Annotated in this window: 127 protein-coding genes, 5 tRNA genes and 2 pseudogenes (2 of these 134 only partly in view); 48 read left to right on the forward strand and 86 right to left on the reverse strand. The window is 28.5% G+C overall.

Annotation, left to right across the window (positions count from 1 at the left end):
• From tolB to fmt, 15 genes are all read right to left on the reverse strand, one after another.
• A protein-coding gene (tolB, locus tag CMOL_RS07025) for a Tol-Pal system protein TolB (RefSeq protein ID WP_200279809.1) crosses the window boundary here: on the reverse strand, positions 1 to 18 show its 5' portion. 1194 nt of this gene lie to the left of the window's left edge; only the first 18 of its 1212 coding nucleotides appear in the window; it begins with the start codon at positions 16 to 18; its stop codon lies off the left edge, out of view.
• A gap of 13 nt (positions 19 to 31) precedes the next feature.
• Positions 32 to 808, reverse strand: coding sequence for a TonB C-terminal domain-containing protein (locus tag CMOL_RS07030; protein WP_200279811.1), 777 nt, complete (start codon positions 806 to 808; stop codon positions 32 to 34).
• A gap of 4 nt (positions 809 to 812) precedes the next feature.
• A complete protein-coding gene (locus tag CMOL_RS07035) occupies positions 813 to 1202 on the reverse strand; it encodes an ExbD/TolR family protein (RefSeq protein ID WP_239820224.1) in 390 nt (129 codons plus the stop codon).
• A gap of 9 nt (positions 1203 to 1211) precedes the next feature.
• Positions 1212 to 1766 (reverse strand): MotA/TolQ/ExbB proton channel family protein, encoded by a 555-nt coding sequence (locus CMOL_RS07040; protein ID WP_239820225.1) that lies wholly within the window; start codon positions 1764 to 1766, stop codon positions 1212 to 1214.
• Positions 1767 to 1769: 3 nt separating this feature from the next.
• Positions 1770 to 2156 (reverse strand): ATP synthase F1 subunit epsilon, encoded by a 387-nt coding sequence (atpC, locus tag CMOL_RS07045; protein ID WP_239820226.1) that lies wholly within the window; start codon positions 2154 to 2156, stop codon positions 1770 to 1772.
• Positions 2157 to 2158: 2 nt separating this feature from the next.
• Positions 2159 to 3556 (reverse strand): F0F1 ATP synthase subunit beta, encoded by a 1398-nt coding sequence (gene atpD, locus CMOL_RS07050; RefSeq protein ID WP_200279818.1) that lies wholly within the window; start codon positions 3554 to 3556, stop codon positions 2159 to 2161.
• A gap of 25 nt (positions 3557 to 3581) precedes the next feature.
• Entirely contained in the window at positions 3582 to 4466 is an 885-nt protein-coding gene (atpG, locus tag CMOL_RS07055) for an ATP synthase F1 subunit gamma (protein WP_200279821.1), read from the reverse strand.
• 8 nt (positions 4467 to 4474) lie between these two features.
• Complete coding sequence (gene atpA / locus CMOL_RS07060; protein ID WP_239820227.1) at positions 4475 to 5980, reverse strand: F0F1 ATP synthase subunit alpha; 1506 nt, start codon at positions 5978 to 5980, stop codon at positions 4475 to 4477.
• An 11-nt stretch (positions 5981 to 5991) separates the two neighbouring features.
• Complete coding sequence (locus CMOL_RS07065; protein ID WP_200279827.1) at positions 5992 to 6513, reverse strand: F0F1 ATP synthase subunit delta; 522 nt, start codon at positions 6511 to 6513, stop codon at positions 5992 to 5994.
• Position 6514: 1 nt separating this feature from the next.
• Positions 6515 to 7009 (reverse strand): F0F1 ATP synthase subunit B, encoded by a 495-nt coding sequence (locus CMOL_RS07070; RefSeq protein WP_200279830.1) that lies wholly within the window; start codon positions 7007 to 7009, stop codon positions 6515 to 6517.
• Positions 7006 to 7443, reverse strand: a complete 438-nt coding sequence (locus CMOL_RS07075) for a FoF1 ATP synthase subunit B' (RefSeq protein WP_200279833.1) — start codon at positions 7441 to 7443, stop codon at positions 7006 to 7008. Before CMOL_RS07075 ends, CMOL_RS07070 begins: the two co-directional genes overlap by 4 nt.
• 75 nt (positions 7444 to 7518) lie before the next feature.
• Positions 7519 to 8367 carry a ParB/RepB/Spo0J family partition protein gene (locus CMOL_RS07080; protein ID WP_239820228.1) on the reverse strand — a complete coding sequence of 283 codons (849 nt, stop codon included), beginning with the start codon at positions 8365 to 8367 and terminating at the stop codon, positions 7519 to 7521.
• Positions 8368 to 8370: 3 nt separating this feature from the next.
• Positions 8371 to 9156, reverse strand: coding sequence for a ParA family protein (locus CMOL_RS07085; protein ID WP_137624032.1), 786 nt, complete (start codon positions 9154 to 9156; stop codon positions 8371 to 8373).
• A complete protein-coding gene (locus CMOL_RS07090) occupies positions 9153 to 9788 on the reverse strand; it encodes a biotin--[acetyl-CoA-carboxylase] ligase (protein WP_200279839.1) in 636 nt (211 codons plus the stop codon). Before CMOL_RS07090 ends, CMOL_RS07085 begins: the two co-directional genes overlap by 4 nt.
• Positions 9769 to 10686: a methionyl-tRNA formyltransferase gene (gene fmt, locus CMOL_RS07095; protein ID WP_239820229.1), complete on the reverse strand. Its 918-nt coding sequence runs from the start codon at positions 10684 to 10686 to the stop codon at positions 9769 to 9771. The genes CMOL_RS07090 and fmt overlap by 20 nt, the downstream gene beginning before the upstream one ends.
• 126 nt (positions 10687 to 10812) lie before the next feature.
• Between fmt and CMOL_RS07100 the strand changes: the two genes are divergently transcribed.
• A complete protein-coding gene (locus CMOL_RS07100; protein ID WP_239820230.1) occupies positions 10813 to 12447 on the forward strand; it encodes a multidrug ABC transporter permease/ATP-binding protein in 1635 nt (544 codons plus the stop codon).
• A 210-nt stretch (positions 12448 to 12657) separates the two neighbouring features.
• Here the strand turns inward: CMOL_RS07100 and cgb are convergent, their stop codons facing one another.
• The 6 genes and pseudogenes from cgb to CMOL_RS07130 all read right to left on the reverse strand — a co-directional run bounded on the left by cgb (position 12658) and on the right by CMOL_RS07130 (position 17575).
• Positions 12658 to 13071 carry a single-domain globin Cgb gene (gene cgb, locus CMOL_RS07105; RefSeq protein WP_200279845.1) on the reverse strand — a complete coding sequence of 138 codons (414 nt, stop codon included), beginning with the start codon at positions 13069 to 13071 and terminating at the stop codon, positions 12658 to 12660.
• Positions 13072 to 13138: 67 nt separating this feature from the next.
• Positions 13139 to 13687, reverse strand: coding sequence for a TorD/DmsD family molecular chaperone (locus CMOL_RS07110; RefSeq protein ID WP_239820231.1), 549 nt, complete (start codon positions 13685 to 13687; stop codon positions 13139 to 13141).
• Positions 13684 to 14025 (reverse strand): hypothetical protein, encoded by a 342-nt coding sequence (locus CMOL_RS07115; RefSeq protein WP_239820774.1) that lies wholly within the window; start codon positions 14023 to 14025, stop codon positions 13684 to 13686. Before CMOL_RS07115 ends, CMOL_RS07110 begins: the two co-directional genes overlap by 4 nt.
• Before the next feature lie 43 nt (positions 14026 to 14068).
• Positions 14069 to 14549, reverse strand: a pseudogene (locus CMOL_RS07120) (DmsC/YnfH family molybdoenzyme membrane anchor subunit); the annotation flags it as partial.
• Positions 14536 to 15195 (reverse strand): DMSO/selenate family reductase complex B subunit, encoded by a 660-nt coding sequence (locus tag CMOL_RS07125; protein ID WP_239820232.1) that lies wholly within the window; start codon positions 15193 to 15195, stop codon positions 14536 to 14538. The gene CMOL_RS07125 and the pseudogene CMOL_RS07120, both read right to left, overlap by 14 nt.
• Before the next feature lie 10 nt (positions 15196 to 15205).
• Positions 15206 to 17575 (reverse strand): DMSO/selenate family reductase complex A subunit, encoded by a 2370-nt coding sequence (locus tag CMOL_RS07130; RefSeq protein ID WP_239820233.1) that lies wholly within the window; start codon positions 17573 to 17575, stop codon positions 15206 to 15208.
• Positions 17576 to 17846: 271 nt separating this feature from the next.
• Between CMOL_RS07130 and CMOL_RS07135 the strand changes: the two genes are divergently transcribed.
• From CMOL_RS07135 to CMOL_RS07235, 21 genes are all read left to right on the forward strand, one after another.
• Positions 17847 to 19385 carry an ABC transporter substrate-binding protein gene (locus CMOL_RS07135; RefSeq protein ID WP_239820234.1) on the forward strand — a complete coding sequence of 513 codons (1539 nt, stop codon included), beginning with the start codon at positions 17847 to 17849 and terminating at the stop codon, positions 19383 to 19385.
• A complete protein-coding gene (locus tag CMOL_RS07140; protein ID WP_239820235.1) occupies positions 19385 to 20320 on the forward strand; it encodes an ABC transporter permease in 936 nt (311 codons plus the stop codon). Before CMOL_RS07135 ends, CMOL_RS07140 begins: the two co-directional genes overlap by 1 nt.
• Positions 20313 to 21101 (forward strand): ABC transporter permease, encoded by a 789-nt coding sequence (locus tag CMOL_RS07145; RefSeq protein ID WP_239820236.1) that lies wholly within the window; start codon positions 20313 to 20315, stop codon positions 21099 to 21101. Before CMOL_RS07140 ends, CMOL_RS07145 begins: the two co-directional genes overlap by 8 nt.
• Entirely contained in the window at positions 21098 to 21808 is a 711-nt protein-coding gene (locus tag CMOL_RS07150) for an ATP-binding cassette domain-containing protein (RefSeq protein WP_239820237.1), read from the forward strand. Before CMOL_RS07145 ends, CMOL_RS07150 begins: the two co-directional genes overlap by 4 nt.
• Positions 21801 to 22466 (forward strand): ATP-binding cassette domain-containing protein, encoded by a 666-nt coding sequence (locus CMOL_RS07155; protein WP_239820238.1) that lies wholly within the window; start codon positions 21801 to 21803, stop codon positions 22464 to 22466. Before CMOL_RS07150 ends, CMOL_RS07155 begins: the two co-directional genes overlap by 8 nt.
• A 129-nt stretch (positions 22467 to 22595) precedes the next feature.
• A complete protein-coding gene (locus CMOL_RS07160) occupies positions 22596 to 22985 on the forward strand; it encodes an NAD(P)H-quinone oxidoreductase subunit 3 (protein WP_239820769.1) in 390 nt (129 codons plus the stop codon).
• The gene (locus tag CMOL_RS07165; RefSeq protein WP_200279878.1) at positions 22967 to 23470 is read left to right on the forward strand and encodes a NuoB/complex I 20 kDa subunit family protein; all 504 of its coding nucleotides are present in this window, start codon (positions 22967 to 22969) and stop codon (positions 23468 to 23470) included. The genes CMOL_RS07160 and CMOL_RS07165 overlap by 19 nt, the downstream gene beginning before the upstream one ends.
• Positions 23471 to 23472: 2 nt before the next feature.
• Positions 23473 to 24264, forward strand: a complete 792-nt coding sequence (locus tag CMOL_RS07170) for an NADH-quinone oxidoreductase subunit C (RefSeq protein ID WP_200279881.1) — start codon at positions 23473 to 23475, stop codon at positions 24262 to 24264.
• A gap of 1 nt (position 24265) precedes the next feature.
• Entirely contained in the window at positions 24266 to 25492 is a 1227-nt protein-coding gene (nuoD, locus tag CMOL_RS07175; protein ID WP_239820239.1) for an NADH dehydrogenase (quinone) subunit D, read from the forward strand.
• Complete coding sequence (locus CMOL_RS07180) at positions 25489 to 25716, forward strand: NADH-ubiquinone oxidoreductase subunit E family protein (protein ID WP_200279887.1); 228 nt, start codon at positions 25489 to 25491, stop codon at positions 25714 to 25716. Before nuoD ends, CMOL_RS07180 begins: the two co-directional genes overlap by 4 nt.
• Complete coding sequence (locus tag CMOL_RS07185; protein WP_200279890.1) at positions 25713 to 26405, forward strand: hypothetical protein; 693 nt, start codon at positions 25713 to 25715, stop codon at positions 26403 to 26405. The genes CMOL_RS07180 and CMOL_RS07185 overlap by 4 nt, the downstream gene beginning before the upstream one ends.
• Positions 26402 to 28864, forward strand: coding sequence for an NADH-quinone oxidoreductase subunit G (locus CMOL_RS07190; RefSeq protein WP_239820240.1), 2463 nt, complete (start codon positions 26402 to 26404; stop codon positions 28862 to 28864). Before CMOL_RS07185 ends, CMOL_RS07190 begins: the two co-directional genes overlap by 4 nt.
• Positions 28857 to 29855, forward strand: a complete 999-nt coding sequence (gene nuoH, locus CMOL_RS07195; RefSeq protein ID WP_200279896.1) for an NADH-quinone oxidoreductase subunit NuoH — start codon at positions 28857 to 28859, stop codon at positions 29853 to 29855. Before CMOL_RS07190 ends, nuoH begins: the two co-directional genes overlap by 8 nt.
• Before the next feature lie 8 nt (positions 29856 to 29863).
• Positions 29864 to 30505: an NADH-quinone oxidoreductase subunit NuoI gene (nuoI, locus tag CMOL_RS07200; RefSeq protein ID WP_239820241.1), complete on the forward strand. Its 642-nt coding sequence runs from the start codon at positions 29864 to 29866 to the stop codon at positions 30503 to 30505.
• Positions 30502 to 31020: an NADH-quinone oxidoreductase subunit J gene (locus CMOL_RS07205; RefSeq protein ID WP_200279902.1), complete on the forward strand. Its 519-nt coding sequence runs from the start codon at positions 30502 to 30504 to the stop codon at positions 31018 to 31020. The genes nuoI and CMOL_RS07205 overlap by 4 nt, the downstream gene beginning before the upstream one ends.
• Complete coding sequence (nuoK, locus tag CMOL_RS07210; protein WP_200279905.1) at positions 31017 to 31310, forward strand: NADH-quinone oxidoreductase subunit NuoK; 294 nt, start codon at positions 31017 to 31019, stop codon at positions 31308 to 31310. Before CMOL_RS07205 ends, nuoK begins: the two co-directional genes overlap by 4 nt.
• 1 nt (position 31311) lies before the next feature.
• Complete coding sequence (gene nuoL / locus CMOL_RS07215; protein ID WP_239820242.1) at positions 31312 to 33102, forward strand: NADH-quinone oxidoreductase subunit L; 1791 nt, start codon at positions 31312 to 31314, stop codon at positions 33100 to 33102.
• A 1-nt stretch (position 33103) separates the two neighbouring features.
• On the forward strand, positions 33104 to 34594 hold the full coding sequence (locus CMOL_RS07220; RefSeq protein WP_239820243.1) for an NADH-quinone oxidoreductase subunit M: 1491 nt from the start codon (positions 33104 to 33106) through the stop codon (positions 34592 to 34594).
• Positions 34584 to 35954, forward strand: coding sequence for an NADH-quinone oxidoreductase subunit N (locus CMOL_RS07225; protein WP_239820244.1), 1371 nt, complete (start codon positions 34584 to 34586; stop codon positions 35952 to 35954). The genes CMOL_RS07220 and CMOL_RS07225 overlap by 11 nt, the downstream gene beginning before the upstream one ends.
• 12 nt (positions 35955 to 35966) lie before the next feature.
• Positions 35967 to 38327, forward strand: a complete 2361-nt coding sequence (locus tag CMOL_RS07230) for a tetratricopeptide repeat protein (RefSeq protein ID WP_239820245.1) — start codon at positions 35967 to 35969, stop codon at positions 38325 to 38327.
• A 134-nt stretch (positions 38328 to 38461) separates the two neighbouring features.
• The gene (locus CMOL_RS07235) at positions 38462 to 40453 is read left to right on the forward strand and encodes a methyl-accepting chemotaxis protein (protein ID WP_239820246.1); all 1992 of its coding nucleotides are present in this window, start codon (positions 38462 to 38464) and stop codon (positions 40451 to 40453) included.
• A gap of 167 nt (positions 40454 to 40620) precedes the next feature.
• Here CMOL_RS07235 and CMOL_RS07915 read toward each other — a convergent pair.
• Positions 40621 to 40816 (reverse strand): annotated as a pseudogene (locus CMOL_RS07915) (class I SAM-dependent methyltransferase); the annotation flags it as partial.
• Positions 40817 to 40954: 138 nt separating this feature from the next.
• Between CMOL_RS07915 and CMOL_RS07240 the strand changes: the two are divergent.
• The gene (locus CMOL_RS07240) at positions 40955 to 41662 is read left to right on the forward strand and encodes a class I SAM-dependent methyltransferase (RefSeq protein ID WP_239820195.1); all 708 of its coding nucleotides are present in this window, start codon (positions 40955 to 40957) and stop codon (positions 41660 to 41662) included.
• 167 nt (positions 41663 to 41829) lie between these two features.
• Here CMOL_RS07240 and CMOL_RS07245 read toward each other — a convergent pair whose 3' ends face one another.
• The 6 genes from CMOL_RS07245 to CMOL_RS07270 all read right to left on the reverse strand — a co-directional run bounded on the left by CMOL_RS07245 (position 41830) and on the right by CMOL_RS07270 (position 48790).
• Complete coding sequence (locus tag CMOL_RS07245) at positions 41830 to 43767, reverse strand: methyl-accepting chemotaxis protein (protein ID WP_275583337.1); 1938 nt, start codon at positions 43765 to 43767, stop codon at positions 41830 to 41832.
• A gap of 110 nt (positions 43768 to 43877) precedes the next feature.
• Positions 43878 to 45218 carry an amidophosphoribosyltransferase gene (gene purF / locus CMOL_RS07250; protein WP_239820248.1) on the reverse strand — a complete coding sequence of 447 codons (1341 nt, stop codon included), beginning with the start codon at positions 45216 to 45218 and terminating at the stop codon, positions 43878 to 43880.
• A gap of 1 nt (position 45219) precedes the next feature.
• Complete coding sequence (dapB, locus tag CMOL_RS07255; protein ID WP_239820249.1) at positions 45220 to 45948, reverse strand: 4-hydroxy-tetrahydrodipicolinate reductase; 729 nt, start codon at positions 45946 to 45948, stop codon at positions 45220 to 45222.
• A 59-nt stretch (positions 45949 to 46007) separates the two neighbouring features.
• Positions 46008 to 47183 carry a replication-associated recombination protein A gene (locus CMOL_RS07260; protein ID WP_200283645.1) on the reverse strand — a complete coding sequence of 392 codons (1176 nt, stop codon included), beginning with the start codon at positions 47181 to 47183 and terminating at the stop codon, positions 46008 to 46010.
• The gene (locus tag CMOL_RS07265; RefSeq protein WP_239820250.1) at positions 47183 to 48319 is read right to left on the reverse strand and encodes a hypothetical protein; all 1137 of its coding nucleotides are present in this window, start codon (positions 48317 to 48319) and stop codon (positions 47183 to 47185) included. The genes CMOL_RS07260 and CMOL_RS07265 overlap by 1 nt, the downstream gene beginning before the upstream one ends.
• 126 nt (positions 48320 to 48445) lie before the next feature.
• Entirely contained in the window at positions 48446 to 48790 is a 345-nt protein-coding gene (locus tag CMOL_RS07270) for a hypothetical protein (RefSeq protein WP_200279563.1), read from the reverse strand.
• A gap of 244 nt (positions 48791 to 49034) precedes the next feature.
• Between CMOL_RS07270 and CMOL_RS07275 the strand changes: the two genes are divergently transcribed.
• The 6 genes from CMOL_RS07275 (at position 49035) to CMOL_RS07300 (ending at position 56118) form a co-directional block, all read left to right on the forward strand.
• On the forward strand, positions 49035 to 51026 hold the full coding sequence (locus tag CMOL_RS07275; protein WP_239820251.1) for an OPT family oligopeptide transporter: 1992 nt from the start codon (positions 49035 to 49037) through the stop codon (positions 51024 to 51026).
• A gap of 7 nt (positions 51027 to 51033) precedes the next feature.
• The gene (locus CMOL_RS07280; protein ID WP_239820252.1) at positions 51034 to 51831 is read left to right on the forward strand and encodes an undecaprenyl-diphosphate phosphatase; all 798 of its coding nucleotides are present in this window, start codon (positions 51034 to 51036) and stop codon (positions 51829 to 51831) included.
• Between the two features lie 126 nt (positions 51832 to 51957).
• Complete coding sequence (gene thrS, locus CMOL_RS07285) at positions 51958 to 53769, forward strand: threonine--tRNA ligase (RefSeq protein ID WP_239820253.1); 1812 nt, start codon at positions 51958 to 51960, stop codon at positions 53767 to 53769.
• Positions 53766 to 54284: a translation initiation factor IF-3 gene (gene infC, locus CMOL_RS07290; RefSeq protein WP_200279575.1), complete on the forward strand. Its 519-nt coding sequence runs from the start codon at positions 53766 to 53768 to the stop codon at positions 54282 to 54284. Before thrS ends, infC begins: the two co-directional genes overlap by 4 nt.
• Before the next feature lie 10 nt (positions 54285 to 54294).
• On the forward strand, positions 54295 to 55020 hold the full coding sequence (locus tag CMOL_RS07295) for an EcoRI family type II restriction endonuclease (protein ID WP_239820254.1): 726 nt from the start codon (positions 54295 to 54297) through the stop codon (positions 55018 to 55020).
• A gap of 9 nt (positions 55021 to 55029) precedes the next feature.
• Complete coding sequence (locus CMOL_RS07300) at positions 55030 to 56118, forward strand: DNA adenine methylase (RefSeq protein ID WP_200279578.1); 1089 nt, start codon at positions 55030 to 55032, stop codon at positions 56116 to 56118.
• A gap of 1 nt (position 56119) precedes the next feature.
• Here CMOL_RS07300 and CMOL_RS07305 read toward each other — a convergent pair whose 3' ends face one another.
• From CMOL_RS07305 to CMOL_RS07340, 8 genes are all read right to left on the reverse strand, one after another.
• Positions 56120 to 56749, reverse strand: coding sequence for a protein-L-isoaspartate(D-aspartate) O-methyltransferase (locus tag CMOL_RS07305; protein ID WP_200279581.1), 630 nt, complete (start codon positions 56747 to 56749; stop codon positions 56120 to 56122).
• Positions 56750 to 56797: 48 nt separating this feature from the next.
• Complete coding sequence (locus CMOL_RS07310; protein ID WP_200279584.1) at positions 56798 to 58174, reverse strand: nicotinate phosphoribosyltransferase; 1377 nt, start codon at positions 58172 to 58174, stop codon at positions 56798 to 56800.
• A 14-nt stretch (positions 58175 to 58188) separates the two neighbouring features.
• Positions 58189 to 59211: a ribonucleotide-diphosphate reductase subunit beta gene (locus tag CMOL_RS07315; protein WP_200279587.1), complete on the reverse strand. Its 1023-nt coding sequence runs from the start codon at positions 59209 to 59211 to the stop codon at positions 58189 to 58191.
• Positions 59204 to 59626 (reverse strand): RDD family protein, encoded by a 423-nt coding sequence (locus CMOL_RS07320; RefSeq protein ID WP_239820255.1) that lies wholly within the window; start codon positions 59624 to 59626, stop codon positions 59204 to 59206. Before CMOL_RS07320 ends, CMOL_RS07315 begins: the two co-directional genes overlap by 8 nt.
• Positions 59627 to 60235 carry an orotate phosphoribosyltransferase gene (gene pyrE, locus CMOL_RS07325; protein WP_200279593.1) on the reverse strand — a complete coding sequence of 203 codons (609 nt, stop codon included), beginning with the start codon at positions 60233 to 60235 and terminating at the stop codon, positions 59627 to 59629.
• Between the two features lie 2 nt (positions 60236 to 60237).
• Positions 60238 to 60795, reverse strand: coding sequence for a ribosome recycling factor (gene frr, locus CMOL_RS07330; RefSeq protein ID WP_200279596.1), 558 nt, complete (start codon positions 60793 to 60795; stop codon positions 60238 to 60240).
• A 12-nt stretch (positions 60796 to 60807) separates the two neighbouring features.
• On the reverse strand, positions 60808 to 61149 hold the full coding sequence (gene secG, locus CMOL_RS07335) for a preprotein translocase subunit SecG (protein ID WP_239820256.1): 342 nt from the start codon (positions 61147 to 61149) through the stop codon (positions 60808 to 60810).
• A gap of 105 nt (positions 61150 to 61254) precedes the next feature.
• The gene (locus CMOL_RS07340; protein ID WP_200279602.1) at positions 61255 to 61947 is read right to left on the reverse strand and encodes a Bax inhibitor-1/YccA family protein; all 693 of its coding nucleotides are present in this window, start codon (positions 61945 to 61947) and stop codon (positions 61255 to 61257) included.
• Positions 61948 to 62107: 160 nt separating this feature from the next.
• On the opposite strand from CMOL_RS07340, the gene CMOL_RS07345 reads away from it, so the two are divergent.
• Both CMOL_RS07345 and CMOL_RS07350 read left to right on the forward strand, forming a co-directional pair.
• Positions 62108 to 62737, forward strand: coding sequence for a carbonic anhydrase (locus tag CMOL_RS07345; protein ID WP_239820257.1), 630 nt, complete (start codon positions 62108 to 62110; stop codon positions 62735 to 62737).
• Between the two features lie 5 nt (positions 62738 to 62742).
• Complete coding sequence (locus CMOL_RS07350) at positions 62743 to 64608, forward strand: mechanosensitive ion channel family protein (RefSeq protein ID WP_239820258.1); 1866 nt, start codon at positions 62743 to 62745, stop codon at positions 64606 to 64608.
• An 18-nt stretch (positions 64609 to 64626) separates the two neighbouring features.
• Here CMOL_RS07350 and CMOL_RS07355 read toward each other — a convergent pair whose 3' ends face one another.
• From CMOL_RS07355 to CMOL_RS07370, 4 genes are all read right to left on the reverse strand, one after another.
• Positions 64627 to 65598 carry an iron-sulfur cluster assembly scaffold protein gene (locus tag CMOL_RS07355; RefSeq protein WP_200279610.1) on the reverse strand — a complete coding sequence of 324 codons (972 nt, stop codon included), beginning with the start codon at positions 65596 to 65598 and terminating at the stop codon, positions 64627 to 64629.
• Between the two features lie 12 nt (positions 65599 to 65610).
• Positions 65611 to 66792, reverse strand: a complete 1182-nt coding sequence (locus CMOL_RS07360) for a NifS family cysteine desulfurase (RefSeq protein WP_239820259.1) — start codon at positions 66790 to 66792, stop codon at positions 65611 to 65613.
• 145 nt (positions 66793 to 66937) lie between these two features.
• On the reverse strand, positions 66938 to 67345 hold the full coding sequence (locus tag CMOL_RS07365) for a hemerythrin domain-containing protein (RefSeq protein WP_200279616.1): 408 nt from the start codon (positions 67343 to 67345) through the stop codon (positions 66938 to 66940).
• A gap of 92 nt (positions 67346 to 67437) precedes the next feature.
• The gene (locus CMOL_RS07370) at positions 67438 to 68601 is read right to left on the reverse strand and encodes a hypothetical protein (protein ID WP_239820260.1); all 1164 of its coding nucleotides are present in this window, start codon (positions 68599 to 68601) and stop codon (positions 67438 to 67440) included.
• A 157-nt stretch (positions 68602 to 68758) separates the two neighbouring features.
• Between CMOL_RS07370 and rpmI the strand changes: the two genes are divergently transcribed.
• Positions 68759 to 68950: a 50S ribosomal protein L35 gene (gene rpmI, locus CMOL_RS07375; protein WP_002777995.1), complete on the forward strand. Its 192-nt coding sequence runs from the start codon at positions 68759 to 68761 to the stop codon at positions 68948 to 68950.
• Positions 68951 to 69040: 90 nt separating this feature from the next.
• A complete protein-coding gene (rplT, locus tag CMOL_RS07380) occupies positions 69041 to 69394 on the forward strand; it encodes a 50S ribosomal protein L20 (protein ID WP_200279623.1) in 354 nt (117 codons plus the stop codon).
• 20 nt (positions 69395 to 69414) lie between these two features.
• On the opposite strand, the gene CMOL_RS07385 is transcribed toward rplT, so the two are convergent.
• The gene (locus tag CMOL_RS07385; protein ID WP_200279626.1) at positions 69415 to 71415 is read right to left on the reverse strand and encodes a methyl-accepting chemotaxis protein; all 2001 of its coding nucleotides are present in this window, start codon (positions 71413 to 71415) and stop codon (positions 69415 to 69417) included.
• A gap of 205 nt (positions 71416 to 71620) precedes the next feature.
• Between CMOL_RS07385 and cheP the strand changes: the two genes are divergently transcribed.
• Positions 71621 to 72487, forward strand: a complete 867-nt coding sequence (cheP, locus tag CMOL_RS07390) for a cheVAW transcriptional regulator CheP (protein ID WP_200279629.1) — start codon at positions 71621 to 71623, stop codon at positions 72485 to 72487.
• 21 nt (positions 72488 to 72508) lie between these two features.
• Positions 72509 to 72985: a cheVAW transcriptional regulator CheQ gene (gene cheQ / locus CMOL_RS07395; RefSeq protein ID WP_200279634.1), complete on the forward strand. Its 477-nt coding sequence runs from the start codon at positions 72509 to 72511 to the stop codon at positions 72983 to 72985.
• Positions 72986 to 72996: 11 nt separating this feature from the next.
• Here cheQ and CMOL_RS07400 read toward each other — a convergent pair whose 3' ends face one another.
• Entirely contained in the window at positions 72997 to 73146 is a 150-nt protein-coding gene (locus tag CMOL_RS07400) for a highly acidic protein (protein ID WP_239820261.1), read from the reverse strand.
• Positions 73147 to 73238: 92 nt separating this feature from the next.
• Here CMOL_RS07400 and moaC point away from each other — a divergent pair, with 92 nt between their 5' ends.
• From moaC to CMOL_RS07415, 3 genes are read left to right on the forward strand one after another with little or no spacing between them, the layout of a single operon-like run.
• Positions 73239 to 73712, forward strand: coding sequence for a cyclic pyranopterin monophosphate synthase MoaC (moaC, locus tag CMOL_RS07405; RefSeq protein WP_200279637.1), 474 nt, complete (start codon positions 73239 to 73241; stop codon positions 73710 to 73712).
• Positions 73690 to 73953 carry an HP0495 family protein gene (locus CMOL_RS07410; protein WP_200279640.1) on the forward strand — a complete coding sequence of 88 codons (264 nt, stop codon included), beginning with the start codon at positions 73690 to 73692 and terminating at the stop codon, positions 73951 to 73953. Before moaC ends, CMOL_RS07410 begins: the two co-directional genes overlap by 23 nt.
• Before the next feature lie 12 nt (positions 73954 to 73965).
• Positions 73966 to 75099 carry a hypothetical protein gene (locus CMOL_RS07415; RefSeq protein ID WP_239820262.1) on the forward strand — a complete coding sequence of 378 codons (1134 nt, stop codon included), beginning with the start codon at positions 73966 to 73968 and terminating at the stop codon, positions 75097 to 75099.
• Positions 75100 to 75119: 20 nt separating this feature from the next.
• On the opposite strand, the gene CMOL_RS07420 is transcribed toward CMOL_RS07415, so the two are convergent.
• A complete protein-coding gene (locus CMOL_RS07420; protein ID WP_239820263.1) occupies positions 75120 to 75878 on the reverse strand; it encodes an exodeoxyribonuclease III in 759 nt (252 codons plus the stop codon).
• A gap of 111 nt (positions 75879 to 75989) precedes the next feature.
• Between CMOL_RS07420 and CMOL_RS07425 the strand changes: the two genes are divergently transcribed.
• The 4 genes from CMOL_RS07425 (at position 75990) to pyrC (ending at position 79170) form a co-directional block, all read left to right on the forward strand.
• Positions 75990 to 77525: a phosphoethanolamine transferase gene (locus CMOL_RS07425; protein WP_239820264.1), complete on the forward strand. Its 1536-nt coding sequence runs from the start codon at positions 75990 to 75992 to the stop codon at positions 77523 to 77525.
• Positions 77522 to 77875 (forward strand): diacylglycerol kinase, encoded by a 354-nt coding sequence (locus tag CMOL_RS07430; protein WP_239820265.1) that lies wholly within the window; start codon positions 77522 to 77524, stop codon positions 77873 to 77875. The genes CMOL_RS07425 and CMOL_RS07430 overlap by 4 nt, the downstream gene beginning before the upstream one ends.
• Positions 77872 to 78111, forward strand: a complete 240-nt coding sequence (locus CMOL_RS07435) for a replication/maintenance protein RepL (protein ID WP_200279653.1) — start codon at positions 77872 to 77874, stop codon at positions 78109 to 78111. The genes CMOL_RS07430 and CMOL_RS07435 overlap by 4 nt, the downstream gene beginning before the upstream one ends.
• A 66-nt stretch (positions 78112 to 78177) precedes the next feature.
• The gene (pyrC, locus tag CMOL_RS07440; protein WP_239820266.1) at positions 78178 to 79170 is read left to right on the forward strand and encodes a dihydroorotase; all 993 of its coding nucleotides are present in this window, start codon (positions 78178 to 78180) and stop codon (positions 79168 to 79170) included.
• A gap of 324 nt (positions 79171 to 79494) precedes the next feature.
• Here the strand turns inward: pyrC and CMOL_RS07450 are convergent, their stop codons facing one another.
• From CMOL_RS07450 to recA, 14 genes are all read right to left on the reverse strand, one after another.
• Entirely contained in the window at positions 79495 to 82008 is a 2514-nt protein-coding gene (locus CMOL_RS07450; RefSeq protein ID WP_239820267.1) for a molybdopterin guanine dinucleotide-containing S/N-oxide reductase, read from the reverse strand.
• A 12-nt stretch (positions 82009 to 82020) separates the two neighbouring features.
• Positions 82021 to 82596: a cytochrome C gene (locus CMOL_RS07455; protein WP_239820268.1), complete on the reverse strand. Its 576-nt coding sequence runs from the start codon at positions 82594 to 82596 to the stop codon at positions 82021 to 82023.
• A gap of 287 nt (positions 82597 to 82883) precedes the next feature.
• On the reverse strand, positions 82884 to 84860 hold the full coding sequence (locus CMOL_RS07460) for a methyl-accepting chemotaxis protein (RefSeq protein WP_239820269.1): 1977 nt from the start codon (positions 84858 to 84860) through the stop codon (positions 82884 to 82886).
• Between the two features lie 658 nt (positions 84861 to 85518).
• A complete protein-coding gene (locus CMOL_RS07465; protein ID WP_239820270.1) occupies positions 85519 to 86598 on the reverse strand; it encodes a hypothetical protein in 1080 nt (359 codons plus the stop codon).
• 191 nt (positions 86599 to 86789) lie between these two features.
• Positions 86790 to 86874 (reverse strand) — tRNA-Leu (locus CMOL_RS07470).
• Positions 86875 to 86878: 4 nt separating this feature from the next.
• Positions 86879 to 86955 (reverse strand) — tRNA-Arg (locus CMOL_RS07475).
• 9 nt (positions 86956 to 86964) lie between these two features.
• Positions 86965 to 87041: transfer RNA gene (locus tag CMOL_RS07480), tRNA-Arg, on the reverse strand.
• A 5-nt stretch (positions 87042 to 87046) separates the two neighbouring features.
• Positions 87047 to 87123, reverse strand: a tRNA-His gene (locus CMOL_RS07485).
• A gap of 16 nt (positions 87124 to 87139) precedes the next feature.
• A tRNA-Pro gene (locus CMOL_RS07490) sits at positions 87140 to 87217 on the reverse strand.
• A 49-nt stretch (positions 87218 to 87266) separates the two neighbouring features.
• Positions 87267 to 88106 carry a DNA ligase gene (locus CMOL_RS07495; RefSeq protein ID WP_200282469.1) on the reverse strand — a complete coding sequence of 280 codons (840 nt, stop codon included), beginning with the start codon at positions 88104 to 88106 and terminating at the stop codon, positions 87267 to 87269.
• Complete coding sequence (cgpA, locus tag CMOL_RS07500) at positions 88106 to 88762, reverse strand: AMIN domain-containing protein (RefSeq protein ID WP_239820271.1); 657 nt, start codon at positions 88760 to 88762, stop codon at positions 88106 to 88108. The genes CMOL_RS07495 and cgpA overlap by 1 nt, the downstream gene beginning before the upstream one ends.
• Entirely contained in the window at positions 88752 to 88955 is a 204-nt protein-coding gene (locus CMOL_RS07505) for a hypothetical protein (RefSeq protein WP_200282461.1), read from the reverse strand. Before CMOL_RS07505 ends, cgpA begins: the two co-directional genes overlap by 11 nt.
• Before the next feature lie 65 nt (positions 88956 to 89020).
• On the reverse strand, positions 89021 to 90265 hold the full coding sequence (gene eno / locus CMOL_RS07510; protein ID WP_239820272.1) for a phosphopyruvate hydratase: 1245 nt from the start codon (positions 90263 to 90265) through the stop codon (positions 89021 to 89023).
• 1 nt (position 90266) lies between these two features.
• On the reverse strand, positions 90267 to 91295 hold the full coding sequence (gene recA, locus CMOL_RS07515) for a recombinase RecA (RefSeq protein WP_200282459.1): 1029 nt from the start codon (positions 91293 to 91295) through the stop codon (positions 90267 to 90269).
• Between the two features lie 133 nt (positions 91296 to 91428).
• Between recA and CMOL_RS07520 the strand changes: the two genes are divergently transcribed.
• Genes CMOL_RS07520 through CMOL_RS07535 form a run of 4 tightly spaced genes read left to right on the forward strand, consistent with a single transcriptional unit; the run spans position 91429 to position 93554 of the window.
• Positions 91429 to 92292 (forward strand): menaquinone biosynthesis family protein, encoded by an 864-nt coding sequence (locus CMOL_RS07520; protein WP_200282457.1) that lies wholly within the window; start codon positions 91429 to 91431, stop codon positions 92290 to 92292.
• 9 nt (positions 92293 to 92301) lie between these two features.
• Positions 92302 to 92571 carry a flagellar biosynthesis protein FliQ gene (gene fliQ / locus CMOL_RS07525; RefSeq protein ID WP_200282455.1) on the forward strand — a complete coding sequence of 90 codons (270 nt, stop codon included), beginning with the start codon at positions 92302 to 92304 and terminating at the stop codon, positions 92569 to 92571.
• Positions 92568 to 93344, forward strand: coding sequence for a UDP-N-acetylmuramate dehydrogenase (locus CMOL_RS07530; RefSeq protein WP_239820273.1), 777 nt, complete (start codon positions 92568 to 92570; stop codon positions 93342 to 93344). Before fliQ ends, CMOL_RS07530 begins: the two co-directional genes overlap by 4 nt.
• Positions 93345 to 93380: 36 nt before the next feature.
• Positions 93381 to 93554 (forward strand): hypothetical protein, encoded by a 174-nt coding sequence (locus CMOL_RS07535; RefSeq protein WP_200282449.1) that lies wholly within the window; start codon positions 93381 to 93383, stop codon positions 93552 to 93554.
• Between the two features lie 2 nt (positions 93555 to 93556).
• On the opposite strand, the gene CMOL_RS07540 is transcribed toward CMOL_RS07535, so the two are convergent.
• From CMOL_RS07540 to topA, 5 genes are all read right to left on the reverse strand, one after another.
• Positions 93557 to 94306, reverse strand: coding sequence for a hypothetical protein (locus CMOL_RS07540; protein ID WP_239820274.1), 750 nt, complete (start codon positions 94304 to 94306; stop codon positions 93557 to 93559).
• A 17-nt stretch (positions 94307 to 94323) separates the two neighbouring features.
• Positions 94324 to 95085 carry a 3'(2'),5'-bisphosphate nucleotidase CysQ gene (locus tag CMOL_RS07545; protein WP_234284844.1) on the reverse strand — a complete coding sequence of 254 codons (762 nt, stop codon included), beginning with the start codon at positions 95083 to 95085 and terminating at the stop codon, positions 94324 to 94326.
• Positions 95086 to 95121: 36 nt separating this feature from the next.
• Positions 95122 to 96303 carry a cation:proton antiporter gene (locus tag CMOL_RS07550; RefSeq protein WP_239820275.1) on the reverse strand — a complete coding sequence of 394 codons (1182 nt, stop codon included), beginning with the start codon at positions 96301 to 96303 and terminating at the stop codon, positions 95122 to 95124.
• Positions 96284 to 97120, reverse strand: coding sequence for a biotin synthase (locus CMOL_RS07555; protein ID WP_239820276.1), 837 nt, complete (start codon positions 97118 to 97120; stop codon positions 96284 to 96286). The genes CMOL_RS07550 and CMOL_RS07555 overlap by 20 nt, the downstream gene beginning before the upstream one ends.
• Positions 97121 to 97183: 63 nt before the next feature.
• Positions 97184 to 99283, reverse strand: a complete 2100-nt coding sequence (gene topA, locus CMOL_RS07560; RefSeq protein WP_239820277.1) for a type I DNA topoisomerase — start codon at positions 99281 to 99283, stop codon at positions 97184 to 97186.
• Between the two features lie 155 nt (positions 99284 to 99438).
• Between topA and CMOL_RS07565 the strand changes: the two genes are divergently transcribed.
• Positions 99439 to 100707 carry an MFS transporter gene (locus CMOL_RS07565; RefSeq protein WP_239820278.1) on the forward strand — a complete coding sequence of 423 codons (1269 nt, stop codon included), beginning with the start codon at positions 99439 to 99441 and terminating at the stop codon, positions 100705 to 100707.
• A 529-nt stretch (positions 100708 to 101236) separates the two neighbouring features.
• Here CMOL_RS07565 and secY read toward each other — a convergent pair.
• The 22 genes from secY to CMOL_RS07675 all read right to left on the reverse strand — a co-directional run bounded on the left by secY (position 101237) and on the right by CMOL_RS07675 (position 112676).
• Positions 101237 to 102502: a preprotein translocase subunit SecY gene (secY, locus tag CMOL_RS07570; protein ID WP_200282431.1), complete on the reverse strand. Its 1266-nt coding sequence runs from the start codon at positions 102500 to 102502 to the stop codon at positions 101237 to 101239.
• The gene (rplO, locus tag CMOL_RS07575; RefSeq protein WP_200282428.1) at positions 102502 to 102894 is read right to left on the reverse strand and encodes a 50S ribosomal protein L15; all 393 of its coding nucleotides are present in this window, start codon (positions 102892 to 102894) and stop codon (positions 102502 to 102504) included. Before rplO ends, secY begins: the two co-directional genes overlap by 1 nt.
• Before the next feature lie 3 nt (positions 102895 to 102897).
• The gene (rpsE, locus tag CMOL_RS07580; protein ID WP_002779428.1) at positions 102898 to 103341 is read right to left on the reverse strand and encodes a 30S ribosomal protein S5; all 444 of its coding nucleotides are present in this window, start codon (positions 103339 to 103341) and stop codon (positions 102898 to 102900) included.
• 10 nt (positions 103342 to 103351) lie between these two features.
• Positions 103352 to 103708: a 50S ribosomal protein L18 gene (gene rplR, locus CMOL_RS07585; protein ID WP_200282425.1), complete on the reverse strand. Its 357-nt coding sequence runs from the start codon at positions 103706 to 103708 to the stop codon at positions 103352 to 103354.
• Positions 103709 to 103720: 12 nt separating this feature from the next.
• Positions 103721 to 104257 carry a 50S ribosomal protein L6 gene (gene rplF, locus CMOL_RS07590; protein WP_239820279.1) on the reverse strand — a complete coding sequence of 179 codons (537 nt, stop codon included), beginning with the start codon at positions 104255 to 104257 and terminating at the stop codon, positions 103721 to 103723.
• Positions 104258 to 104334: 77 nt separating this feature from the next.
• Complete coding sequence (rpsH, locus tag CMOL_RS07595) at positions 104335 to 104730, reverse strand: 30S ribosomal protein S8 (RefSeq protein WP_137623844.1); 396 nt, start codon at positions 104728 to 104730, stop codon at positions 104335 to 104337.
• 9 nt (positions 104731 to 104739) lie between these two features.
• Complete coding sequence (locus CMOL_RS07600; protein WP_002779433.1) at positions 104740 to 104925, reverse strand: type Z 30S ribosomal protein S14; 186 nt, start codon at positions 104923 to 104925, stop codon at positions 104740 to 104742.
• Complete coding sequence (rplE, locus tag CMOL_RS07605) at positions 104918 to 105472, reverse strand: 50S ribosomal protein L5 (protein WP_137623845.1); 555 nt, start codon at positions 105470 to 105472, stop codon at positions 104918 to 104920. Before rplE ends, CMOL_RS07600 begins: the two co-directional genes overlap by 8 nt.
• Before the next feature lie 3 nt (positions 105473 to 105475).
• A complete protein-coding gene (gene rplX, locus CMOL_RS07610; RefSeq protein ID WP_137623846.1) occupies positions 105476 to 105709 on the reverse strand; it encodes a 50S ribosomal protein L24 in 234 nt (77 codons plus the stop codon).
• Complete coding sequence (gene rplN, locus CMOL_RS07615; protein WP_137623847.1) at positions 105709 to 106077, reverse strand: 50S ribosomal protein L14; 369 nt, start codon at positions 106075 to 106077, stop codon at positions 105709 to 105711. The genes rplX and rplN overlap by 1 nt, the downstream gene beginning before the upstream one ends.
• On the reverse strand, positions 106077 to 106328 hold the full coding sequence (gene rpsQ, locus CMOL_RS07620) for a 30S ribosomal protein S17 (protein ID WP_002779439.1): 252 nt from the start codon (positions 106326 to 106328) through the stop codon (positions 106077 to 106079). The genes rplN and rpsQ overlap by 1 nt, the downstream gene beginning before the upstream one ends.
• Before the next feature lie 9 nt (positions 106329 to 106337).
• Positions 106338 to 106523: a 50S ribosomal protein L29 gene (rpmC, locus tag CMOL_RS07625; protein ID WP_137623848.1), complete on the reverse strand. Its 186-nt coding sequence runs from the start codon at positions 106521 to 106523 to the stop codon at positions 106338 to 106340.
• The gene (gene rplP / locus CMOL_RS07630) at positions 106510 to 106935 is read right to left on the reverse strand and encodes a 50S ribosomal protein L16 (RefSeq protein WP_137623849.1); all 426 of its coding nucleotides are present in this window, start codon (positions 106933 to 106935) and stop codon (positions 106510 to 106512) included. The genes rpmC and rplP overlap by 14 nt, the downstream gene beginning before the upstream one ends.
• A gap of 2 nt (positions 106936 to 106937) precedes the next feature.
• Positions 106938 to 107639, reverse strand: a complete 702-nt coding sequence (rpsC, locus tag CMOL_RS07635; protein WP_137623850.1) for a 30S ribosomal protein S3 — start codon at positions 107637 to 107639, stop codon at positions 106938 to 106940.
• Positions 107639 to 108061 (reverse strand): 50S ribosomal protein L22, encoded by a 423-nt coding sequence (gene rplV / locus CMOL_RS07640; protein ID WP_239820280.1) that lies wholly within the window; start codon positions 108059 to 108061, stop codon positions 107639 to 107641. Before rplV ends, rpsC begins: the two co-directional genes overlap by 1 nt.
• A 14-nt stretch (positions 108062 to 108075) precedes the next feature.
• Positions 108076 to 108357: a 30S ribosomal protein S19 gene (gene rpsS, locus CMOL_RS07645; protein ID WP_002779444.1), complete on the reverse strand. Its 282-nt coding sequence runs from the start codon at positions 108355 to 108357 to the stop codon at positions 108076 to 108078.
• 1 nt (position 108358) lies between these two features.
• Complete coding sequence (gene rplB / locus CMOL_RS07650; RefSeq protein WP_137623852.1) at positions 108359 to 109189, reverse strand: 50S ribosomal protein L2; 831 nt, start codon at positions 109187 to 109189, stop codon at positions 108359 to 108361.
• A 1-nt stretch (position 109190) separates the two neighbouring features.
• Complete coding sequence (locus CMOL_RS07655; protein ID WP_200282403.1) at positions 109191 to 109472, reverse strand: 50S ribosomal protein L23; 282 nt, start codon at positions 109470 to 109472, stop codon at positions 109191 to 109193.
• Between the two features lie 2 nt (positions 109473 to 109474).
• A complete protein-coding gene (gene rplD / locus CMOL_RS07660; RefSeq protein WP_200282400.1) occupies positions 109475 to 110089 on the reverse strand; it encodes a 50S ribosomal protein L4 in 615 nt (204 codons plus the stop codon).
• Positions 110086 to 110661 (reverse strand): 50S ribosomal protein L3, encoded by a 576-nt coding sequence (gene rplC, locus CMOL_RS07665; protein WP_200282398.1) that lies wholly within the window; start codon positions 110659 to 110661, stop codon positions 110086 to 110088. Before rplC ends, rplD begins: the two co-directional genes overlap by 4 nt.
• A gap of 10 nt (positions 110662 to 110671) precedes the next feature.
• Positions 110672 to 110983 (reverse strand): 30S ribosomal protein S10, encoded by a 312-nt coding sequence (gene rpsJ / locus CMOL_RS07670; RefSeq protein WP_002779353.1) that lies wholly within the window; start codon positions 110981 to 110983, stop codon positions 110672 to 110674.
• Positions 110984 to 111416: 433 nt separating this feature from the next.
• The gene (locus tag CMOL_RS07675; RefSeq protein ID WP_239820281.1) at positions 111417 to 112676 is read right to left on the reverse strand and encodes a dicarboxylate/amino acid:cation symporter; all 1260 of its coding nucleotides are present in this window, start codon (positions 112674 to 112676) and stop codon (positions 111417 to 111419) included.
• 323 nt (positions 112677 to 112999) lie between these two features.
• Here CMOL_RS07675 and CMOL_RS07680 point away from each other — a divergent pair, with 323 nt between their 5' ends.
• Complete coding sequence (locus CMOL_RS07680) at positions 113000 to 114043, forward strand: type II asparaginase (RefSeq protein WP_239820282.1); 1044 nt, start codon at positions 113000 to 113002, stop codon at positions 114041 to 114043.
• A gap of 28 nt (positions 114044 to 114071) precedes the next feature.
• Here CMOL_RS07680 and CMOL_RS07685 read toward each other — a convergent pair whose 3' ends face one another.
• The gene (locus tag CMOL_RS07685; RefSeq protein WP_239820283.1) at positions 114072 to 114833 is read right to left on the reverse strand and encodes a pseudouridine synthase; all 762 of its coding nucleotides are present in this window, start codon (positions 114831 to 114833) and stop codon (positions 114072 to 114074) included.
• A 3-nt stretch (positions 114834 to 114836) separates the two neighbouring features.
• A protein-coding gene (locus tag CMOL_RS07690) for a ribonuclease J (protein WP_239820284.1) crosses the window boundary here: on the reverse strand, positions 114837 to 115343 show its 3' end. Its footprint extends 1476 nt past the window's final position; the window shows 507 of its 1983 coding nt (coding positions 1477-1983); the start codon falls outside the window, past its right edge — the gene reads right to left on this strand; its stop codon occupies positions 114837 to 114839.

Raw genomic sequence — 115343 nt, forward strand, 5'->3', positions numbered from 1 at the left:
AGTAAAAAATTTTTTCATTTTTTCTCCTAAATTATTGTTGATTTTTTATTTCATCTTTTAAATTCATAATTATACTTATACTTTTATTTTGAGGTGGATAAGTTATGAATTTTCCTTTTTGACTTTCTAAAAATTCTGCTACTTTAGCATCATATAAAGAATCACCACTTTTTTCCACTGAAGTATAACCAAATTTTCCATTTTCATCAATAAATATTTTTACTCTTACGCTGATTTCTTTGTTGTTAGGATAGTACTGTTTCCATCTTTGAGTAATGACACGTACAACTTTACCTAGAAATTCATCATAGACACCCATTTTTTGAGTTTCAGTACTTTCGCCTTGAGTGAGATTTTCTTCTTCGATTAGACTATCATTGAGTTTTTTAATAAGCTCTGAAGCTTGAGGTTTTGGAGTTGTTGAGCTTTTTGATTGAGCATTTGCCTGTATTTTTGTTGTTTTTGCATCCTGCATTTCTTTTATATTGCCAAAAAGTTCATTGAAATTATTTGCTTGTTGATCAATATCTTCGGTTTTAACACTTTGATTTGTTGTTTGTGCGAAAAGTTTATTGATATCAACTTGATCATTTGGCTTTTGTAAATTTTTTGATGTATTTGGATTGGTAGAAATTTGTTTAGAAGGCTCTGAAAGTTCAATATCAATAAAACTATCTTTTAAATCTGTATATTGTATAGCTGGAGCAACTTGCGTTACAAGCCTAAAAAAAACAAAGGCAATAACAATTAAATAAACTACTAAAGCCAATAAAAAAGAATTTAGATTGCTTAAACCATATTTTTTCATATTTTTATTCTGTTTGTAATGCAACTTTGGTAAAACCTAAATTTTTAATACTTCTTAAAACATAAATAACATCATCATATTTTAAATTTTTATCAGCTCTGATAAAAACAGGTTCATCGGTATTAAATTGTGATTTTTTTTGTGCTAAATTATCAGCAAAACTTACAAAATTATATTTTTCTTGATTTAAGAAAATTTCTTTTTTAGAATTAATACTTACGATCAAGCTTTTTACAGTTGGAGCACTTGTGGATTTTTGACTTCCTTGAGGGAGATTTATTTTTTCTTCATAAGTGATGCTTGGAGTTGTGACCATTAATATGGCAAGCAAAACAAGCATAATATCTACTAAAGGTGTAATATTAAGTTCTGGTTTATGTTCTTCAAATAGCATTGTAAAGCCTTAGTTATGATTGGATAAAACTTTAATTTCGCTATCAATAATGCTTAAAAGTTCAAAAGCTCTAGCTTTAATAACAAGATGGAAAGTATAAGCAGGAATAGCAACCAAAATTCCACAGCCAGTTGCAACTAAAGCTTCGCTAATTTGTGGCGCAATAATACTTAAAGAGTTTTGACTTCCAAGACCTCCAAAGGTCTCTAATATAGAAATAACTGTTCCAAAAAGACCTATAAAAGGAGAGGTTGAAGCAATAATGCTAAGCCAAGTTAAACCACCTGAAGCACGTCGAGTAGCTAAATTTTTATAAATTTCTAAATGATTAAGGCTTGTGTCTGTGCATTTTCTTAAAATAGAATCGGTTCGACTCAAATCCTTTTCCCCTAAAAGTAAAGTTTCTAAACTTTCTTTTTCTTTATTTTTCCAAGTTGCTATATAGCTAATTCTTGAAAAAAAAATAGAAAAAGAGAGGATGAAATACAATGAAAGCCAAATAAGAACTACATAGGTAATTATGCTTGAATTACCAAAAAAATTAAATATTGCTTCAAAATTCATTTGTTAACCTTTTATATTGTCTATTTTAGAAAAAGTGGCAGCTAGGGCAATATTATCTGAACTCATTGATTTGATCAATTCTTTAGCCTTGGCAAGATTTTTTTGTATTTCGCTTTCATCAGATCCCGAAATCCAAACCGCTCCTTTTGCTAAAACGCTAGTTTTATCTTCATCTACTTTAACATGTCCTGCATCAATTGCGATTAATTCATGGTTAGAATCATTTTTTTCTATATCAATAATACCTGATTTTAATGAAGAAACTAAAGCTGCGTGATTTTTTAACACGCCAAATTCTCCTTCGCTTCCTGGTAAAGTGACTGATTTTATATCGCCTTCATAAATTACACCCATAGGTGTGATAATTTCAATTTTAAATAAATTATCCATTATTAACCTTTGATTTTATCAGCCTTTGCAATTGCTTCTTCAATATTTCCAACCATATAGAAAGCATTTTCTGGCAAATGATCATATTTGCCTTCTAAGATTCCTTCAAAACCGGCTATGGTTTCTTCAAGAGAGATATATTTTCCTGGGCTTCCAGTAAAAACTTCAGCAACAAAGAATGGCTGAGATAAGAATTTTTCTATTTTTCTCGCTCTTTCAACTATAAGTTTATCTTCTTCACTAAGTTCATCCATACCTAAAATAGCAATAATATCTTGCAAATCTTTATATTTTTGAAGAACAGATTGTACTCCGCGCGCTACTTTATAATGTTTTTCTCCGATAATATTTGGATCAAGCATTCTTGATGTAGAGTCTAATGGATCAACTGCTGGATAAATTCCTTTTTCAGCAATAGCTCTATTTAAAACAGTTGTTGCATCCAAATGAGCAAAAACAGTAGCAGGGGCTGGATCGGTTAAATCATCGGCTGGAACATATACAGCTTGCACTGAAGTGATAGAGCCTTTTTTAGTCGAAGTAATTCTTTCTTGAAATTTACCCATTTCGCTTGCCAAAGTTGGTTGATAACCAACAGCTGAAGGAATTCTTCCTAAAAGAGCTGACATTTCGGAACCTGATTGAGAAAATCTAAAGATATTGTCAATAAACATTAACACATCAAGTCCCATTTCATCTCTAAAATATTCTGCCATTGTAAGACCTGTTAACGCGATACGATTTCTTGCACCTGGTGGTTCATTCATTTGTCCATAACATAAAGCAACTTTATCTAAAACGTTACTTTCTTTCATTTCATTATAAAGATCATTTCCTTCGCGAGTTCTTTCACCAACGCCGGCAAAAACTGAATATCCGCTATGTTTAAAAGCAACATTGTGGATAAGTTCCATAATAATAACAGTTTTTCCAACACCAGCTCCACCAAAAAGTCCTACTTTTCCACCTTTTGCATAAGGTGCCAATAAATCGACAACTTTAATTCCAGTTTCAAAAATTTCACTTTTAGTGCTTTGATCTTCAAAAGCTGGTGGATCTCTATGGATTGCCCATTTTTTATCAAAGGTGATTTCTTCACCTTCATCTATTAAATCACCAGTTACATTGAAAATTCTTCCTAAAACTTTTTCACCAACAGGTACACTAATAGGAGTTCCTAAAGCTTGAGCTTCCATTCCTCTAACTAAACCATCTGTCATATCCATAGCGATGGTTCTAACTCTATTATCCCCTAAATGTGCGGCTACTTCTAAAACGAGTTTATGTTTTTTTCCCTCGCTTTCAAAATTAACGACAATAGCTTCATTAATTTGAGGTAAATAGTTATCAAAATCTACATCAACAACCGGACCTAATATCTGTGAAATAAATCCTTGCATTATTAATACTCTCCTTAAAAATTTACTATTTCATTGATTCAACGCCACTGATAATTTCTATAAGTTCAGTGGTAATAGATTCTTGTCTTGCTTTATTGTAAGCAAGGTTAAGCTGTTTTACTCTAGTTTTTGCATTATTGGTTGCATTATCCATAGCTTGCATTCTAGCACTATGCTCAGCCGCTAAAGAATCGATTAATGCATAATATATATTATATTCTAAGTAAGTTTTTATTAAATCTTCTAATAAGCCAACATTATCTGGTTCAAGCTCTAAAAGAGAACTCGGCTCCGCTTCATTTTTTTTAGGCTCTACTGGAATGAGATGAGAAACTTTCAATTCTTGGGTGATCATATTTTTATATCCATTGTGGATTAAAATAACTTCATCTGTAATTCCATTAATATAATCATTAACAGAAGAATGAATAATTGAACAAGCTTGTTCATAGCTTGGCGTAGAACTTAATCCAATATATTTTTCAAATAATTCTATTCTTTGAAAGCTAAAATATTCAACACCTGTTTTGCCTATAGCTTTTAGGCGAACATTAATATTTTTTGCTTTATAATCTTTTAATAAATCATTAACTGCTTTTAAAGTTTTGATATTAAATCCGCCGCATAGCCCTTTATCTGCTGTTATAAAAATTAAATCAACATTTTGAATTTTATTTCTTTTATGAAATAAGGCAAATCTTGAATCATCTTCATTATAGATAATTTTATTGATTTGAAATGAAATTTCACTTAACATTTCATCAATTTTTTCAGCATATACTTTTGATTTTCTAGCTGCTTCTTCAGCTTTTTTTAATTTAGCTGTAGAAACAAGCTTCATAGCATTAGTCGTTTTTTGTGTATTATAAACGCTTTTTATTTTTCTTTTAATTTCTTTTAAATTAGACATAAAAGACCTTATAGCTGATTTGATTTAAACTCATTAATAACTTTAGTTAATTTTTCTTCTAATTCCGCATCTAAAGCTTTTTTGGAACGAATTTGTTCAAAAACATCTGGATATTTTGTCTCAATAAATGAATAAATTCCAGTTTCAAATTCTTGAATTTTTGAAACTGGTATATTATCTAAATGTCCTTTAGCGCCAGCAAAAATTAAAACAATTTGTTTTTCTATACTAATTGGTGCATAAGGAGGCTGTTTTAAAAGCTCTACCATTCTTTGACCACGTTCAAGTTGTTTTCTGCTTGCCTCATCAAGATCACTAGCAAATTGAGCAAAAGCTTGGAGTTCTCTATATTGTGCAAGATCCAATCTTAAAGTTCCAGATACTTGCTTAGTTGCTTTAATTTGGGCGGATCCACCAACCCTAGAAACAGATAAGCCAACATTAATTGCAGGGCGAATTCCAGAGTTAAATAAATCTGTCTCTAAAAAGATTTGTCCATCGGTAATAGAAATAACATTAGTTGGAATATAAGCTGAAACATCTCCAGCTTGTGTTTCTATAATTGGTAAGGCAGTAAGTGACCCTGCGCCTAATTCATCACTTAACTTACTTGCCCTTTCTAAAAGTCTTGAGTGAAGATAAAAAACATCACCAGGATAAGCTTCACGACCAGGAGGACGACGTAAAATTAAAGACATTTCACGGTAAGCTACAGCATGTTTGCTTAGATCATCATAAACAATTAGAGCATGTTTAGCATTGTCTCTAAAAAATTCTCCCATGGTAACACCAGTATAAGGTGCAATATATTGAAGAGATGCTGGATCACTTGCACCAGCATTAATAACTATAGTGTAATCCATTGCCCCATGTTCTTCAAGTTTTTTCACAACTTGAGCTACTGTGCTTTGTTTTTGTCCAATAGCAACATAAATACAAATGACATCTTGTCCTTTTTGAGCTATAATAGTATCAATAGCTACAGTCGTTTTTCCTGTTTGTCTATCACCAATAATAAGTTCTCTTTGACCACGACCAATTGGAACTAGAGCATCTATTGCTTTAATTCCAGTTTGCAAAGGTTCATGGACGCTTTTTCTCGCCATAATACCTTTAGCTTTTTCTTCTACACAACGAAATTCGTTACTATCAATAGGACCTTTAGCATCAATTGGTTCTCCTAGAGCATTAACAACTCTTCCAACTAAAGCATTCCCCACCGGAACTTTAAGAAGTTTTTTTAAGCGTTTTACAGAAGATCCTTCTTTCAAACCTTCACCTTTTCCAAGTATAATAATACCTACACTACTTTCTTCAAGGTTAAGGGCCATACCTTTATCACCGTTTTCAAATTCAACCATTTCACCGGCCATAATATTTTTTAATCCATAGGCTTTAGCAACGCCATCTGCTATAGAAATAATTTTTCCAGTTTCTTCAATTTCAAGGTCTAAATCAAAATTTTCGATTTTTTCTTTTATAATAGAACTGATTTCATCAGCTTTAAAATTCATACATATTCTCCTTAAATAATTTTAAGTATATATTCACTTATTTTATTTTGAAAAGCTTTTATTGAAAAAGCAATTTCATAACCTAATTCTTCTAAGTAAATTTTAATACCATCATTTTGACTTATTTCATTTTTTAATTTGATTTTTGTATTTAATTTTAAATTAAGTTTATTTTCAAGTTCCTTTATTTTGTCATCATTTAAAGTTTCTTTTGAATATATAATACCTTGGCATATATTTTCTTTTAAAGCCCTTTGTCTTTGAAGTTCTTTAAAAATTTGAGGGATATGATTAAGTCTTGAATTTTTTAATAGTATTTTTAGAAAATTGATAAAATTTGGATTTATTTTTTCAAAAAAAGAATTTAATAAATCTAATTTTTTATCTTTTTGAATTTGATTAGAATTGATAATATCTTTAAATTTAGGCATGCAAAAAGCAGAATTTAAAACAGATAAACGATAATAAAAATCTTCCATATCTGTTCTTTCAATAATAGCTTTTGCATATTTTTTTGCAATTAAATTATCCATATTAAGACACTTTCTTTGATATTATATCTATAATTTCATTTTGTTTTAATCTTATATCTTCAAAAATTTCTTGCAAAGCACAAGAAACAACTTCTTTTTTCATTTTTCTTAATTCGTATTTTTTTTGATCTTCAAAATTTTGCTCAAGCAAAGTAACTTCATTTTGAGCTTCTTCTTTGATTTTTTGCATATAAATATCTGCTTCCTTTTTAGCCATAGATATAGCTGCTACAGAATTAGCTTTAGCTTCTTCGATTTTTTTCATTATATCGATCTTTTTCGCTTTGCTTTCTAAGAGATTTTTTTGAATTTCATCAATTTTAGAAGAAATTTTTATAATACGATTTTTATAAAAATTCTTAAAAAAATTTGCCGAAAAATAATATAAAATAGCTATAAAAATAAAAAAATTAATAGTTCTAGGAACAATATCATACTCAGTTGCAGCCATTGCATATATAGGACTTAATAAAATGAGACTATATAAAATTTTCATTCTTTTATTCCTATTTTTTTAATATTATTTTGCAAAGCTTGTTTTAAATCTGGCAAATATTGACTCAAATTTTCTTTAAATTCTTTTTTTTGATTTTCGAGTTCTAGATAAAAACTATTCATTCTTCGCTCTAGTTCTTCTTTTTTGGCTTTAATGATTTGATTGGCCTCTTCTTTAGCAGCATTGATTGCTTGTTGTTTAATTTTAAAAACCTCTTCTCTGGTATTAGCATAAATTGCTTCAACTTCATCATTAGCATTTGATATATCTTGAGAGTATTGCTTTGCTTTAGCTTCATCATTTTTAATAGAATCATTTCTTTCGTCTATAGATTTTAAAAGAGGTTTATATAGCATAGTATTTAAAATGACTATCATAGCTAAAAAAATAGCCATAGTAGCAAACATTATAGATGGATGCATATCTTCAAACATAAAAATTTCCCTTTTTTGCTATAATTCCTAAAAAACTTCTTATTGTAGCATATAAAACATAAGAATTGTGTTAAATTAATTAAAAATTTTAATTAACTTGTTAATTTCAGTGATATTTTCTAAATGAATAATAAAATTATTTTTCTTATGGGTGCAAGAAAAGCCGATTTTATTTAAAATTTGTTTTAAGCTTTGCATAGAATTTTCAAATTCTGTATCTTCTTTTTCAGCATTATTTTCTATTTTTTCTTTATTTTTTAATTTTTGAGCAATTTTTTCTGTTTCTCTTACATTGAGTTTTTGACCTATGATACTGTCAACTAGCATTTTTTCATCTTTTTCATTTAATCCAACTAAAACTTTAGCGTGACCTTGAGAGATTTTACCTTCAATAATAAGTTTTTGAGTTCGATTATCTAAATTTAAAAGTCTTAAGGTATTAGTAATTTGAGTTCGACTTTTATGAATAAGTTCAGCTAAATTTTCTTGAGTAATATTATGCACCTCGATTAAATCTTTATAAGAATGGGCAAGTTCTATAGGATTTAAATTTTCTCTTTGAATATTTTCTATAAGAGCAAGTTCTCTAAGTTTAATTTCATCTCTATCAGACACAAAAGCCAATATATTTTCTTCACCTAAAATTTGAGTAGCTCTTAGTCTTCTTTCGCCTGCAACTAAAATAAATTTATCTTCTTTTTGCAATACTATAATAGGTTGTATTAATCCATATTCTTTAATAGAATTTGCAAGTTCGTTTAAAGCTGTTTCATCAAAAACTTTTCTTGGTTGAAAGGGATTTGGGATAATTTTTTTAATCTCAATAAGTTTAACTTGATTTTTATCAAGCCCAAGTTCTCTAGTATATACTTCTTCTACATTTCCCATGAGGCTTTTTAAACCTCTATCTTTATTTAATCCCATTTTTTATCCTAAAATTGAATAAGCTAAATTTTGATAAGCTAAAGATCCAGGCGATTTTATATCATAAAGTATGATAGGTTTGCCAAAACTAGGACTTTCTGCTAATTTAACATTACGTGGAATAACGATAAAATCATCCTCATTGCCATTGATTGTAAAAAGTTGTTTTTTAAAATTTTGCTTTAAATCCTCTACAACATCCTTAGAAAGATTGTTTTGAGAACTATACATAGTTGGCAAGAAACCCCTTACTTTAAGTTTAGGATTAAGTGTTTTTTTAATGATTTTAATAGTATTTAAAACCATAGCAACACCTTCTAAGGCATAAAATTCACATTGTATAGGGATGATAACACTATCACTTGCAGCAAAAGCATTGATAGTAATACTTCCAAGTGCTGGCGGAGAATCTATAATAATAAAATCATATTCATCTAAAACTTCTTGAATTTGATTTTTTAATACGGTTTTCTTTTCATTGTTTTCGCCCTTAGCAAGTTCTTGCTCTATACCTACAAGTCCAATATTTGATGGAGCTAAATGAAGTTGTGGTAATTCTGTTTTTAAAATAATATCAGAAAGCTTTTTTCTGCCTATAAAAACATGGTAAATATTATATTCATAATTATTGCGGTTAAATCCAAGTCCTGTTGTAGCATTAGCTTGAGGATCAACATCAATTAAAAGTACTTTTTTTTCTGCTACTGCTAAAGAAGCTGCTAAATTTACAGCTGTTGTTGTTTTTCCTACACCACCTTTTTGATTTGCTATTGTAATAATCTCGCTCATCTTAAACTATATACCCTTTTATTATCTAATAAAATTGATCCATCTTGATATAAACAAGCATCTTTAAGTGAAAAAATTCTGCCTTCATAATGGACGCTAAAATGTCTTGATTTTTCAAATTCTAACATATACTTGCTAAAAATATTCTTCCATAAAATTTTTTTTTCTAGCTTTTTTACAAACTCTTTAACTAAAATTTCAATTGGTATTTTAATATCACATAAAGCTCTATTTTCTGGAGCAAAAGCTATATTCAATCCTATGCCTCCAATGATAAAATTAGAAATTTTTGTACTTATAATCCCCCCAGCTTTTTTATCATCTAAATATAAATCATTAGGCCATTTAAGCCATATTTTAGAACCTTTATTGGCTAAAATTTCTTTGATTAAATAGGCAAAATAAATGCTAACTGAAGCTAAAGGTAAATCTTTAGGTAAATCTTCTTCTTTTAAGCAAAAAGAAAGATGTAAATTTCCCTTTGAGCTTTGCCATGAATTTTCCCTACTTCCTACTCCTTGAGTTTGTTCTAAAGCATATAAAGCAGTATTGTTTTTTATTTTTCCACTGCGAATTTGATCACATAAAAAAAGATGAGTTGAATTAATACTTTTAATACAAACAATCTCCAACTTTTAACCTCTTTCCATTTAGATAAGTACGTCCATCAAGGACTTTTTTTCCACTTTCTTGCAATTTTTTTATACGTAAAATGCCTTGTTTACAAGATAATAAAAAACTTTCTTTTTCTAATTCTAAAATTTCTCCTTCTTGATTAAATTGCTTATTTTCATCTACAAGTTCTAATTCTAAAAATTTTAAACCATTGTTTAAAAAAATATTTGGCCAAGGATTGAAAGCAAGATATTTTTGATAAATTTCTTTTGCATTATATAAAACAATCATCCCATCTTCTTTTTTTATTTTTGTACATTGGGTTGCTAAATTTTCATCTTGTTTTTTTGGGATTAAATTTTTAAAATTTAAAAGAGTGGAAATGATAAGCTTTGCAGCTAAATTTGCTAATATTTCAAAAACTTCGCTTGAATTTTTATTTTTAATATTACATTCTAAACTTTCAAGTATGGGGCCTGTATCAAGTCCTTCTTCCATAAGCATAGTACAAACCCCGCTTTTTTCATCACCATTTAAAATAGCACTTTGAATAGGGCTAGCACCACGATATTTTGGTAATAAAGAAGCATGCAAATTCACGCAAGGGGCTATATCTAAAATAGCTTTAGGTAAAATTTTTCCATAGGCAGCTACTACGATAAAATCAGGTTTTAAATCCCTAATTTGTTCAATAATTGCTTCATCTTTTAATGATTTAGGTGTGAAAATTGGAATATTAGGGGAGTGATTATTTAAAAAAGCTTTAGTGTGACTTGGAGTTAAAATTTGTTTTCTACCTATAGCCTTATCAGGTTGAGTAAAAAGTGCTATAATATTAAAATTTTTATTTTCTAAAAGAGCTTTTAAAATGCAAGTTGCATAAGCTGGGGTTCCCATAAAAATTATTTTTTTCATTAGATCCATCTTGATATTTTTTTTCGAAATGGTATCTAATTTGAATTTAAAAATGCTTTATCTTTAGTATTCTTTATTTTTTATTATTTGAAAAGTTTATAATAAAAAATAATTTGGAGTTAAAAAATGTCTTTTATCATTGAAATGCTTAAAAATAATAAATTAAAATTTTTATCTTTTTTATTTTTTTCTTTTTTAACGAGTATTGTTGGAGTTTTTACTTTAATTTTTATAAATGATTATTTGCTTAAAAGTGTGCAAAATATACCTATTTTTTACTTTCTAATTTTACTTTTAGTTTTTTTTATAAGTTCGACTATAGTAGAGCTTGGATTGAGTATTTTTGGGCAAAATTTTATTTTTAAAATGCAAAAACGCATTGTAAAACAAATTCTAGATACTCCTTTATTACGTGTAGCCAAAGTGGGAAAAGCAAGAATTCTAGCATCTTTAGGTTCTGATGTTAGAAATATATCTTTTGGGCTTTTGCGTTTGCCTGATTTTTTACAATCAAGTATTTTGATTTTTTGCACAAGTGTTTATTTATGTTATCTTTCTTTTGAAATTTTTATTTTTTGTGCTGTTTGGATTGCGATTATTTTTATAACAAATCATTTTTTAATGATTAAAGTTTATTATTATTTTCGCAAAGCTAGGGAAAATGATGACGCTTTGCAAAATAATTATCAAAATATACTCGATGGGCATAAAGAACTTTTAATTAATCAAGATAGGGCTAAACTTTATTATGAACTTGAATTTGAAAATAATGCTAAAGCAAAAAAAATAAATAGCACCCTAGGAAATCTCTTCAATAATTTATCAAATAATTGGACCAATATAACGCTTTTAGCTTTGGTAGGCATGGAATTTTTTCTAGCTTTAAAGTATGATTTGGCAAGCGTAAATGAAGCAACAACTATAGCTCTTTCTATTTTATTTTTAAGAACTCCTTTGGTTTCCATGATCTCTTCTTTTCCTACCTTGCTTTTAGCAAAAATCGCTTTGGATAAAATTGAAAAATTAGAATTAGATGAATATAAAGAAGGTTTTGAAAAGATAGATTATATTAAAGACTGGAAACAAATTTCTTTTAAAAATGTTTCTTTCTCTTATGATGAAAATTTCAGTTTGAATCCTGTAAATATTGATATAAAAAAAGGTGAACTTGTATTTTTAATCGGTAAAAATGGAAGTGGAAAATCAACTTTTTGTATGCTTTTAACGGGACTTTTTAAGCCAAGCAATGGTGAAATTTATGTAGATAATATACGAATTGATGATGAAAAAAGTTTAAAACAATATAGATCGCTTATTTCTGCTGTGTTTAGTGATTTTCATCTTTTTAGCAAAACTTTAAGTAAAAATGGTTTTGCAAGTGAAGATAAAATTGCTTTTTGGCTTAATTTTTTAGAGCTTAAGAATAAAACAAGTGTTGTAGATAATGAGCTAACTTTTACCAAGCTTTCCACGGGACAAAAAAAGCGTTTAGCTATGCTTATAGCTTTGCTTGAACAAAGAGATGTTTTAATTCTTGATGAATGGGCTGCAGATCAAGATCCGGTATTTAGAAAATTTTTTTATAAAAAACTTTTACCCTTACTAAAAGCACAAGGAAAAACTATTTTTGCCATTACACACGATGATGCTTACTTTGATAGTGCTGATCGAATTTTACTCGCACAAGAAGGTAATATAAGTGAGCTAAGAGGAGAAAATATTAAAGAAAAAGCTAAAAATTTAATCGATCAATTTGAGTGAGATTTAATGATAATTTTTTAGATTATAATGTGGATGATATAATATTTTTTAGTTTTTAAAATTCCCTAGAATTTTTACTTTGTAATTAAAATAGCATGCTTATAAAAATTAATATTTATATTTAATAACTTTTGAAATATTATAAAATTTTATATTTTTAATAGTTATTTGCTTAAACTTTTGTTTATATTTAAGCAAATAATAACTTTTTTATAGAGTTTTTTCTATATCAATGTAAAATTTAGCTATTTTATTATAAGCAACTTCCCAAGCTTTAAGAGTAGCTTCATCCGGATTTAAAAGACTTTTTATGGCTTTTAAAAGACAAGTTCCAACTATAGGATAGTGCTCTTCTTTAACTCCTAGTTTCACATGAGTTATGGCAACTTTATCAACAAAAGATCTCATTTTTTCTAAATCATCTATATTTTTAGCTGCAATTAAAATTGCCATTGCTAAAGCTTTTGGTTGTTCTCCTGAAATTTGTTTTTCCATGTTAAACATAGATTTTACTTCAGGATAATCATTAAACATGATTTTATAAAATTCTTTGGTAAGTTCCTCTCCATTTTTTTGTAAAACTGGTATACAATCTTTAATGATTTGAATTTGTTCTTGAGTCATATTTCCCCTTAAATAATATTTTAAAACAAGGGTAATTATATATAAAATCAAAGGATAAAAAAATAACCTATGTTAAGTTATTAAAAAAATCTCTCATAAGCATAGCTAAGCCTTTGTAAAAATCGCTTTTTGCTTCTTTTTCTAAATCTTCATTCCAAGCATTAAACCAAGTAAAAAATTCTTTTTCTAAAAATTCTTTTAATATTTCTTCGTTATTGTTTTTTAGCAATTCTTTAATAAATAAAAGTTCGTTAATCAAACTATCTTGAGGTTCGTTTTCTAAAAAAGTCAAAAAATTATATTTTAAAAAGATATTTTTGACTTTTTCGGAATTGTTTGAATAAATTTCTTTGTCTTTATCAAGATAAAAAGAAGCGTAAGGTGGAGCTTTAACAAAATCAATATCACTTAAAAAAAGACAGGTAAAATCATATCCTATCATTTTTTCATCTTCTTTGGAATAGCTTAGTAATTTTAGAGCTTGTTTTTGCAAAGGATTTTCATTTTTTAAAAACCACCTTTGCCAGAGTTGTTCTTCTTGAATTTTCTTTAACAAATCTTGCTTAGGCGGATTTTTAAAAAAAGTAATGAAAATATCTATTGCTAGATGTTTCATTGAGGATATCCAAGCATAATTTGTGTGCTTATTAAGCCATAAAATAGCATTCTAGTGATAAATACTCCTATAAATGCACATAATAGGGCAAAATAGGTAAAAAATTTGCTTTGGAATTTTTCATAAAGATAGTTATTTAAATACCAACAAGTAATACTTAAACCTAAGAAAGCAAAAGATAAGCTAATAAACCAAATATAAGTTCCTCCTAAAAGCTCAAAAGGATTTACAAGTCCCATAATCCAAGTTTGCCCTACATGTAAAGTTTGTAAAACAATAGCTGTACTTAGGAGCCCTATACCTATAAGTCCTGCAAAAAAAAGACATTTTTCTTTCATGCTTACTTTTTTCAAAAAAACAATAATAAAGAATAGAACCTAAAAAAATTGCACTAGCAAAAAAATAAAGTAAGGTGATTTTAAAATCCCAAGTTGGAACGCTTTTTTCCATAGAACCATAAGCTCCACTCATAAAGAAAATTCCTAAAATTCCAGATAATAATGCTAAAAAAAAGATCCATTTTTTATTTTTATAATAAAGTAAAAAACCAAAAATGCAAACAAGAGAATAAAATTTCATTATTCATCCAACCTATATACCATTGATTATTAGCATAAAAAAATCCAATACGATTTATAACATTAAAAATATGCTTTATATCATTGAGGTGAAAAAAAGAAGGTATGAAAGCTATGATCATAGCTATACCTAAAAAAAGTCCAAAATATTTTAAATGAGTAAAATTCTTATAGCCATTTAAAAAAGCAGGAGTATAAACAAAACTAAGACCTATTACTGCTTGAGCTAGTATGGTAAAAAGTACCAAAGGCATTTCGCTAAAAATATGATTAAAGGATGTCATTTTTTACTCCTTGATAATTTTGCGGCAAATAAAAAATTGCACTTTTATTTCCCGAAGGTAAGCTATGTTTTTCAGGCACTATACATAAATTTGGATGCGTAATGCTTGCATCAGGTAAGGGGGTTATCGAAGCTAAATTCCCGTGTTTTTCTCTTAGTTTGGCAATATCTCCAGCTTTTAATGCTCTAAAAGGACAAGAATCCACACAAATTGGATTTTTTCCTTCTTTGAGTCTATCATAACAACCATCACATTTGCTCATATGCCCACTTTCGTGATTAAATTGTGGAGCCCCATAAGGACAAGCCATAGCACAAGCCTTACACCCTATACACATACTATCTTCAACTTTCACTATACCCCATTTTACCTTCATAGTTGCACCTGTAGGACAAGCTTTAAGACAAGCTGGTTCGGAGCAGTGATTGCAAGATATAGAAGTATAATAAGCAAAAACATTTTGTTCTACACTTCCATCTTCTTCTTTGCAAGTCCAATTACCGCCTTCTGTTTCAAAAACACGACGAAAATTTACACCAACGGGCATATTTTTATAATCTTTGCAAGATAAAGAACAAGTTCTACATCCTACACATTTGCTTTGATCGAGCATGAAGCCAAATTGTGAGTTTTCTTCTAAATTCATTTTATACTCCTTAAACTTTTGCAATTTCTACTAAAATAGAATGTTGTCCATTACCTTTTGAAATAGCAGTTGGTACTATACTTGCCAAAGAATTAACACAAGTTCCCATATCGATACCATTTTCATATTTAGCCCAAGATCCTTGAGGAGTGACTGCACAGCCTGGTATGATTTTTGGCGTTACCTTTGCCATTCCTTGGATAATACCTAAGTCATTTCTAACTTGGATAATATCACCTGTTTTAATACCTCTTGCTTGTGCATCTATAGGATTTATCCAGATTTCTTGAGGATTTGTTTCTCTAATTTGTGGAATTTCCCAAAAACTAGAATGAGTCCTCCCTTTATAGTGATATCCATAAAATTGTAAAGGATATTTTTCTTTTAAAGGATCAAGTATACCCTCTCTTTGACTTTCAAATACAGGAATAGGAACAATTTGTTGCCCTTCTCTTAATTTCCAAGTTTTTTGCATTTTGGCAAGTTCATTACTATAAATTTCGATTTTTCCACTAGGGGTTTTTAAAGGATGATTGATAGGATCTTTTATAAAATCTTCAAGTGCGACAACGGGTTTGACTGGATTAAATTTTACAAGTCCTTTTTCACGCATTTCTTCAAAATTTGGCAAGAGTGGATTTTTTTTCATGCTTTCTTCATAAAGATATTTTAACCAATCTTTTTGGGTTTTTCCTTCGCTAAATTCTTGCTCTATACCTAATCTCTTAGCAAGTTCAATACACATTTCATAAATAGGTTTTGCTTCACCTACAGGCTCTATAGCTTTTTGGCAATAAATAATATAAGGTCTATTGCTATAATATCCTGCGCTAGGAAGAATAAAATCTTCTTGCTCTAAAGTTGTAGCATCAGGTAAAATATAATCAGCATAATTATTCGATGGAGTTCTTGTAACATTAATATCAACAATGCATTCACACAGACTTTCATCGCTTAAAATACGATTAACTTCTTTAATAGTGCTGTGTTGATTGGTTAAACAATTGCCAGATATATTAAAAATAAACTTGATATTTTGTTTGAGTTGTTTTGTCCCTCGCACTCCATCACTAAGATCTGTCATTTCTTTACCACGATAAATAGCATCAGTATATAAAAAACAAGGGATAGAATCTTTAATAGGGTTTTTGCAAGGTATAGTCATCAAATCATAATAAATACTTGTTCCAGTACGACAACCTGTATTGCCTCCTTCTATGCCTATGCTGCCTATCATACAGGCTAACGTTGCAATAGCTCTTGCATTTTGTTCCCCATTAGAATGCCTTTGCACTCCCCACCCTTGCTCGATAAAGCAAGGTTTAGTTAAAGCAATTTCTCTTGCAAGTTGAATGATGCGGCGAGATGGAATTTTTGTGATTTTACTGGCCCACTCAGGAGTTTTTTCTATGCCATCACAAATCCCTAAAACATAACTTTCATAACTTGAATTTTTAGGTGCATCGCTTGGTAGGGTGCTTTCGCTAAAACCTATAGTATAAGTATCAAGAAATTTCCTATCAAGCAAATTTTCTTTAATCATAACATAAGCTAAAGCTGCAATTAAAGCTGCATCTGTTCCAGGAGCTATTGGAATCCATTCATCACAATGCCCTATGCAAGAGTCATTATATCTTGGATCAATATGGATAATCTTACAATTGCTTTCTTCTAAAGCTTTGTGATAAGCATAGCCTATACCACCTCCACCCATTCTAGTTTCTACATGATTGGCGCCAAAAAAGATAGCGAGTTTTGCAGAACGCAGAGTCGCAATATCGCTCGCTGGAGATCCTCCATAAAAATAATTCATAGCATTTGTAATTTGAGCTGTTGAATAAGAATTATGATAATTTAAATAACCTCCATATAAGCTTAAAAGTCTTGCAAAAGGAGATAAGGAACCGTAACAATTTCCAAGTAATGAGCCATATGAACCTGTAGCATAAGTGATAAAAAATGCTTCATTTCCATATTTATCTTTAGTTTCTTTCATTTTTAAAGCGATTTCATCAAATGCTTGTTCCCAAGAAATAGGCATAAATTTACCTTCACCTCTTTTTCCTACTCTTTTTAAAGGTCTTTTAAGACGATTGGCATTATAAACCTTATATCTTGAACTTCTACCTCTAACACAAGCTCTAGCTTGACGTGTGTCAAATTCATCTTTTCCTTCATTGTCTGTGCTAACGTATTTTATAATTCCATCTTGAGTATGAACTTTAATAGGACATTTTGTTCCACAATTTACATTGCATCCTGCCCATTTTATTACCATAGGAGAAGTTTTTAATAAATTTGAGCTTAGTTGCATAGGAGTTAAAGCTAAACCACCAAACAAGGAACTCCATTTTAAAAAATCTCTACGATTTTGCTGCATGTGTACTCCTTTATATTTTGTTACAAAATATTTAATTATTATAATCCAAAAAAATATAAAATTCAAGTAAAATTAAGAGAAAAAATATCTAAAAATAGGAGTTTATTTGTATAATTTTAATATTTAATTATCATTTATATTTATTCTAATTTTTGTAAATATTTAAATTTTGTAATTTAAAAATTTTATATTAATTTATCCCCCATAGGGGCTTGTAGCTTATATTAGTTTTATCTTATAATTAAATAAATATATTATTTCAAGGAAAAAGATGTTGAGATTTTGGGTTTTTATCTTAGTTTTATTTATCAATTTACAAGCAAAGATTCCAAAAGACACTTTAATAATCGCAGTAGAAAATGAAATTTCAAGGATAAATCCTGCATATAGCGAAGATCATGATGTGCTTATTAATCTGATTTTTTCAGGACTTGTTTATTTTGACCAAGACATGAATTTAAAACCGGATTTAGCGAAATCTTGGAAAATTAGCGAAAATGGATTGGTATATGATATTTTTTTAAGAGATGACGTTTTTTGGCATGATGGTATAAAATTTAGCGCTCAAGATGTCAAATTTAGCATAGATGCTTTTAAAAATTCGAAAAACAATTCTCCATTATATGTTAATTTTGATAATGTAAAAAAAATACAAATAATCAATCCTTATCATATAAAAATTACACTCGATAAGTCTTATCCAGCTTTTTTAGATGCTTTAAGTATAGGAATATTGCCGAAGCACTTGCTTGAAAATAAAGATTTAAATACTGCTCATTTTAATGAGCATCCTATAGGCACTGGAGCATATAAATTTGTTGAATGGAAAAAAGGAGAATATGTAAAATTACAAGCTAATGATAAGTTTTATCGAGCTAAGGTTAAAACCCCAAAATTAATCATCAAGCATATTTTTGATCCTTTAATTGCAAGTATAGAGCTTAAAAATGGCACAATAGATGCTGCTTTGATTGATAATTCTTTATTAAATATTTTTAAAAATAATCCAAAATTTAAGATTTTAAGAGAAAAATCAGTTGATTATAGGGCTTTAATGTTTAATTTAAATAATGAATTTTTAAAAGATGTGAGAGTAAGAAAAGCATTAAATTATGCTGTAGATAGAGAAAGTATAGTGAAAAATCTCTTGCACGGATATGGCACAGTTGCATTTCATCCTTTGCAAAATTCTTGGGCTAATCCTAAACATTTTAATTTTTTTAATTATGATGCATTAAAAGCAGAAAAATTGCTTTTAAATGCTGGTTTTACTAAAAATAAAGATGGAATTTTTCAAAAAAATGGAAAAGAGTTAAAATTTCAAATTTATGCCATGAGCAATGATCCTTTAAGAGTAAGTTTGGCAGGAATTTTGCAAAGTGAATTTAGAAAAATTGGAGTTTTAACGCAAGTTATATCAAAACCAGCTGGTAGTTTTGATTATTCTAAAGCTGATAGTTTTATTATTGGCTGGGGAAGTCCTTTTGATCCTGATTTTCATACTTTTAGAGTTTTTGAAAGTTCTCAAGATAGTGATTTAAATGAACAAGGTTGGAATTTTGGACATTATCATAATAAAAAAGTTGATGATTTTTTGCTTAAGGCTAGAAATACTTTCAATATAAATGAACGTAAAAAATACTATAAAGATTTCATTGATGCTTTATATGATGATCCTCCTTTTATTTTTCTCGTTTATTTAGATTTTGCTTTAGTTTATGATGCTGAGATTAAAGGAATTGAATCTAGAATTTTAGGTCATCATGGCGTAGGTTTTACCTCGAATATTTATGATTGGAGTAAGCAATAGTGCTTTTGCGGTTTATTTCGGGTATTATGGTTGCATTTTTAAGCACTTTTTTATGTTTTGTTATGCTTTATTTTAGCAAAGGTAATATTGCTTATGCAAATGGTTTAAATTCTCAAAATAAAGAATTTGTTAAAAGAATAGAAAAAAATTTAGGACTTGATAAACCTTTATTAATTCAATATAAAAATTGGCTTTTTAAAGCTTTTAGGGGAGATTTTGGAGTATCTTTTTTGAGTGGAGAAAAGGTATTAAAGATCATAAAAGAAAGATTTTTAAATACTTTGATTTTAAGTTTTAGCGCTTTAAGTATTTTATTTTTTTTGAGTATTTTCTTGGCTTTTGTAGAGTATCATTTTAAAAATAGTTTTATAGAAAAAATAATTACTTTTATAACATTAAATTTTTTTGCTCTACCTCCTTTAGTGATCGCATTAATTTTTATATTTATTTTTAGCTTTTTTGGAAATTTTTTATCAATTGATGATATAGAATTTAAAAATGATTTTTTCAGTCGTTTAAAATATCTTGTTTTTCCTATTTTGGTTCTTGTTTTATCTCATTTAGCCTTATATCTAAGAATAGCAAGAAATCTTATTTATGAATGTTTTGATCAAATTTTTATTCAAAATCTTTACGCTAGAGCTTTAAAGCAAAGGGATATTGATTGTTTGGTTTTAAAGTATTGTTTAGGTTCAATTGTTTCTTATTTTGGAGCTACTGCTTTAAATTTTGTTATGGGAACTTATATTGTAGAAAATATTTTTAATTTTAGCGGTGTTGGATTTTTAATGATTCAAAGTATTATTTATAAAGATTTTCCTGTAGTTTTGGCTTTAATTTTTTTAAGTGTTCTTTTTACAACATTATTAATTTTTATCAGTGATATTATTTCTCAAATTTTAAATCCAAAATTAAGAAAGTATTCTCTTGTTTAAATTTTTTATTTATCTTTCACCTTTAATTGCTTTATTCATATTAGCTTTATTAGCACCATTTTTAGCTTCATTTGATATCTTATCAATACATTTGCAAAATGCTTATCAAGCCCCTAGTCGAATTTATATTTTAGGAACTGATTTTTTAGGTAGAGATTTATATTCTCGTTTGCTTTTTGCTTTAAGAAATTCCTTAATAATAGGAGTTTTTAGTTCGTTTTTATCTATTTGTTTTGCGATTTTTTATCTTTTTTTAGCTCGCTTATTTTTTTATGCTTTTTGGATGAGGATATTAGATCTTTTTTTAGCTTTACCCTCTTTTTTATTATTAATGTTTTTTCAAAATTTTATTAGTATAAATATGTTATTAATGAGTGTGTTAATCGCTTTATTGCATTGGTGTTTTATCGCTAGAATAATTGAAAGCGAATTAAAAAAAATGCAAAGTTTGGAATTTTACAAAGCGAGTATAGTTTTAGGAAGAACTCCTTTGAAAATTTTTTTAAAAGACCTTTTACCAGCTTTGAAATCATTGATTTTTATACTTTTTGTTTTTAATATTATCCATGCTATTGCTACAGAATCTACTTTAAGTTTTTTTGGACTTGGTGTAGGATTTGAAATTCCAACCTTGGGAATTTTATTAAATGATTTTTCAAAAGCAGTGTTTGTAGGAGCTTGGTGGATTATTTTTTTTCCGCTTTTAACTCTTGTATTACTTTTTTTACCACTTTTATGGTTGGGTAATTTTTTACAGGATCGTTGGGGGTTAAGATCTTGAGAATTAAAAATTTAAACATAAGTTTTAAAAATAAAATTTTGCTAAAAAATATTAGTTTTGATTTAAAAAAAGGTCAAGCTTTAGTTATATTAGGAGAAAGCGGAATAGGGAAAAGTATATTAAGTAAAGCTTTAGTAAGACTTTTAAATTCTGATTTTATTTTAACTGCCGATGAATTTAGTTTTAATGGAATTGAAATTTTAAAACTAAATAAAAATCAACTTAGGCATTTTAGATCCAAAGTAGCGCTAGTATTGCAAGATAGTGAATCAAGCTTGTATCCTTATATAGATATAGGAAAATTATGTTCTCTCATTTTAAAAACTCATACAAATTTAAATCAAAATGAATATAAAAAATATGTTTTTTCTTATTTTGAAAAATTAGGATTTGAAAATTTGGATTTATTGTGGCATTCTTATCCTTATGAGCTAAGTGTAGGAATGGCTAGGAGGGTGAGTTTAGCTTTGGCTTTGTTACATAGACCAGAAGTTTTAATTTGTGATGAGATAAGTGCTTCATTAGATGAAAAAAATAATCAAAAAATTATTGAAATTTTAAAAGATTTAAAAAAAGATAAAGCTTTAGTTTGTATTACTCATGATTTACATTTAGCAAATTCTTTAGCTGATAAATTTCTTCTTATAGAAAAAGATCAAGCTAAGCTTTATACTTCGAATCGATTTTTGAAAAAAAATAATGCTTAAAGTGCATCATTTAAGTAAATTTTATGAAATAAGAAAACATTGGTATTTAAAGAAAGAAAAATATATGATTTTTAAAAATATCAATTTTTCTTTAGATCAAGGTGAAAATTTAATGATTTTAGGGCAAAGTGGTTGCGGAAAAACGACTTTAGCAAAAATACTTTGCTTTTTAGAAAAACCAAATGAGGGTGAAGTTTTATATAAAAATCATAATCTGCACAAGATAAGCAAAGAAAAACAAAGACTTTTAAGAAAAGAGATACAATATTGTTTTCAAGATCAAAAAATGGCTTTAAATCCTTATAAAAAAATTAAACATTTAATACAGGATGGCTTGGAAAATTTTTATTTAAAAAAAAATAATGATATAATTTTTGATTTTTTAGATCGCTTTGGTTTAAAACAACAAATTTTAGAACTTAAACCTTATGAACTAAGCGGTGGAGAAGCTTCTCGTATAGGACTTATTCGTGCTTTAATTTTAAAACCAAAATTATTGATTTTAGATGAAGTAACTTCAATGCTTGATACAAAAAATTCTAATGAAATTCTTTATTTTTTAAATCAATATCAGCAAAAATATAATATTTCTTATATTTTTATAACTCATCATAAAAATTTATTTGATAAATTTAAGTATAAAAAAATCCAATTTTAATATAAAATTAACACAATTTTTTTTACTCTAAGTTTTAATATAGAAAATTTAGAGTAAAATATTATCTTTATTGGGATAAATTTTATTGCAAGACAATAAAAAATGTTTAAAATTGAAGAAGGAGAGCAAATGTCTCATATAGATGTAGCACACCCTTATTTTGGTATCTTTTTAATGATAGTGCTTGCTAGCATAATCTTTTTTGGATTAGTTTTTTTAGCCTCAAAAATTGGTAATAATTTTGCGTCAAAAAATCGAAAAAGATTAGGACTTGGAATTTATGAATGCGGCCCTATACCTGTTAAACAAGCAAATAAAATTAATTCTCAATTTTTTATTGTCGCTTTGATATTTATTCTTTTGGATATTGAAGTTGTATTTTTATTTCCTTGGGCTTTAATTTTTAAAAATTTAGGATGGTTTGGACTTTTAGAAGTATTCGTTTTTATTTTGCTTTTAGGAGTAGGTTTTTTATATGCATATAAAAAAGGAGCGTTTACATGGCAGAGCATCAAGTAAATTATGCTAGCGGTTTACCGGTAGTTTTAACCAGTGTTGACAAACTCGTTCAATGGGGTAGAAGCAATTCTTTATGGGCTTTATCATATGGTTTGGCATGCTGTGCTATAGAAATGATGGCAGCAGGGGGTTCAAGATACGATTTTGACCGATTTGGAACTATTTTTAGAGCCTCTCCTCGTCATAGTGAAGTGATGATTATTGCAGGAACTCTAAGCAAAAAACACGCCGAATTTACAAGAAGGCTTTATGATATGATGCCTGAACCTAAGTGGGTTATTTCAATGGGAAGTTGTGCAAATACTGGAGGAATGTTCAATACATATTCTACAGTACAAGGAGTAGATCGTATTATACCTGTAGATATTTATGTCCCAGGTTGTGCTCCTCGCCCTGAAAGTTTTCAATTTGCTTTAATGATTTTGCAAAAAAGAATTCGCAAAGAAAAAGCAAGTCGCAAAATTGCACCAAAAAGGTTGGTATAAAGATGAGAAAATATAGCGATAAAAAAGATGTTCAATTAAAAAACTACTATAAAGATAGGTTTTATCATGCTCCACATACAACCAAGATAAATATTGATAATAGTGATTTTAAACAAGATTATGAAATTTTAAAAGATCAAATTGGAATTTTAGATTCTTTTGTAGAGCTTGATTTTTGGGTGATTAAAATCAATAAAGAAGACAATATTAAAACCTTGCAAATTCTTAAAAATTTAGGTTATGTATCTTTTACAGAAGCAAGTGCTGTTGATTTTGTTGCTTCTAAAAACGGTTTTGAAGTTTTTTATCAACTTTTAAATATTGATAAAAAAATAAGAGTAAGAGTCAAAACTTTTGTAGGAGTTAAAGAAAGACTGCAAAGTGTTACTAGTGTTTTTAAAGGGGCTAATTGGAGCGAAAGGGAAATTTATGATATGTATGGAATATTTATCATCAATCATCCGAATTTAAAACGTATTCTAATGCCTGATGATTGGTATGGTCATCCTCTTTTAAAAACTTATCCTTTAAAGGGAGATGAATTTGCACAATGGTATGAAATTGATAGAATTTTTGGAAAAGAATATCGTGAAATTGTTGGACCTGAACAAAGAGATTCTGGTTTTGTAGATGATAAAGATACTCTTAATTTTGCAAGAATTTATCATGAAACCGCTAAAGGAACTAACCCTAAAGAAGTATCCTTTAAACAAGAATATCAAGAAGATGAAGGTGTTGCTTTTGTAAAAAAAGTTAAACGAGATCAAGCAAAAATCTTAGAGAAAAGGCGTTAAAATGCAAATTCCTAGCAAGTTAAAACCTTATTATGAAAATATAGCTTTTGAACAAGAAGATTCGAAGATGATTATTAATTTAGGGCCTCAACATCCTTCAGCACATGGAAATTTGCGTCTTATTTTGGAGCTTGATGGAGAACAGGTTGTTAAGGCACGTCCAACTATTGGTTATATGCATCGTGGTATGGAAAAAATGGCTGAAAATATGATCTATCAAGAATTTATTCCTACGACTGATAGAATGGATTATGTTGCAGCTTCTTCAAATAATTACGCTTATTGTGCCGCGGTTGAAAAATTATGTGGTTTAGAAATTCCGCGTAGAGCTCAAGTTATTCGTATGATACTTTTAGAGCTTAATCGCATTGGATCACATTTACTTTGGCTTGCAACTCATGCACTTGATATTGGGGCTATGACGGTATTTTTGTATTGTTTTAGAGAAAGAGAATATGTTTTAGATTTGATTGAAAAATATTGTGGAGCAAGATTAACACATTCTTCAATGAGGATTGGCGGAGTAATGCTTGATTTGCCTGAGGGGTTTTTGCAAGAACTTTTAGCCTTTTGTGATAAATTTCCTAAAGATATTGCTGATTATGAAGCTTTATTAGATGATAATCGAATTTGGCGTTTAAGAACTGAAAATGTTGGTATGGTAACTAAAGAACAAGTTTTAAATTGGGGTTGTACTGGAGTACTTTTAAGAGGAAGTGGAATTTGCTACGATATACGCAAAGAGGAACCTTATTTACTATATGATGAGGTAGATTTTAGTGTACCTTATGCAACTCAAGGGGATTCTTATGCAAGATATAAAATTTATATGCAAGAATTTAGAGAAAGTCTTAAAATTTTAAGACAATGTGCAGCTCTTTACAAGGATACACCACCTGAAATTTTAGCTAATCATCCAGAATATGTTAGCGCTTCAAAAGAGCAAATTTTAACACAAAATTATTCACTCATGCAACATTTTGTTTTAGTTACTCAAGGTTTAAAACCTCCAAAAGGTGAAGTTTATGTGCCTACTGAAAGTCCAAAAGGTGAATTAGGATTTTTTATTCATAGTGATGGAAGTGGGAGACCTTATCGTTTAAAAGCTAGAACTCCTAGTTATTGGCATTGTTCTTTTTTTGAAGAAATGTTAGTGGGAACATATTTAGCGGATGTAGTTGCAATCATGGGTAATGTAAATATAGTTTTAGGTGAGATTGATCGATGAGAAGGGTAGATTTAAGAAAGAGCAAGGTGCTCTTTGAGGATTTAGCACAAGTTATTAAAGAAGCTAAGGCAGGAGAAGTATTAGTGATTCTTTTTGAAATTGGTGATTTTTCTGCCGTAGAAAAAAGTTTTTCTTTCGTAAAAGAAAATGGATGCGAACTTCTTAATTCTTTAAAATTTAATCAAGTTGATTGGACTATAGTTATTAAAAAGGAAAGTGTATGATTTATGAAAAAGCACTTTGTTTTTTAGATATGCCAAGTATCAAAAATAAAGATTTATGCACTCGAATTCAAGGGGAAAATATTAATATTTCCTGTCTAGAAGATAAGTTTTTAAAAGCTAAATTTTATAAATGCGAAATTGCGAGTTTGAGTTTTGTTTTAGCTTTGCTTTGTAAAATGAGCGATGAAAATACTTTTAAAGATTTAGATGAAGGTTATTTAAGCGCTGAATCTTGTTTTGGGGAAGAAGAAGCAAGTGATACATTAAATTTTTTAAAAATGGCAAAATATTTAATTATAGATAAAAATATTGATTTATATAAAGATAACGAAAATATTAAATATTTTTTAAATTTTTTAAGTGAAAAATTTAAACTTAAAATTATAGATACTAATGAAAAAGAATGCAATTTTGAAAATGCAAAATTTCATCCTTTAAAAGAATTGGATAATTATGATGGATTAGTGCTTTTTAAAGCTGATTTAGAAGATAATAATTTACATTGCTCAAAGCAATTTTTACAAATTTCAAAATGCAAAGATCGAAGCGAAGTAGAAATTTTAGCCAAAGATTTCAATCTTAAGACCACACTTTGTTTAGACGAAAATTTACAAGGTACTATCGGTTTTTTAAATCATGAAAATTTTGGTTTTGATTTTACTCAAATTCGCATAAAGGAAGCAAAATGACAGTTAAAATAAATGGTATAGATTGCGCCTTTGAAGAAGGCGAATATATCCTTAATATAGCAAGAAGAAATGATATTTTTATTCCTGCAATTTGTTATTTAACCGGCTGTAGTCCTACTTTAGCATGTCGTATGTGTATGGTAGAGGCTGATGGTAAAAAAGTTTATTCTTGTAATACTAAAGCAAAAGATGGTATGGTTGTAGAAAGTGATTTGCAAAATTTATGGGATGAAAGAAATGAGATTATGCAAGCTTATTGCATTAATCATCCATTAGAATGTGGAGTTTGTGATAAATCCGGAGAATGTGAACTTCAAAATTTTACACATAAATCTAGAGTAAATGCACAAAAACATTGGATTAAAGATACTCATAAGCCTCATAAACACTGGGGAATGATTAATTATGACCCTGCACTTTGCATTGTTTGTGAACGTTGTGTTACAGTTTGTAAAGATAAAATTGGAGAAAGTGCTTTAAAAACTGTTCCTCGCGGAGGGGATAGTGTTGATACCAGCTTTAAAGAAACAATGGGTAAAGATGCCTATGCAATTTGGACGAAATTTCAAAAAAGTTTAATTGGTCCTTCAAATGGAGAAAGCTTAAATTGTTCATTTTGTGGAGAGTGTACAAGTGTATGTCCAACAGGAGCTTTAATTGGATCAAAATTTCAATACAGTTCTAATGCTTGGGAGCTTACAAGAATTCCAGCGTCAAATCCTCATTCTAGCGATTGTGAGCTTATGTATTATGATATTAAACAAAGTGGCATTAGTGATCAAAAACCTAAAATTTATCGTGTAAGTAATGATTTTGCTTTCGCAACTTTAAATAAAGCTGCAAGATTTGGTTTTGATACTGAAAATGAAGCTATAAAGGATGAAAAAGCTTTTAATGAACTTGTAACTCTTTTTGAAAAAAATGAAATTAAAAATATTCAATTTAATAGTTTTATAACTAATGAAGAAGCTTTGATTTTACAAAATTTAAAGCATAAATTTAATCTTAATCTTATTAATAAAGAGGCTTTAAAATTTAAAGAATTTCTCAATGAATTCATAGAAAATTCAGGAGAAATGTATAATGCTATAAGTGATGATATTACTAAGAGTGATTTTTTGGTAGTTTTGGGGACTTTATTAAGATATGATGCGCCAACTTTAAGCTATAAAGTTAATAATTCTTTAGTGATGAATAAAGGAGCTGGAATTTATTTTCATCCTATAGGAGATTTAGGCGTTGAAAAATATTCTAAAAATTTTATTTCATGTATTCATAAAAGTGGAGATGAGGAACAAATTTTATATTTTTTACTTCAAAAATTTTCAACAGATGAAAGTGTTAAAACTCATTTAGCAGAATTTTTTGTTAAAGAAAATAAAGAAATTGAAGAAACGATTAATGAAGAAGTAATTGAAAAAGTTATAGAAAAAGATGAAGAAGGAAACGAGGTTGAAAAAGAGATAAAAAAACTTGTTCCAAAAAAAGTAAAAAAGAATATAGAAGTGCAACGTTCTGTTTTTGCTAAAAATTTAGGCTTAGATGAAAATAAACTCGAAGATTTATTGCTTAAAAAGTCTAAATTTACTCTTGTGGTAGGTAGTGATTTTTATTTTCATCGTGATGCTAAAAAACTTGCTAAATTATTAGCTTTGGTGCAAACAAGCACTCCTTTTAAAGTTTTTTTAAATCCTACGCATACTAATACTTTAGGTGTAGCTATGATTTGTGATTTAAGTGTTGATAAGGTTCAAGGTAAAACTTTGGGTTATAATGAAAAAGGAGATTTTACATTTTCTTATGAAGAGCATGCTAATTTAGCAAGTTCTAGTTTAAATCAACAAGAAGGAACATTTTTAAATTATGATAAAAGAATAGTTCCAACAAATGCTGCTTTAGAATTTGGTGGATATTATTTAAATGATTTAGCTAATGCTTTAGGATTTGATCAAGAATATACAATTGATTATACAAAAAGATTGCCTATAGATAAAGGTTTTTCTCCTATTGAATTTGATAATTTGGAAAATTATTATACTAATGGTGGAGAATGTAAAAGGGGTTATCAACTCAATTTGAACTGTTTCAAGAAAAATGCCAAGAAAGAATTTGTGACTCCAAATTTTAATATTTTAGAGCCAAAAGATAATGATATTTTACTTTATAGTGCAAATCCTAGTTATCAATTTGGTAGATTTTCTAATCGTGCAAGTGCAATCAGTGAAGCAATATTTATTGGAATTAGTGAAAATTTAGCTAATGAAAGAAATTTAAAAGATAAAGATTTGGTAAAAATTACCATCAATAATAAAGAAATAAACTTGAGTGTGCGTGTAGATAAGGATCTAAAAAATGGAGCTTATTTGCCATATTTTGATGAAAAAATTGATACTTTGAGTTTTTTTGATCAAAGATTTGTTTTAGCGCAAATACAAAAAATAGGAGCAAACAATGAGTGAATTTGCTTTTTTTGCTTTAGTAACTTTAATAAAATGTGTTATTGTGGTTGCATTTTTTGCTACATTAGCAGGACTTGCAACCTATGCTGAAAGAAAGGTTTTGGCGTATTTTCAACGTCGTATAGGACCTGATATGGTTGGTCCTTTTGGTTTAATTCAACTTGTTGCTGATATGATTAAACTTTTTACGAAAGAGGATATTATTCCTTATAATTCTCAAAAAATTATTTTCGCAATCGCGCCTCTTTTGTCTGCTATTTGCGCCTTTGTTTCTTTAGCAGCTATTCCAATGCTGCCTGAATTTACACTCTTTGGACATATTGTTCAGCCTTTAATTTCTGATATTAATGTAGCTTTACTTTTTGTTATAGGAACTTCTGGACTTTGTTTTTATGCGGTATTTTTAGGTGGGCTTTCAAGTAATAACAAATGGTCTATTTTAGGTGCTGCAAGAGGGCTTGTGGCTATTATTTCTTATGAAAGTGTTGGAGCTTTAGCTTTAATAGCTATTGTCATGCTTGTGGGCTCTTTTTCTTTGGTAGATATTAATAATTATCAAAATGATGGAATTTTATCTTGGCTTATTTTTAAACAACCTTTAGCTTTTATACTTTTTATTATAGCCCTTTTTATTGAGACCAATAGAACTCCGCTTTGCTTAACTGAAAATGATGCTGAAATTGTTGCTGGTTATGGAACAGAATACTCTGGACTTCGCTGGGGTATGTTTTTTATCGGGGAATACGCTAGTATGATAGCGGGTGCTATTTTAATTTCTTTATTGTTTTTAGGAGGTTTTAATAGTTTTTGGATTATTCCTGGTTGGATTATGATGATATTAAAATCAGTGTTTATTTTCTTTTGGTACTTTTGGGCTAGAGCCGCTTTCCCTCAATTGCGTCCTGATCAGGTAATGAGAATGTGTTATTTAATTTTAATTCCTTTGGCGGTTTTAAATCTTTTAATTACAGCCTTAGCAGTGCTTTTATAGGAGTTTAAATGAAAAATTATTATTTGGTTGATGAAAAAAGAAAAACACCTATTACTACATGGCAGAAAATTTTACAGGCTTTAAAAAGAAGTATCAAACTCGAGCTTTTTGTAGGTTTATGGGTGGTAATGCGTGAAATGCTTAAGAGAAATAATAGTGCAACTATAAAATATCCTTTAGAAAAACTCCAACTTGATAATCGCTATCGTGCAGTGCATAGACTTATGCGTTTTATAGAAAGTGAAAATGAAAGATGCATAGGTTGTGGACTTTGTGAAAAAATTTGCATTAGTAATTGTATAAGGATGGAAACTTCTTTAGACAAAGATGGGCGTAAAAAAGTAAATAATTATAGTATTAATTTAGGGCGTTGTATTTATTGTGGATTTTGTGCTGAAGTATGTCCAGAACTTGCTATAGTTCATGGTTTAGAATATGAAAATGCAGCGGAACAAAGATCTTATTTTGGTTATAAAGAAGATTTTTTAACTCCTATAGATAAGCTAAAACAACAAGTAGAATTTGAAGGTGCTGGAAGTCTAAGAAAAGATGCAGACTTATTAGTTAAAAAAACACCAAATTATTATGATGCGATGCAAAATAAAGCTTTGGAGGACCAAGATCAAAGTTCGCAAGGAGAAGTCAAATGATAGAAACTTTAGCCTTTATATTTTTTAGTGTATTTGTTTTGGGATTTTTTTTAATAGCGGTTTTAAGTAAAACCATGCTTTATTCTCTTTCAGCTTTAGCTGGAGGAATGGTATTTTTATCAGGGTTTTATTTTTTATTGGATGCAGATTTTCTAGGTGCAATACAAATCATTGTTTATGGTGGTGCCGTGCTTGGAATTTATAGTTTTGCCATGATGTTTTTTGATGCTTCTAAAAATTTTAAGGAAAAAATTAGAGCTAAAAAAAGTTTTTTTGCTTTGATATTTTTAAGTGCAGTTTTTCTTTTGTTTGCTATTTTAGGTTTTAAATATCAAAGTGTGCAAACAGATTTACCTTTGCAAGATCTGGCTTTATTTGATAATAATCAACAACTTGCTTTGCAAGTTTTTTCAAAATATCTTTTAGGCTTTGAATTTATAGCTATATTGCTCTTAATTGCTCTTGTTTGTGCTATAGTGCTTACCCATAAAGAGCTTTTAAAGGAAAAACAATGATAGAAAAATATTTTTTTATAGCCATTTTAATGTTTATAATTGGACTTGTTGGAATTTTAAAAAGACAAAATCTTATTATGTTATTTATTTCAAGCGAAATTTTGCTTAATGCTGCTAATTTAGCTTTAGTAGCAGCTTCAAAGATGCATCAGGATTTAAATGGTCAAGTTTTTGCACTTTTTATTATAGGTATTGCAGCTTGTGAAGTTGCTGTTGGAGTAGCTTTGTGTGTGCTTTGGTATAGAAAAAATGGCACTTTGGAATTAAAAAGTTTAAAAGAGGAGGCTTAATATGCAAAATTTAGTTTTAGTTTCACTATTGAGTCCTTTTGTATCTTTTTTATTTGCAAGTTGTTTTTCTTTAACACAAAGAAAGGTTTTTGTAGGTTATATATGTGGCATACTTATAGCTATTGGAACTTTTTGTTCTTTGTATTTGCTTTTTAACAATTTTAGTAATAATATTAGTTTTTTTGAGTGGTTTATAGGTGTTAATTTTGGTTTCAATATAGATTCCATTTCTCTTACAATGATGTGTGTGGTTGGTATTGTAGCTACTTGTGTACATTTTTATAGTATTTTTTATATGTCGCATGATGAAGGATTTAACAAATTTTTTGCTTACTTGGGGCTTTTTGTTTTTTCCATGCTTTTTTTAATCACAAGTGATAATTTTTTAGGTCTTTTTGTAGGTTGGGAAGGCGTTGGACTTTGCTCTTGGCTTTTAATAGGTTTTTGGTATAAAAACAATACTTATTCTTTTGCAGCTAATGAAGCTTTTATTATGAATAGAATTGCTGATTTGGGTATGCTTTTAGGAATTTTTTGGCTTTATATTCAAGCGGGAACTTTAAATTACGATGAAGTTTTTTCTAAAGTGCAAAACCTTGATCATAATGCTTTGGTTTTAATAGCAAGTTGTTTGTTTATAGGCGCTATGGGAAAATCTGCACAATTTCCTTTTCATACTTGGCTTGCTGATGCTATGGCTGGACCTACTCCGGTTTCAGCTTTAATTCATGCTGCAACCATGGTTACAGCAGGAGTATATTTGGTTATTAGGGCGGGAGAAATTTATTCTTTGGTTCCTGAAGTTTCCTATTTCATAGCTATTCTTGGAGCTTTTGTTGCTATATTTGCTGCTTCTATGGCTTTAGTGGCAAGAGATTTAAAACGCATCATAGCATATTCTACCTTATCTCAGCTTGGATATATGTTTGTAGCAGCTGGACTTGGGGCTTATGGTATAGCTTTATTTCATTTAGCGACGCATGCCTTTTTTAAATCTTTATTATTTTTAGGTGCTGGAAATGTAATGCATGCTATGAATGATAACTTAGATATTAAAAAAATGGGAGGATTATTTAAACCTTTGAAAATCACTGCTATTTTTATGACTATAGGATCTTTAGCCTTGGTAGGAATTTATCCTTTTGCAGGATTTTTCTCAAAAGATTTAATTTTAGGATATTCTTTCATTATTCATAATCATGGAATATTTTTAGTACTTTTAATTGCAGCTTTTATGACAGCTTTTTATAGTTTTAGGCTTTTAATGCTTGTATTTTTTACAAATTCAAGACATGATGCACATCCTCATGAAGCAAGTAAAATAGCACTTTTAGCTATGACCCCTTTGATGATTTTAGCAATTGTTTCAGGATTTTTTGAACATAATTTTTTTAAATATATCAGCTCTAAGCTTGTATTTATAGATGCTCAAGATCATATTGTAATGATTTGCGCAAGTGCTGCGGGAATTTTAGGAATACTTTTAGCTATCATTGCGTATAAATTTTCTTGGTTTAAGCCAAGTATAGAAAAAAATAAAATATATAAACTTTTAAGTAACGATTATTTTATACCACATTTTTATCATAAATTTATAGTGAATAAATATGAAAGTTTATGTGCAATTATGAAACATTGTGATATTTTTATTTTTGATGCAATTGTTGAAAAAATTTCTTTTTATGTTAATTTAATTTCTAAAAAAATGATTATGCCAAATAGCTTAAATTTAATGCTTAGATTTTTAGTAGCTGGTTTTGTGATTTTACTTATTTTGGCAAGGATGGTGTAAAATGCTGAATTATTTAATTTTATTTCCTTTAGCTGCTGGTTTAATTACTCTTATCTTAAACCGTGGTGGAGTAAAAATTTTTAGCGTTTTAGCAAGTTTAATTATACTTGTTTTAAATGTTAAATTTTTCTTCGATGGAATTAATGGGGTTGATTTTGAATACAAGCTTCCTTTTAAAATAGCTAATTTATTTGAATATCATATCGGAGTAAATAGCATCTCTTTAATCTTAATGCTTTTAAGCTCTTTGATGATATTTTTAAGTTTTTTATTTTTAAAAATTGAAAAAAAAGCAATTGTTTCTTGTATTTTCTTTTTGGAATTTGCAATTATGGGTTTATTTTCTGCACTTGATGGTTTATTATTCTATGTATTTTGGGAATTTTCTCTTTTGCCTTTATTATATATCATGGGTGTTTATGGTAAAGATTATAGACCAGGTATTAAATTTTTTATTTATGCTTTTGCCGGTTCTATTTTAATGCTTCTAGCTTTGATTTATCAAGCATATGCTACTTATAAACTTTTAAATGTCTTCACATTTGACTTAGAAATTTGGAAAAATAATGCTTCTGCATTTAGTCTTAATGAACAGCTTTTACTTTTTGGAGCATTTTTTATCGCCTTTGCTATTAAAGCACCGCTTTTTCCATTACATACATGGGCACCAAAAGTTTATGCAAATTCACCGATTTTAGTTTCTATGATGCTGGTCGCTTTTAAAATGGCCCCTTTTGGTTTTTTACATTTTTGTTTACCGCTTTTTCCAGATGCAAGCGTTTATTTTACACCTTTAATTGCAGCTTTATGTATTGTAAGTATTATTTACAATGCTTTAATTGCTTATCGTGCATCAAATTTAAAAGAATTAATCGCTTATAGTTCAATTTCTCATATTGGAGTTATGGTTTTAGGGATTTTTTCTTTAAATATTTTGGGAATTACCGGAGCTATATTTTATATGTTTGCACATGGTTTGGTTACAGGAAGTTTATTTTTAATGGCTGAACTTTTGTATAAAAAATATGGAACATTAGAAATTTCATATTATCATTCTTTAGCTCGTAAAGCACCTTTATTTACCATCTTTTTTACTTTGATTTTGCTTGCTAGCATATCTTTACCTTTAACTATATCTTTTATAGGTGAATTTTTGGCTCTTTTGGGTATAGCTAAAGTAAGTTTGCTTTATGCATTCTTAGCAGGATTTGTGATTATACTTGGAGCTATTTATATGCTTGCTGTATTTAGAAAAATGTTTTTTATGTCGCAAGTTACAAATCTTGAAAGTTTTTCTTTATGTACAAGAGAAATTATTACTCTTACTATGATAGTTTTTTTAATTTTTGCTTTAGGAGTGGCTCCAAAAATTTTCTTAGATCCGCTAGAGAAAAATGTTAGCTCTCTTGTGGAATTAATGAAAACAAGGGCTATAAATGAAGAAAATATTAATTTTTTAAATCATATCAAAGGAGAAAACAATGTTAGATAATATCAGTAATTTAAATATCTCCTTATCTTATCCTTTTTTATTTTTAATCGGTGTTGCTATTATTCTTTTATTGTGTTCAGCTTTTGGAAAATTTCATAGGACATTCTATGTGGGTACTTCAGCCTTATCTTTAATCGTTAGTACTTTTTTAATTTTAAGCAATGTATCCTCTTTTGGCTTGGGCACTTCAAAAGCATTTTTAGGAACTTTAAACAATGATATCTTTTCTTTTTATAGCTCTTTAATTATTCTATGTTTTTCATTTTTATACCTTTTAATGCAAAAAGATGAAAATAAGGGCGAATTTTATAGTTTATTTATGTTTATGATTTCTAGTTTATTGCTTATGGTATCAAGTTCAAATTTGGTTTTAATTTTTATAGGACTTGAATCATCATCTTTAGCTCTTTATACTCTTATAGCAATGCGTGGAACTCACAATGCTGTTTCAGGCGCTATTAAATATTTTACTCTTGCTGCTGTGGGTTCTGGATTTTTTGTAATGGCTTCGGCTTTGATTTATATGAAAACAGGAACTTTAGATTTGGATACAAAATTAGCATTGGAAAAAGATCCTATCCTTTTAACTGCCGGGGTTATGATTTTTGTTTTATGTGCTGTAAAACTTTCTTTAGTTCCTTTTCACTTTTGGTTAAAAGATGTATATTTTGCAACTTATTCAAATTTAGCAGCTTTTATTTCAGTAGTACCAAAAATAGCCATGTTTGTAGTAGTATTAAGACTTTTTGGGTTTTTTGATCATATTGGATTTGAAAATATTATCAGCATATTGGCAATATTTTCTATGTTAGTTGCTGCGATTGCTGCATTAAGTCAAAAAGATGTAAAAAAAATGTTTGCTTATAGTTCTGTTGTACATTCTAGTTTTGTTTTGGCTGCTTGTATTCCTTTATTTGATACTAAAGAAGGAGTTTTAAATCCTATATTTATTTATTGGGTTTTGTTTAGTTTTTCCAATTATGGTGTATTTTTAATTTTAAGTAATTTCCGTTTTACTTCATTTGAAAATCTTAATGCCTTGTTGGTAAAAAAACCTTTAATTGCTTTATCTCTTGCTTTTTGTGTACTTTCGCTTGCAGGAATTCCACCTTTTGGAGCTTTTTGGGGGAAAGTTATTGTTTTAAAAACTTTAATTATTGAAGATTATTGGTATTTAGCTGTATTTATGGCTTTAGCTTCAGTATTTATGCTTTATTCTTATTTAAAAGTGATCATTCATGCTCTTTTTGTTAAAAATAGTTCTGAAGCTTTTTGTGTGCAATTTAATTTTATACAAGGTTTTGTTTTAGCTATTTGTGTATTAATAAGTATTTTTGGTGTTATTTTTATAAAAATATAATATAATTATTTTATGAGAATTATATTTTTACTTTTATTGAATATTTATATTCTTTTTGCTTTTGAATTAACTTTAAATATAGGCCGCGAAAATAAACAAAGTTTCGCGGTTTTGCATGTTCAAAATGATTCAGATTTTACTTGTCAAAAATTTGCAATTGAAAATAAAATACATTTTGAATGCATTATTCCAGGCATTGTTGATACTCCTTTAAATAATCAAAATTTTGCAGCATTTGATTTGAAATTTTTCAAAGAAACTCAAAAAATTAAAATGATTATATTGCCTAAAACAGATGCAAGAATGTTTGATTTATCTCAAAATATATATATTGATAAAGAATTAAGTTATTCTACCTCACATAAAAGCAAAGGTTTTACTTTTGTTTTTACAAATAATCTAATCAGAAAAAAAGATTATGATGGACTTAATTTTGGCATTCATTTTCCTTATGAAAGCTTACCTTATGTGGGAGCGCTTGATTTAAATTCTAATCCTGTTGTAATTCCTCAAAGTGCAGATATTAATACTTACTTACGCATTAAAGATGAATATGGTAAAGCTAACTATCAGCAAGTAGTTATCGATGCTGATAATGCAATAAAGCGTTATATAAATAGTATTTTTATGAGTGAATTTATTCTTTATAAATTAAGAGCTGAAAATCAACTTTATACTCAAGACCCTAGTTTTAGAGATAGGAAAATTTTAGAAAAAATGATTGTGGATGCTAAAAATTGGACTCGAACTTTTACAAGCGATAGGAATTTTTTTGAAGTATCTTATATAATGTTAAGAGTCTATATTGCCTTATCTAAGAATTCTGATATTAATTATATGATGTCAATTTTAAACAATCAACCTAATAATTATTTTTCTCAAATGGCAAAGCTTGATTATGCAGATTATCTTTATGGCTTAAGAGAAAGAAATAAAGCTATAGATATTTATGAAGATATTTATTTCAATACTAAAAATTTAGATTTAGCTGCTAGAGCAGCGATAGCTTTAGCTAAAGATTGTATTTTAAATAATAATATCAATAAAGCAATAGAATACGCAAATGTGATTTTAAAAGCTAATCCACAATATTTTGGAAAAGATGAATCAAGATCTTTGGATCTTGCTAAACTTTTTGATCAAAACCAACAATATAATATTAGCTCTAATATCTATCAAAATATTTTTAACAAGATATCAAGAGTAAATCAAAAATATGAGGAAGTTTTAAAAGATTTGGCTTTAAGTTTGTCCCGAGTAGGAAAAGTAGATGAAGCTAAAAAATACCTAAATTTATATTTAAATGAGTATTTAGATGATGGTAAATATTTAGATGAGATTAAAAAGGCTAGAGATGAGTTATTTTTTGCGATGGGTGATGAAAATTCTACACTTTCGCATAAGCATTATGCCATGCTTATGAAAGAATATGCTCAAAAAGATGAAAATATAGTTAATAAGGCTTTAGATAAGGATATGCAACTTTACTATAAAGAAGGAAATTTTAGCGCTATTTTGGGATATAAAAAACAAATAGAAGAAAGAGATCTTCCTAATTCTTTAAAATTATTACAGCAAGCCGCAGTTGATCTTTTAAATAAAGAATTAAAATCTGATAATTGTATTGAGGCAACATCTATTTTTGCAGAATTTAAATCTTATGAAATAGGACAAAGAATAAACAATAAAAAACATATGTTAAATTGTTTTATTAGAACTTCTAAAATCGAAGAAGCTATAGATTATGCAGATAAAAATTATAATGAAGATCCTATATTTTTTGGATTAAAAAAAGCTTCAATGCTTTATGATAATAAGCAATATGGACAAGTTTTAAAAATTTCCAAAGAAATAGCTCAATCAAAAATTTTAAAAAGTGATGAGGAAAATTTTAAAGCTTATTATTTGCAATTTTTATCCTATTTGAAAATGGATGATTATAATAAAGCTATTAGTATATTGAAAATTTTAGAAACTTTTCCAATGAATTTTAATATGGTTGAGGCCTATGATGCTTTATTATCTTATGCTAATGATCATAAAATGCAAACAACAATTCTTACTTATGCCCCTAAGGCTATTGATTATCAAAATTTAAAAGGAATTAATCTTTATAGTCCAAATCTTGAATTTATTTATCTTGGTGCCCTAGCTAAAGTGAATGAAAATGAAAAATCCTTAGCAGTTTTAACTGATTTATTAAAATTAAAACTTTCTGATGATGATAAGGCAAGAGCTTTGTATATACAAAGTTTAACTTATGAAAGAATGAAAAATATTCAAGCTGAAAAAGAAAGTTTGCAACAATGTTTAAAATTAAAACCTTCAAATTGGCAGAATTTATGTCGCGATAAGAGCCAAATTTTAAAATAGTATTAATTTTATTTGATATTTTTTATCCAAAAAACTTTATTTTATATTGAATATTAAACAATCTTGAAAATCAATTTTTATTAATTTATAACCTTATTTTAATATAATAAATAAAAATATTTTAGGAGAAAATAATGAAAGAGAAAAAGAAATCTTTCAATGTATCTTTAAAATTAACCTTTTATGTTGGTATTTTAATAGTTATTATATTGACCATTACAAGTACTATTAGTTATTTTGAATCTAAAAATAATACTTTTACATTACTTAAAGATACTCAACTTAAAACCGTAGAAGATGTTACAATGACATTTGATAATTATGGAAAAAGTAGACGAGTTGCAATGGAAATTTTAGCTAAAGAAATTCAAGAAATATTAGATAAAGGCAATGATGAAGAAATTTTTAGCTTATTAAAATCTTTTAAAGAAGCATTTGGTTTCAAGCTTGTTTTTTTAGGTTTTGAAAATTCTGGACGAGTTCTTTTATCGGATAGAAAAATATTAGATTCTAAATCTTTTAATTTACAAAATGCTGGATGGTATCAACAAGCACATGGTTCAACTAAAGCTATTGTTTATGGACCTTATAAATCTGCAACAGATGGTGTTTCTGGGTTAACTTATGCAATGCCAATCTATAAAAATGGAAAATTAATTGGAGCTGTTGGGGGCGATTATAGTTTAGAGCAATTTTCAAAAGATGTTTTAGCTTTTGGTCATTCTGCAAATACTTATGCTGCAGTTTATAGCCCAGATGGAGAAATTTATTTCCATCAATATCCAGAAAGAATTTTAACAAAAAATCAATTGAGTATTAATATAGCTAATACAATCAATACTAATCCGAACTACTATCTTAATCCAAAAGAAGAAAAGGCACTTTTTAAAACAAAGGATGATAAAGGAAATTCATATCAAGTGCTATGTAGTGCAACAATCAATCCAAAATTTAGAGTATGTACAGTTACAGAAGATCAAACTTATACAGGAGTTGTTAGAGCAATTCTTTTTAAACAAATTCTTATAGGTATTATCGCAACTATCATTGCTCTTATCTTAATCAGAATCCTAATCACAAAAAGCCTCTCCCCACTCACCATCATCCAAAACGGTCTTAATGCTTTCTTTGATTTTATCAATCATAAAACAAAGAATGTTTCTACTATTAATATAAAAACTAATGATGAGTTTGGTCAAATCTCAAAAGCCATTAATGAAAACATCCTTATTACTAAACAAGGTTTAGAACAAGATAATCAAGCTGTAAAAGAATCAGTCTCTACAGTTCAAGTTGTAGAAAAAGGAGATTTAACAGCAAGAATTACTGCAAATCCAAGAAATCCTCAACTTGTAGAACTTAAAAATGTTTTAAATAAACTCTTAGATGTCTTACAAGAAAAAGTAGGTTCTGATATGAATGCTATTCATAAAATCTTTGAAGAATATAAGAGCTTAGATTTTAGAAATAAATTAGAAAATGCTAGAGGTAGTGTTGAAGTTACTACTAATGCTTTAGGTGAAGAAATCATTAAAATGTTAAAACAAAGTTCTGATTTTGCTAATCACTTAGCAAGTGAAAGTTCTAAATTACAAAATGCTGTTCAAAACCTAACTAGCTCTTCTAATTCTCAAGCAGCTTCTTTAGAAGAAACTGCTGCTGCTTTAGAAGAAATTACTTCTTCTATGCAAAATGTTTCTGTTAAAACCTCTGATGTAATCACTCAATCAGAAGAGATTAAAAATGTTACAAGTATTATTGGAGATATTGCAGATCAAATCAATCTTTTAGCATTAAATGCTGCTATAGAAGCAGCACGTGCAGGAGAACATGGACGAGGCTTTGCTGTTGTGGCTGATGAAGTTAGAAAACTAGCAGAAAGAACTCAAAAATCATTGAGTGAAATAGAAGCTAATACTAACTTACTTGTTCAATCTATTAATGATATGGCAGAATCTATTAAAGAACAAACTGCAGGTATTACTCAAATCAATGAAAGTGTAGCTGCTATTGATCAAACCACTAAAGATAATGTTGAAATTGCTAATGAGAGTGCAATCATTTCTAATACTGTTAGTGATATAGCTAATAATATATTAGAAGATGTTAAGAAGAAAAGATTTTAAGAATCTTTTCTTTAAATTATAATCAAATGATTATTCTTTAAATCATAATCTTTAAACTATTATCTTAAATCATTATTTTTAAATAGTTATTTTTAAATAACTATTTTTTATGATAATTGAAGATTCATTATTAAATTAAGCAATTTAATCTTTTAATGGATTTTTTATTAAAAGATTAAAAGCTTTATTTTTGATTTAATAATTTCTTTAATTTTATCTTTTGTAACTAAATTTTTAAGTTCATTACTTTCTGCTTTAATTCCATTCATATTTAAATGCCATAAAGCATTTTCTATAGCTTCATCTTTTTTTTCTTTCTACTATGCGTGTTTCATCAAAAATAAATTTATAAAAAGTTATATTTTTCTAAATATTAAAGATTTTTATTTATTTTATTAATGCTACTTTAAATTAAAGATTTATTGATATTAGTTTTATTTATTTGTATAGTTAAAAGAAACATTTTACAATTATATTTTAATTATTTTTTTGGGAATGAATATGAATTTGTGGGATAAAAAGGCTAAAAGCTATGCAAGATATGCAAAATTAAACGATATCCAAAAGCAAACTTTTAAGAAGTTAAATGAATTAAATATTGATTTTACAAATAAAAATATTGTAGATATAGGTTGTGGCACAGGTGTTTGGACTTTACATTTAGCGCAAAAAGCAAAAAGTGTTTTAGGTATAGATAATTCTAAAGCTATGCTTGAAATTTTAAAAGAAGATGCTATAAAAAATAATATTAATAATATTAAAATACTTCATTTAGATTTTGAAAATTTTTATAAAGAAAATCAAGAAAACTTTGATATAGCGTTTTTAAGTATGTCTTTAGCTTTGCAAAATGAAAATGATTTCAAAGCTTTTTTAAATTTAGCTTCTCAAAGAATATATCTTGGCTGGGCTGATTATAGAAAAAGTGATTTTTTAGACCCAATATTTAAACATTTTAATACTGAATTTAAAGGATTTAATAAACAAGATTTAGAAAGTTTTTTACTAGAAAAAAATATAACTTTTTATAAATTTATTTTTGATGAAACACGCATAGTAGAAAGAAAAAAAGATGAAGCTATAGAAAATGCTTTATGGCATTTAAATATGAATGGAATTAAAGCAGAAAGTAATGAACTTAAAAATTTAGTTACAAAAGATAAAATTAAAGAAATTATTAAATCAAAAATAAAGCTTTTAATCTTTTAATAAAAAATCCATTAAAAGATTAAATTGCTTAATTTAATAATGAATCTTCAATTATCATAAAAAATAGTTATTTAAAAATAACTATTTAAAAATAATGATTTAAGATAATAGTTTAAAGATTATGATTTAAAGAATAATCATTTGATTATAATTTAAAGAAAAGATTCTTAAAATCTTTTCTTCTTAACATCTTCTAATATATTATTAGCTATATCACTAACAGTATTAGAAATGATTGCACTCTCATTAGCAATTTCAACATTATCTTTAGTGGTTTGATCAATAGCAGCTACACTTTCATTGATTTGAGTAATACCTGCAGTTTGTTCTTTAATAGATTCTGCCATATCATTAATAGATTGAACAAGTAAGTTAGTATTAGCTTCTATTTCACTCAATGATTTTTGAGTTCTTTCTGCTAGTTTTCTAACTTCATCAGCCACAACAGCAAAGCCTCGTCCATGTTCTCCTGCACGTGCTGCTTCTATAGCAGCATTTAATGCTAAAAGATTGATTTGATCTGCAATATCTCCAATAATACTTGTAACATTTTTAATCTCTTCTGATTGAGTGATTACATCAGAGGTTTTAACAGAAACATTTTGCATAGAAGAAGTAATTTCTTCTAAAGCAGCAGCAGTTTCTTCTAAAGAAGCTGCTTGAGAATTAGAAGAGCTAGTTAGGTTTTGAACAGCATTTTGTAATTTAGAACTTTCACTTGCTAAGTGATTAGCAAAATCAGAACTTTGTTTTAACATTTTAATGATTTCTTCACCTAAAGCATTAGTAGTAACTTCAACACTACCTCTAGCATTTTCTAATTTATTTCTAAAATCTAAGCTCTTATATTCTTCAAAGATTTTATGAATAGCATTCATATCAGAACCTACTTTTTCTTGTAAGACATCTAAGAGTTTATTTAAAACATTTTTAAGTTCTACAAGTTGAGGATTTCTTGGATTTGCAGTAATTCTTGCTGTTAAATCTCCTTTTTCTACAACTTGAACTGTAGAGACTGATTCTTTTACAGCTTGATTATCTTGTTCTAAACCTTGTTTAGTAATAAGGATGTTTTCATTAATGGCTTTTGAGATTTGACCAAACTCATCATTAGTTTTTATATTAATAGTAGAAACATTCTTTGTTTTATGATTGATAAAATCAAAGAAAGCATTAAGACCGTTTTGGATGATGGTGAGTGGGGAGAGGCTTTTTGTGATTAGGATTCTGATTAAAACTAAAGCTGCAATTAAAGCAATAAAACCAATTATTAATTGACTATATAAAATATTATTAATTGTATTATCATAAGTTTTTTTATTAACAACGCTACAAATTCTATATATAGGATTTACGCTTGATGGATTGCACATAATTGCTTGAGTTTCACCTTTATCATTATCAGCAAAAAATAAAGTGTCTCTGATATTTGGATCTAATAATTTTGGATTGTTTTCTAAAGCATTTTTAATATTCATACTTAAAGTATTTTTTGTCAAGAGTTTTTTATCATCTTCATTAAAAATAATTTTACCCTCTGTATCATAAACACTAGCATAAGAATTTGTGGTATGACCTAAAACCAAAACATCTTTTGAAAATCTTTTTAAATCATAATCGCCACCAACAACTCCAATTAATTTTCCATTTTTATAGATAGGAGCTGCGTAAGTTAAAGTTGCGTGATTATTTGATACTGATTTATAAGGAGATGAAGTTATTGCTTTACCTTCAGATGAAGCTTGTTTATACCATATGGTATTTTTTGTGTCAAAGCCCTTGGAAAGATCTAGCATAGTTCCATCTGATAAAAATGTCTTTCCGTTTTTATCAAAACCCACATAAATTAAATCAAATCCATTGGCTTCTTTAAAAGCATGAAGCAATTTAACAATTTCGACTATATCTGTTTCAGAATTTGTATCACTAAGTTCTTCAGCTAAAACTTTGATAACTTCTAGTTTAGATTTGGAATAATTATCAAAAGTTATTTGTACATCATCCATGACTTTTAATTGATTATTTTTAAGCAATTCAAAAGATGTTTGTTTAAAGTTATAATATGAAGTAAAAGTTACTATGGCTAATATAATAACTATGAGCAATCCGGTAAAAGATACTAGTTTTGAAGAAACATTAAAATTCTTATAATCATTTAAAACTCCTTATTTAATATCTTTAATATAACAAATTAAAAATAGTAATATAACTTTTATTAATTATAAATAAAATAATTTCCATCAAAACTTATCAAAGAATACTCTCTTTCATTTCCTATACTTTCAACAAGCTCTTCTATGCTTAAAAAAGTTAAAGAATCAGCTTCAACATGTTTCTTAACTTCTTCAATATTTTTATTAGCGCTAATTAATTCTTCAAATGTTGGAGTATCTATTCCATATATATCAGGAAATTTAATTTCTGGACACGCAATTGCTAAATGAATTTTGCTAGCTCCTGCAGCACGAAGTAAAGAAACTATTTTTTTGGAAGTAGTTCCGCGGACTATACTATCATCAATGACCACAATTTCTTTACCTTCTAAAACCTTACGCATAGGATTTAATTTTAATTTTACTTTTAAATTTCTAAGCTCTTGGGTAGGCTCTATAAAAGTTCTTCCTACATAATGATTTCTTACTATAGCCATTTCAAGAGGAATTTTCAAGTATTGGGAAAAACCCATAGCAGCACTGACTCCACTATCTGGAACAGGCACAATAAAATCAGCTTTGTAGGGAAATTTTTTAGCTAAAGTTTCACCCATTTTTTTACGAATTTCATAAACACTTTTACCTTCTATAATGCTATCGGGTCTTGCAAAATAAACATATTCAAAAGCACAAATTCTAGGACTCTTTGTTTCTAAAATAATACTTTCAAATCTATCATTGCCTTGGGTAAAAATGATTAATTCTCCAGGTTTTACATCGCGTATAAATTCAGCTTCTATTAGATCAAACGCACAAGTTTCACTTGCAACTATATAGCCCCCATCTTTTAATCTCCCTAAAGATAAAGGACGAACCCCATAAGGATCTCTTGCAACGTAAAGTTTATCTTTGCTTGCCAAAACAAAGCAATAAGCCCCCAAGCAACTTTTTAAACTTTCAATAAATTTATCTTTTAAATTTTCTTTTTTACTTCTAGCGATTAAATGAACAACATTTTCAGTATCCATATGAGTTTGAAAAATTGCTCCATCTTGGATCAATTGATTTCTAATTTCTTCTTTGTTAACTAAATTTCCATTGTGTGCCAAAGCAATATCTCCTAAGGCACAATTTGCTGCTATAGGTTGTGCATCATCTAAGCTAGAATTACCTGCTGTGGAATAACGATTATGGCCTATAGCGATTTCTCCTTGTAAATTTTGTAAATTTTGAGGATTAAAAATTTGACTTACCTCGCCTTTGGCTTTAATTGTTTTAATACTTTGGCCATTACTAACACTTATTCCACTTGCTTCTTGTCCACGATGTTGCATAGCAAATAACGCATAATATGCATAAGTGCTTGCATTTTTTGAATTGATAACTCCAACAACTGCACACATATTAAATTCCTAAAAAATCATTAATCGAATATAATTTTGGATTTTGTTTTTGAAGCCAAATTGCAACCTTAATAGCGCCTTTAGCAAATGTTGTTCTTGATGTTGCAACGTGGCTTAATTCTAAAAATTCTCCATTTTCATAAAATCCAACAGTATGGCGACCCACAATATCGCCACCTCTTAAACTCATAATAGCTATTTCATTTTTATTTCTTTCATTTATAATGCCATCTCTTGAGCTAACTCTTACTTTTTCAAGATCTAAATTTCTAGCTTTTGCTGCACTTTGAGCTAAAGTCATAGCTGTTCCACTTGGAGCATCCTTTTTATAACGATGATGCATTTCTGTAATTTCGATATCAAAATTTTCAAGCATAGCACTCGCTTTACTAACGAGATAATTTAAAACAGCGACGCCCAACGACATATTAGTTGCATAAAATATTGGCATTATTGCGCTTAGCTCATGCATTAAATTCATTGTTTTTAAATCAAGTCCTGTTGTTCCTATTACTAAAGGCTTAGAATTTGTTCTTGCATGATTTAAAAGTTCATAAGTGCCTTTGGGTGAAGAAAAATCAATAATCACTTCGCTTTTCTTAAAGAGTTCATTTATATTATCCCCTTTATCGTAAAGCATGGCTATTTTTGCATTGTTTTCTTCTTCTAAACATTCCTTAATTTGTTTTCCCATGCGACCTTTGGCGCCAAAAATTCCTATATTAATCATATTAATTACCTTTTTAATAAATGTTTATTTTATCATTTATTCCATAAATTTCCACATAATCATTGTTTTTTCAATTTATTTAAATTTTCTAATAATCTTTGTTCTTCTCCAATCCCTTTACTTTCATAAAATTTTAAATTTTTACTTAAATATTTTTGTTCAACCCAACCTCCAAAATCATGAGGATAAAGATATTTTTTTCTCTCTGCATGATTATTATTAAGATAATTTGGAATATCTAAAGTTTCATTGTTTTTAACAAAATCTAACGCCTTATTGATAGCTTTATAGCTTGAATTTGATTTTAAGGCACTTGCTAAATAAACCACACACTGACTTAAAATAATACGTGCTTCTGGGTAGCCTATATTTTTTACAGCTATAAGTGTAGAAGTAGCAATATTGAGCGCATTAGGATCTGCATTTCCTATATCTTCGCTCGAAAAAATAATTAAACGTCTAGCTAAAAAATCGGCACTTTCTCCAGCATCAATTAATCTTGCTAGATAATAAAGTGCAGCATCTACATCACTTCCACGTAAGCTTTTGATCATAGCACTGGTTAAAACATAATGTGTATCTTTTTGATTAACCCCTTCACTGTTGACACCATTTCTAAGTTTTTTTAAATGATTTAAATTAACATTTTTAGGATCTAAAACTAGTGCAAATTCAAGTAAATTTAGCATAGATCTTGCATCGGCACTTTTAATCAAAAAATTTTTAGCTTCATCATCAATATTAAAATTAAGTTTTTCTTGAACTTTCTTTAGCAAAATTTCTAAATCTTTAGCTTTTAACGTTTTAAATTCAAAAAGCATAGAACGACTTCTAATACCAGAACAAAGAACAAAATAAGGATTTTCAGTACTTGCACCTATGATAATACAACGATAATTTTCCATAGGAATGAGTAACATTTCTTGCTGAGTTTTGCTAAGGCGATGAATTTCATCAATAAAAATCAAAGGCTTATAAAGGCTATTTTTATATCGATCGAGTATTTTTCTAAGTTCTTCGAGTTTAAAATTTCCTCCATCAAATTCATAAAAATCTAATCCAAAATCTTTTGCTATAGCTCTTGCAAATGTTGTTTTTCCGCATCCTGCAACACCATAAAATAAACTATGAGGCAATTTTTGCATAGTGATAAATTTTTTAAATATATTAACAAGATCTTCTTGACCTATAATTTCATCTAATTTTTTAGGACGAAATTCTAAAGCTAAATTCATCAGTTTAAGTCTATATAAGAAAATTGATTGCCATTAATTTTAAGTTGAGGATTTGAAAGACTATCATAAAATAAATTCATAATAAATAAATCACTATTTTTAATAAAATATTGATTTAATCCTCCAAAAAATTGTCCCCAAGTAAATATTTTATCTGGCTCTTCTGTGCTAGAAATTTGAATATTAGCCTTATTGTTTTTACCTAATATAATATTGCCATTGATATCTATGTTTTGTTTGTCTTTATAAAAAGTTAAATTAATAATATCTAACTTTAATCCTTCTTTAATAAGAGAATCTAAATCGAATTTATTGTAAGAATGTTTAGCTATCTCATTCCAAATGATATCAAAATCAACTTTATCAAAATTTAAATTTTGATAAAGTTTTGAATTCATATCAAGAACTATATCACAAGCTTTACCTTGAAAATGAATTTTTAATTTATTTTTATCTTGAAAATGAAAAGTATTTTTACTGTAAAATGAAGCTATTTTATTGTTATTAAATACAAAAGAATGAAATTGCAATTCTTCAACACCTTCTTTAGGTTGCAATAAATCATTTAAAGGTATGGGATGATTGAAATGTTGCTTGTAGTTGAAATCTTGCATGGAAAGTTTTGAATAAAATTGTGTAAATTGAGCTTTATCTATATTAAAATAAATATTTTTAACCTGCATATTTTTATCAATTAAAATTGAAATAGAAGCATTTTTTAATAAAGTATCTCCGCCTTCATTACTTAAATTTATATCTTGAAATTGTAACCTTAAATTAAAATCTTTTTGTTTGCTTGTCAATATAAAACTAGCCAATTTCTTATTTTTTAAATGTTGATCTAAAAAATAAAAGGGGTTGCTTAAATCTCCCTGTGCGATATATTTTGAAAAATAGTTATTATTAAAAACTACATTTACTTCAGTTGTAAAATTTAAACCCACGCTATCTTTTATAGTAAAATTTGCTTCAGAGTGCAAAAAACCTTTTTTAAAGTTTAAATTTATAATTTTATAATTAGAATTTTTATTATTTACAAGATTATTTAAAATATTTTCATTTGCATAACCCATATAAAAAATATGGATAACAAAGAAAAATCCTATTAAAACAGGAATTATCATCCATTTTTTCAAAATATTATTCCTTGACAAATTTCAATGTTATTTTACAAATTCCTTGTTAAAAAAAGTTTAAAAATATTAAATATAATGTAAGATTAAGAAAATTTACTTTGTTTGACAGAGCAAACAAAGTAATTATTAATAAGCTTTTTTATAGCATTGAATTTCTATTTTTCTAGCTACAGGAATAGCCGGAGTATTTGGAGTGATAGGCATACCATAGAAAATTTTACTTTCAAGAAAATCACCTACTTTTAAATCTTTAAACGTCCCATCTTTATCAGTGCCAAAAATTCCACAATCATCCATTTCAATTTCTGTGTTTGGCAAAACTTTAATCGCAATTTGCCCACCATAAACAGAATCTATAAGTAGAGTTTTATTATTATCATAAACTTGTGCAATCGTGCCTTCAAGTTTAACACTATCAGCTAAAAGAATAGTACTTGCTAAACTAGCTGCTAAAAAGAATGTTTTTTTCATAAATATATTTTCTCCTTTTTTTGTTTAATTTGTCGAAATGTTAAAAAAATAAAGTGAAGCGAAAGTGAAGTTTTAACTAAAAAACAGAATTATTTTATTAAAATATAAAATATGCTAAAATTATAAGTAGTTTTTTATCTGCGCAAACTTTAAACAAATAGAAATTTAATTATTTATTATCGCGATGCTAAAAAACATTTTATAAATTGTATAATTTAATTATATACTCAATAATGGAGAAACTATGCGCAAAAAGCATTCTTTACCCGAATTAACCTTTAGAGGGCTTTTATTAGGAAGTATTTTAACCATTATCTTTACAGCTTCAAATGTATATTTGGGACTTAAAGTAGGTCTTACTTTTTCATCCTCTATACCTGCTGTTGTAATTTCTATGGCTGTTTTGAGCTTGTTTAAAAATTCAAATATTTTAGAAAATAATATGGTTCAAACTCAAGCATCTGCAGCAGGAACTCTTTCTTCGGTTATTTTTGTTATACCTGGACTTTTTATATGTGGATATTGGAGCGAATTTCCTCTTTGGCAAACTTTTATGATCTGCTTATGTGGCGGAGGCTTAGGAGTTCTTTTTACTATACCTCTAAGAAGAGCTATGGTTGTAGAAAGTAAACTTACTTATCCAGAAGGTAGAGCAGCAGCTGAAATTTTAAAAATGGCCAATAAAGATCAAGAAATAAAAAAAGGTAAAAAAGGTGTTAAAGAAATTGCTTTAGGTGGAATTATAGCAGCTTCTTATAGCTTATTTAGCAGCGGTTTTAAATTGATTGCAAGTGAAAGTAGTTTTGCTTTTATATGGAATAAAATGGCATTTGGTTTTTCAATGGGATATTCTTTAGCTCTTTTGGGAGCAGGTTATCTTGTTGGATTAGCAGGAGCTATGGCGCTTTTGGTGGGAATGTTTTTAGCTTGGGGAGTTTTTACTCCTTATCTTTCAAGTTTTGAATTTGATGGGATTAAAAAAGCAGCAGAGCTTGCCTCAGGAGTTTGGAGTAGTAAAGTTAGGCTTATAGGGACTGGTGCTATAGCTATAGCTGCACTTTGGACCTTGATAGAGCTTTTAAAACCTGTATTTGATGGAATTAAAGAAATTATTCGTAATGTCAAAAGTCCTCATACAAATAACAGTGATTCTAGAAATATAGATTTATCAATAAAAAATATTTTTATACTTTTTTTATTGATGGTTATAGGACTTTTTATCACTTTTTATAGTTTTGTTGGCGATGCGCATTTAAATTTATTTTATCATTTGCTTTTTACAGCAGCTGGAACTTTAATTGCAGTATTAATAGGTTTTTTTGTAGCAGCAGCTTGCGGATATATGGCTGGACTTGTAGGTTCATCCTCAAGTCCTATTTCAGGTATAGGATTAATCGGTATTATTGCATCTTCAATCATTTTTTTACTTTTAGGTGCAGAACTTTTTAAAGATCCGATTCTTTCGAATTTCGCCATTGCCTTAGCTATTTTTACTACAAGTGTTATTTTGGCTACTGCAGCAATTTCTAATGATAATTTACAAGATTTAAAGACAGGATATTTAGTAGGTGCAACTCCTTGGAAGCAACAAGTTTCCTTGCTTGTAGGTTGTGTTTTTGGCGCTTTAGCCATTGTTCCTGTTTTAAATTTACTTTATCAAGCTTATGGTTTTGTTGGAGCAATGCCAAGAGCAAATATGGACACCTCTTTAGCCTTAAATGCACCACAAGCTAATTTGATGAGTACAATAGCTAAAGGAATATTTAATCACAATATAGAGTGGAACTATATTCTTTTTGGTGTAGGTGTGGGTATTATCATTGTTGTTATAGATAAAGTTTTAAAAAAGATGAGTAAAATGTCTTTACCACCTCTAGCAGTGGGAATTGGTATATACTTGCCGCCTGATGTTAATATACCATTAATTATTGGAGGAATTTTAAAATATTGCGTGATGAAATATCTAAAAAGAAAATATAAAAATAATTCTAAAAAAGAAGAAAAAATAGCTGCATGTGAACAAAATGGTATTTTATTCGCTTCAGGATTAATTGTTGGAGAAAGTATTTTTGGTGTTATTATTGCAGCTATTACAGTTTTTTCTGTTAGTATGGGTGGAGATGAAAATATTTTGGCTTTAAATTTTAAAAATTTTCATGATAGCGCATTATTTGCTTTTATATTTTTTGTAGCTGTGATATTATATTTTATTAAAAGAATCATTAAAAATAGATAGGTTGTTTATGGAAAATTTTTACGCTTTAATATTAGGAATTATTGAAGGATTAACCGAATTTTTACCTGTTTCTTCAACTGGTCATATGATTTTAGGTGGAACGATTTTGGGACTTAAAATGGATGATTTTTGGAGAAGTTTTTTAATCATTATACAACTTGGATCTATTTTAGCTGTCATTTTTGTCTTTTGGAAACGTTTGATTCAAGGATTTGATATTTGGTTTAAATTAGCAGTAGGTTTTTTCCCTACAGGTCTTATCGGACTTTTTGCCGAAAAATATTTGAAAGAATTATTTAATGGTTATGTTGTAGTTAGTATGCTTATTATTGGTGGGATAATATTTATCATCATTGAAAAATACCATAAAAATAAAACATACGAGATTAATTCACTTGATGAAATAACTTATAAAAAAGCATTTTGCATAGGAATTATTCAATCTTTAGCTATTATACCTGGTACTTCAAGAAGTGGATCAAGTATTATTGGTGGATTATTACTGGGTTTAAATCGCAAAAGTGCAGCAGAATTTAGCTTTTTATTAGCTGTTCCAACGATGATTATAGCTACTTTATATAAAATTTATAAAGAGCCTAATTTACTTAGCGATGCTAATTCTTTAATTCCTCTATCAATAGGATTTATTACAGCTTTTGTAGTTGCTGTTTTTGTTATAAAGTTTTTTTTAAAATTTATCACAAAATTTAATTTCATCCCTTTTGGAATTTATAGAATTATTCTAGGAATTTTGTTTTTTTATTTGTATTATAGTGGAATTTTAAATTCAGGAGATCAATTTTAAATTCAAATATTGTTTTAAAATTATTTAATAAAATTAATTTTTAAAAAAAATTAAGGCAGACAAAGATAAAATTATAAATTTAAATTAAAACTCGCAGAGTTAGTGAGCTTAAAGGTGAAATTTAATATGGAAAAAGAAATTATTGCATTTTTAGATACTGAAAAGATAGTTGATTTACAAAGTGTTCAATCTAAAAATAACTTAAAAGAAATTTATTTTGATAATTCTAAAGAAAGCTTAGAAGTAATACGCCATTCTTGTGCGCATTTAATGGCACAAGCGATTAAAATTTTATATCCTGAAGCTAAATTTTTTGTTGGCCCTGTGATAGAAGATGGTTTTTACTATGACTTTCGTGTTGATTCTAAAATCAATGAAGAGGATTTAATAAAAATAGAAAAAAAGATGAAAGAACTTGTCGAATCTAAGATTGAAATTGGCAAATATGAAATAAGTAAAAAAGAAGCTTTGCAAAAATTTCAAAATGATGATTTAAAACAAGAAGTTTTGCTTCGTATTCCTGATGGACAAGTAAGTATTTATACTCAAGGTGATTTTGAAGATTTATGCCGTGGTCCACATGTACCAAATACAAAATTTTTACGCTTTTTTAAACTCACTCGAGTTGCTGGAGCTTATTTGGGTGGTGATGAAAAAAGAGAAATGTTGACACGTATTTACGGGACAGCTTTTGCCGATAAAGAAAGTTTAAAAGAATACTTAACAATCATTGAAGAAGCTAAAAAAAGAGATCATAGAAAATTAGGCACTGAATTAAAACTTTTCACCTTTGATGATGAAATAGGAGGCGGTTTGCCTATTTGGTTAAGCAATGGTGCAAGACTTAGAAGTAAATTAGAACAAATGCTTTATAGAGCCCATAGAATTCGGGGATACGAGCCTGTAAGAGGGCCCGAACTTTTAAAAGCTGATGCATGGAAAATAAGTGGACACTATGATAATTATAAAGAAAATATGTATTTTACACAAATTGATGAACAAGAATACGGCATTAAGCCTATGAATTGTGTTGGGCATATAAAAGTTTATCAAAGCGATATTAGAAGTTACCGAGATTTACCTTTAAAATTCTTTGAATATGGTGTTGTGCATAGACATGAAAAAAGTGGAGTTTTACATGGGCTTTTAAGGGTGCGTGAATTCACTCAAGATGATGCACATATTTTTTGTATGCCAAGCCAAATCAAAGATCAAGTTTTAGAGATTTTAAATTTTGTTGATGGGCTAATGAAATTTTTTAACTTCACTTACGAAATGGAAATTTCTACTAGACCTCAAAAAGCTATAGGAGATCTTGAAATTTGGGATATAGCGACCAATGCTTTAAAAGAAGCTTTAGATGAAAAGGGCTTAAAATATGGAATTGACGAAGGTGGTGGAGCTTTTTACGGACCAAAAATTGATATTAAAATTACTGATGCTTTAAAAAGAAAATGGCAATGTGGAACCATACAAGTAGATTTTAATTTACCAAATCGCTTTAAACTTGAATATACTGATACAGATAATGAGAAAAAACAACCTGTTATGCTTCATCGTGCTATTTTGGGTTCTTTTGAAAGATTTATAGGAATTTTAACCGAGCATTGTGCAGGAGAATTTCCATTTTCTATAGCTCCAACAGCAGTAGGTATCATACCAATTTCAAATAATCATATCTCTTATGCACAAGAAATCAATGATATGCTTTTAAAACTTGGCGTAGATTGTGAAATATATGATAAAAATGAAAGTTTAAATAAAAAAATTCGAATTGCAGAAAAACAAAAATTGCCAATGATTTTGGTTTTAGGTGATGAAGAGTTGGAAAAACGCAGCGTTGCTCTAAGAGATAGAAGAGCTAAAGAACAAAGAAATCTTAGTTTAAATGATTTTATAACTTTAATTAAGGAGAAAATAAGTGAGGTATATTTTTGAGTAAAGAAAAAGAAGTATTGCTCAATGATGAGATAAGAGCGGATGAAATAAGATGTATAGGTGATGATGGCAAAGTTTATGGCATTATTAGTAGTGATGAAGGTTTAGAAATAGCTAATAGACTAGGGCTTGATCTGGTTATGATAGCCCCTGATGCTAAACCACCTGTATGTAAAATCATGGATTATGGAAAATTCCGTTATCAACAAGAAAAAAAGCAAAAAGAAGCTAAGAAAAAGCAAAAGGTTATTGATATAAAAGAAATTAAGCTTTCGATTAAAATTGCTCAAAATGATATCAATTATAAAGTTAAACACGCTCTTGAATTTTTATCTCAAGGTAAGCATGTAAGATTTCGCGTATTTTTAAAAGGTCGAGAAATGGCTACTCCTGAAGCAGGAATTGCTTTGCTTGAAAAAATTTGGATCATGATAGAAAATGAAGCAAATCGTGATAAAGAACCTAATTTTGAAGGTCGTTATGTCAATATGCTTGTAACGCCTAAAAAATCTTAACGGGTTTTCAATGCCTAGGGAAAATTTAATACAAAATATAAATCAACATCAGCCTAAAAATAAATATTCAAAACTAGATGATTTAAATATTGATTTGGCTATGAATAAAACAAAAGAGTATTTAGAACAAAGATTTTTAAAAGAAGGAATCTCTAATTTTATAGATGGAAATTATTATTTTGAAATAGAAAAACATATAGAAATTTCTTTTATGATCAATAATATAAAATCAACTAAAATTAGAGCTGAATTTGACACTACATTTCTTAATAATAAAATCAAACCTGACGGTGGAGTCCTTTTCTTGAGAAAACAAGATGACCCTTTATATAAAAAAATTCTACTTATTACGGAAGCTAAGCGTCAAGGTACAAATGATTTACGAAAAAAAGAAGGGAAAAATAAACAAGCTACAGGAAATGCCATTGAAAGATTGGGTAAAAATTTAACAGGAATTAAAGCTATGTTAAATCATGAAAAAATTACTCCTTTTGTTTGTTTTGGCTGGGGTTGTGATTTTGCAAGTAATGAAAAAACAGTTTTGGCCAAATTAAACGTTTTAAATGAATTTTACTATCTTAATAAAACTTATATTTTTAAAACCGATGGCAATAGTGATCATAATTATTTTTCTCCAGTAAGCATGTATTTTAGGGAAGAAAAATGGGAAGTAGATGAAATGTATGCTATTATGAAAGAAATTGCTGAAACTTCCTTAAGATATTATATTTTTTAAAAGAGTATCATGAAAGAAAATCCTGCCTTTTTAAAAGAACAAATCATTACTTACCTTGGTAATAAAAGAGCTTTATTAGATTTTTTAGGACAAGGTTTTAAATTTGCCAAAAAAGAACTTAAAAAAGATAAATTTAGTTTTTGTGATATTTTTAGTGGTTCTGGAATTGTAAGTCGCTTTGCTAAAGCTCATTCAAATTTTATACTCGCTAATGATTTAGAAGATTATTCTAAAATTATTAATAAATGCTATCTGAGTAATCAAAACGAAGAATTAAAAAATCACCTATATTTTTTTTATGAAAAACTTTTATCAAATCTTGTTTTTGAAAAAGGTTTTATAAGCGAATTATACGCTCCAAAAGATGAAAAACGAATTCAAAAAAATGACCGAGTTTTTTATACCATAGAAAATGCTATATATTTAGATACTTTAAGAAAAAAAATTGAGCAAGAAATTCCAAATGAATTTAAACATTTTTTTATCGCGCCACTTTTATATGAAGCGAGTGTTCATTCTAATACAAGTGGAGTTTTTAAAGGATTTTATAAAGATAAAAATGGAATAGGAAAATTTGGCGGTGAAGGGGAAAATGCTTTAAAGCGTATCAAAGGTAAAATTGATTTAAAATTGCCAATATTTTCAAATTTTGAATGTCCTTTTGTTGTAGAACAAAAAGACGCTAATTGTTTAGCCAAAGAAATAGATTTGTTAGATGTGATCTATCTTGATCCACCTTACAACCAACATCCTTATGGATCTAACTATTTTATGCTTAATTTAGTTGCAAATTATCAAAAACCTGTTGAAATTTCTCAAATAAGTGGAATTCCAAAAAATTGGAATAGAAGTATTTATAATAATGCTAAAAGTGCTGAAGATGCACTATTTGATTTGATTTTCAAACTTAAAGCTAAAATTATTTTACTATCTTATAATTGCGAAGGCTTTATAAAAAAAGAAAATTTTATCAAGCGTTTAGAAAAATTAGGAAAATGTTATATTATTGAACAAAAATATAATGCCTTTAGAGGAAGTAGAAATTTAAGAAATCGTGCTCTTTATGTAAAAGAGCAATTATATATTTTAGTTAAGTGATCTATTCTTTTCCATCAACTATAGGTACAAAAAGACATTCCTCAAGAATTTCTTTTTGTAGTTTCAAACCATTTTTTGTTATTTTGGTAATGTATTGTTTTTGATTATGAAAAATAGGAGCAACTAATATCCCACCATCTGCAAGCTGATCAAGCAAAATTTCTGGAATAGATGTCGCATAAGCAGAAAATAAAATTCTATCATAAGGTGCATAATTTGGCCATCCAAGCTGCCCATCATCAAAACGAACATTAATATTACTAAATCCCAAAGTTCTAAAAGTTTCTGAAGCACTTTTTGCTAATTTTTCTATACGTTCTATTGTAAAAACTCTTCGAATCACACGACTTAAAATAGCAGCCTGATAGCCGCTACCACAACCAACCTCTAAAACACTATCAGCATCTTTAAAATCAAGCGCCATAGTCATTTTAGCAACAGTTAAAGGAGAGCTAATCCATTGAGAATTTGCTAAGGGTAGAGCATCTAAACGATAAGCGTGTGCTTTTAAAGGAGAAAAAATTTCACGCGGTACTTGACAAAAGGCATTAAAAAGTTCATGGTTGATAAAAACTTTTTGTGCGATTTCTTCAGCCATAGCTTTACATCTTTTTTGTTCAAATAAATTCATTTTCTCTCCTAAATAAACGAAAAATTGTAACAAAATTATTCTAAAAAATTAATCAGCTTGATGAGTTAAATTGGTCTTTAAAATTTGTAATTTATGAGAAATTTTAATCAAATATTGAGAATTATCACAAAGTATATTTTTTTCTAAGGAATTAATTTGATTTTTTGTATATAATGCAATTTGAGATATTTTTAAATTTTTTATTTGAATTTGATTATTTTTAAAAACACATTGAAGCATTTCTTTTCTTTCTAGATCATCATCTAACTCATCTAATTTTTCATCATAAATATAAATTTCATCATAAAGCGCTTTTTTTGTTTTTTTATTATAAATTCTAAAAATTTTTTTAAAATGAGGCAAGGTTGTTTTTGAGTTATTTTCGCTGATTTTAATTTTAGGTTTTATTATATCAAATTCTTGTATAGCCACAAGTTTATAAACACAACCAAATACTGGATTGCTTGAAGCAGTAATCAATCTTTCTCCTACGCCAAAAGCATCTATAGGTAAATTTTGTAATTTTTCTATCTCAAATTCATCTAAAGAATTGGAAACAATAATTTTACATTCTTTCAAATTTTCACTATCAAGCTTTTTACGGATATTTTGACTCAAAAAGGCTAAGTTGCCAGAATCTATTCTAATTCCGCATTCTTTAATATTGTATTTTTTAAAAGCTTTTATAGCATTTTTTAAACCACTTTCATAATGATAGGTATCTATAAGCAAAATAGGATTTTTGGGATAAAGTTCTATATAATGACAAAAAGCTTCGAATTCATTATCAAACATTTGTATCCAAGAATGTGCCATTGTTCCGCTTATATTGATATCATATTTTTTTCCTGCTAAGGTGCAAGAGCTTGCAAAACATCCGCCTATAATAGCGGCTTTAGCTCCTTTAATTGCAGCATCATTTCCATGCGCTCTGCGTGATCCAAATTCAAAAACAGGACGATTTTTAGCTGCCCTTACTATACGATTTGCTTTTGTAGCAATAAGGCTTTGATGATTGATATTTAACAATAAAAAAGTTTCTAAAAATTGTGCCTCTATGGGATTAGCTTTAATAATCATAAAGGGTTCATTAGGAAAAATAATTTCACCTTCTTGTACAGAATAAATTTCTCCATTAAATTTAAAATCAAGTAAGTAATTTAAGAATTCTTCACAGAAAATATTTTTCGAACGTAAATATGCTATATCCTCTGCATTAAAACTTAAATTTGCAACAAAATCTAAAATTTCAGATAATCCAGCGAATATAGCAAAAGAATTATTATCTGGAGTTTTTCTAAAAAATACATCAAAATAGCAAATTTTATTTTCAAATCCATTTAAAAAATAACCTTGCATCATAGTAAGTTCATAAAAATCACAAAGCAAGGTTAAATTAGATTTTTTTGTAGAAAAATTCTCCATAAATTGCCTAAATTTTAAAAATCATCAAAGCTAATGCTACCTTTTGAATAGTTAGTTACTTTGCTTTCAAAAAAGTTACTTTTTTGATCATTAAATTTAGAAAAATCATCAACCCATTTGATAGGATGTTTGGCATTATAAATTTTATCAAGATTAATTGCTATTAATCTTTGATCGATTAAATAATGAATATACTCTTCAATAATATCATCTGTAAATCCCATAATTTGATTTTGAGTGATATATTTACCCCATTTAATTTCTAATTCTCCTGCCTTTTGAAACATTTCATAAATTTTATTAATATTGGTTTCATTAAAAAGATCCGGTCTTTCTTTTCGTGTTGAATTAATCATATTTTGAAATAAAAGCAAATGTGTAATTTCATCTCTTTGTATAAAGCGAATCATTTGTGCTGAACCCAGCATTTTACCGGCTCTAGCAAGGGCATAAATTGCAGTAAATCCACTATAAAAATAAATTCCTTCCAAAATTTGATTTGCTACCATCGCAAGCAACAATTTATTATCATCTACATCACCAGCCAATTCTTCATAGATATTAGAGATAAAATCATTTTTTTCCCTTAGAGTTGCATCGTGTTTTTCCATTTCATAGATTAAATCCGTATTTTCACAAATTGCTTCTACCATAACTGCGTAAGATTTTGAATGATTGGCTTCTTCATAAGCTTGTCTTGCTAAAACTGCATTAATTTCAGGAGCGGTAATATAAGGATTTATGTTATCTGCTAGATTATTGGTTTGAAAACTATCCATAGAAATCAATTGAGACCAAACTAAATCATACATTCTTTTCTCGCCAGAAGTTAGATTACAGCGATAATCAAGAGCATCTTTAGTTGTATCAACTTCTTTAGGAAACCAAGTGTTTGCTTCCATAACATCCCAAAGTTTTAAAGCCCAAGTATATTTCGCTTTTGTAAAATTAAGAATTCCATGAGGATTTCCATCAAAAACTTTTCTTTCTCCAAGAGTTTCATTTGAATTGGGATTATAAATTCTTTTTCTATGCATTATTTAACCTTTCTAATATACAACTTTGAGTTAATATATCATGTAAATTAAGAGAATCTTTTCTAATGAAACTAAAAAATATTCCCACCAATAAACCAAAACTTATAAAAAATATAACATATCTAAGTACAATTTTTAAAAAAGAAATTTTTTTTCCGCTTTTAAAATCTACTAAATAAAGATCATAAGCTTTTAAACCAGGACTTTGACCCGTTCTTTGCAAAAATAAAGCTTGAATTAATCCAAAAAGAAAGGAACATAAGGCTGTAGTAAAACTACTATGCAAAAAAGCATCCTTAGATCCTAACCAAAAATAACTTAAATATAAAATGGGCACATAAATAAGAAAAATATCAATAACAAAAGCTTTAAATCGCAAAAAACGCGAAGCTATTCTAGCTTTTGTCTTTTTCATTTAATTCCCGCGACTTCCAGGTTTAATAGCCTTGCTTCCTTTTTGACAAAGTGGGCATTTTTCTTCATCATAAATTTCAAAGTCAAAATTTCCTAAAGTAAAAAGGGGGATATTGCTAGGAAGTTTAGCATTATCTTTTGCTTGAGTATTTAAATTTTTAACTGCACAAAAACCTCGGTTTGCCAAAGCAGCAAAGCCAACTACAATTCCTCCAAGATTTTCTATGATTTTTGCACTTTCTAAAGCACTACCACCTGTAGTAATAATATCTTCGCAAATGATAAATTTTTCGCCTTTTTTAACCGCAAAACCTCTTCTTAATGTCATTTCTTTATTAACTCTTTCAGTAAAAATAAAACGTTTATTAGAGGCTCTAGCTAATTCATATCCTGCTAAAATTCCTCCTAAAGCTGGAGAACAAATGCTATCAAATTCTATAGAATTTTCAAAAATTATTTTTGCTAATTCTTTGCATAATTTTTCAGCTAAAGCAGGATCTTCTAATACCTTTGCACTTTGAAGATAAAATTGAGAATGTTTTCCAGAACTTAATAAAAAATGACCCTCTAAATAAGCTTGACAATTTTTGTAAATTTCTTCCAAATTCATTATTAAACCTTTAAAAGCTCTGTTTCCTTATTTTTAACACTTTCATCAATTTTAGAAGTATAAGAATCTGTAATCTTTTGCACCTCATCGTATGCTTTTTTTGCTTCATCTTCTGAAATTGCTTTGTCTTTTTCTAGTTTTTTAATGCTATCATTAGCATCTTTTCGATGGTTTCTTATAGAAACTTTTGCTTTTTCACCCATAGCTTTAGCTTGTTTAACGTTTTCTTCTCTTTGCTCCCTAGTCATTGGAGGAAAAAACAATTTAACATTTTCTCCATCATTGTTTGGATTAACGCCTATATTTGCTGCAGCAATAGCACTTTCTATGATTTTTAACATAGGTTTTTCCCAAGGGGTGATGCTAATAGTTGAAGCATCGCTAGCTAAAACAGTTGCAACTTGATTTAAGGGTGTTAAACTACCGTAATAATCAACTTGAATATGATCTAATATATGAATATTAACCTTACCAGTTCTTAAGGTTGTAAAGTCTTTTTTTAAAGCTTCTAAACTTTTATCATTTTGACTTTTTTGTTTATTTAAAATTTCATTAATCATATTTTTCCTTAATTATTTACTTGCATTTGTGTCATTTTGTGGCATAGATGGAATTTTTGACAAATTGATTGTACTTGGAATACTTGCATTAGTTTCTATTTTAATTTTTTCTGCTAAAGAATCTTTTTTTGTATGATTATACAAATATCCTAAACCTATAGTATTAGCAATTAACAAAATTCCCATTATAAATGTAAATTTAGCCAAAAAATTTGCAGGTCCTTTTGCGCCAAAAAGACTTTCATTGCTTCCACTATAAGCCCCAAGACCTATGCTTGAACTTTTTTGCAATAAAACAGCTATACAAATAATGACAACAATGACGAATTGCAGGACAGTTAAAAGAGTAATCATAAGTTTTCCTAATCTTTGAAATAATTTTAACTTAAAATATTTTAGCGAAATAAAACTTGAAAAGATTTGAAATTATTGTATTTTTGCGTCATTGCGACGCAAAAATTATCTGTTAAGACTTCTTAGAATATTAAGTAAATTAATAAATAAATTTACAAAATCAAGATAAAGTGCTACAGCTCCTTCAATTGGAGTTTCATAGTTTCCACGAATAATATTTTGAGTATCATAAAGAATGTAAAATGAAAACAATATTGCAGATACTGATGAAATCACTAAGCTAAATATACTACTATGTAAGAAAATATTAATCAAAGATGCTGCAAAAACAACTAAAAAAACTATAAATAAAGCTTTACCCATCATAGTAAAATCTTTTTTCGTATTCATAGCAAAAATACTAAGACCTGCAAATGCCACAGTAGTTAAAGCAAAAGCTTGAGCTATAATAATTCCTCCTGCAGGTAAAGCAAGAACAGAAATAAGTAAAGGTGTAAGTGTTAAACCTGAACAAAAGGTAAAAGCAAAAAGTAAAATAAGATTTAATGGAGCTTCTTTTTTCTTATACATTAAAGCAAATAATAATCCTATTTCCACAAAAAAAAGAATCCAAAATGTTGCTAAAGATTCAATGAAAAATGATGCTAAAGCAAAAATTCCTACATAAGCACCTACTGTAGCAGCTAAAAGTGAAGCTGCAAAAAGTTGGTATGTTTGCTTGATAAAAATGCCAAGATCACTAGTTCTTGTATTTTCAAATTCTCTTGATTTTGAATAGTCTCTATCATAAAGACTCATATCATTCTCCTTTGATATAATTGTACAAACGAAATTATATCAGATTTGATTTAACAATTTATTTTCTTAAAATAAAATTCATATTAAGTATTTTAAAATACATTTTTTAGATTTTGTTATAATTATAAATTATCTTAATTTTATTTTCTAGGTAGTATTTATGGAAAATCTTATTAGCGGTGCAATTAAATTTATGCAGCAAGATTTTAAAGAGCATAAAGAGCTTTTTGAAAGTCTCAAAAATAAGCAAAATCCTCATACTCTTTTTATAGGATGTTCTGATTCAAGAGTAATTCCTAATTTAATCACCAATACAGGACCAGGAGAACTTTTTGTCATTCGAAATATTGCAAATATAGTACCACCTTATCGCATAGGAGAGGATTTTTTAGCAACCACTTCTGCTATAGAATATGCTTTAAATTCTTTGCATATTAAAAATATTATTGTATGCGGACATAGTAATTGCGGTGGATGTAATGCGCTTTATTATACTGATGAGGAATTAAGTAAAATTCCAAATGTAAAAAAATGGCTTATGTTGCTTGAACCTATTAAACAAGATATAAAATCGATATCAAAAAACGATACAGCTATGAGATCTTGGCTTACAGAAAAATTAAATTTAGTCAATTCTTTGCAAAATATTCTTACTTATCCTGGAGTTGAAGAAGCTTTAAATCAGGGAAAAATAGAACTTCATGCTTGGTATTATATTATCGAAACAGGCGAAATTTATGAATATAATTTTAAAGAAAAAACCTTTACTTTAATTCAAAATAGGAGATGATAATAATGAAAAAAATAATTTTAATTTTTTTAAGTTTTTTATATCTTCATGGCGATGATTTACAACTCATTGACACCAATGCAAGCGAAAATTCTGGAATTTATGGTTTAATTCAAAAATATATTGGAATTGAACATCAAATTAGAGAATTTAGAAAAAATAACGATGAAAATTCAAGTTCTTATAGTGGAATTTTAAAAGAATTTGAAAGGGATAAAAAAACTATATTATCTGAAATACCTGATATGATAGTCGAACAAAAAATTGATGAAAAGGCTATAGAAAATTTCTTAAAAAGAAAACAAGAATTATTGAAATTGCAGCAAAGAAGTTTAAATAAACCCTTTATTTATGTAGACACAACCTTAAATCTTACCTATTTTAATATGGTTGAGAGTTTTTTTTCGTCTTTGTTTGAGTTAGAAAAACTTTTTAAAAATGCAGCTGATAGTGAAAGCATAGTATCTGCAGTTGATAAAGCAATGGAGGATTTGCAGAACTTAATTAATATTGATTTGGATGAATATAAAAATAAAATTACAAATCCAAAAGAGCTTGAAAAAATTGCCACTAAAGAAGCAATGATCAACAATACCTTTAATGCTTATGTGGAAATTTTAAAATATTTACGCTCCAATGCTCATTTATTAGAAAGCAATTATCTTTTCTCTCTTTTAGGGCTTCAAATTTGGATTGATAAAATCAATGCCTTTGTCAATATTGATTTTTTAAATGTCGGAAAAATAAGTATTTCTATTTTAGTTTTGATTTTTTTTATTTCCCTAAGACGCTTTTTTTCCAATATAGTTTATTTTTTTCTTGTGCGCTTAATTTATCGTAATAAAAAAGAAGCTGATGATATTAAAGTTATTTTTATTGGAAATATTAAAAAGCCAGTAGGTATTTTACTCATTTGCTATGCTTTCTCGCTTTGCCTTACTATAGCGTTTTATCCTGCGCCTTTAAATATAGGCCTGAGTAATCTTTTTAATATAATTTACGCTGTTTTAATAGCTTGGCTTATTTTAAAAATTCTTGATGGTTATGGTGTGGTTTTAGTATCCAAACTAGCTAAGAAAAGTGAGAAAAAAGAAGTAGTTAATTTAGTCATTAAAATTTTATATTTTATTATTATTATTATAGCTTTACTTTATATTTTGGCTCAACTTGGTTTTAATATCTCAGCTATCATTGCTTCTTTAGGGATTGGTGGTTTAGCTGTTGCTTTGGCAGCTAAAGATATTATTGCTAATTTTTTTGCATCAATTTTATTATTATTTGATAATAGTTTTAATCAAGGAGATTGGGTTGAGGTTTCAGGTATAGAGGGAACTGTTGTTGAAATAGGACTTAGAAAAACAACCATAAGAACTTTTGATAATTGCTTAGTTTTCTTACCTAATTCAACCATTATGGGTGCTAATATTAAAAACTGGAGCAAACGTCGTATGGGACGTCATATAAAAATGTATCTTGGAGTAGGATATGATGCTACCCCTGAAAAATTAGATAATTGCATTAAAGATTTAAAAGAGCTTTTAAATTCAAGTCCATTAGTAGCTCACGAAGATGATGGTGCTTTAAAATATGGAGATCATACAACAAAATACCGCCAAAATTTAGTATCAATTAATGATCTTGAAGGTTATAAAAATGCTTGCTATGTAGGTTTAAGTGAATTTGCAGACAGTAGTATTAATATAGAATTATACTTTTATACCAAATCCATCCATTCAAAAGAATTTAGAGAAGCTAAACAAGAATTAATGCTTGAATTTATGCGTATTATTGAAAGAAATGGTTTAACTTTTGCCTTCCCAAGTCGTAGTATTTATATAGAAAATTTACCTCCACTTAATTTAAAACCATAAGAATAGCACTTGCTATTCTTATACTGGCATAACGCGAATATTTGAACTTAATTCCTCTTGTAAAATATTTTCAATAGCATATAAAGTAGCGCCACTTCCGCTAGAGCAACTACTACAGGCACCCAAATAGCGAATATAAACATCAATAGCGCCACCTTCAGCCTTTTGTATATCAATTACCTCTAAATCACCTCCATCATTATGAAGCATAGGGCGAATTTCTGTATCTAAAACGTTTTCTACTGCTTTTAACTGACCCACTAAAGTCATTTCATCGAAAGCAACGTCGTTTTTTGTTGCATTTTTTAATTTTTCTCTATCCATTTCAGCTCTTGTTTCAGCTAAAATATCTACAAGATAATGATCTCTTTTTTCATGTCCACCTGGTTTTACACAAGATTTACAAAAAGCACCAGCTTTGGTATATTGAGTGATTTCTTCAACTGTGTGTAAATCATTAAGTTTAATAACATCTTTAATGGTTCCAAGGCTTACCCTAGCGCACTCACAAACTATAATTTGATCTTCAAAATCTTCAGGATCAATTCCTTTATAGTGAGCAGCAGCTTGTTTAATAACATCATAAGCCATAACCGAACAATGCATTTTTTGAGGTGGTACAGCTGGAGTTTCTGGATTATCACGCATGGCAAATTCTACATCTAAATTTGTAATCTTTACTGCTTCATCTACGGTTTTTCCTATACAAAGATCCACCATAGTATCGCTACTTGCTATAGCAGTTCCACAACCAAAACTTTTAAATTTTGCATCGATAATTTTATCTGTTTTTTCATCAACCAGCCAAAAAAGTCTTACCGCATCTCCACAACTTTCTGCTCCAAAATCAGCCACAATAAGTTTTGCATTACGTTTTTTAGCATCTTCTTCACTGAATTCTCCCATATGTTGAGGGTTATTCATTCTATCTTGAACTTTTTGAGAATACTCATCCCAAATCGATCCTCCAATTAAACTATTCTTTCCCATTTTTTATCCTTTTTATTTATAATTATTTGGATTGTAAGCATAAGTACAAGAAATTTTTCTTAATCTTTGTGTTGCATTTTTTATTTGTTCTGCAGCATAATCAATTTCTTCTTCTGTATTAAATCTTGATAAAGAAAGTCTTAATGCTGTATGTGCTAAATCATGCTCTGCGCCGATTGCTTCCATAATAGGATTACTTTCAAGTGCTTCGCTAGCACATGCTGAACCCGTACTTGCTGCTATGCCATTTTTATTTAAATCCCAAAGCATAGCTTCACCTTCAACACCTTTTATACTTGCTAAAATAGTATTTGGAACTCTATGTTCTCTTCTTCCAACCACGGTTGTATCAGGCAAAGCTAAAATTTTATCTTCTAATTTATCTCTTAAACGACGTATATGAGAATCTTCAAAATCAAGCATAGTATTAGCTATGCGTAAAGCTTCTCCCATAGCTATTATATAAGGTACATTTAAAGTCCCACTTCTTCTACCACCCATGTGTTCTCCACCATGTAATAATGGAGTAAGTTTAAGTCCTTTTTTAATAAACAATCCACCAATACCTTTTGGTCCATGAAATTTATGCGCTGAAAAGGATGCGAAATCAACGCCAACATCTCTTAAATTAACCTTGATTTTACCTACTGCTTGTGTTGCATCTGTATGAAAAAGGGCTCCAAATTCATGAGAAAGTTCAGCCATAGCTTTGATGTCAAAGATCATACCTGTTTCATTATTAGCCCACATAACGCTAACTAGTGCAGTTTTATCAGAAATTACCTTACGTAAATCTTCTACAGTAGAAACACCCTCTTCATTTACCGGAAGCTCTATAACCTTAACGCCAAGACTTTTTAAAAAATATGCTGCTGCGGTTACAGCTGGGTGCTCTACGCTAGAAATAATCACTTCATTACGTTCTTTGTTTAAAATATGATCAAAATATACACCTTTTAAGACCCAATTGATACTTTCAGTTGCACAAGATGTGATAACTATATCATCTAAATCATTAGCACCAAGTCCTATATAAAGCTTATCTAAAGCTTCTTTTAAGGCTGGATGCGTTGTACTTCCCCACTGATGAAGACTATTTGGATTACCATACATTTCTTTGAAAAATGGCAACATAAGCTCATAAGCATTAGGATCAATCATTGTTGTTGCATTATTATCTAAATAAACTTTCACTTTTTCATCCTTAATAAAATTATATCCATTTTTCATTTAGGATATTTTTTATCCTGTTAATCACATAGCAGATAATAACAGAAATTTATTAATTTTAGTTTAAATACTAAAAATTAAATTATAAATTAAGAAAAATAAAAAAATATTAAATTAAATTTTTTAATTTTTTTTCATAGTATTTTGTTATTTTAGAATCTTCTTTTGAGGTATGATTTATAATAAAATCCCTCACTACTAAATCCAACTTTTCAGTTAAAACGTGGATTGTTCTTGCCTCTCTTACGATTATTTCTTCAATTTCAAAAATAATACTTCGGTGAATTTTCATATGCTCTTTAATAAAAGGATAATTAATTTCTCTCATAAAAGCTTCTTCATCCGAAAAATGCCGATTTAGCATAACAAGCAATTCTTTTAAAACTTCTTTTAATTCTTTAGAATTAATATGTCGATGATTCATTAAAGAAAGTTTAATAGAAATTTCAAAAATATCTTGATGTTGAGAATCTAAAAGCTCATTATTCATAGAAACAATTTTTTGGTTAGAAATCATAATTTAAACTTTCATTTACTGATAATTTTAAATTATTGTTTAAAATTTAGATTATAATTTTTAAATACTTAAATTCATATTATTTTTTATATTTACATCATAACAGACATATAAGAGTTAAGTATTTTATTTAAATTCGCTTGCTTTTGGCGACGATCTAGAAAATGATCTATAGAGCTAGAGCGCGTAAAATTTGCTTTATCTATTCTGGATACATCTTCGCTTTGTTTTTTATACTCATTTTTTAAATCATTAAAATCATTTTTTATTTGATCAGTATAAATTTGAAAAATTGAACTAGAATTAGCAAATTCTTTCAAATCCATATCTTTTTGATAATTAATATATTGTTGAAAAAAAACAGAAAGCTTATCTTTAGAAATAGTTTTTTTATTGACCCCATTAACATAAAGATATAAATCAAAACTCATTTTTTCTTCATTATTTTTTTTAATATAATCTTCAATATCCATTTTTCCATCAAGAATTTTTTGCAAATTTTGACGAGAGGTAATATCTAAGTTAACTGGTTTCATAAAAAAGTTAAATTCATTCTCATTTTGAGTCTTAATATCTTGATAAATAAAATTCATTAAAAGTCCTGATTTTGAGACCTCTGAATTTTTTGTTAAATAAGGTTTTAAAATTTCATTAGAAGAAGTATTATTTAAGGTTTTATCAAAATGAAAACTAATAACTTTATTATCAAGCATTAAGGTATTAAGATGAAGATTTTTATCTAATGCAGAATTTAACTCTTCTTGATTATTATAAATTCTTGTAATTTTGCCTAAAAATTCTCCATTTTCCGTGGAAAAACCTGCTGAAAGTTTTGAAATGCTATTGCGACTTAAATTGATATTATCATCTCCTATAAATTCATTATTAATTGCTTTTAAAGAGTTATAATAACTATTTAAAAGATAGGGCAAATCTATTTTATTATAGTTAAAATTTTCATCTTGCTTTGTTAATTCTTTTGCTATATTTCTAACACTTTTGATATGAATATCATAGGATTCTGGAATATTAGCTATTTTATTTAAATCTTTATCGAAAAAGCCCTGTTCATTGATTCTAAAACCAAACTCACTCGCATAACTTATATTATTAAAAATGTAATTTAATTGTTCTAAATGATGATCCTCTTTCAAATTTGAAATTTCTCTATCCTTGATCAAATTCAAAGCAGAACTATTATTTAAAGGATTAGACAAAGCCAAATTTTGATAAGGATTTGCCGAATTTATTGTCATCGTTTAATCTTTCCAAAAATATTGCTATTTTTTAACAAGCAAAAGGTGTGCCAAGTTTATAAGATGATAAAAATTCAGTCAAAAATCAGTAAAAATTTATTATTATTTAGCTTTTCTAAATTTTTTGGAAAATAAATTTTATCCGAAAGGAAAGCGTATGCCAAAGATGAAAAGCGTTAAAAGCGCTGTTAAACGCTTTAAGGTAGGTAAAAATAAAATCAAAAGAGGTTCAGCATTTAGAAGCCATATTTTGACTAAAAAACCTGCTAAAAGAATGCGTGATCTTCGTACAGCTAAATACGTTCATAGTACAAATGTAAAAGCTGTAGAAAAGATGTTAGGAATTTAAGTTTTTGACCAAAGTCATTCAAACTCCCCTTAAAAATAAAATTAAGGGCAAGCTCCAAATTTGGACGCCACTTTATGAAAGGAAATAAAAATGGCAAGAGTAAAAACAGGTGTTGTAAGACGTCGTAGACACAAAAAAGTTTTAAAATTAGCACGTGGTTTTTATAGCGGACGTCGCAAACATTTTAGAAAAGCAAAAGAACAATTAGAAAGAAGTCTCGTCTATGCTTATCGTGACAGACGTCGCAAAAAAAGAGATTTTCGCCGTCTTTGGATCGTGCGTATCAATGCTGCTTGCAGATTAAATGATTTAAGTTATTCAAGATTTATTAATGGACTTAAAAAAGCAGGTATTGAACTTGATAGAAAAATCTTAGCAGACTTAGCAATGAATGATGCTGCTGCATTTTCAAAAATTGTGGAGGCTGTTAAAAAAGCGCTTTAATCCAAGATTATTTTCTTGGATTACCCCCCCCCCGTCGTATTTAATTTCGCTAAAACGTTTTCGTAAAGTTTTAATTCATTTAAATTTTTATCCAAATGAGTGCTTGTATCACTTTTTTGTTCAAGCTTATCTGAAATTTCTTTCCCTAAACTAATAAGTTCAGAAATAGTTTTTGAAAATTCGTTCGATTTATCTCTGATAAAATTCATTTCTTGGGTGCTAGAATTCGAGCTTTTAGCAATAGACTGTATAGTTTGAATTACTAATTTTATAGCCGCTTCCATTTCTATTAAGCTTTCTTGGGTATTATCAGAAAGCTTTCTTACCTCATCAGCAACAACAGCAAAGCCTCTACCCATTTTCCCAGCTCTTGCAGCTTCTATGCCCGCATTTAAAGATAAAAGACTTGTTTGTTCAACAATGCCAGAAATAAGGTTAAGCATTTTATTAAGCTGATCAATATTTTTAAAAGAAGATTGAATTTCTTTCTCTAAATTCATTTTTTCTTCACTTTGATATAAGTTATATTCTAAATAGTGAATAAAATTAATAAAATTTTCATCAATAGTTAAAAGGCTTTCTTTAATACTTTGAAAATCTTTGAAAGTTTCTTTAAAAATATTGGAATTATTGTCTATACTAACAGTGGTATTTTTCAATCTATCTAAAACGAGCTTATTAACCTTATTAATAATTTCAAGTTTTTGTACTTTAAAACTAAGATAATAATATTTAAAGTCGCTATATTTATTTACAAAAGTTTGCATATATACAGGATTAAATTCAGTTTTTTCATCTACTTCGTAAAAAAATATCGCTACTAAACTTTTAAAAATTCCAACGCCATAAATTTCCCCAAAACAAGAAAAACCTACAATGGGAAATTGATTTAATTTAATATCTTTTATAAATTTACTATTTTGGAATCTTCTTAGGATACAATCATTAAAAATTGCTGCCATAGGCTTCATATTGGGTTTATTTTGGATAAATTTCTCATAATCTTTTTCAAGATCTTTGATAAAATCAGTTCTTTTTAATAAAACAATTTCTTGACCATTGGCTATTGCGCCATAACTAAACAAAACCTTATCTGAAATGATTTTCATAGGGGAAATAAAATAATCATTACTAATTTTAATACCTAAAGTATAATTTTGTGCTTTATCAAGCTTTAATTCTTCAAAGCTACAAGAAAAATGCTTGCATAAAGCTTCAATCGCATTTACAGACTGAAAAGTTTTTGTATCTAAGAATTCATATACCAATCTATTTTTAGGATCTGCATTTAAAACTGTAAATGTTGTATTTTTATCATGAGTTTCAGAAAAATTTTGAGATTTCATAAAATCAAAACGATATTTTGGTTTAAATTGAATATGCATACTAACAGCATGATGTTCTAGTATTTCGTGATTATAAACAATGCAGGTTCCTTGAAGATTATCCAAGTCTCCACTTGCACCAGCTCCTAAAATAGGGCAAGGATATTGAGCGTATTTATAAAGCATTTCTATGACCATGCTCTCGCTTCCGCTTACTCCATTATGAATTAAATAGTGCAAAGTATTACTACAATGTGCCTTAAAAGGAACATGCATTGACGCAATTTCTTTTTCTATATAAACTCTTCTATCTTGATAATCTTCTATATGATCAAAAAGATTGATTTTGTGGATATATAAATTTTCTATCATTTCATTGCCAAAAAGAATTAAAGCGATACCTTGAACATTATGTAAATAAGGATTATCAATGATTTGTTTATTTTGATTGATATTGCATAATAAATCAGAAGCAGAAATTAAAACTAATTCACATTCTTGAGGTAAATAATTTTTTATCTTTGTTGCTATATTTTTTAAATCAAGTTGATAGGAAGCAAATCCTATGGCTAACTTAGTTTTAAATTGCAAATTACTTAAAGTATTTTCAATTTCGTCTTCTAAAAAATAAAGAGTTTCCAAAGGTTTTGTTTTTATGATTTTTTTTTCATTTTTTTTAAAAAAGCTGTGAAACATTATTAACCTCGATAAATGTTATTCTTATTAAATCTATATATCTGTAAATAAGATTTTAATAAGATAATTAAAACTGTTTTTAATTGTAGTAAAATTTTATTAATGATAAAAATTATAAAATTTTATATACTAAGTAAATTGAAATTTAGTTATAATACATTTTTTAGTGAGAAATTTTGTAATTTAGTTTAGTCAAGGAAAATCTATGGCATCAGATATGAATGAAATTTTATTACAAAGTGTTGAAGTTCTACCTTCTTTGCCTGACACAATCAGCAAATTAAGAAAATATATTGAAGAATCAAGAAGCAATCTAGAAATCAATAAGATCGCTGATATTATCTCAAGTGATCCCTTAATGACAACCAAACTTTTACGTTTAGCCAATTCTCCTTTTTACGGCTTCTCAAGAGAAATTACTTCTTTGAATCAAGTTGTATCTTTACTGGGTATAGGGAATATTATTAATACCATTATGGCAGATTCTATAAGAGATAATTTTAAAATCGATGTTTCGCCTTATGGTTTAAATACTAAAGATTTTATAAATAAATGCAGCGAAGAAACTGCTTTTATTACAGATTGGCTCAATGAAGAAGATAAAAAACTGTCTCACTTTTTGGTTCCTTGTGCTTTGATATTAAGACTTGGTATAGTTATTTTTTCTAATTTTTTAATTCAAAATAATAAAGACGCTGAATTTTTAGAACATTTAAAAAAAATAGATTTTAGAGATCTTTCTTTAGTAGAAAATGAATTTTTAGGAGTTGATCATATTTCTTTTTTAGGCTTTTTGCTTTATCGTTGGAATTTTGATGATATATTAACAGAGACAATTTGTTTTATAAGATCTCCTCATGCGGCACGTAATGAAGTTAAAAAATCAGCTTATGCCTTAGCCGTACTTGATCATTTATTTATGCCGCATAGAAATTTTTCTGTTTTTAATGTAAAAGCGTCTATTGCTTTAATCGAAGAAGCTAAAACTCAAGGTGTAAAATTTAATTTAGATAATTTTATTTCAAAACTTCCAAAACAAATTAGAGAAGAAATAGAAAAAGAAAAAAAATAAGTTTATTTTTTCTTTGATTTAATGAAAAGTATTATTTTACCTCCTAATGAATTTTTAGATCATTATGTTTTAAATGCTGAATTTCACCGTTTAGTAGGCATTTCTAAAAATGCTTATAAATTTTGGAAAAATGTAGAAATAGGAAGATACCAAGGAACACGTGTTATTTTTTTGCATAAAAATTCTATTCTAAAAAAACATCAAGAAAAATTAAAATTATGCACAAATTTAAATGGTTTTGTATTAGCCAGTGCTTTTTGTTCTTTTACTACCCTTGCTCCTTCGCATTTAGTAAAAAATAATGATTCTTCTATTTATAAGTTATTAGAACTTAAAGAAGTGCAAGGGATTAAATTTGTAAATTTAAAAAAATTTTATGATTTTTTAGGGCTTGATTACCATCAGCATATTTACATAGAAAAATGCCATTTTTTCAGCCCAGCCCCTTTTGAAAAACGTATAAAAATTACTGATAGTATGTGTGTTGGATATTATTGAAGCGATGAATTTTAATCCATTTCATAAAATTCATCTTCGTCTGATTCATCATCATAGGAATAATCATCATCATCGTAATTATAAGATCGATGATTAGCATGAGTATATTCTTCTTCCTCTTCATAAGTATCGTAATCTAAATTTTCTTCTTCATTTTCCATAATTTTCTCCTAAAATTAAAATTATAAAATTATTTTAACTCAAATTTGTTTGCTTTTGATATAATTTTTTGAATTTTTTAAAAGGTTTATTTATGAATTTAACTCATTTAGATGATAAAAATCGTCCAAAAATGGTAGATGTAAGCTCAAAAAATATCACTCAAAGACTTGCTAAAGCAAGTGGAATGATAAGTATGTCTCAAGAAGCCTTTGAAAGTATTAAAAATAATACAGCTAAAAAGGGTCCTGTTTTGCAAACAGCAATTATAGCAGCTATTATGGGGGCAAAAAAAACAAGTGAATTAATACCCATGTGCCATCCTTTGATGCTTTCTAAAATTGAAACTGATATAATTGAATTTGAAAAAGAATTTGCTTTTAAACTTATTGTTACAATTAAATGTGAGGGGAAAACTGGAGTTGAAATGGAGGCTTTAACTGCGGTAAGCATAGGGCTTTTAACCATTTATGATATGGTTAAAGCTATTGATAAAACTATGAAAATAGGCGAAATTATTCTTGAAAATAAGCAAGGGGGTAAAAGTGGTGAATTTGTGCGATCTTAATAAAGAACCCATTATTAATTATCCAACATTTTGGGATTATAAGGTTATTTTTGATATTCATGTGCATGCAGGTGAAATTTTTGAAAAAATATTAGGTCAAAGAGAATTTAAATACAAACACTCTAATACAAGTTCCAATGGAAAATATCAAAGTTTTTTGTTAAGCGTATATGTTGATAGCAAACAAGATCGTCTTGATATTTTTGAAAAGCTTAAGTCTGAAGCAAAATTTGTTATTTAAAGGAAAAATTTAATGAAAAATACTTTGATTATTTTTGAAAATTCTTTATTGAATCTTAGTAAAAAAGAAGCTAAAGATTTATTAGAGGATTTGTGTTTTAATCTTGCTTATAAACAAATCACTCACAATTCTCATTATACGCAAAAAATTCTTAATTCTCTTCTAGTTGAATTTTTAAATATTTTAAAAAAATTAGATTTGCTCGATGATGAAAATACTACAAAAGTTATTAAAGCCTTAGTGAAAGCTAGCATCCAAGATGCACAAAATACGCTTTATGATTATATGAATGAAATTGAAATTCTAAATAAACAAGTTGAAAATCAAAAAAATTTGATAAAAAATCAAATCAGTAATCATTTTTTTGAATTTGAAAATATTTTACAAGAACATCTTGACAATCAAATTTGTAGCAGCTTAAATGATGCAATTTTATTTGATATAGAAATGCTTGGAATTTTAAAAGAAACAGCTGAAAGTGCTTTTTTGACAACCTTAGAAAAAGCTGAAGATATAGAACTTACGAGCAATGAGATTGCTAAAAATCTTGTTTATAATGCGATTTGTGAAGCACATTTTGAAAAAGAACGTATTTTAAAAATTTCAAGTATTGTTTTAAATACAGCTTTTGAAATAGCTAATGAATCAATGGCTTATGCAAAAGATCTTTGCCTAGGGGTAATCAAAGGAACACGTGATGGAATTGCTCTAGCAATGGAAAAATTTAAATCCTCGTTAAACTATGCAGCTTTTGAAGAAGATATTAACTTAAAAAGCAAAGAATTAATAGGCATAGAAGATGATTTTATTACACTCTTAAAAAAAGAAATTAAAAAACAAAATAATCCAGCTAAAGAAATAGTTGAAAATTTACTTGAATACGAGCTAGATAATCTTTTTGCAAAATTCAAACGTCTTGCAAGTGAAAGTAGAGAACAGCTTCTTTTAGTTTTAAATGATATTAAGAAAAATCCAAAAATCAATGATTTTAATAGACTAACTCAAAGTAAGCTCTATCGTTTAAAACAAGAAATTTATGAATTAGAAAATATAGCCAATGAAAAATACAAAGATATAAATTCCCAAAAGGCAAAAAAATTAGGCATAAGACTTTGGGAAAAAGCTAAAAATTTAATCAAAAAATAAATATCCTATTTTATAGGATATTAAATATCTATTTCTATACCTACTGGAGCATGATCTGATCCAAAAATATCATTTCTTATAAAAGCATTTTTTAATTTATTTTTTAAATTATTTGAAATGAAAAAATAATCAATTCTCCAACCAACATTTCTTTCTCTTGCTTTCATTCTATAACTCCACCAAGAATATTTTTCCTTAACATCTCCATTGATTTCTCTAAAAGTATCTAAAAAACCAAGTTTTAATAAATCATCAATCCAAGCTCTTTCTATGGGTAAAAAACCTGAGGTATTTGCATTTGCTTTAGGATGGGTTAAATCGATCTCGCGATGAGCTGTATTAACATCTCCACAAATGATTATTTCTTTATTCTCATCTAAAAGTTTTTTAAGATAAATTAAAAAATCCGCATAAAATTTCATTTTAAAATTTAAACGCTCTTCATCTTTTTGTCCATTTGGAAAATAAATATTAAAAAGTACCACATTTTTAAACCTATGTTCTAAAACCCTACCTTCATCATCATCAAAAAATTCACATTTTTTTACTTCACAATCAAAATTGCAAAGACTCATAACACCTGAATATCCTGCTCTTTTTGCAGAATTAGAATATATATGTTTAAAAGGAAATTCATAAATTCTTTTAGGAAATTTATCTTCATGAGCTTTAATCTCTTGAAAGCCTATAAAATCAATATTTTCTTTTTCTATCCAATCAAGTGCATTTTTATCGCAAATTGCTCTTAAGCCATTGACATTCCACGATAATAGTTTCATCTTTATCCTTAATAAAATAATAATTCCAAAATCATAGCACAAAAATTAAATTTTTACAGGCGATTAAACAAACTTTTATACAATAAATAATCTATATTTAAGGCAATTCTAATGTTTAAATTCACTTGGCTTCAATTTACACTTTTAAACTCTTTGTTGATTGTGGCACTTAATTTTAATTTATTTCATTTTGTGTATGAAAAAAGCTCTCAAAATTTTTTCATCACTTTTAGTTTCATTTTGATTTATTTTGGTTTTGTGCATACTATTTTTTCTTTGATTTTTATCAAATACTTAAGCAAATTTTTTTCAATTTTTTTTATTGTAGCATCTTTTTTAAGTGTTTATTTTATTAGTTTTTATGGGGTTTTGATCGATTCAAATATGATTCAAAATGCTGTACAAACCGATATTAAAGAAGTAGAAGATTTGATTAATTTCAAACTAGTAATCACTATAATTTTAATTTTAATTTTTATCATTTATATTTTAAAAATTAAAATTGATTATAAGTCTATGAAATCTCATCTTAAAATTAAATTTATTAATATTATTTTAGGTTTGATCTTTATTTTTGCTATTTTTCTTCCACTGAGCAAAACTTTTATTCCTTTTGCTAGAAACTATAATGAAATAAGAATGTATAATATCCCTTTTTATCAATTATATGCTCTATATCGTTATTATACTCTTTTTGTTCAAGCTAAGCCTCAGTTTAAAGCTATAGAAAATGACGCTTATAAGGATGATAATCACACTAAAAAAATTTTAGTTTTAGTAGTTGGGGAAACTGCAAGAGCTGCAAATTACTCGCTTGGTGGTTATGCAAAAAATGATACTAATTTTTACACTAAAAAAGACAATGTTGTATTTTTCAATCAAGTATCTTCTTGCGGAACAGCCACTGCTATTAGCTTACCTTGTATGTTTTCAGTTTCAAAACGAATCGATTTTTCAAATAAAGAATATCAAGAAAACGCCATTGATATACTTAATAAAAGTGGTGTAGATGTTAGCTGGATAGATAATAATTCAGGAGGATGCAAAGGAGTGTGTAGTCGATTAAAACAAAAAATTCAGCTCTCAAGTGGCTATGATGAAAATTTACTGAGTCCATTAAAAAACAAATTAGACAATTTAAGCACTCAAAATATAATTGTTTTGCATTTGCAAGGTTCTCATGGCCCAGCTTATTATAAACGTTATCCTAAAGAATTTAAAAAATTTAATCCAACTTGTGATACAAATGATTTATCAAAGTGCACTGAAGATGCTTTGATGAATACCTATGATAATACCTTACTTTATACAGATTATATTTTAAGCAATATTATCTCTCTTTTAAAAGAAAAAAAAGGTTTTCAAAGTTCTTTATTGTATCTTTCTGATCATGGAGAAAGTTTAGGTGAAAATGGAATTTATTTACATGGTATGCCTTACGCATTCGCACCAAGTACGCAAACTCATATTCCTATGATTTTTTGGAGCAATGATAGTGAGCTTATGAATTTAGCTAAAAAACATAAAAATTTAAAGCTTTCTCAAGATAATCTTTTTAGCACACTTTTAGGCTATTTTGATATAAAAACTCATGTTTATGAATCAAATTATGATTTATTTAATCCTAAACTCAAGGCAAATCCATGAAACCAAAATATCATATTTTTAATAATGCCAAATATGCCCTAGAAGGAGTTATAGCCTTGTTTAAAAATGAAATGGCTTTTCGCATTGAAATTTGTATCATTATCCCTGCTATTTTTATCAGCTTTTTTTTTAAAATAAGCTTAATAGAGCATCTTATTTTAATAGCAGTTTTAATTCTAGTTTTAATCGCAGAATCCTTTAATTCAGCTATTGAAGCTTGTGTTGATCTTATAACCGATAAATGGCATCAAAAAGCAAAAATCGCTAAAGATTGTGCTAGCACTGGAGTCTTTTTTAGTGTGATTTTGGCTCTTTTTTCTTGGATTTTTATTATAGTAGGCTTGATATGAATTTTGAAAAATTAATATGTGCTATTTTTGGTAAAAAACGCTATGAGCTTTTAAAATTTTTATGTGAAAATGCTGATGAAAATGGTTTTATTATGGTCAAAATTAGTGAAATTCAAAGCAAACTTAATTTAAGTAAGCCAACTATTATTGCTACTTTTAAATTTTTAGAAGAAAAAAAGCTTTTTAGACGCCTTAAAAATGGTTTATACCAAATTTATATTAAAGAAGAAATATAATTTAATTTATCTTTTTTATATATTTTGATAAATTTAAATAATTATTTTTCTAAATAAGGAGAAACAATGGTACTAAAAAATCCTTTGGATATGCATTTACATTTACGCGATGAAAAAATGCTTGATTTAGTAGCGCCATTTAGTGCAAAGGACTTTAAAGCAGGCGTTATAATGCCGAATTTGATCACTCCTATTACAGATATAAATTCTTTAAAAGCTTACAAACAAAGGATTATAAAAGCTTGCAATAATGAAGATTTTACACCTTTAATGACTCTATTTTTTAAAGAATATGATGAAAAATTTTTAGAGAATGCAAAAGATGAAATTTTTGCTATCAAGCTTTATCCTGCTGGTATTACTACAAATTCAGATAAAGGAATTTCAAGTTTTGATTTACAAAATTTAAAACCCACACTCAATACAATGAGTGAACTTGATATTCCTTTGCTGGTACATGGAGAAACTAATGATTTTGTAATGGATAGAGAAGCAAATTTTGCAAAAATCTATGAAAAATTAGCTCAAAATTTTCCAAATTTAAAAATAGTCATGGAACACATTACTACTAAAGTTTTATGCGATTTACTCAAAGATTATGAAAATTTATATGCAACCATAACTTTGCATCATTTAATGATTACTTTAGATGATGTTATAGGCGGAAAAATGGATCCTCATTTATTTTGCAAACCTATAGCAAAACGTTATGAAGACAAAGATGCTCTTTGTGAACTTGCTTTTAGTGGATATGAAAAAGTGATGTTTGGAAGTGATAGCGCACCGCATCCACTGCATACCAAAGAATGTTGCGGTTGTGCGGCTGGAGTTTTTAGTGCACCTGTTATTTTGCCTACTCTAGCTGAACTTTTTGAAAAAAATTCCAATGAAAAAAAATTACAAAAATTTATCTCCGATAATGCTAGTGAAATTTATAATTTTAAGTTTGAAAAAGAAAAGATTATAAAATTAGAAAAAAAAGAATGGCAGGTACCGCAAAAATATGGTGACGTGGTGCCTTTCATGGCTGGAAAAAAATTGGAATTTAAAGTTAAATAAAACTAGTTTTTAACTAGTTTTATTGAAATTGTTAATTCAATTAAAGATTATCTTTTTTAAGATCTTTCCATGCTAAAAACTATATAATAACCTAAATTTCGATTTTAAAAAATCAAAAGAGCTTAAATTATGCAAAAAACACCTAAGCTTATATTTCCTTTTTAAAATTTTATCCACCTGCAAAAATATTAAAGGAAAATCTCAAAATCAAACCAATAATATGGTTTTTAAAGGTAAAAAAAATAGCAAGAGAGTTAAGTTTGTCTTTACTTGCATTTTTATAGATTCCTTTAAAAATTTCAAATTTTTAACTAAAAAAATCCTTCACAATATTTTAGGATTTGTAAATGCTGTAACTTTGGGCACTTTTTGTGTAAATTTTTCAATGCCTACAAGCCCTGTATGAGAAATATTTCCATTCGCAAGTTTTGAAGTCGGCATATCAATAGTTAAAACATTTGCACTTCCGTATTTGCAAAGTCCATTTTCATCTGGATCATACCAACCTCCTTCACAAAGTCTCACTACTCCTTGCATAATATCATCGCTAACAACAGCTCCTGCTAAAACTTCACCACGCTTATTAAATACTCGAACCAAATCACCATTTTTAATTCCAAGTTTTTTAGCATCTTTAGAATTTATAAGTATAGGTTCTCTATCTTTTACAGTATAGGTGTCTCTTAAGCTTGTTTGACAAAGTTGAGAATGCAAACGATTTCTTGGATGACTTGTTATCAAATGAAAAGGCGTTTGTTTGTCAGCATTTCCAAGCCATTCAATTGGTTCAAACCAAGTAGGGTGTGCCTTGCAATCATCATAATTGTATTTTTTAATTTTTTCTGAATAAATTTCTATAAGTCCAGAATCTGTTCCTAATGTATTTAAAATTGGATCTTCGATAAAATCTGTAAAACGAGTCCATTCTAAACTTTCCATAGAAGGCTCAAAAACAATAGGTTCATTTTTTGCCCAAAATTCTTCAAAACTTGGCATAGGCGTTGTAAAAGCTTTTCCAAAATTTTTAGTTTGTTTTAAAGCACTATTATAATATTCTTTGATTAGATCTTTAGCTTTTTTGCCATTTTGAGTATAAGCATCAAAAACATCTTTTCCATACTCTTTGCAAATATCAGAAAAAATCACATAATCATCTTTGCTTTCTGCAATAGGCTCAATAGCCTGTTTCATAGGAGCTATATGCATGTTGGAATAATCGCCCGTCATAGTAATATCATCTCTTTCATAAGATGAAGTTGTAGGCATAATAATATCCGCCATTTTTGCAGTTGGAGTCCAATAAATTTCATTAACAACTACAGTTCTCGGTTTTCTCCAAGCCTTTATATTATTATTGGTATCTTGATGATGGACAAGTGGATTTCCACCAACCCAATAAATAAAATCGATATCAGGATAAGTAATTTTGCTTCCATTATGATCTATAGTTTTACCTGGATTTAAAAGAGCATCAGCAATCCTAGCCACTGGAAAAGAATATTTTGCAGAATTTTGCAACCACTCAGCACCTTGATCAGTTTGATTTGATTTTGCTAAACCTTTAAATTTACCATTTTTCCAAATTCCTAGTTCTCCAGCATTTATACCGCCTATAATCCCACTTTTGCAAGTTGGAACACCACCATTGCTATAATGATAACTTAAGCCAAAACCACCCCCTTTGGTTCCAATTTGTCCAAGTATGCAGCATAAAGTAACAAGCATCCAATGCGGTTGTTCTCCATGATGCGCTCTTTGCATACCCCATCCACTCATTATCATAGTTGGATTATCATAAAAAATTTCTGCCAAATTTGTTATGGTTTTTTCATCAATACCACAAATTTGACTAGCCCATTTAACATCTTTTTTAATTCCATCTTCTTGACCATCTAAATAAGCTTTAAATCGATCAAAACCAATAGTATAATTTTGCAAAAATTCATAATTAACCTTTTTCTTGGCAATTAAATGGCTTGCCATTCCCATCATCAAAGCTACATCAGTATTTGGACGAGGAGAAACCCATTTGGCATTTAAAAATTTAGCAGTTTCTGTTCTTACAGGATCAATACAAATAATTTTAATTTTACTTTCTTTTAATTTTTCAAAATAAGCTAAACCTCTTTGATCTGTAGATGTCCAAGCTATTCGTAAAGTAGAAAGCGGATCGGCACCCCAAATCACAACATATTTAGAATATTTTAAAATATTTTCCCAAGAAGTTTGTTGTTCATAAACTTCAATAGAACCTACCACATAAGGCATAATAATTTGAGATGCTCCTGTAGAATAATCACCTGTAACCCCTACAAAACCACCGGTTACATTTAGAAATCTTTGAAGCAAAATACGGGAATTTTGCATATTTCCACTAGATTTCCAGCCGTAACTTCCGCCAAAAATAGCACTCGTACCTTTTACATCTCTTGTTTTTTTAAGTTCTTTAGCAATGAGTTTTATAGCCTTATCATAACTTACACGTACGAATTCTTCTTTTCCGCGAAGTTCTGGTTTTGGATCATCTGGATTTTCAAGATAAGATTTTCGAACATAAGGATATTTTACGCGACATTTATAAATCATATCTGAGGTGTAGTGTTGCAGAGGATTGTCCATTTTTGTCACCTTTTCCCAAGGTTCACTTTTAATCACCTTACCATCTTTAATAGTGAGTTTTAAAATTCCCCAATGAGCTGCTGTAATTACTTCTCCATTCTTAACAAGTCCAAGACTCACTTTAGAAGCTTCAATGCTCTTTCCTGTAGCAAAGGATGGAATAAATGGTAAAGTGCTTAAAGTTACACCAATCTTTAAAAATTTTCTTCTATCTAACATCTTTCTTCCTTTTTATTTTATTTTAAAATCTTTTGCATTTTTTTGTAAATATTCTATAACTAACCATTGATCTTTCTTATCTATGCTTGTTCTATTAACCATGGATTTAAAGATTGCTGGCCAAGCATTAACGTTAAATTCTTTTTCAGAATGCAAAGCATGACAAATTCCGCAATTATTAACAAAGAGCTCTTTAGCATGATTTAACATTTTTCTATTATCTTTAGAAAAATCTTTCTTATCTGCCCAAATTTCAAGATTTACTTTATCCCATTTTCCTTTCTCTCCTTTTTTTATTTGAGAATAATTTAATTTAATATTTTTAGAAAATGCAGCTACTATAATTCTTTGAGAATTATTAAAATAAATTACTGAAGGAAATTTTGGATTAATATAGCCACTAATTCTAATCATTACCTTGTTATTTTGATCTTTTAAAATTTCAAAAGGATTAGTAGGAAGTAATTTTCCAATAACTTTAGCATCATCTTTATTAAGATAAAGAGAAACAACTTCATCGCTATAAGCGATATTTTTAGCCCATAAAAAAATTGTTGGAATTAGTAAAGAAATAAAAATTTTCTTCATTGCAAATCCTTAAATAAAAATTTAATAAATAATCATTCTATAACTAAAATATTTAATATTTTATTAATATAATTAATTTTTAATATTTTTTTGTGTTAGCTAAAATCAATAGTCAAAATTAAGTATTTACATTAGAAAGAAAGATAAAAAGCATAAAAATTATCTATTCAATTATCATAAAAAATAGTTATTTAAAAATAACTATTTAAAAATAATGATTTAAGATAATAGTTTAAAGATTATGATTTAAAGAATAATCATTTGATTATAATTTAAAGAAAAGATTCTTAAAATCTTTTCTTCTTAACATCTTCTAATATATTATTAGCTATATCACTAACAGTATTAGAAATGATTGCACTCTCATTAGCAATTTCAACATTATCTTTAGTGGTTTGATCAATAGCAGCTACACTTTCATTGATTTGAGTAATACCTGCAGTTTGTTCTTTAATAGATTCTGCCATATCATTAATAGATTGAACAAGTAAGTTAGTATTAGCTTCTATTTCACTCAATGATTTTTGAGTTCTTTCTGCTAGTTTTCTAACTTCATCAGCCACAACAGCAAAGCCTCGTCCATGTTCTCCTGCACGTGCTGCTTCTATAGCAGCATTTAATGCTAAAAGATTGATTTGATCTGCAATATCTCCAATAATACTTGTAACATTTTTAATCTCTTCTGATTGAGTGATTACATCAGAGGTTTTAACAGAAACATTTTGCATAGAAGAAGTAATTTCTTCTAAAGCAGCAGCAGTTTCTTCTAAAGAAGCTGCTTGAGAATTAGAAGAGCTAGTTAGGTTTTGAACAGCATTTTGTAATTTAGAACTTTCACTTGCTAAGTGATTAGCAAAATCAGAACTTTGTTTTAACATTTTAATGATTTCTTCACCTAAAGCATTAGTAGTAACTTCAACACTACCTCTAGCATTTTCTAATTTATTTCTAAAATCTAAGCTCTTATATTCTTCAAAGATTTTATGAATAGCATTCATATCAGAACCTACTTTTTCTTGTAAGACATCTAAGAGTTTATTTAAAACATTTTTAAGTTCTACAAGTTGAGGATTTCTTGGATTTGCAGTAATTCTTGCTGTTAAATCTCCTTTTTCTACAACTTGAACTGTAGAGACTGATTCTTTTACAGCTTGATTATCTTGTTCTAAACCTTGTTTAGTAATAAGGATGTTTTCATTAATGGCTTTTGAGATTTGACCAAACTCATCATTAGTTTTTATATTAATAGTAGAAACATTCTTTGTTTTATGATTGATAAAATCAAAGAAAGCATTAAGACCGTTTTGGATGATGGTGAGTGGGGAGAGAAGTTTGGCAGTAAGTGTGTAGATTAATACAAAATTAACAATAATTGCAATAGTTATAATGATAATTTGCATATAATTCATTTTATTGATAGGTTCTTCAATTTTGCTTATTGATTCGCCAGTACATACAGTATTCTCTCCTACTTTAACACACATGGCAAGCCCTTGTGATCCATCTTTTTTTCTTATATATTCAAAAGATTCAAAATCTGCTTTTGTTCTAGCAGGAACTGTAATATGAGAAGCATCATAATCTTCAGTTAATTGAAATTTATCTGTAGCTGCAAAAATTTTATTATTTTTATCAAATGCAAAAGTTCTTCCTGGGTTTGCTTCATATTCTTTTTGTAAATCTTTTGTTAAAACATCAATTGCTAGAACACCTATAAATTTACCATCTTTGTAAAGAGCTTTAGCATAAGTAAAGCATGGAAGTTTTGAAGAAGCATCAATATAAGATGAAGTTATATAAACACCATTTGTTTTTAAGGCTTCTTGGTAATATTCTCTAGTTCTTGCATCATAATTATCTTTTTTGCCATAAGTTCCAAAATCTATGCTTTTAGCATCAGTATCAGTATCGGAAATAACTAATTCTCCATTTGGCTGAGCAATATATGCTGCTAAAAAACCGCCAGTATCTCTTAAAATCTTAAGATCTTCTCCGATATTTTCCATAAGAGCTTCTTGAGAATTTAACTTTTCATAAGGAAGTTCTAAAATATTTTTAGCATAACCATTAAGAGTTTTTAAATTTTTTTCGTTAAAAAATGCGATAGAATTTTTAGCAACTTTTATATAGCTAGTTTCAGTTTTAATAACTTGATTATAAATTAAATTTTTTAGAAAAAAATAAGTTACAACACCTAAAATCACTAAAATTGTAATTGATATTATATTTACAATAAGTGAGAATTTAATTTTTAAGCTTTTCAAAATTTTCTCCTTTTGATTTTTAAATAAAAATTGCAATTATACAGTAATAATTATTACATTTAATAATAAAAATTTATAATGATAAAAATAAAAAATATTTTTTATAATGCAAACTTTGTGTATTTAAATTAAGAAATAAATTTATAAAAATTAATTAATTTTAATGTAAATTATTTTAAATTTTTTAACAACCATATTATGGTTTTAATAACACTAAATCATTTGAAAAAAATTTAAATCCATATTTACTTGTATAAAATTCAGAAATAATAAAACAATTCCCAAAAATTCTTATCATAATTAAATAAATTAAACCCGCAATTAAAAGAATAGTATCTTTACTACTTTGATAATTATTGTATGAAAGATCATGTAAAAATTCATGACATAATCTGTCACAAAGATATCTTTTGCTTTCTTTGCAATCTTAAATCAAAGAGAAAGAATGCTACCTTTAATTTTAGGGCATAAGTATTGTAGGATATACAGAAGCTAAACTTAAAAAAATGACATGATCAAGTAAAAAAATACTACTAGACCTATGATCCTAAGGATGTTATTTCTGAAATAATTTGCAATGCTACTAAAACCACCAACGAAAAATAAATACTTTAGAAAATAAAGCCTATAAAATTAATATTAAACTAACATCATAAAACTATTTTTTCATATTAGATACAATATCTAATGTAAGAAGTATAGAAATATCTTCAGCAGTTTTAATAAACCTTTTATAAAAATAACTATTTTTATCTATTCTCAATTTATTTTCAGCTACAACTTTCTTGTAATTATTCACATATTTATCTAAAATAATTTTATAAATAGTTGCAAACTTAGTATCATTTATTATATTAGGATTTTTTGTATCTAATGAGTTGATATCTATTTTATTTTTTGCAATATATCCCATTATATCTTTTTTCATTTTATATATATAATTAACCAAAGTAATAAATTTGATAAAACCAAATAGTGTTATACACTCATCATTCAGTGTATATATATTTAATTTATCATTTTTAATATCCTTTTTTATATCATAATGCCCTATGATCTTAATATAACTTGGTTTAAATAGATTAAATTTAAAAGTAACTATACTAAAATATCCTGCTACATTTAGCACTATCCTATCATCATTTAACGAAGATACTTCAATATCATCTGCTAATTCACTACAATAAATACACAATAAACAAATTATAGTTTCTATATTATTTTTAACATGATTATCTAATTTTAAATTTTCATATTTTTTTAGCATTAATTTTAATTTATGGGTTTTATTTATTAACTTATTAAATTCACCTCTATTAATATCCACATAATCCAAACCGTTATAATCTGGGTTAAAATATGGAATTCTAGTGTTAATAAGATTATTATAAGATTCATTTATAAACATAGTATCCGATGAAATACTATCATACCAAATATACTCGGAGAATTTAATAGCTGGATGGTTTAATTTGAATACTTTAAAAAAATTCAAAGTGTAATAAAATCCATGTATTGAAGATACTCCTTGATAATTATCCAATTCTATAGAAGGTATCTTCGGATTTATAAAATTAATAAATGTTGTACTAGATATTATATCATACTCAGAAAGAGTTCTTTCTCTATCATTATTAAATAAAATTCTTATTAAATATAATATAAAACTATTATATTCACGTGATGCTTCTTTTTTTATATTAAATATATCTTTTAAGCTTACAGGTATTTTTTTCATAGTTTTTCCTTTTTTGTATGTTTATATCACTTACTTTTTATAAATTAACATTATTTATTTGATGTGTATTTTAGCATATATTTATTGTTTTTTACTTTGTAATAAATTAAATAAGTATATTTTTTAAAGTCTCTAGTTAAATTTATTATCGCTTTAATTTATAAATGATTTTAAAAACGAGAAAAATGAAGTGGTGCGGATGAAAGGACTTGAACCTTCACGCATTGCTGCACCAGATCCTAAGTCTGGCGTGTCTGCCAATTTCACCACATCCGCAAAGTGGTACGCTCAAGAGGATTCGAACCTCTGACCTACGGCTTAGAAGGCCGTTGCTCTATCCAGCTGAGCTATGAACGCATAAAAGGTTGGTACGCCCGATAGGAATCGAACCCATAACCTACAGATCCGAAGTCTGTCGCTCTATCCAGTTGAGCTACGGGCGCTCTGATGGGGTGAGTGATGGGAATCGAACCCACGACCCTCAGGACCACAATCTGATGCTCTAACCGACTGAGCTACACTCACCATTTTATAATTAAAATGGTCGGGGTGAAAGGATTCGAACCTTCGGCCCCTTGGTCCCAAACCAAGTGCGCTAACCAGACTGCGCTACACCCCGAATTTAAAAACTAGTATTCTATCAAAAAAGAAATCATAAGTCAAGAAATTTATTCTCTAATGCGTAAAAAAACTGGAAAGCGTGGAAGTGAATTCTTAGTAAATCCGCTAAATTTATAGGTAATAATAGCTCCTATGGAAGGTGGATTTTTTCTATCTTTATCTTTTAATCCACTACCTATTTTGATGATTTTATTATCTATTGTTTTGCATATTAAAGCACCGATTTGATTTTCAAATTTACCCTTGCCCTTTGTATAGCCAATCACTTGACATTCTGCATCATTATAGGGTTTTAATTTCAAAGCTTGTTTGCTTCTACCTCTTTCATAAGAACCTAAATTTTTGCGTATAACCACACCTTCGCCTTTATTTTTTACAATATTTTCATAAAAATCATTTAAATGTTTTTCATTTTTAATGGGAATTTGTGGAATGATTTTTATATATGGATTAGAATTTTCTTGTAAGTATTTTTCTAAAACTTGAAGTCTATTTTCAAGACTGCAAGGATTAAGATTAAATTCTTCACAAGCATTAGGTACATCAAAAACATTATAGCTCACTTTTTTCCATAAATTTATATCTATATGTGTTGTTCTTATGAGAGAAGAAATTGAATCAAAATTATTTCTACCCATCCAAAGTTCTCCATCAAGAACAAAGGAAGGAAAATTTTTCATAAAAAAAGAAGGTGGTGTTATGATTTGATCCTTTCGAGTTTTTAAGGTTTTTCCATTCCAAATTCCACGAACACCGTCAAGCTTTTCACTCATTACATATTCATGCAAATTTTTATTTTGAAAATCTTGCTTGTTAAATTGGGTTAAAAGCAAGATTTCATCAGCAAAAGACAAAGAATAGAAGCAAAATAAAAAGAAAATTTTAATCAAGATAAATGAACCATATATCCTGTAGAATCTTTTTGTATATTATAATTATACACACCATCAAGATAAATCACGAGTCTATAATATCCTTTGTGAGATCCAAAATCTATACGTTTAAATATAGAATTTTTAAGACGTATATTTTTAGTCGGATAAATTGATGTGGATTTAAAATCAATAATAATCTTACTAGGATTGCCTACCGAAAAATCACTGATAAGGTCATCTTGAGTATTTAATTTAATCTTATTTTTATAAACAGTATAAGATATAAAATCATAAATTTTAGCAATTTGCAAAGGAATATCGACTTCTGTTGTTTTATTTGTTTCTTGACTAGTATTTTGCGGTATAGTAACAGAAACATCTAAAATTTTTGAAGGCTCTGGAGTTTTAGAATGTGTTAAAACATAAGCATCATGCCAATTGATACTTTTATTAATATCAACATTTAATTTATCTTCACTGCCATCTGCTTTAATATAGTGAAAGGTAATGCCTTTTAAAATTCTTGCATCAGAATTAAATCTAAAAGTTCTTTCTTGAAATTCTTGTGGTACAATCATTTTTTCTTTTGTTTCTACTTTAAAGGGATTTTCATCAGCATTCAAAAAAGATGTAAAAATTAAAAATATTGTCAAAATTCTAGTTTTCATTTGGATACAATCCTTTTAATTCAAAATAATCTTTTTGGGCTTTAGCATTTTGCTTTTTAAGTAAAGATATCTGCTTAGTTAAATCTTCTTTGGTGGCCTCTAAGGAAAGTAAAGTATCTAAGGAATATTGTCCAAAAAGCATATTTCCAAAATAAATCGCTCCAACAACAACTATTAAAGCCCAACAAAACATTTTTACAATATGAACATAAAAGCCTTTTTTCTTAGTGCTTTCATCATATTCTTTTAATAAATCACTCAGAGTTTCTCTCCTAAATATTCATCATTATCTAACTCTATCTCAAGCAAACGATTATACTTTGCAGTTCTTTCCCCACGTGCCAAAGCACCAGTTTTAATCTGTCCTGTATTTAAAGCAACAGCAAAATCAGCAATAAAAGTATCTTCGCTTTCCCCACTTCTATGAGACATGATACATTTATAATTATTTCTTTGAGCTAAACGCACAGTTTTCATTGTTTGAGTAATAGTTCCAATTTGATTTGGCTTTATTAAAACAGCATTAGCTATTTTTTTAATAATACCCTCTCGTAAAATATCTTCATTGGTGACAAATAAGTCATCTCCAACGAGCTGAATTTTATCTCCTAATTTCTGAGTAAGCTTAATCCATCCATCAAAGTCATTTTCAGCTAAACCATCTTCAATACTAAAAATAGGATATTTTGAACAAAGTTCAATATATTTTTCAATCAAATCATCGCTAGAAAGAGCCCTACCTTCTATATGATATTTACCATCTTTAAAAAATTCAGTACTTGCTACATCTAAAGCTAATTTAATATTTTTTTCATATCCGGTTTTTTTAATACATGTCATTAAAAGTTCTAATGCTTCTTCATTACTAGATAAATTAGGGGCAAAACCGCCCTCATCTCCCAAAGCTGTAGAATGTCCAAGACTTTCTAATTCTTTTTTCAAATTAGCATAAATTTCACAAACTGATCTCAAAGCCTCTTTAAAACTTGAAAAACCAAAAGGCATAATCATAAATTCTTGAAAATCTATATTGTTGTTTGCATGGGCTCCCCCATTAATAATATTACACATCGGAATAGGTAAAATACTTGCATTAACTCCACCCAAATAACGATAGAGGGGGATATTTAAAGAATTAGCAGCAGCACGTGCTAAGGCCATAGAAACACCTAAAGTCGCATTGGCTCCAATTTTAGAATAATTATTAGTCCCATCAAGCTCTTTTAATACCTCATCAAGTTGAGTTTGATTATACGCATCAAGCCCTATAATATTCTCAGCGATAATTTCATTGACATTTGAGATAGCATTTAAAACACCTTTTCCAAAAAATCTTTCATCATTATCGCGTAATTCTAAAGCCTCTTTTGAACCAGTGCTTGCACCACTTGGAACTATAGCAGATCCAATACTCCCATCATTTAACATTATTTCTGTTTTAAGAGTAGGATTACCCCTACTATCTAAAACCTCAAAGGCTCTTACATCTTCAATCAATAGCATCTTAATCCTCTTCATCGTTTTCAGAGGCGCTGATCATACCTTCAACACCTATGGAATTTTGAATTTCTTTAGTAATTTCCTCAGCTACTTCAGGATTTTCTTTTAAAAATGCTTTTGAATTTTCTCTACCTTGTCCCAATTTTTTATCTTTATAAGAAAACCAAGCACCACTTTTATCTACAATATCAAGTTTAACACCATAATCAATCAATTCACCTTCACGACTCAAGCCCTCTCCAAACATCACATCAAATTCAGCTTGTCTAAATGGAGGAGCGACTTTATTTTTAACCACTTTTACTTTCACGCGATTGCCTATAACCTCTTCACTTTGCTTTAAACTTGCTACTTTTCTAACATCTAAACGCACAGAGGCATAAAATTTAAGTGCATTCCCTCCAGTTGTCGTTTCTGGAGTTCCATAACCCATAGCACCTATTTTCATACGAATTTGATTAATAAAAATAACCGTTGTATTCATCTTATGCACAATACCAGTAAGTTTTCTTAAGGCTTGCGACATCAATCTTGCTTGAAGACCTACATGCTGATCTCCCATATCACCCTCAATTTCTGCTTTTGGTGTTAAAGCAGCTACGCTATCAACAACAATAAGATCGATAGCACCGCTTCTAGCTATTGTTTCTACAATTTCCAATGCTTGCTCGCCAAAATCAGGTTGAGAAATATAAAGATTATCTGTATCAACGCCCAAATTTCTAGCATATTTAACATCTAACGCATGCTCTGCATCTATAAAAGCACAAATTCCACCCGCTTTTTGACATTCTGCAATAATATGAAGAGTAAGAGTTGTTTTACCAGAACTTTCAGGACCATAAATTTCAATAATTCTTCCTTTAGGTATGCCTCCTATACCTAAAGCAAGATCTAAGCCAACTGATCCAGTACTTATACTATCAATTTGTTCAACTTCCTTATCTCCTAGCCTTAAAATTGTCCCTTTTCCAAAAGCTTTATCAAGGCTTTTTAAGGCTGCATCTAAAGATTTTTTCTTATTATCGTCCATTATATTCCTTAAAAAATTTTAATTTAAGAATTCTACAAAATAAAATTAAATAATGTTTTATTTTTATAAATTTTTAAATGAAATTTTATAAAATAATTTCAATAAAAAAATTACTTAAGGTTAAACTACACAAATGAAAAAAACGATAACAGTTGCACACTCTCCAGATGCTGATGATATATTTATGTTTATGGCGATTCATTTTGGCTGGGTAGGCAATCATTTTAATTATAAAAATACTGCTTTAGATATACAAACTCTTAATGAATTTGCGCTAAAAAATGAATTTGATGCTAGTGCTATTTCTTTTGGACTTTATCCATTAATCGCCAAAGAATACGCACTTTTACGCACAGCAGTAAGTTTTGGTCAAGGCTATGGTCCTAAACTAATTAAGAAAAAAAATAGCCGGTTAAAAAGAAATTTCAAAGTTGCCCTTAGTGGCGCTAATACAACCAATGCCTTAATTTTTCGCATGAAATATCCCGAAGCTAAAATCATTTATAAAAACTTTTTAGATATTGAAAATTCAGTTTTAAGTGGAGAAGTGGATGCTGGGGTATTAATTCATGAAAGTATTTTAGACTTTAATCAAAATCTTTGCGTAGAGGCTGAAATTTGGGATATATGGCTGGAATTAGCTAGAGAAAATTTACCTTTACCTTTGGGTGGAATGGCTTTGCGTCGATCTTTGCCTTTAAATGATGCTATTGAAATTGAAAAAGATTTAACTCTTGCCGTAAAAATCGCCGATTCAAATCGCAAAATTATAGCTCCAATGTTACTAGAAAGAAATCTAATCCGCGTGGATAAAGAAAAACTTGATACTTATCTTAATCTCTATGCAAATAAGAATTCTATTAGTATGAATGAAATTCAATTTAAAGCTATTGATACATTGTTTAGATTGGGTTATGATTACAAATTCTATGATAAAATTATAAATGTAAATGATTATCTTATACCTAGCGAATATAAACAAGCAAGAAATTCTTAAGGAGAAAACATGGATGAAGGTACTTTAGTTGGATTAGGGGTCCAAACTTTTAAAATCACACTTTTGCTATCTTTACCTATGCTTTTAGCAGGTTTGATCGCGGGTTTGATTATCAGTATATTTCAAGCAACAACACAAATCAATGAAATGACACTTTCTTTTGTGCCTAAAATTATTTTAGTAGTCATTGTAATCATCTTCTTAATGCCTTGGATGACAACTACGATGATTGATTTTACGCGAAATATCCTCAATCAAATTCCAACTTTTATTAAATGATTATTGATTTTAAAAAATATTCATCTGTTCGCATAGGCGATGAATTTGAAGTTCAAATTTTAGATCAAATCAGTGATTTTGAAGGTTTTTTAATAGGAGGGGCTAATAATTTACTCATGAGCCCTAAGCCAAAAAATATAGGAATTTTAGGTGAAAAATTTGATTTTATTGAAATTCTAGATCAAAAATTAGATTTTTTGCATCTTCGCATAGGGTGCAGAACTAATTCTAGAAAAATATATAATTTTGCCAAACAAAATAATCTTTGTGGCTTTGAATACCTTAGTAAAATTCCTGGCACCTTAGGAGGACTTTTGAAAATGAATGCGGGGCTTAAAGGAGAATGCATCAGTCAAAATTTAATCAAAATCGCTACTTCAAAAGGCGAAATTTTGCGTGAAAATATCGATTTTGATTATAGATTTTGTCCTTTAAAAATGCCTTTTTTTTGGGCAGAATTTAAATTAGAATTTGGCTTTGATCACGTAAAAGATAAAACTTTAAAAAATGCTAGAAACAATCAACCTAGTGGAGCAAGTTTTGGCTCCATTTTTAAAAACCCTCAAGGAGATTTTGCTGGACGTTTAATTGAGGCTGTTGGCTTAAAGGGTTTTAGCAAAGGTGATGCAATGCTAAGCGATAAACACGCTAATTTTCTCATCAATAAAAAACATGCAAGTTATGAAGATGCGATCTTTTTGATTGAACTTGCAAGAAAAAAAGTTTTTGAAGAATTTGGAATCATGTTAGAAAATGAAGTCATTATTATTTAATTTTTATTCTTATTAATTCAAAATACAGGAAAAAATATGCAAATTTATATCAATTTAGAAGAAATGAATAAATGGCAAATCAAAGATGAACTTAGAAAAATTCTATCTCAACTTGATCCTATAAGTGCACATGAAATAGCAAAAGAATTAAGAGAAGAATTTTTAAGCATTGAAGAATTACAAGAAAAAATTAAAAACATTAATGCATAAAATTAATGCATCAATGTTTTTACTTCTTTATCGATAACTTCTGATAGCATTTTAGGCATTTCATCTATGACATTTTGATAATTTTTGCTTAAATTTTTAACATTAAGGGCAAAATTTAATTTTACATTTTTTGCTTTAAGAATTTTACCGTTATCTAAAGAAATAATCTTGAAATTGATTTTAGCAACAGCATCTTTAGTTAGGGTTATGAAATAATTCGTAGTAATTACATAAAAATCATCCAAATTAATCACGATAAGATAATCTATTGATTTGGTATAAATTTTATTTTTTTCATGCATCAAAAAAGGGCTAACATTTATCATTTTAGCATCTTTAGGGCTAAATCTTGATAAAATTTTAGAATTTTGATATAAATTATTTGCTATAGAATTTGCAAAATTTAATTTTAAATCATTAATCAATCTTTTAGAAAATAAAGTTGAAAACTCTTTAGCATCAACACTAACCCCATCAGATAAATATCCAAAATTTTTTCTAAAGCTTAAAACAATAGCAAAATCCTTGTCTTTATCTTTAACTAAAATAGGCTTTTTTTCAATCAAACTTGAGCTATCAAAAACTGCTTTTTGATCATCTAAATTAGAATTAATTACATTTTGTCCAAGATCTATCAATTCGAAATTATCTTCACTTGGCTTTAATTTAATAATCTTTTTTTGCGATAAATTACTGGCAAAAAGATTCGAATTTAAAAACAAACTTATAAATAAAACAAACAATAATTTCATTAATTATCCTTTAATAATTATAAAAAATCTTTTAAAAAGTTTTTTTTAGAAACACATATGAAAAATTGCGATCTATGCTCCAAAGGACTATAAGAAATTAAATTTTTATCCAACATCCCCATAAAACCACCATTTAAATTGACTAAAAAATCTCCAGCTGCTATATCCCAAATATTTAATCTCTCAAGACGTCTATAAATTCCTGCTCTACCCTCTAAAATAGCACAAAATTTAAGTCCAGAGCCAATATTAATAGCTTCTAATTTATATTTTTGTGCAAATTCTAAATCAATTTTGCTTAAATGATTGACACTTAATAAAGCTTTAAATTGATTATTCTTAAACTGTTTTTCATCTATATTTAAATACTGGTTATTTTTATAAACTTTGCTTTTTTTATGTCCATAATAAATATCTTCAGTTGATGGACTTTTAATAAGCGATAAAATAGGTCGATTCTCATGAATCAAAGAAATCATGATGCAAAATTCATCCGAACCTTTTAAAAATCCACTTGTTCCATCAAGTGGATCAATCAGCCAAAAAGTTTGTAAATTTTCACTTTCTTTTTGACTTAAAATTTTTTCTTCAGATAAAACTTTTATATCTGTTTTTCCTAAAATATCATTTAAAATTTGATCAGATGCTAAATCAGCTGAAGTTAAAACTGAGCCATCTTGCTTTTTCCAATCTTTTAAATTTTTTCGCTCTTGCATAATAGCCTTAGAAGCCTTATTTGCAGCCTCAATAGCAAGTTCTAACCAATAATCCAAGCGCATTATTTTCCTTAATTTCAAATTTTACAAATCTAAATATCAAAAATTATTTTTAATATTTGAGATATATTTAATCACACTCATCACCAAAATCGCCTCAAATAAAGCCGTTAATATAAGCGCTGAATAAATTTCTTGATCAAGCACTTTTGCAGAATATCCAAGAGTGGCTGTTGCAATTAGTAATGTTAAAGGCATAGAATGACCCAGTCCAAATAAAATTATATTTCTAAAACCAATTATTTTTATAAAAACACTGGCACATAAAATTCTTAATCCTATCATCACTAACATTAATAAAATAGCTTTTAATACAATATGATAATTTAAAATCATTGATAAATTAAAAGTTGAACCTGTATAAATAAAAAAAATTGGAATTAAAAAACCATAACCAAAAGTCGAAATTTTATATTCTAAATCTTTTTTATGACCTAAAAAAGTTGCTATAAAAGATCCTGCTATAAAAGATCCTAAAACGATTTCAAGTTTTGTGATAATCATAGCTACAATAATTAAAATAAAAATTGCCATACAAAACCTAATATCTTTTTCATTTTTATCTTCCCAAGGCATTAGAACAATTTTAAATTGAGGATACCACCAAAAAAGAACGCCAAGAAATTTAAAAATCAAAAAACAAAGGCTTAAAAAAATACCGAGATATAAAATACTTTGTACTACATCAACAATTTTTGTTTGTTCTTGCAAAAATGCCCCCGCTATTGTTAAAAAGACTATAGAAATAACCTCAGCTAAAGTTGCAACTATCATTGCTATATTTAGCCAATGGCATTCCTTTCCAAAATCTTTATAAAGCAAGGATAAAAGTCCTACACTCATAACAGGGATAATCAAAACAAAAACAAAAGCAAGTTTAAAAATCCACACAATCACCAAAGATAAAATATAGAGCAAAATAATATATAAAAAACTTTTTTTAATAATTTCTTTATCGAGACTAAAAAAAGTTCTTAAATTAATTTCCATACCCGCAATAAACATCAGATAATAAAAACCCACATTAGCTAAAATAGAAAAATTCTCACTCTTACCAATAAAACCAAAATAAGCTACAATAGATCCTAAAATAATTTCAGTAGCTGAAATTGGCAAACGTAGAATTTTAGCAATATGTGGAGAAAATAATAAACAAAGCGCTATAACTATAAGAATTTTTAAATCGATTAAACCTTGTGTATTAATGACATTCTGATGCAAATGTAAATCCCATCTTTTTCAACTCGACTATATCACGACTTGGTTCTTCTCCTTTTGTTGTAAGATAATCACCTATAACAATAGCACCTGCACCTGCTTTAAAAATTTCATATTGTCTTTGACCTAAAACAACCTCTCTTCCACCTGCAACCATAATTACAGTTTGAGGTAAAGCTTCTTTAGTATCACTAATAATTCTTAAAGCTTCATCAGCATCTAATTTAGGAACTTTTAAATTTAAATTATCATTAGCAATAAAAAAATTAATCGGACTTGAGAAAGGCTGTAATTCTTGTAAAGATTTTCTTAAACTTATCCTATCTTCAAAACTTTCACCCATACCATAAATTCCACCACAACAAAGCATAAGTCCTGCTTCTTTAGCATTAAGATTAGTTTGAAAGCGGCTTTCCCAAGTATGCGTGGTGCAAATTTGAGGGAAAAATTCTTTAGAAGTTTCAAGATTGTGATTATAAGAAAAAATTCCTGTTTTTTTTAACTCTTTAAGTTGTTCAACGCTAGCCATACCATTACAAGCTATTAACAATAAATCAGGAACTTCTTTTTTAACTGCCTTCGCAGCTTCGCAAACATATTCTAACTTTTCATCATCAAGACCAAGTCCAGCGGTAACCAAACAAAATCCTAAAGCCTCGTTTTTCTTAGCAATTTTAGCCTCTAAGACAATTTGAGAAATTTCTTTACGTCTATATTTTTGAATATCTGTTTTTACATAAGCACTTTGAGTGCAATATTTGCAATCTTCTGAGCAATTTCCGCTTGCTATATTAGAAATAGCACAAAGCATGATTTGCATCGTTTCTCCTATCTAACAATTAAAACTTGCATTCTAGCAAAAAAAGACTTAAACAAATTTCTTTTATTCTTTTATTTCTTTTTTTATCTTGCATTTAAGACATTCTAAAAAAGTACCTTTTTTTAATTCTTTAATTACCAAATTTTCACCACACTCTTCACATTTTTCATCGCTTGGTTTATATTTTGAAATAAAATTACATTTTGGATAAGCACTACAACCATAAAATTTTCCACGCTTAGAAAAACGTTCTACAATTTCACCTTTTTGACAGCTAGGACAGATTATGCCTATACTATTGATTTTTTTTGTAGTGATATTTTCATCATTTGTTTTATTTTCATTTTTTAAATTTCTAGAATATTTACATTTTGGGAAATTTAAACAAGCCACAAATTCACCAAAACGCCCTTTTCTTATAGCTAATTCTCCTCCGCAATCAGGACAAGATTCGCCTAATTTTGTCACTGTTTTTTGACTTGCAATTTTTGTTTTTCCCTCTTCAATTTTTTTCATAAAAGGATAATAAAATCCTTTTAAGATATTTTGCCAATCTGCTTTATCTTCAGCAATATCATCTAAAGTATTTTCAAGATTTGAAGTAAATTTGCTATCCACAATATCACTAAAATTTTTTTCAAGCACTTCAGTTACATTAAAAGCAATATCGCTAGGGATAAGCTGTTTTTTATCAATTTTGACATAATCACGGCTTGTCAGTATAGAAATAGTTGGAGCATAAGTTGATGGACGGCCTATACCTAAGCTTTCCAATTTTTTCACAAGCCCTGCTTCAGAATATCTTGAAGGTGGTTCAGTAAAATGTGAATTCATTTCTAGTTTTTGAATTTTTAACTTCTCACCTTTTTGAAGATTAGGTAAAATTTTATCCTTATCCATATCCCCATAAACTTTATAATATCCATCAAAAAGAATTTTTCTACCGCTTATTTTAAATAAAGCTCTATCATTTTTTACAAAGACATTTTGTGTTTGAGAAATAGCAGGATTCATTTGACAAGCTAAAAAACGATTATAAATAAGTGTATAAAGCTTTAATTCATCTTTATCTAAAAAATTAGCTGCAATTTGTGGTGTAAAATCCAAATTTGTAGGACGGATAGCCTCGTGTGCTTCTTGCGCACCCTTAGCTTTTGTTACATAAATATTAGCCTTACTAGGCAAATAATCTTTTCCAAAATCTTTTTGGATTAATTTTCTTACCTTATCTACCGCTTCTTTGGCCAAATTCAAACTATCAGTTCTCATATAGGTAATCACACCCATCATACCTTGATGAGTATTAACCCCTTCATAAAGCTTTTGAGCTAGGATCATTGTTTTTTTAGGGTTAAACCCCAAACGATTGCTTGCACTTTGTTGCAAAGTTGAAGTCATAAATGGAGGAGGTGGAGCAATTTTTCTTTCCTTGCTCTCTATATTTTCTATCGTATAAATATCATTTTTACAAGCTTCAAGAATTAATTTTGCACGATCTTTATTGGTAATAGTAAGCTTTTCAATTTTTATTTTATCAAATTCAACTAACTCAGCATCCAAATCAGAATTAAAAATCATATCAATGCTAAAATATTCCAAAGGCACAAAAGCACGAATTTCCTTTTCTCTATCAACTATAATTTTCAAAGCAGCGCTTTGAACTCGTCCAGCACTCAAACCTCTTTGAATTTTTTGCCCCAATAAAGGACTTAATTTATAGCCCACTATACGATCCAATAAACGTCTTGTTTGCTGAGCATTAACCGAATGCATATTAAGTTTTCTTGGGTTTTTTAAAGCATCTTCAATAGCACTTTTAGTAATCTCATGAAATACGATACGAGGCAAAATATTTTCATCTTTTCCTATAGCTTTTGCAATATGATATGCTATAGCCTCACCTTCTCTATCTTCATCTGTTGCAAGATAAATTTGTGCAGCATTTTTTGCTTTTTCTTTAAGCTCTTTAACTAAACTACTGTGATCACTTGTTATTCTGTATTCTGGTATAAATTCGTCATTTTCTATTTTTATACCAAAACTTGTTTTAGGTAGATCCCTTATATGTCCTTTAGAAGCTATAACTTCATAATTTTTTCCTAAAAAATTACCTATAGTTTTAGCCTTAGCGGGAGATTCTACTATAATTAAATTTTTTTTCATGAGCTAAACCTCAAATGCTGATTTTAAAAACATTTCATTATCTTAATAAACAAAAGCTGAATTTAGCTAAAAAAATTTAAAAATTTACTTATAAATTGCCAAAAATAGAAACATATAATTAATTTGGAGTATAATAAATTAAAAAAGGCTTTAAAATGCAAAAAAAACATTATCAATTTCACCCCAATGATACAAAATTAGATAAAAAAATAGTTGAAATTACTGAAAAATCTACCTTTAAAATCGCAGTATTTTCTATGGCAGCTATGACTATGTTAGGTAGCGTAGTTATTTCTTCAGCATTGCCAGCCATAAGCAAACATTTTGAAAATCTTTTAATTCAAGCAGGTGCTACAAGCTCAACAAGTTTTACTTTAGCCCACCTTGATATCTTAGTAAGATTAGTTTTAACTATGCCTGCTATTTTCGTCGTTATCTTATCGCCTTTTGCGGGAATTTTGATGGATAAATTTGGCAAATTAAAATTTGTTTTTCCTGCAATGATAATATGGACTATAGCTGGTGTGAGTGGATTTTTTCTTAATAATATTTATGCTATTTTGCTTTCTAGAGCTATTTTTGGGATGGCTACAGCTTTTATCATGACAGGAGCTTCAGCTCTGCTTGGAGATTATTACAGCCATGGTGGTTTTAATCGACGCGAAAACGCCTTAAGTTTGCAAGGTTTTTTCTGTGCAGTCGGAGGTGCTGTTTTTATCTCTATTGCAGGTTTTGTTTCTAGTTATTCATGGCGTTATCCTTTTTTAGTTTATGGACTCGGGATACTTATTACTCTTATAGCTATACTTTATCTTTTTGAGCCACATTTTAAATTTTACAATCACACTAAAGTAGAAACAAAGACAAATTATTGGCAGTTTCTTCCTATTTATTTTATAGGATTTTTTATCATGGTTGTATATTATATTTCTCCAACACAACTTCCTTATTATATAGAAGGGCACTTAGGTTTAGATCCTAAATATATAGGAATTTCAATGTCTGTTTCTGCTCTTTGTTATGGGGTTTTTTCACTCAGTTATAAATATATTATGCGTTTTTTAAGTATTAAAAAAATTTATATTTTAACGTTATTTATAGTAGGATGCTCCTTTTTGTTATTGTTTTTAGTCCATAATTTTATAGCAGTTTTAATAGCCTTAGCGCTATTAGGAACTGGAGGGGGCATCATGCTTGTTAACAATACTGCTTATCTTTTTTCTATATGTCCAGAAGATGCAAGAGCTAGAGCTTATGGAATTTTAGCAAGTTGTATTTTTCTTGGACAATTTTTAAGCCCTATTATATCTCAACCCTTAGTAAGACAAATAGGATTAGTTGATGCTTTTTTAATATGGGCTATTGTAATTTTTACAGTTTGTATAATATTTATATTTTTGAAACAGAAAGCTAGGATTAATTAAGAATAAATCTTAGCTTTTACACTATCAACTTCTGCCATGAATACCAAAAAAAATACTTCTTAACTTCATATTTATCTAAGAAAATTTACTTTATCTTATTTTGTCTAAATTTAAAAATAGATTTTTTAGAAATTCTAAAATCTTGCAAATTTTGAATAATATCTTTAAAAATTTATTCTAATTTTTTATCCTTTAATTCTATCAATATATTTTTTTTCAAAGCCATGCTACTTTAAATATATTAATTTTTACAGTTAGATATTTATCTTGAAAAATTAAATGTATTTTTATAAAAAATTTAAATGTATAAGGTTTTGAAATATTCTTTAGATGTCGCAAATTAAAGTTTTAAAATTATTGCTCTCTATTTTAACCTTAATTTTAATATCTTTTTCTTTCTGTATTAAAGAAAATCGACTTAAATTTTAAACTAACTAAATTTTTGATTTAAAAAATAATAACATTACTTTTTTAAAATGACAGCAAGGAATTTTAGATTTCCTTGCTTATTTTTTGTATTATTATTATTTTACAAACCTACCGCACTTAAAGTCTGATACTTATTCATATAAATTTGAGCTTCAATTTTTCTCATTGTATCAAGTGCAACTTGTACCACAATAAGCACAGAAGTGCCACCAAATTGAAAAGGTACTCCCATAAATTTTACCAAAACCCAAGGTAAAGTTGCTATGATTCCCAAATAAATAGAGCCAGATAAAGTTAAACGAGAAGCAATTTCATTTAAATAATTTGAAGTTCCTTCTCCTGGACGAATTCCTGGGATAAAACCGCCTTGTTTTTTAAGATTGTCTGCAATATCCTTAGCATTAAATGCTATAGAAGCATAAAAGTAAGCAAAGAAAATCACAAAGATAAAGGTTAAAATGTGAAATATATATCCATTAGGATTTAAAAAATCATTGACAGCTTGTATATAAGGATTTGTGCTAGTTTGTAAAATGGTTGTTGGAAACATTAAAATCGCACTTGCAAAGATTGGAGGAATAACTCCGCTAAGATTGATCTTAATTGGAATATAATTCATGATGCGTTTATTTTGGTTTTGCATTACTACTTTACGAGAATAAGAAATAGGGATTCTACGTTCTCCAAGTTCAACATAAATAATAGCACCTATTGTAATTAAAATCAAAACAAAAATAGCAAAAGCGGTTAAGAAATTCATTTCTCCTGAATTAACCTGCCCTATAGTTCCTGAAATGGCTCTTGGAATTCCTGATACAATACCTGCAAAAATAATTAAAGAAATACCATTTCCTATGCCTCTTTGAGTAATTTGCTCACCAAGCCACATTAAAAGCATAGTTCCTGCAAGCATTGAAATAGCGCAAAGTGCAATAAACATATTTAAATTTTCCATCATAATGGCACTTGATCCACCCTTGCCATGCAAGCTTTGCAAACCTATAGCTACACCTATACTTTGAGCTAAAGTTATTAATATGGTAGCATAGCGGATAATTTGCATATATTTTTGCATACTATCACGTTCTTTTTTCATCTTTCCAATACTTGGAAAAGTTGCTGCGAAAAGTTCCATTATAATAGAAGCAGTGATGTAAGGCATAATCCCTAAAGAAATAATAGAAAAACGTTGAGCTGCCCCACCACTAAAAACATTAAATAAACCTAAAGCATTATTTTGATTATGATTAAAAAAATCTGCAATCACATCAGCATTGACGCCAGGAACTGGAATATAAGCCAGAACCCTATAAGCAAATAGAAAAGCTAAAGTGATTAAGATCTTATTCGTCAATGCTCTATTCATTATTTTGTTCCAGTGACGCTAATATTCTCGTCTTTAATTTTTGATACTAAGCTTTTAGCACTAGCACCGATAAGTTTAACTTTTTTTACAGATTTTGAAAGCTTATGAACACTCTTAATATTTTCAATTGTAATTTCAGCCAAATCTTTTATAGCTGTAATTTTTTCAACATTAATTATATAAGGCTTTTCAATTTTAGATGTAAAACCCACTTTTGGTAATCTTCTTTGAAGTGGTTGCTGACCTCCTTCAAAACCTCTTTTTTCATTATAACCTTTTCTAGCAGTTTGACCCTTACCTCCTCTGGTAGCAGTCTTACCCATACCAGAACCTTGACCGCGGCCAATTCTTTTAGTTTTATGCGTTGAACCCGCTGCTTTTGTTAAATTCATTACTTATCCTTTTAACATTGTTAAAGCTTTAATGGTAGCACGAACCACATTAGCTGAATTATTTGAGCCTAAAGATTTAGTTAAAATATCTTTAATACCAGCAAGCTCTACAATAGGACGTGTAGAACCACCAGCAATAACTCCTGTACCTTCGCTAGCTGGTTTAAGTAAAATTCTACTTGCATTGTATTTTACTTCTACATCATGAGCAATAGTCGAACCTTTAGTTTTTACTTCAACAATATTTTTAAATGCATCATCGACTGCTTTGCGAATAGCATCTGGAACTTCTTTAGCTTTTCCATAACCAACACCCACTAAACCTTTGCGATTACCAACAATCACTAAAGCAGTAAATCTAAATCTTCTACCACCTTTAACTACCTTAGTAACCCTACCAATATCAACAATGACTTCTTCAAATTCTTCTCTATTATATTTTTCCATCAATTACCCCTTATAGCCTAATACCATTTTCTCTTAAAGATTCTGCTAAAACTGCGATTACCCCATGATAAACATAACCATTTCTGTCAAACACAGCTTGCTCAATTTTTTTAGCCTTCAATAATTTCGCAAATTCAGCAGCAATTTTTTTAGCTCCTTCTTTATTTGCTTTAATACCTAATTTGCGTCCATCTGCTGCAGCCAAAGTTACAGCTTTAACATCATCGATTGCTTGGATATAAAGAGTTCTATTTGATTTAAATACAGAGATTCTTGGAAAATTTTCACAACCAGAAATTTTTGCTCTGATTCTCTTTTTTCTTTTAATTCTTAAAGTTAATTTTCTTTTTAATATATTTGCTCTCATTCTTTAGTCCTCTTATTTCTTAGATGTCTTACCGGCTTTGCGGATAATACGCTCATCTGAATACTTAACGCCTTTTCCTTTATATGGCTCAGGTGGTCTAAATTCACGAATTTGAGCAGCAACTTGTCCTACTACTTGCTTATCGCTTCCTTTGACAATTACATTATTTTTATCAACTACAATTTCAATGCCTTCAGGAATATTATAATTAATAGGATGTGAAAAACCTAAACTTAGTTCTAAAATTTTTCCTTTTAAAGCAGCTTTGTAACCTACTCCATTGATTTCAAGAGTTTTTGAAAAACCTTGAGTCAAACCTATTACAATATTATAAGCTAAAGCTCTATAAGTTCCCCAATAAGCTCTGCTTTGTCTATCTTCACCTTTTGGAGAAAAAAGAATATTATTATCTTTAATCTCAACATTAACATGAGCTTTTGTATCAAGCTCTTTTACTAAATTTCCTTTTTTAAATTTAAGTAAATTTCCTTCTAATTTAACCTCTACTCCACTAGGAATAACTATTGGTTGTTTACCTATACGAGACATATTTTTCCTTTTTATTTGTCTAGGATATTTCTACTTTTTGCAAAGAATGGATACCCAATGCCATAAAAAGCAGATTTTTACCAAATGGTACATAAAATTTCGCCGCCAACTCCAGCTTTATAAGCTTCATCGTTAGCCAAAACACCTTTGCTTGTGCTTACTACAATAGTACCATAACCATTTTTAAAACGTTTAATTTCATCTTTTCCTTTATAAACACGACGACCAGGCTTTGAAACTCTTTTAAGTTCATTAATAACACTTTTGCCTTTTTCATCATATTTTAAGATCACATTGATAAATTTCTTTTTATCTTCTTCGATAACATTAAAACTTTCAATATAACCTTTAGCTTGAAAAATTCCAACTAAAGCTTCAACAACTTTAGAATGTAAAAGTTTAGTTGTTTCAAGTTTTCTCATTCCCGCATTGCGAATTCTTGTTAATGAGTCTGAAATTATATCATTTATCATTTTATTTCCTTACCAACTTGCTTTTTTAAGACCTGGAATTAAACCTTCATTGCCCATTTTTCTTAAACAAACTCTGCAAATTCCAAAATCCCTATAAACTGAATGCGGACGTCCACAAATTTGGCATCTAGTATAGCCCCTTACTTTAAATTTAGGCTTACGTGCTGCTTTTGCAATCATTGATTTTTTAGCCATCTTTTCTTCCTTTTGCAAATGGTACACCGATAAGTTCTAATAGTTTTTGCGCTTGCTTATCGTTTTGTGCTGTTGTAACTATAGAAATATTCATACCATGGGTTCTTAAAATTTTATCATACTCAACTTCTGGAAACATAAGTTGTTCATCAAGACCAAAATTATAATTTCCGCGTCCATCAAAGCCATCTCTACTCAAACCTCTAAAGTCTTTTACTCTTGGAAGAGCAATAGAGATTAATTTGTCAAGAAAAGCATACATATTGTCTTTTCTTAAAGTAACCATAACTCCAACTGGAAACCCTTCACGAACTTTAAAACCAGCCACAGATTTTTTTGCTTTAGTAATAACAGCTTTTTGCCCAGCAATTAAAGAAATTGTGTCGGCAATATTTTGCAATACTTTTTGATCCTTGGCAAGCTCTCCAGCTCCTACACTGATAACTACTTTTTCAATTGCTGGAATAAGCATAGGATTTTTAATATCAAATTCTTTAACCAATGCAGGCTTAATGCTTTGATTATATTTTTCTTTCAATCTCATCATTGCTTACTCCTGAATTTTTGCCACATTAGAAATATCCATTGGCATTTCTTTATTAATAAATCCACCATTTGGATTTTTATCACTAGGCTTAATCGCTTTTTTAGCAATTTTACATCCCTCAACTACTACTTTAAGAGTTTTTGGATATACAGCTAAAACTTTACCAGTCTTACCTTTATCATCTCCTGTGATAATTTTTACATTATCACCTTTTTTTATTTTTAATTTAACCGCCATTATAATACCTCCGGTGCTAGTGAAACAATTTTCATAAAGCCACCATATCTAACTTCTCTACCTATTGGTCCAAAAATACGAGTTCCTATAGGTTCTCTTTTATTATCAAGAATTACTGCAGCATTTTCATCAAAACGAATTAAAGAACCATTATCTCTATGAATTTCTTTTTTAGTTCTAACAATAACCGCTTTTACAACTTGACCTTTTTTTACTTTACCATTTGGCAAAGCTTTTTTTACAGATGCAACAATAACATCACCAACAGTAGCATATCTTCTTTTACTACCTCCTAAAACCTTAATACACATAAGTTCTTTTGCACCGCTGTTATCAGCTACTGCAAGTCTTGTAAAACTTTGAATCATTACTCAACTCCTGTTGCTAATACAGATTTTAAGCGAAATGATTTTCTTTTAGAAAGTGGTCTGCATTCTACAGCAACAACAGTATCACCAACTTTAACTTCATTTCTTTCATCATGAATTAGATATTTTTTAAAGCGTTTTACGATTTTTCTATATCTTGGATGAACAACTTTTCTTTCAACCAAAATACTTGCTGTTTTTTCTCCAGCAATTTTTACAACAACGCCTTGAATTTCTCTTTTAAATGCCATTTTTTATCCTTATTTTAAAGCGTTAATTGCTGTATTTATTCTAGCAATATCTTTTTTAACTTCACTAACTTCTTTAGGATTAGTTAGTTGCATTGTTTTTAGCTTTTGTTTTAAAGTGAATAAAAGCACCTTTTTTTCTTTTAGCATTGTTGCAAGCTCAGCTGCTGTTTTATCTTTAATCTCAGTATATTTCATTTTGGCTCTCTCTTGTAACAAACTTAGTTTTAAATGGTAATTTATGCATTGCTAAAGTTAATGCTTCTTTAGCCATTTCTTCACTTACTCCTGCCATTTCATATATAATACGACCTGGTTTGATATTCATTACCCATTCTTCAACAGCACCTTTACCCTTACCCATACGAGTTTCTAAAGGTTTTTTAGTTAAAGGTTTATCAGGAAAAACTCTGATCCAAGTCTTACCTTGTCTTTTAACAAAACGAGTTAAAGCGATACGAGCCGCTTCAATTTGACGTGAATTAATTCTTCCAGCTTCAGTTGCTTTTAAAGCAAATTCGCCAAAAGTAAATTCAGTTCCACGATTAGCATAACCTCTGTTACGCCCTTTCATCATTTTACGATATTTTGTTCTTTTTGGCATTAACATGATTACTTACTCCTTCTTGTGCGTCTTGGTTTTTTAGCTGGAGCATTTTCTTCGGTTTTTTCAGCCTGCAAACCTTTTTGCAATACTTCACCTTTAAAAATCCAAACTTTAACACCTATGTTACCATAAGTCGTTCTAGCTTCAGCAAAACCATAATCAATTTTTGCTCTTAAAGTATGAAGTGGTACACGCCCTTCAAGATACCATTCTGTTCTTGCCATTTCAGCACCACCCAAACGACCAGAAACTGAAACTTTAATTCCTTTAGCACCCGCTTTTTGTGCTCCCTGAATTACTTTTTTCATTGCTCTTCTAAAAGCAATTCTTTTTTCAAGCTGAGTTGCTACACTTTCAGCTGCAAGTTGCGCAGAAGCTCCCGCTCTTCTTTCTTCTTTAATATTGATATTGACATCTTTTCCAATAAGATCTTGTAATTCTTTTCTTAAATTATCAACATCGCTACCTTTTTTACCAATAATAATACCTGGTCTTGCTGCAACTACAGTTACACGAAGCTTTTTAGCAGTTCTTTCAATTAAAATTTGACTGATTCCTGCATAATAAAGTTTTCTTTTTAAGAAAGCTCTTATTTTATAGTCTTCGCCAATATTTTCTACTAAATTAGCTTTAGTTGGAAACCATCTTGACTCCCAATTTCTATTGATTCCTAGTCTTAGACCAATTGGATTTACTTTTTGTCCCATTAGCTTTCCTTTTTCGCTGTTACTTTTTTAGTGCTTGTTTTTTTAGCTGTTGCAGTCGCCTTTTTTTCAGAAGCTTTTTTAGCTGCTTTTTCTTCGATCTTTGTTTCTACTTTCGCCACCTCAACTAAAATATGCGAAGTAGGTTTTCTTATGCGACTTGCACTTCCTCTAGCACGTGGTCTAAATCTTTTTAAGACAGCACCTGCATCCACACGACAACTTTTTACAATCACTTCATTTGCTTCAAAGCCACCATTTGCTACTGCACTTGAAATTGCATTTGCAATATACTTTGCTCCTTTATTTGGCATAAATTTTAAACTAGCCATTGCAAGTTCTGCATTCATCCCCTGAACTTCTCTAGCAATAAGTCTTGCTTTAGTTGGAGATAATCTTATGAATTTAATTAAAGCTTTACTCATAAATACCCCTCTCCTTATTTACCTATCTTTTTCTGAACAGAACCTTTATGGCCTTTAAATGTTCTAGTTGGAGCAAATTCTCCAAGCTTATAACCAATATGATTTTCAGTTATATAAACTGGAATAAAACTTTTTCCATTGTGGACGTTAAAAGTTAAACCTATCATATCAGGAATAATAGTGCTTCTACGAGACCAAGTTTTTATAGGTTTATTATCATTAGCCTTTTTAGCAGCGATGACTTTTTTCATTACATGATCATCAACAAAAGGACCTTTTTTTAGTGATCTAGCCATCTTACTTTCCTTTTCTTCTTGAAATTATTAATTTGTCACTAGCTTTTTTACGGCGAGTTTTTGCACCCTTGGTTGGCTTACCCCATGGAGTTACTGGATGACGTCCAGAATTTTTCTTACCTTCTCCCCCTCCGTGTGGGTGATCAACTGGGTTCATCGCAGAACCACGAGTTTGAGGACGAATACCTCTGTGGCGATTTCTACCCGCTTTACCTATGGTAATATTAGACCATTCTTCATTACCTACTTCACCAATACTAGCCATACATTCAGCTAAAACTTGTCTCATTTCACCGCTTGCAAGTCTTAAGATAACGTATTTTTCTTCTTTACCCATAAGCTGAGCATAAGCACCTGCTGAACGGATCATTTGACCACCTTTTCCTGGCTTTAACTCAATATTATGAACAATAGTACCCACAGGAATATTTTTAAGCTTCATTGCATTGCCTGGTTTAATATCAAGTCCGCCTTCTGCTGCAGCAACAATATCACCTACACTTAATCCACGTGGCTGAATAATATATCTTTTTTCGCCATCTCTGTAAGAAATAAGAGCGATTCTACAATTTCTATATGGATCATATTCGATTGCTTCTACTTTGCCTTCGATGCCAAATTTACGACGTTTAAAGTCTATAATTCTGTAAAGTTTCTTAGCACCAGCTTCCTTATGGCGACTTGTAATCCTTCCATAACTATTGCGTCCTGCATGAGATGGAAGTTTAACAAGTAATGAACGAACACTTGGTTTTGCTGTAATATCCTCTGAACTTAAACCAGTAATATATCTTCTACTTGGAGTATATGGTTTATAAGTTTTAATTGCCATTTTAAGCCTCCACATTTTCTAAGCTAACACCTTCAGGTAGCTTAACATAGAATTTTTTATAATCGTTTCTTTGCCCCAAACGACCTCTAAAACGCTTAACTTTTCCACTCATTCTTAAAGAATTAATACTTTGTGGAGTTACGCCAAAATACTCTTTTAAAACAGCTTTTAAACCCGTTTTAGTCATCTTTGGAGAAGTTTGAATAACTACGACACCTTGCTCTTGCAAATTCAAACTTTTTTCTGTATAAAGTATTGTTTTAATATCAGTAATATCTGCCATAATTATCCTTCTTTTGTAATAGATTCTAATGCCGATTTTTCTACGATAACAGCATTAAACACAGATACCAAATAAGCATTAACTTCGGTTACATCTACAACATAGCAATTTGCTAAATTTCTATAAGCTAAAAGTGTTTTTTCATCAAGTAAATCTTTAACAATTAAAGCATCTTTTACACCAAGTTTTTTAATAACAGCGTTTGCATCTTTAGTTTTGCCGCTCTCTATGGTTAAAGAATCTGTAGCAAATAAAGCACCTTTAGCTGCCTTATCTGCCAAAGCTCTTTCAAGCGCTAATCTTTTTTGTTTTTTATTTACTTTTTGAAAGTAATTTCTTTCATTTGTTGGACCAAAAGCAACAGCACCGCCTACCCAAACATTTGTTCTAGTTGAACCTGCACGAGCACCACCACGACCTTTTTGTCTCCAAGGTTTTTTACCTCCACCACTTACATCGCTTCTGCCTTTAGTATGAGCTGTGTTTGCTCTAAGACTAGCAAGGTAAGATTTTACATATAAGTAAAGGTTGTGTGGATTTACTTCTGCGTATTTTGAAGGTAAATCAAGTTCACCTGCTTTTTCTAGTTTATCATTTAAAACGGTTACTTTACTCATTTTGCAATCCTTATTTTACCCATAGCTCCATTATATCCTGGAACTGCACCTTTAACAACTAAAATCTTATTTTCACTATCATAAGACACAACTTCATTTTTAACAGTTATTTTTGTATTTCCATAATGCCCTGCCATTTTCATACCTGGTTGAACACGACCTGGCCATTCTCTGTTACCAATAGAACCATGGCGTCTATGAAATCTTGAACCGTGGCTTGCCGGACCTCCAGCAAAATTATGTCGTTTCATAACACCGCTATAACCTCTACCTTTAGAATTGAAACTTACTTTTAAAATTTTAGCTTCACTCAATGGGGTTTCATCTAAATCACCTGCTTCAGTATTTGCCACTTCTAAAGTTGCAAAACGATTAAATTCAGCAGAAAGATTGTATTTTTTTTGTTGTCCCGCGATACATTTATTATTTGTTTTACCTTTTGAATATGCTACTATCGCTTTTCCATTTTCAACTTCGCATACTTTTGTATTAACAACCTTTAGCAAAGTTACAGCGATACTTGGACTATTGATAGTTCTACTCATTCCAATTTTTTCTACAATATATTCCATATTCTATCCTTTATTTACCCATAGCTCTAACTTCAACGCTTACTTCTGGCGCCAAATCAAGCTTAGTTAAAGAATCAACTGTATCTGGAGTCGCTGCTACTATATCTAGCATACGAGCGTGAATTCTAATTTCAAACTGCTCACGAGAATCTTTATTAATATGTGGAGATTTTAAAACTGTATAGCGTTTGATTTTTGTAGGCATTGGTATTGGACCTCTAATATCCGCACCTGTTCTTTTAACAGCTTCTACGATTGCTGCAACTGTTCTGTCTAGTACTCGATGGTCATAAGCTTTTAGCTTAAGCCTGATTCTTTCCATAATTTTTCCTTTAAAAAGAACTCGTTAGCTTTAAACTAACCAAAAATAAAAATGAGAGTATAGTAAATTTGGCTTTCAAAAGTCAAGAAAATTTAATAAAAAATTATATTTTTATCCTTTTAAAAAGGAAAATAATATAATTATATCTGTAATAAAAATTTTGAAAATACTAAAAAATAAATTTTAATTAAAATAAGTAAAATACAAATTTTCGCTATTTTTAATTGAAATTTTATTTTAGTAGTATTATGTGCCTAAAATTTGATATTAAAACTTAGATTAATAATTGTATTTTTAGATATATAAAAACTTTTTAACAAAATATCAAAATTTACATATCTTGAAAAATTTTACGATTTAATTTTAATTCAAAGAATTTAACAATTCTAATTAAATTCTTTGAAAATTTTTTCCATATTTAAAAATTTATATTTTAGCTTTCTTGATATTTTTTTATATCTAAATTTTTCATTTCCTTATCCGTTATAAGACTTACAACCATAGCACCTGAAACATTACTACAAGTTCTTGCCATATCAAGTATAGGATCTATAGCTAAAATGACCGCCAATAAAGCAAAATGACTTTGCATTCCAAGTCCTGAAAGCATCACAGAAATAATCATTATTGTAATACCAGGAATTCCAGCTATCCCAAAAGAAGCAATAATACATAAAGCAACAGTTGTCAATATTTCACTCATTCCTATGGGTATATTTAGGGCATGAAACATAAAAACAGCTATCATACCTGCATAATATCCGGAGCAACCATTCATTCCCATAGTTGTACCAAGACTTGCAACAAAAGAAGCATTAGTATGGGTAACGCCTAAATTCTGAGTTAAAGTAGAAATAGTAACTGGCAAAGTTCCTGCTGAACTTCTTGAACTAAAAGCCATTAACAAAGCTGGAAAGGCTTTTTTATAATATATAAAAGGATTTAATCCATGAAATAATAATAATAATGCATGCAAAATAAAAACGGCCATAAAAGCGACATACAGCAAAGCTATAAAATAAATTGAATCAATAAGTACTTTATAGCCATTTAAAATCAACGCATTAGCAATCATCGTAATAATAAAATAAGGCATGATTTTAATCACATAAAGGCTAATTTTCATAATAACTTGATGTAAAAAACTAGTCAGTAAAGAAAAAATTCTAAATCCGCGATTTTCTTTTAAATTTCTGATTCCAAAAGATAAAATAAAGGCGAAGATAATTACTCCCAAAATATTATTTGAATTCATAGCGCTAATAATATTATTTGGAATTAAATTTAAAATAATCTCATCTAGGCTTTTAAGTTCATGAAGATTTTTTGAATTTGATTGAAGGGCTATATTATTTCCAAGATTTGCAATTATTGCAATAGTAATTCCGATACAAGCTGAAATACCTGTTGAAAACAAAAACCAAAAAAAAGCCCGAGAAAACAAAGCTTTCACTTGAATTTTTTCATCCAAATGTATAAGAACATGGATTAAAGAAATAAACACTAAAGGGATAATTAAAAGTCTTAAAATACTTATGTACAAAGTATTTAAAAAATTCATCCAAATATGAATTTCATAAAACCAACGCAAAGAATTCAAAGAATTAAATTTTGATATTTCCTCATTAGAAAAATCTGCCAAATAAAGCAAAAAATATCCCAAAGCAAAACCTAAAATTAAAGAAATTGCCATAATCAAATAAAATTTTAGCTTTTTTTTAAAAAATTTAAGCAAAGCAAAAAGACAAGTGATAAAAAAAAGTAGCAATAAACTTTTAATTTGGGATAAATGAAAAAAATTAATTAAAAAATTTTCCATAAAAAACCTCTAAAAATGTTATTTTGCAACCTGCAAACTTAAAAGGGCTAAATTATAGCATTAAAATTTTAAAAATCAATTTTATTATTTTATATAAATACAATAAAAAAATACTTGCTTAGTTTTTAAATATTTAATTAAAATTTATTTTTATTTAAATTGTATAATTATTAAATATTTAAAAAAGGAGGCAAGATATGAAAAATATCATTTCATTGATAGTATTTTTACTATTGAGTGTCAGTTGCTTAGAAGCTAAGCCAAAAATTGTAATTTTAGCCACAGGTGGAACCATAGCTGGTTCAATTGATAGTGAACTTGAAACAACAGGATATAAAGCTGGAGTTATAGGAGTAGAAACTTTAATCAAGGCTGTTCCTCAAATTAAAGATATAGCTCAAGTAAGTGGAGAACAAATTGCTAATATCGATAGTTCTAATATGAATGATGAGATTTGGTTAAAATTAGCCAAAAAAATCAATGAATTACTTAAAAAAGATGTTGATGGTATTGTAATTACTCACGGAACTGATACTATGGAAGAGACTGCTTATTTTTTAAATTTAACCGTAAAAAGCAATAAGCCTGTTGTTTTGGTAGGCGCTATGCGTCCAGCAACTGCTATGAGTGCAGATGGTCCTAAAAATCTTTACAATGCTGTAGCTTTAGCAGCCAACGAAAATGCAAAAAATAAAGGTGTAATGATTGCAATGGATGATAAAATACTAGGTGCAAGAGGAGTAGTTAAAACCCATACTCTTAATGTTGATGCTTTTACTTCACCTGATTTTGGAAATTTAGGTTATATTGTTGATGGAAAAGTCTTTTTCTACAATACAATTTCAAAGGATCACACTACAAAAACTCCTTTTGATGTTAGTAAATTAAAAACTTTGCCAAAAGTTGATATACTTTATACTTATTCTAATGATGGAAGTGGCGTTGCAGCTAAAGCTTTATTTGAAAATGGTACACAAGGTTTAGTTATAGCAGGAAGTGGAGCTGGAAGCATTCATGAGAATCAAAAAGAAGTCTTAAAGGATTTGATAAAAAAAGGATTGAAAGTAGTTGTAAGTACTAGAGTCGTCGCGGGATCTGTAGCAATAAATAAAGATGATCAAAATTTAGGCTTTATTAGTGCTCAAAATTTAAACCCGCAAAAAGCAAGAGTTCTTTTGATGTTGGCTCTTACAAAAACTCACAATAATGCTCAAATTCAAAAATATTTTGAAAAATACTAAAATATTAAAAAGTCCAAAAAAGGACTTTTTAATATTTGATTTCATTAGATTTTAAAAAATCTCTTAATTTATCGTATTCTCCATTTTCCAAATAGCGATATTTTCCAGCTTTTAAAATACCCAAATCTAAAGCCCCAAAAGCCACACGTTTAAGATCCATAACTTCTAAATCAAAATGCCCAAAAAATCTCCTAAGTTCTCTATTTTTACCCTCATTAATAACAACTCTTAACTTAGTATAACCACCGCTAGAGCCAAAAATTTCGAAATCCAAAAAAGGAGAAAAAGTCATAGAGGTAATTTTGGTTTTTACATGAGCGCCTTTTTTTTCATTTTTTATCTCTAAGCCATTTTGCATAGCTTCTATGACTTGTTTATTTACTATGCCTTTGACTTTAAGATAATATTCACGCTCTAAATCACTATGCATTAAAGCATCAGCTATAACAGGAGAATCTGTTAGTAAAAGCAAACCTTCGCTTGCAAAATCAAGTCTTCCTACACTAAGCCAAGTATTAAATTGTCTTGGCAAAGTATCATAAATCGTCTTTCTTCCGCGATCGTCTTTTTTACTGACTATTTCGCCTTTTTGTTTATGATAAATGATGACGCTAAATTGCGTTCTTTTTTGTAGCCTTTTTCCTTTTAAAAAAACCTTATCATCAAATTTAACATCATCACTTAAATGAGCTATTTTATTATTGATTTTCACTAAGCCCTGTTTAATAAGCTCATCAGCTTCGCGACGAGAATAACGACTATTATGCGATATAAATTTATTGATTCTCATTGATCACATTACAAAAATAGTTGGAACTATAGTTGGGTATTTTTTGATTTTTCTAAAAATATGCTTTCTTAATACCTGTCTGATTTGATTTTCTAAAAATCTTGGATCATTTAAAATTTCGTCTTTTACATTGGCAAAAAACTGACTCAAAATATCCGCCATTTCTTTAGAAAAAGCATGATCATGTTTATCAGCTACAAGTCCATAGCTAAAAACTCTAGGTTTGTTAATAAGAGTTTTTGTCGCTTTATCAAGCTGAGCAATAATCACTACAATACCATTATCCGCTAAATTTTGACGATCGATTACAACATCATCAGCAATTTGCTTATTGATTTGATTATCTACAAAAACTTTACCGGTTTTAACCGTTTTAACGCGCTTGATATATTTTTGACAAATTTCAACTTGATCTCCATCGCTCATAAGATAAATATTTCTTTCTGGAACTCCACATTTCATAGCTGTTTCTTTGTGCTTTAAAATATGATTATACTCTCCATGTACTGG

It is taken from the genome of Campylobacter sp. RM10537, assembly GCF_022369435.1.
Taxonomy (GTDB): Bacteria; Campylobacterota; Campylobacteria; order Campylobacterales; family Campylobacteraceae; genus Campylobacter_D; species Campylobacter_D molothri.

Coding starts and splice junctions, on each gene's coding strand:
- CMOL_RS07030 (WP_200279811.1), bottom strand. CDS start 808: ATGAAAAAATATGGTTTAAGCAATCTAAATTCTTTTTTATTGGCTTTA.
- CMOL_RS07035 (WP_239820224.1), bottom strand. CDS start 1,202: ATGCTATTTGAAGAACATAAACCAGAACTTAATATTACACCTTTAGTA.
- CMOL_RS07040 (WP_239820225.1), bottom strand. CDS start 1,766: ATGAATTTTGAAGCAATATTTAATTTTTTTGGTAATTCAAGCATAATT.
- atpC (WP_239820226.1), bottom strand. CDS start 2,156: ATGGATAATTTATTTAAAATTGAAATTATCACACCTATGGGTGTAATT.
- atpD (WP_200279818.1), bottom strand. CDS start 3,556: ATGCAAGGATTTATTTCACAGATATTAGGTCCGGTTGTTGATGTAGAT.
- atpG (WP_200279821.1), bottom strand. CDS start 4,466: ATGTCTAATTTAAAAGAAATTAAAAGAAAAATAAAAAGCGTTTATAAT.
- atpA (WP_239820227.1), bottom strand. CDS start 5,980: ATGAATTTTAAAGCTGATGAAATCAGTTCTATTATAAAAGAAAAAATC.
- CMOL_RS07065 (WP_200279827.1), bottom strand. CDS start 6,513: ATGGATAATTTAATTGCAAAAAAATATGCAAAAGCTATTATTGAAAGA.
- CMOL_RS07070 (WP_200279830.1), bottom strand. CDS start 7,009: ATGAAAATTTTATATAGTCTCATTTTATTAAGTCCTATATATGCAATG.
- CMOL_RS07075 (WP_200279833.1), bottom strand. CDS start 7,443: ATGTTTGAAGATATGCATCCATCTATAATGTTTGCTACTATGGCTATT.
- CMOL_RS07080 (WP_239820228.1), bottom strand. CDS start 8,367: ATGGGATTAAATAAAGATAGAGGTTTAAAAAGCCTCATGGGAAATGTA.
- CMOL_RS07085 (WP_137624032.1), bottom strand. CDS start 9,156: ATGAGCGAGATTATTACAATAGCAAATCAAAAAGGTGGTGTAGGAAAA.
- fmt (WP_239820229.1), bottom strand. CDS start 10,686: ATGAAAAAAATAATTTTTATGGGAACCCCAGCTTATGCAACTTGCATT.
- CMOL_RS07100 (WP_239820230.1), top strand. CDS start 10,813: ATGTCTTTTATCATTGAAATGCTTAAAAATAATAAATTAAAATTTTTA.
- cgb (WP_200279845.1), bottom strand. CDS start 13,071: ATGACTCAAGAACAAATTCAAATCATTAAAGATTGTATACCAGTTTTA.
- CMOL_RS07110 (WP_239820231.1), bottom strand. CDS start 13,687: ATGAAACATCTAGCAATAGATATTTTCATTACTTTTTTTAAAAATCCG.
- CMOL_RS07115 (WP_239820774.1), bottom strand. CDS start 14,025: ATGAAAGAAAAATGTCTTTTTTTTGCAGGACTTATAGGTATAGGGCTC.
- CMOL_RS07125 (WP_239820232.1), bottom strand. CDS start 15,195: ATGAATTTAGAAGAAAACTCACAATTTGGCTTCATGCTCGATCAAAGC.
- CMOL_RS07130 (WP_239820233.1), bottom strand. CDS start 17,575: ATGCAGCAAAATCGTAGAGATTTTTTAAAATGGAGTTCCTTGTTTGGT.
- CMOL_RS07135 (WP_239820234.1), top strand. CDS start 17,847: ATGTTGAGATTTTGGGTTTTTATCTTAGTTTTATTTATCAATTTACAA.
- CMOL_RS07155 (WP_239820238.1), top strand. CDS start 21,801: ATGCTTAAAGTGCATCATTTAAGTAAATTTTATGAAATAAGAAAACAT.
- CMOL_RS07160 (WP_239820769.1), top strand. CDS start 22,596: ATGTCTCATATAGATGTAGCACACCCTTATTTTGGTATCTTTTTAATG.
- CMOL_RS07165 (WP_200279878.1), top strand. CDS start 22,967: ATGGCAGAGCATCAAGTAAATTATGCTAGCGGTTTACCGGTAGTTTTA.
- CMOL_RS07170 (WP_200279881.1), top strand. CDS start 23,473: ATGAGAAAATATAGCGATAAAAAAGATGTTCAATTAAAAAACTACTAT.
- nuoD (WP_239820239.1), top strand. CDS start 24,266: ATGCAAATTCCTAGCAAGTTAAAACCTTATTATGAAAATATAGCTTTT.
- CMOL_RS07180 (WP_200279887.1), top strand. CDS start 25,489: ATGAGAAGGGTAGATTTAAGAAAGAGCAAGGTGCTCTTTGAGGATTTA.
- CMOL_RS07185 (WP_200279890.1), top strand. CDS start 25,713: ATGATTTATGAAAAAGCACTTTGTTTTTTAGATATGCCAAGTATCAAA.
- CMOL_RS07190 (WP_239820240.1), top strand. CDS start 26,402: ATGACAGTTAAAATAAATGGTATAGATTGCGCCTTTGAAGAAGGCGAA.
- nuoH (WP_200279896.1), top strand. CDS start 28,857: ATGAGTGAATTTGCTTTTTTTGCTTTAGTAACTTTAATAAAATGTGTT.
- nuoI (WP_239820241.1), top strand. CDS start 29,864: ATGAAAAATTATTATTTGGTTGATGAAAAAAGAAAAACACCTATTACT.
- CMOL_RS07205 (WP_200279902.1), top strand. CDS start 30,502: ATGATAGAAACTTTAGCCTTTATATTTTTTAGTGTATTTGTTTTGGGA.
- nuoK (WP_200279905.1), top strand. CDS start 31,017: ATGATAGAAAAATATTTTTTTATAGCCATTTTAATGTTTATAATTGGA.
- nuoL (WP_239820242.1), top strand. CDS start 31,312: ATGCAAAATTTAGTTTTAGTTTCACTATTGAGTCCTTTTGTATCTTTT.
- CMOL_RS07220 (WP_239820243.1), top strand. CDS start 33,104: ATGCTGAATTATTTAATTTTATTTCCTTTAGCTGCTGGTTTAATTACT.
- CMOL_RS07225 (WP_239820244.1), top strand. CDS start 34,584: ATGTTAGATAATATCAGTAATTTAAATATCTCCTTATCTTATCCTTTT.
- CMOL_RS07230 (WP_239820245.1), top strand. CDS start 35,967: ATGAGAATTATATTTTTACTTTTATTGAATATTTATATTCTTTTTGCT.
- CMOL_RS07235 (WP_239820246.1), top strand. CDS start 38,462: ATGAAAGAGAAAAAGAAATCTTTCAATGTATCTTTAAAATTAACCTTT.
- CMOL_RS07240 (WP_239820195.1), top strand. CDS start 40,955: ATGAATTTGTGGGATAAAAAGGCTAAAAGCTATGCAAGATATGCAAAA.
- purF (WP_239820248.1), bottom strand. CDS start 45,218: ATGTGTGCAGTTGTTGGAGTTATCAATTCAAAAAATGCAAGCACTTAT.
- dapB (WP_239820249.1), bottom strand. CDS start 45,948: ATGATTAATATAGGAATTTTTGGCGCCAAAGGTCGCATGGGAAAACAA.
- CMOL_RS07260 (WP_200283645.1), bottom strand. CDS start 47,183: ATGAATTTAGCTTTAGAATTTCGTCCTAAAAAATTAGATGAAATTATA.
- CMOL_RS07270 (WP_200279563.1), bottom strand. CDS start 48,790: ATGAAAAAAACATTCTTTTTAGCAGCTAGTTTAGCAAGTACTATTCTT.
- CMOL_RS07275 (WP_239820251.1), top strand. CDS start 49,035: ATGCGCAAAAAGCATTCTTTACCCGAATTAACCTTTAGAGGGCTTTTA.
- CMOL_RS07280 (WP_239820252.1), top strand. CDS start 51,034: ATGGAAAATTTTTACGCTTTAATATTAGGAATTATTGAAGGATTAACC.
- thrS (WP_239820253.1), top strand. CDS start 51,958: ATGGAAAAAGAAATTATTGCATTTTTAGATACTGAAAAGATAGTTGAT.
- CMOL_RS07295 (WP_239820254.1), top strand. CDS start 54,295: ATGCCTAGGGAAAATTTAATACAAAATATAAATCAACATCAGCCTAAA.
- CMOL_RS07300 (WP_200279578.1), top strand. CDS start 55,030: ATGAAAGAAAATCCTGCCTTTTTAAAAGAACAAATCATTACTTACCTT.
- CMOL_RS07305 (WP_200279581.1), bottom strand. CDS start 56,749: ATGAATTTATTTGAACAAAAAAGATGTAAAGCTATGGCTGAAGAAATC.
- CMOL_RS07310 (WP_200279584.1), bottom strand. CDS start 58,174: ATGGAGAATTTTTCTACAAAAAAATCTAATTTAACCTTGCTTTGTGAT.
- CMOL_RS07315 (WP_200279587.1), bottom strand. CDS start 59,211: ATGCATAGAAAAAGAATTTATAATCCCAATTCAAATGAAACTCTTGGA.
- CMOL_RS07320 (WP_239820255.1), bottom strand. CDS start 59,626: ATGAAAAAGACAAAAGCTAGAATAGCTTCGCGTTTTTTGCGATTTAAA.
- pyrE (WP_200279593.1), bottom strand. CDS start 60,235: ATGAATTTGGAAGAAATTTACAAAAATTGTCAAGCTTATTTAGAGGGT.
- frr (WP_200279596.1), bottom strand. CDS start 60,795: ATGATTAATGAAATTTTAAATAAACAAAAAAGTCAAAATGATAAAAGT.
- secG (WP_239820256.1), bottom strand. CDS start 61,149: ATGATTACTCTTTTAACTGTCCTGCAATTCGTCATTGTTGTCATTATT.
- CMOL_RS07340 (WP_200279602.1), bottom strand. CDS start 61,947: ATGAGTCTTTATGATAGAGACTATTCAAAATCAAGAGAATTTGAAAAT.
- CMOL_RS07345 (WP_239820257.1), top strand. CDS start 62,108: ATGGAAAATCTTATTAGCGGTGCAATTAAATTTATGCAGCAAGATTTT.
- CMOL_RS07350 (WP_239820258.1), top strand. CDS start 62,743: ATGAAAAAAATAATTTTAATTTTTTTAAGTTTTTTATATCTTCATGGC.
- CMOL_RS07355 (WP_200279610.1), bottom strand. CDS start 65,598: ATGGGAAAGAATAGTTTAATTGGAGGATCGATTTGGGATGAGTATTCT.
- CMOL_RS07365 (WP_200279616.1), bottom strand. CDS start 67,345: ATGATTTCTAACCAAAAAATTGTTTCTATGAATAATGAGCTTTTAGAT.
- CMOL_RS07370 (WP_239820260.1), bottom strand. CDS start 68,601: ATGACAATAAATTCGGCAAATCCTTATCAAAATTTGGCTTTGTCTAAT.
- rpmI (WP_002777995.1), top strand. CDS start 68,759: ATGCCAAAGATGAAAAGCGTTAAAAGCGCTGTTAAACGCTTTAAGGTA.
- rplT (WP_200279623.1), top strand. CDS start 69,041: ATGGCAAGAGTAAAAACAGGTGTTGTAAGACGTCGTAGACACAAAAAA.
- CMOL_RS07385 (WP_200279626.1), bottom strand. CDS start 71,415: ATGTTTCACAGCTTTTTTAAAAAAAATGAAAAAAAAATCATAAAAACA.
- cheP (WP_200279629.1), top strand. CDS start 71,621: ATGGCATCAGATATGAATGAAATTTTATTACAAAGTGTTGAAGTTCTA.
- cheQ (WP_200279634.1), top strand. CDS start 72,509: ATGAAAAGTATTATTTTACCTCCTAATGAATTTTTAGATCATTATGTT.
- CMOL_RS07400 (WP_239820261.1), bottom strand. CDS start 73,146: ATGGAAAATGAAGAAGAAAATTTAGATTACGATACTTATGAAGAGGAA.
- moaC (WP_200279637.1), top strand. CDS start 73,239: ATGAATTTAACTCATTTAGATGATAAAAATCGTCCAAAAATGGTAGAT.
- CMOL_RS07415 (WP_239820262.1), top strand. CDS start 73,966: ATGAAAAATACTTTGATTATTTTTGAAAATTCTTTATTGAATCTTAGT.
- CMOL_RS07420 (WP_239820263.1), bottom strand. CDS start 75,878: ATGAAACTATTATCGTGGAATGTCAATGGCTTAAGAGCAATTTGCGAT.
- CMOL_RS07425 (WP_239820264.1), top strand. CDS start 75,990: ATGTTTAAATTCACTTGGCTTCAATTTACACTTTTAAACTCTTTGTTG.
- CMOL_RS07430 (WP_239820265.1), top strand. CDS start 77,522: ATGAAACCAAAATATCATATTTTTAATAATGCCAAATATGCCCTAGAA.
- CMOL_RS07435 (WP_200279653.1), top strand. CDS start 77,872: ATGAATTTTGAAAAATTAATATGTGCTATTTTTGGTAAAAAACGCTAT.
- pyrC (WP_239820266.1), top strand. CDS start 78,178: ATGGTACTAAAAAATCCTTTGGATATGCATTTACATTTACGCGATGAA.
- CMOL_RS07450 (WP_239820267.1), bottom strand. CDS start 82,008: ATGTTAGATAGAAGAAAATTTTTAAAGATTGGTGTAACTTTAAGCACT.
- CMOL_RS07455 (WP_239820268.1), bottom strand. CDS start 82,596: ATGAAGAAAATTTTTATTTCTTTACTAATTCCAACAATTTTTTTATGG.
- CMOL_RS07465 (WP_239820270.1), bottom strand. CDS start 86,598: ATGAAAAAAATACCTGTAAGCTTAAAAGATATATTTAATATAAAAAAA.
- cgpA (WP_239820271.1), bottom strand. CDS start 88,762: ATGAAAACTAGAATTTTGACAATATTTTTAATTTTTACATCTTTTTTG.
- CMOL_RS07505 (WP_200282461.1), bottom strand. CDS start 88,955: ATGTTTTGTTGGGCTTTAATAGTTGTTGTTGGAGCGATTTATTTTGGA.
- eno (WP_239820272.1), bottom strand. CDS start 90,265: ATGCTATTGATTGAAGATGTAAGAGCCTTTGAGGTTTTAGATAGTAGG.
- recA (WP_200282459.1), bottom strand. CDS start 91,295: ATGGACGATAATAAGAAAAAATCTTTAGATGCAGCCTTAAAAAGCCTT.
- CMOL_RS07520 (WP_200282457.1), top strand. CDS start 91,429: ATGAAAAAAACGATAACAGTTGCACACTCTCCAGATGCTGATGATATA.
- fliQ (WP_200282455.1), top strand. CDS start 92,302: ATGGATGAAGGTACTTTAGTTGGATTAGGGGTCCAAACTTTTAAAATC.
- CMOL_RS07530 (WP_239820273.1), top strand. CDS start 92,568: ATGATTATTGATTTTAAAAAATATTCATCTGTTCGCATAGGCGATGAA.
- CMOL_RS07535 (WP_200282449.1), top strand. CDS start 93,381: ATGCAAATTTATATCAATTTAGAAGAAATGAATAAATGGCAAATCAAA.
- CMOL_RS07540 (WP_239820274.1), bottom strand. CDS start 94,306: ATGAAATTATTGTTTGTTTTATTTATAAGTTTGTTTTTAAATTCGAAT.
- CMOL_RS07545 (WP_234284844.1), bottom strand. CDS start 95,085: ATGCGCTTGGATTATTGGTTAGAACTTGCTATTGAGGCTGCAAATAAG.
- CMOL_RS07555 (WP_239820276.1), bottom strand. CDS start 97,120: ATGCAAATCATGCTTTGTGCTATTTCTAATATAGCAAGCGGAAATTGC.
- topA (WP_239820277.1), bottom strand. CDS start 99,283: ATGAAAAAAAATTTAATTATAGTAGAATCTCCCGCTAAGGCTAAAACT.
- CMOL_RS07565 (WP_239820278.1), top strand. CDS start 99,439: ATGCAAAAAAAACATTATCAATTTCACCCCAATGATACAAAATTAGAT.
- secY (WP_200282431.1), bottom strand. CDS start 102,502: ATGAATAGAGCATTGACGAATAAGATCTTAATCACTTTAGCTTTTCTA.
- rplO (WP_200282428.1), bottom strand. CDS start 102,894: ATGAATTTAACAAAAGCAGCGGGTTCAACGCATAAAACTAAAAGAATT.
- rpsE (WP_002779428.1), bottom strand. CDS start 103,341: ATGGAAAAATATAATAGAGAAGAATTTGAAGAAGTCATTGTTGATATT.
- rplR (WP_200282425.1), bottom strand. CDS start 103,708: ATGAGAGCAAATATATTAAAAAGAAAATTAACTTTAAGAATTAAAAGA.
- rplF (WP_239820279.1), bottom strand. CDS start 104,257: ATGTCTCGTATAGGTAAACAACCAATAGTTATTCCTAGTGGAGTAGAG.
- rpsH (WP_137623844.1), bottom strand. CDS start 104,730: ATGATAAATGATATAATTTCAGACTCATTAACAAGAATTCGCAATGCG.
- CMOL_RS07600 (WP_002779433.1), bottom strand. CDS start 104,925: ATGGCTAAAAAATCAATGATTGCAAAAGCAGCACGTAAGCCTAAATTT.
- rplE (WP_137623845.1), bottom strand. CDS start 105,472: ATGATGAGATTGAAAGAAAAATATAATCAAAGCATTAAGCCTGCATTG.
- rplX (WP_137623846.1), bottom strand. CDS start 105,709: ATGGCGGTTAAATTAAAAATAAAAAAAGGTGATAATGTAAAAATTATC.
- rplN (WP_137623847.1), bottom strand. CDS start 106,077: ATGATTCAAAGTTTTACAAGACTTGCAGTAGCTGATAACAGCGGTGCA.
- rpsQ (WP_002779439.1), bottom strand. CDS start 106,328: ATGGCATTTAAAAGAGAAATTCAAGGCGTTGTTGTAAAAATTGCTGGA.
- rpmC (WP_137623848.1), bottom strand. CDS start 106,523: ATGAAATATACTGAGATTAAAGATAAAACAGCAGCTGAGCTTGCAACA.
- rplP (WP_137623849.1), bottom strand. CDS start 106,935: ATGTTAATGCCAAAAAGAACAAAATATCGTAAAATGATGAAAGGGCGT.
- rpsC (WP_137623850.1), bottom strand. CDS start 107,639: ATGGGACAAAAAGTAAATCCAATTGGTCTAAGACTAGGAATCAATAGA.
- rplV (WP_239820280.1), bottom strand. CDS start 108,061: ATGAGTAAAGCTTTAATTAAATTCATAAGATTATCTCCAACTAAAGCA.
- rpsS (WP_002779444.1), bottom strand. CDS start 108,357: ATGGCTAGATCACTAAAAAAAGGTCCTTTTGTTGATGATCATGTAATG.
- rplB (WP_137623852.1), bottom strand. CDS start 109,189: ATGGCAATTAAAACTTATAAACCATATACTCCAAGTAGAAGATATATT.
- CMOL_RS07655 (WP_200282403.1), bottom strand. CDS start 109,472: ATGGCAGATATTACTGATATTAAAACAATACTTTATACAGAAAAAAGT.
- rplD (WP_200282400.1), bottom strand. CDS start 110,089: ATGAGTAAAGTAACCGTTTTAAATGATAAACTAGAAAAAGCAGGTGAA.
- rplC (WP_200282398.1), bottom strand. CDS start 110,661: ATGGAATATATTGTAGAAAAAATTGGAATGAGTAGAACTATCAATAGT.
- rpsJ (WP_002779353.1), bottom strand. CDS start 110,983: ATGGAAAGAATCAGGCTTAAGCTAAAAGCTTATGACCATCGAGTACTA.
- CMOL_RS07675 (WP_239820281.1), bottom strand. CDS start 112,676: ATGGCAATTTCTTTAATTTTAGGTTTTGCTTTGGGATATTTTTTGCTT.
- CMOL_RS07680 (WP_239820282.1), top strand. CDS start 113,000: ATGAAAAATATCATTTCATTGATAGTATTTTTACTATTGAGTGTCAGT.
- CMOL_RS07685 (WP_239820283.1), bottom strand. CDS start 114,833: ATGAGAATCAATAAATTTATATCGCATAATAGTCGTTATTCTCGTCGC.